The following is a 112,001-nucleotide window of genomic DNA, read 5'->3' on the forward strand; positions in this document are numbered from 1 at the left end:
TGGACTTCCGGTGCCTTTGCTTCACAATTCCGAGTGGGATGCTTTTCCCGCCGCCTTGGTGCAATACCTAAAAGGCGGACGGAAGGAATGACGATGAAAGAATACGACAGCGCCAACAAGCGGGTTGTGCTGGTCACTGGGCCATCTGGCGCAGGACGCTCGACTGCGATCAATGCGCTGGAGGATTTTGGCTATGAGGCAATCGACAACATCCCGCTCAGCCTGATCCCTCGGCTTGTGGAGGGAACGGGTGCGGATGCTATGCCTTTGGCGTTGGGCATTGATGTGCGCAATCGTGATTTCAGCGCCGGTAGCCTGCTGGAGCTACACCATACTCTGTCCGAACGCAGTGATCTGAAGGCGGACCTTCTTTATCTGGATTGCGCGTCCGAGATTTTGGAGCGCAGGTACTCTGAAACCCGCCGCCGACACCCACTGGCGCCAGATGAGTCGCCCGCCGACGGGATCACACGTGAGTTGGAATTGCTGGCTGACGTCAAGGCGCGTGCAGATATCCTGATCGACACGTCCGAACTGACGGTGCATGACCTGCGGTCCGAAATGGAAGGCTGGTTTGCAGGTAAGACCGGGACGCATATGGCCGTGACCGTGAATTCGTTTTCTTACAAACGTGGCTTGCCGCAGGGGCTGGATATGGCTTTTGACTGCCGGTTCCTGCGCAATCCGCATTGGGATCCTGATCTTCGCCCGCATACCGGCTTAGACGCTGCTGTGGCGCATTATGTGCAACGGGATGCACGCTATGCACCTTTCCTTGATCATCTGACGGGGCTAATCACGTTTGTCCTGCCGGCAGCGCTGGAAGAAGGCAAAGCGCATCTGAGTTTGGGATTTGGATGCACGGGAGGACGCCATCGATCAGTTGCCGTAACGGAAGCTGTGGCGGCGGCCCTTGCACAGACCGGCTGGCAGGTGTCAATTAGGCACCGCGAATTAGAGCGACAGGGCATACCCACGGCTGCGGCCAAACCGACGGCTTTGAAGAGCGAAAACACCTAGCGTAAAGGCAACCGAGTGATAGGCATCGTGATCGTGGCGCATGGCGGACTGGCCCGGGAATACCTGGCAGCGATTGAGCATGTCGTTGGTGTTCAGCCGGGTATCCATGCGATCACGATCGAGGCCGATTGTGACCGAGGGACAAAGCAGTCAGAGATTTGCAAAGCCGCCGACGCGGTGGATCAGGGCGATGGTGTGGTGGTGGTTACGGATATGTTCGGTGGCTCGCCATCCAATCTGAGCCTGCGTGCCTGTGCCCCGGAAAATCGCCGCATTGTGTATGGTGCCAATCTGCCCATGCTGATCAAACTGGCCAAAAGCCGACATATGCCAGTGTCAGATGCCGTTCGGCACGCATTGGATGCTGGACGCAAATACATCGATAGCCAAAACATTTCGGGTTGATTGTCGGATGAATTATTTCGGACAATCGCCCACAACACTTATGCCCCCGAATGGAAAGACCACTTTATGACGGACAGTATCCGCCTCAAGCTGACGATCATCAACGAAAAGGGCCTGCATGCGCGTGCGTCGGCCAAATTGGTGGAAGTTGTCGAAGGATTCGATGCGAGCGCAGAGGTTAGCCGGGATGGCATGTCTGCATCGGGCGACAGCATCATGGGGCTTTTGATGTTGGCAGCCAGTAAAGGAACCACTATTGAGGTACAAACCTCTGGACCGGACGCAGAGCCGCTGGCGCAAGCTGTTGAGGCGCTGGTTAACGATCGGTTCGGCGAGGACGAGTGATCGCGGCTTGACCCGCGTTGGCGGAATGGAAGGGTCGGGCGAATGATGGAACAGCCGAATCCAATCGAGACAGATCAGGATGATGCGACGCTGGTCAATCCGCCTGCGCCTTATGACAAACGCAAAGTCAGTTACGCCAACACCTTTACCAACCCGTTCAAGGCCAACACCATCCGCGTGATGGAATGGTTGACCGGTAAGCTGCCGCTTTTGCGTATGGTGCGCCGTTTCGAAAAGATGGGACCCGCCGAAGGGCAGGCGTTTTGGGCACAAGCGCTGAAGATCATGGGGATAACGCTGGCAACGCCCGCCGAACAGATTGCCAATATTCCCAAGGAAGGCCCCGTCATTGTCGTTGCAAACCATCCGCATGGCCTAGTGGACGGGATGGTGTTGGCGCATCTCATCGGACAGGTGCGCGAAGACTACAAGATCCTCACACGGTCATTGCTGACTGGGGTGACTGAGATCGAGGAATTCATGATTCCAGTGCCCTTTCCGCATGAGGAGGATGCCCGCCAGCAAAGTCTTGAGATGCGCGCAAGGGCGATGACGCATCTGAAAGAGGGTGGTGTGATCGTGTTGTTCCCCTCTGGCGTGGTTGCAAATTCTGAAACCTGGTTCGGGCCAGCTGTTGAGGCAGACTGGAATCCGTTCACGGCTAAAATGATCCAGCGATCGGGCGCGACGGTCGTTCCGATTTATTTCCCGGGGCAGAATTCCCGTGCCTATCAGATCGCAAACCAGATCTCGGCAACATTGCGTCAGGGTTTGCTGATTCACGAGGTGGTACACGCGTGCCGGCGCCCGCAAAAGCCGGTTGTTGGCAAAGCGATCTCTCCTGAAGAGCTGAAAGCCTTTGAAGGTGGCCAGCGTGAATTCGTTGCCTGGCTGCGCGATACAACGCTGGGTTTGAAAGAAAGCTGACAGAACTGCGGTCAGGCGCTCCTCGCCGCCGGTGCGGCGATATCGCCCCTCCCGCCGTCCCATTGCCCCGACATCAACGGGTTGGGACCGGAACCTCGCCGCGATAGTCGTAAAAACCGCGTTGTGTTTTGCGGCCCAGCCATCCGGCTTCTACATATTTGGTCAGCAGCGGGCAGGGACGGTATTTCGTGTCTGCCAGACCATCATGCAGCACGTTCATGATGGCGAGACATGTGTCCAGGCCAATGAAATCGGCCAGTTCGAGCGGTCCCATCGGGTGGTTGGCCCCCAGCTTCATCGATTGGTCGATGGATTCAACGTTCCCGACGCCTTCATAAAGCGTGTAAACCGCTTCGTTGATCATCGGCATCAGAATCCGGTTCACGATAAAGGCGGGAAAATCTTCGGCGGAGGCGGCGGTCTTGCCGAGCTTTTGCACAACGGCCAGGCAAGCATCATAGGTTTCAGCGTCTGTGGCAATGCCGCGAATAAGCTCGACAAGTTGCATGACCGGGACAGGGTTCATAAAATGAAAACCCATGAACTTTTCGGGCCTGTCGGTTCGAGACGCCAGTCTGGTTATTGAAATCGACGAGGTATTCGAAGTCAGGATGGTCTCGGGCTTCAGGTTGGGCAGCAGGGCCTCGAAAATCTGATGTTTGATATCTTCGCGCTCGGTCGCTGCCTCGATCACCAGATCGCTTTGGGCGACTTGGGCCAGATCCGGAGTTGCCTGAATGCGTGACAGTGCTGAATCCCGGTCAGCCGAAGAGATTTTTTCGCGGGTGACCTGTCTGTCAAGATTTCGGGTGATCAGAGCCAATGCGGCGTCTATGGCGTCACTGCTGATGTCGTTGAGACGCACATCGTAGCCAGACAGTGCCATGACATGAGCAATGCCATTCCCCATCTGGCCCGCGCCAACAATACCCACTGACTTGATTTCCATGCCATTCTTTCCCGCGAGACCTGTGCCAACATAGGCCTGCGGGACGGGGTGCCGCAAGGGTTGGTCGATAGAGTTTTAACCGCTTTTTCACTTTAGCCATTTGGCAAGAAAATTGATGAATTCTTGGACGTGGGTGAAAAAGCAGGTGGTGAGATGACAGTCCATTCCGGGGGCGGGATGTCCCTTGAGTACTATCCATGTCGATACAATGACTCGCGGGTTCTGTTTCGCGGGCCAAGGCGCAAACTGGATCGGGAATATATTGCCTTTATCGGGGGCGCGGAAACCTATGGCAGGTTTGTTGAGCAGCCATTTCCGGCGCTGCTTGAACGACGGCTTTCGATATCCTGTGTCAATTTTGGTGTTCTGAATGCAGGTATGGACCTGTATCTGAACGATCCGGCAATCCTGGATTTGGCAAGCAAGGCATCGGCTAAGGTGATGCAGATCACCGGGGCACAAAACATGTCGAACCGGTTCTATTCGGTGCATCCGCGCCGAAATGACCGTTTTCTACGCGCATCTGAACGACTGGAGGAGCTTTATCCAGAGGTCGATTTCACCGAGTTCCATTTTAACAGGCATATGTTGGGGCAGTTGGCCGAGATTTCTTTGGATCGCTATGCCTTGATCGTGGACGAACTGCAGACGGCGTGGGTTGCCCGGATGAAGCATGTTTTGACAATTTTGCACGGCAAGGTCGTGCTGTTGTGGTTTGCCAACCACGCGCCTGTACTGGGAAAAAGTCAGACAACCGGATCTGACCCGCTGTTCGTCACACGTGATATGATTGAGGTGCTACGGCCCAGGGTCATGAGGGTTGTCGAAGTGGTTCCGTCCGAGGCTGCGATGATGGAAGGCACCAAAGGTATGGTCTTTGGTGATTTCGATGCATGCGCCGCAGCAGAGCTGCCCAATCCACGTGCCCATGAGGAGGTCGCGAATACGCTTGAGGATTGTCTGAGGGTGTGCTGCCGAACCAGTTGAATTGCCTGAAATAAACAAGGCCCGCCGATTGGGCGGGCCTTGGTATTTCATTCAGTGAGGCGGGCCTCAGAGTTTGTCGGTCAGCTCGGGTACTGCGTCAAACAGATCGGCAACCAATCCAAAGTCAGCAACCTGGAAAATCGGCGCTTCTTCGTCTTTGTTGATCGCAACGATGATCTTGGAGTCCTTCATGCCAGCGAGGTGCTGGATTGCGCCCGAGATACCGACAGCAATGTAGAGATCCGGTGCAACGACCTTGCCGGTCTGACCGACCTGCCAATCGTTCGGCGCAAAGCCTGAATCGACGGCCGCACGGGATGCGCCTACGGCGGCACCCAATTTGTCGGCAAGCTTTTCGATGATGGCAAAATCCTCTTCGGAGCCAACACCGCGACCGCCGGACACAACCACGCCAGCCGAAGTCAGCTCGGGGCGGTCGGATTCAGCAACCTTGTCTTCCACCCATTCGGACAGTGCAGGATCTGCAGCGGCACCGATAGATTCAACCGAGGCGCTGCCGGTCATTTCAGCGGCGTCGAAGGTCGAGGTCCGTACGGACAGAACCTTGGTGCTGTCGGCCGATTTGACCGTCTGAATCGCGTTACCTGCATAAATTGGGCGTTCGAATGTGTCACCGTCTACTACAGCAGTCACATCGGTGATCACCATGACATCCAGCAGCGCCGAAACGCGGGGCAGGATATTCTTGGCGTCTGTTGTCGCCGGGGCGACGATGTGGCTGTAGTCACCCGCCAGCGACACGATCAGGTCTGCAACCGGTTCGGCGAGACGGTGACCATAGAGCGCATCCTCGGCGCAAAGCACCTTGGCGACACCGGCAATCTTGGCGGCTTCTGCAGCGGCGCCTGAGCATTCGGCACCCGCGCAAAGAACTGTGACATCGCCCAGCTGCGCAGCGGCATTGGCCGCCTTCGCTGTGGCATCAACGGCCAGTGCGCCGTCGGAAATTTCTGCAATCAGAAGTACGGCCATCTTACACAGCTCCTGCTTCTTTGAGTTTCTCGACCAGCTCTTCGACGGAACCAACCTTGATCCCTGCTGCGCGCTCTTCAGGCTCAGTGGTCTTCACGATTTCAAGGCGTGGGCTGACATCGACGCCATAGTCTGCGGCGGTCTTTTCATCGAGCGGCTTTTTCTTGGCCTTCATGATGTTCGGCAGAGACGCATAACGCGGCTCATTCAGGCGTAGGTCGGTCGAGATGACGGTTGGCATCTTGACTTTGACGGTCTGCAGACCGCCGTCAACTTCGCGGGTAACAACGGCACTGTCACCGTCAATATCCACGTTGTTGGCGTACATCGCCTGCGACCAGCCGAGCAATGCCGACAGCATCTGGCCGGTTGCGTTCATGTCATTGTCGATCGACTGCTTGCCGCAAAGAACGAGACCAGGCTCTTCTTCCTTGACGATACCCGCGAGGATCTTGGCCACGGCCAATGGTTCGATGTCCGTGTGAACGTCATCCGCTGCGACGACCAGAATGGCGCGGTCAGCACCCATGGCCAGCGCTGTGCGCAGAGTTTCCTGGCTTTGCTTGACGCCGATGGATACTGCAACAACCTCATCGGCCTTGCCAGCTTCCTTCAGGCGGATTGCCTCTTCGACGGCGATTTCGTCGAACGGGTTCATCGACATTTTGACGTTTGCAAGATCAACTCCGCTGCCGTCCGCTTTGACGCGAACCTTCACGTTGTAGTCGATCACGCGTTTGACAGGCACCAGTACCTTCATCAGCGGGTCTCTCCTATTAATCTGCACGGGGATGCCGTGCATTTCCTCGCACAGGGTTTAGCGCGCGTGTTCCATCAGAAACAGGGCAAAATCGTCACGTTAGCGCCAACCGACGTCGCGTTTTGCGCCAATCGGAAAGCCTTGGGGCAAAACGGAGGCTTTGTGGTCAGTTGCAGATGTTTCTCAGGGCTTGCCATTCGGAATCACTGAGGACCGGATTGGATGCGAGGCCTGCAGGTGTTGCATCGCGGGATGCCGCGATTCTATCGCCCAGCTGGGGATGTGACAGGAAATGCGCGACAAACCCTTCTGCGTCGCCGCCCAGTTCGCGAAACCGTTCGAACATGTCCGCCAGTGCGGAAGGCGGCAACCCTGCATCGAGTAGAACCCGATGTGCAAATTCGTCCGCGGCTGCCTCGGCGGCTTGGGAATATTGCGCGTCGATCAGGCGTTCCGTCAGAAACAGCACCATTGCTCCGCCTGCAAAGTCTCCGAACAACAGCCCCAATACCCCGATCGATCCAGCCGATCGCAGAGCGTGGCGCGTCGGGTCGCGGCTGACAACGTGCCCTATCTCGTGTGCAAAGACCGCGGCGACTTCCTCTGGGGTGCCAGCTGCGTCGATCAGGCCCCGGAAAAGGACGATGAAACCGCCGGGCAGGGCAAAGGCATTGACCATTTGATGATCCAGAACCAATACCGTCAGCTCCTGGTCCAGATCGAGTGTATCGGTCAGACGTTTTTGCATTTTCGACAGGGCCAATATGCCTGAGCTGTCATTGCAAGTGTCCACGACGCCCAGACCGCTTTCGTCCAAAGCGCTGCGGATTTGTTCAAGGGTTTCCTCACCTAGGGCTCTTTCGCCTTCGGGCGGGATGAATTCTGCCAGTTGGTCGGCCATGGTGGGGACCAAGACAAAGACGATCAAGGCCACGGACGCAATGGCGCCAATCGCCCATTTCAGCAACCGGCCCTTGTTTTCGACGGGTGGGCGCTTGGTGACATTGGGCAAATGCCTGCGCACGTCGCGTTCATTCAGAATAAGGCGCCCGAGATCATCATTGCTGCTTCGCAACACCAGCATATCCGTGCCAGCCTGATCGCGGACTTCGCGCACGTCGGGCAATGGCCACGTGGTTTCGTCGCCATCATTCAGCGCGAGCACGCCGTTTTCCTGATCCACCGTGATCAGAACCTGTTCAGGCTCGGCGTTGGCACCATTGAAAAAGGTGCCTTGATATTCGGTTTTCTCGGTACTCATAGCGACGCCCCAACATCCAGAGCTTCGGCGAACCCTTCAGCTTCTGTGTGTTCATCACGCGGCCGCTGGCGGATGGCACCCAGATTCGTCGCGCCGGTTATCAAAAGACCTTCGGCGTAGTGTCGGATGATCGGCATGGTGACAAACACGTTTGTCAAAGTGGTCCACATCAGGAAGATCGTGAAGTAGGTCACGATCGACAGAGTGACGATGATCCACCTGCTGGTTCCCATCATCAGATCTGGGGCGTCTTCTAATCCAAGCCGGATCAAGGTTTCCGGCCCCAGCGTTGAGGCAACCAACGCGCCAAGAAGCATCAGCAAAACGCCCACAACAATCGACGCGATAAAATACCCAAGAACGGAGATTCCAAGAACACGCATTGGCGAAGCGGTCAGGTACAGCCCGCTGCCTTCCAGTGTCTTGAGTGTCGTCATGCGACGCAAGCTGTCCACGCGGTAGTAGACCAGCCCGAACAACCCGAGCGCACTGGCAATTACAGCGAGTATGACACCGGGTGGTATTGCTTCGGCCAAGATCAAAACGGTAGCCAGAAGCCCCATGACAATCGCGATGCCGACCCATTTCAAAGAGCCATAGAGCATTGTCCAGCGCCCGCCTTGACGCATCCGCGTGTTGCCAAAAAACGTTCTGTCCGTTTTGTATTTTTCCAATCGAAAGGTCATGAGGGGCAAGAGCAAACCCGCTGATACAATTGTCAGAAGCCAGTATCCCAGTGCCCGAAAAGCGTATCCCCATGCGCCGGGTTCCAAGCCAAAGCGCAACCCGCGCCAACGCGTGCGTGCCAGGACGTACCGTCTGGCGCGGTACTGCGCGTAAAACCAGATTGGGATCACGCCTAAAAAGCTGAGCACGTATGCTGTGGTGTTGCCTTGGAACAGTGAAAAGCTGACGAACATCAACAACAGGTTCACGATGCCGATGTAAAAGGCGAGAATGACAACAGCGATCAAAAAACCCAGCAGCTTTTCGTAGGGATTCCCCACGTATTCCAGTGGCTGGCCGCCCGGACGAATGGCCGACCAATACCAGCGGCGCAGCCGTGTTTTCATCCAGAACCGATAGAATCCGAGCGTCAGGATTGTCAGGAAGCCCGTTTTCAAAGCCAGTTTGAACAAACGCCAGCGTCGTCCAGCGAATTCGGTGTTCAGGCGGTTCGGGTCCACTGGCGTTTGCTCCGGGGCCTGTCGCGGCTCAGGGACATCCTGCCTTGTGTCTTCTTCGGCACCACGGGCGCGGCCCCATGGGGAAACTGTGGGTTGATCTGGCAATGCGTGTCTCGAAAATGGCGATTTAGGTCAAAGACTGTCTGATCGCCAAGCGAAGGGCAAGAGGGTCAGTTTCGGCCCTCACGCAGCCATGCCCCGACAATCATCAAAGATGCCAGCAAAAGCACCAGCCAAGCAGGCAACAAGGGCGTTTGCCGAACATCCAGCGTTTCAAATGCCTCGCGCGGTGTGATGCCGACCCAACCGCGGCCTGCCGCAGGGCGGCCCTCGCGTACATTGCGGATGTCCGGAATGCCGTCCTCCAGCCGCATCACGCCAGAGCGCAGGGCTTCGATGGTTGGGGACAAAGCCGCCGCGCTTGCGATGGTCTGCTCAAACTCGCGTGGTGCGGCTGGCCCCAGACCAACGACGGTGTTCTGATCGCCTTCGGTCAAGCGATACAAACCAATTTCCGGGCCGTCATAGAGCGCCTCGAACCGGCCCGGGCTGACCTCTTCAAGCGTAATTTCTTCGGTTCCGCCATCCGGGCGTGTGATCGTAACTGCGCCAACGGTTTCGCCCAGCGACCGCCGGATTATCCGCATTGTCTGGCCCTGTGGTTCAGCCCAAAGCGCCTCTTCTTCCAGTTCCGGTTCTTTCATCATCCAGTGAGAAAGCCGGCGCAGCAATTCCATCTGAGGGCCACCGCCTTCAAATCCGCGGTTCCAGAGCCAGGCATGGTCAGATGCGAGCAGAGCAATCCGACCTTCGCCGACCCGGTTCAGTACCAGCAGTGGCCGCTCTTCGACACCTGACAGAACCACGTCGCCCTGTACGGAATCGACTTCGATCTGCCGCATCCAGCGGCCCCACGTCTCTGCGCCCAGCAGTCCGGCGGTCACCGGATGTTTTTCACCGATGTCTGTAACCGTTGGGCGGAAACCCTCTTCGACGACCCGTGCGGTTGGTTCGGCAGGCATGATATCCGCCAGAGGCGAGCGATAAATGCTGTCCGCCGAAGCAAAGTCCGGACCCGCCGCCACCAGAACAGCGCCGCCCTGTTCGACGTAGTTGCGCACGTTGTCCAGATAGATCGCGGGCAGAATGCCTCTGCGCTTGTAGCGGTCGAATATGATCAGGTCGAAGTCCTCGATTTTTTCGAGAAACAGCTCGCGCGTCGGGAAGGCGATCAGCGACAGCTCATTGACCGGAACGCCATCCTGTTTCTCAGGCGGGCGCAAAATGGTGAAATGGACCAGATCAACACTGCTGTCTGATTTCAGCAGGTTGCGCCATGTTCGGCCGCCAGCGTGCGGTTCGCCCGAGACCAGCAACACGCGAAGACGATCGCGAACACCATTGATCTGGACAAGCGCGGTGTTGTTCCGATCGGTCAATTCACCATCCGCCTCGGGCAGGGTAAACTGGATCACGTTCAAACCGCCATGGGGCAAAGTAATGGGCAGTGTCAGGTCTTCGCCAATCGGGACCGTGTAGCTTTGCGAGGCTGCGCCATCGACCGAGATCAGTAGCTCGGTCGAGCTTGCATCCGGTGAAGCACCTTCGTCTTCGACCCGCAACGTCAGTTCAACAGGTTCGCCGAGAATGGCAAAAGCCGGTGCGTTGCGAACAATCAAACGCCGGTCCCAATCTGTTTGCTGGCCGGTCATGAGCAGATGCATCGGTGCCGGGAGTTCGGGCGCGCGTTCCAGATCGTGCAGACGGCCATCAGACAGCAGGAACACCCCGGCAATCCGGCCGCGTGGTTCTTCGGCCATGGCCGCTGACAGCGCTGTCATTAATTGCGTGCCTGCATCGCCTTCGCCATCGGGCACGGTGATCCGTCTTACTTCGGTATTCGCACGGGCCAGCAGATCGGCTTCCAGAGTGTCGGCTGCGGTTTCTGTCACGCCCGCGCGTTCAGCGAGGCGTTGCGATGCGCTTTGGTCTTCGACAATCAGGACGATGTCTGAAAGCGGCGCGCGGTCTTCTATCTGGTAAGAGGGTTGTGCCAAGGCCCCGATCAGGACCAGACCGGCCAGAGCACGCAGCGCCCAGCCGGACAAACCGCGCCAAAGCGCAAGCATTGCACCCGCAAAAGCAATGGCGGCAAGCCCGGCAATCAAAGGCCAGGGAAGCAGCGGGTCAAAAACAATTTGGCCCATCAGTTCCCCAATCTATCGAGCAGTGCAGGCACGTGGACCTGATCAGATTTGTAGTTGCCGGTCAGCACATGCATTACGAGGTTTACGCCAAAGCGATAGGCGATCTCGCGCTGGCGTTCCCCGGAAAAGCTGGACCCAAGGGAGACCATCGGATTGCCGCGTTCATCGCGCGCCCAGGCAGACGCCCAGTCATTGCCGCCGATCACAACCGGCGTCACGTTGTCGTTGAGATTGCGAAATGGCATGCCTTCGATCAATTCGGCATCTGGTGGTGCGGCTTCGACCCAAACGTTGCGCCCTGTATAGCGACCCGGAAACTCCTGAAGCAGGTAGAAAGTTCGAGTCAGAACATGGTCCTGCGGCACCGATTCAAGCGGAGGAATGTCCAGCGGTGCGGCCAAGGCCTGCAGCTTGCGTCCGTTGGGCGTGTTTGCGCCAAAGCCTGCGATGTCCGCATCGCGCGTGTCGAACAGGATCATCCCGCCAGAGCGCAAATAGGTGTTCAGTTTCGCGTAGGCTGCGGCTGAAGGGGTCGGCTGATCCGTTGTGATCGGCCAGTACAGCAGCGGGAAAAACGCCAACTCGTCCGTTTCCAGATCGATGGCCATGGGCTTTGCCGGTTCCACAGACGTGCGGAAAAATAGCGAATCCGAAAGACCGCGCAGACCGGCGGCTGCCAGTTGATCCAATTTAGCGTCGCCGGTCAGAACATGGGCCAACACGACATCCGCAGTGGCCGCGATCGCCAAGGCGTCGTCGTCCTGCGTCTGCGCCACCGCATCGTGCGGCATGATGAGCATGGCTGCCGCAAGGATGGCTGCCGAGTTTGCTCTGGCAGCCCGCAAGCGACCCGAGAGCGCGAGCGATGCAATCACGTCGATCAACAACAATCCGATTGCCAAAGCCAGCAACCAGCCTGCCAGTGGTGTTTCCTCTGGCCGGTTCAGGCCCTCGACGGTGACATTCGCAGGCCATTGCATTGGGGTTAGCTCCGTCTCGGGGGTTACGACGTTTCGTGCAATGCTGCGGTCCTCGCCCTGGTACAGACCTGGCCGGAGGTCCGGCCCAAGAGCAGCCTGTATCAGGTCTTCTCCGGCAACGCCCGGCAAGGTGCCGCCATCACGCAGAACCCCGAAACCGTCCAGTACCATGGCTGGCTGCCAGATGGTTCCTTCCAGATCTTTTGCTTTGGGTGTGGATGCGGCCGAATACACGGCGAGCCGTTCAAGCATCTGCACAAAAAGCCCGGATAAGGGTAAAGTGGACCATTCGGCATTGGCCGTGACATGAAACAACACGATCTGTCCCTGTCCTACGCGTTTGCGGGTCACAAGCGGGGTTCCATCGGTCAGCTGGGCGATCACACGGTCGGCGAGTGTCGGATCTGGTTGTGCCATCACCTGACTGCTGACAGTGACATCCCCGGGAATAGGCAGACCAAGGAAAGGGCTGTCTTCGCCGAAGGGTGCCAGCGTTTTGGGCTCACCCCAGCTCATGGCGCCGCCGACAGTCCGGCCACCGGCGCGCAAACGAACGGGCATCATGGGGTCTTCGGTTTCGCGGCTGACATCAGAGGCCGCAAGCCGCTGGCCGGCAAAGCGCAAAAGCATACCGCCTTTTTCCAACCACTGCGTCAGCTCTTCCTGCTCGCTGCCGGTTAGTTTGGCCACATCCGCAAGGACAATGACATCGGGATTGGCGGGCAGGATGTCCATCAAGGCACCGTCCAGCAAATCCGCGTTTGGTTCCAACGCGCGATGCAGGTAGTGGAGGGGCGACAGCAGTTCGAGCCCTTCGCGGTCTTCGCGCCCGGCGATCAGTGCGATTTCCCGGCGGCGTAAACTGTCATCCGGCAGACTGACTGCACCCGCGCTGCGGATGCCCTCAATTTCGAACCGATTGATACGCGCCCTGAGTTCGGCCGGCAGAGCGAGTTCTATGCCTGCCGATAAAGCGTCGCTTTCGAAACCAACAGATGACCGCACCAGAACGGCCGGGTTGCCCGCTGGATCGGGCCCGTGACCCACCAGAAATACCTCGTTTGCCGGGCCTTCACGCAGACGGCGCAGCGTGAGGTTCAACTTGCCTTCCTCAAACCGCGCAGGTTCCAGGGCATATAGCGCACGGGGCGATTCAAAGACCGTCACACGCCCTTTGGCCTCCAAAGCAGCCAGTAGGGGCGCACGGATTTCGCGGTTTAGTCCATCGGACATCCAATAGCTGTCAAAGCGGACTTCTGGCAGCAGTTCAACAGCGCGGGATACGCTGTCTGCGCTTGGCTCCCATGCCTCCGGCACCAGCCCTGACAGGCGTGTTCGCAAAACTTCGGAAGACAGGAATTGAACCGGTTCGGGATTTGTCAGGCGCAAAATAGCCACGGGCCGACCATCGCGCCCGGCGCGGGCGAGCAACCCATCAAGCGCTGAGATGCGCGCGCGCCAATCACCGGCTGAGGCCCAGCTCGCATCCATGACCACGAGCAGCGGGCCATCTCCGGAGGCTTCGGTTTCGTTTTCGGGGTTCAGGACGGGGCCTGCCAGCCCGACAATAACGGCGGCAACGGCCAGTACCCTCAGCAGCAACAGCCACCAAGGCGTGCGATCTGTAATCTGGTCGTCGTCCTTGAGGCCAAGCAACAATACCACGCCGGGAAACATGCGCCGAATGGGGGCCGGGGGCACGGCCCGCAGGATCACCCAAAGGATAGGAAGCGCCAGCAGACCCAGAAGCAGCCAAGGGGTTGTAAAACCGAGCACGCCGAACAAAGTCATCCGTGACCTCCGTCCATCGCGCGGTAGAGCCATAGCAACGCGGACTGCGCGCTTTGGTCTGTTCGGTGCGCGCTATATTGCCAACCCGTCAGATTGCACAACGACTGCAAACGCGCCTTTCGTTCGGCTAGTCTGTCGAGATACCGTTGGCGCAGTTCCCCAGCCTTCAGCGTTTCATGGGCCATGGTTCCGCCGATGCTTTCGAAAATTGTGCGTCCCTGAAATGGAAAGCTCTCTTCGGATGGATCAAGCACCTGCAGGACAACACCGCGCACGCCTCGGTCTGCGGCCTTTGTCAGGGCGGCTTCGACCGGATCAAGATCACCCAGAAAATCCGAAACGAAGACGGCTTTGGCATGGGGCAGCATGCCCCGTGCTTCGGGTTCGGCATAATCTTCTTCGCCGTCCTCGGAAAACATTTCTGCCAGCCGGAGTATCTGCACATCTCCGCGCCGTGGGGGCAGTTTCCAACCGGTCAGCCCGACCCGTTCGCCGCCCCGTATCAGAAGCACGGCCGCCGCAAGCGCGATAACGCGGGCGCGGTCCGCTTTGGTTGGCAAATCTTTGTTCGAGGAAAACCGCATGGATGCGCCGGGATCGACCCAAAGTTGAACACTTTGTGCAATTTGCCATTCGCGTTCGCGCACGAATTGATCGTCACCGCGCGCCGAGCGGCGCCAATCGATCTTGCGATAGCTGTCCCCGGGACGCATCGGGCGGTATTGCCAGAAATCGTCACCCAATCCCGCGCGCCGGCGCCCGTGTTCGCCCAGCAGGACTGTTCCCGCAAGTTGCTCGGCCCGTGCCAGAAGGGCCGGAAAACGGCTGGCTTCTTCTTGCGCCCGCTGGCGCAGTTGGGTGACGGTTGATGTCACGCGGCGGCCTCGGTGCGAGCCATCCCTGCCGCGATCTCGTCGATCAAAGCCCCGAGGTCTTCGCCGCGTGCACGGGCCGAGAAACTGAGGGCCATTCTGTGCACGAGAACCGGCCGTGCCATATCCAGAACGTCTTCGGGGGAGGGTGCGAGACGCCCTTGCAGCAACGCGCGCGCCCGTACCGTCAACATCAAAGCCTGCGCCGCACGCGGGCCGGGACCCCAGGCGACAACCTCTTTTACTTTGTCCGAAGCGGCAGGATCATCCGGACGGAATGCGCGGACCAAATCAAGGATCATTTCGACGACCGCATCGCCGACAGGCATACGGCGCAGAAGGTGTTGTGCGGCGATCAGGGATTCACCGTCGAACACCTGAGTGGATTGCGCTTCCTCGGTGCCGGTTGTCGCCAGCAGGATGTCCTTTTCGGTGTCGCGGGTCGGGTAAGGCACGTCAATTTGCACCAAAAACCGGTCAAGCTGCGCTTCCGGCAGGGGGTAGGTGCCTTCCTGTTCGATCGGGTTCTGGGTGGCAAGCACGTGAAACGGTGCGTCGAGGCTGCGGGTTTCCCCGGCAACCGTCACGACTTTTTCCTGCATGGCTTGCAGCAACGCCGATTGGGTCCGCGGGCTCGCACGGTTGATTTCATCCGCCATCAGCAGTTGGCAAAAAATCGGACCTTCAATGAATTTGAATGCACGGCTTCCATCGCTTCCGGTTTCGAGCACTTCGGATCCCAGAATATCCGATGGCATCAGATCGGGCGTGAACTGAACGCGGTTCCCGTTGAGCCCCATCACAGTGGAGAGCGTTTCAACCAAACGGGTTTTCCCGAGCCCTGGCAGGCCGATCAAAAGCGCATGCCCTCCGCAAAGCAGAGCGGACAACGTCAGATCGACGACCCGTTCCTGCCCGATGAAACGGGATGTGATCGACGTTTTGGCCGCGGCCAGTTTTTCTTCCAGCGCCTCAATATCGGCGACCAGATCTTCGGCCTTGGTCATGGTATCGCTCCTGTTCGAACTATATGCGTTATGTAAGAGTGTATCTCTGGCTTTCAAAATGGCAAAACGAATGAGCGCACAAAATATCGTGACCCCCTCGGCAGAAGGCCTTGCTGCATCGGCGCGCGCCGCGGCAAAGGGTAAGGGGCTTCCGCCTGTACACAAGTGGAATCCGCCGTTTTGCGGCGATCTGGACATGCGTATCGCGCGCGATGGCACGTGGTTCTATCTTGGCACGCCCATTGGGCGTTTTGAGTTAGTGAAACTGTTTTCGACCATCCTGCGCCGTGACGGTGATGATTATTTTTTGGTCACACCGGTCGAAAAAGTCGGCATCACGGTCGATGATGCACCTTTTGTCGCCACGGACTTCGAAGCAGAAGGCACGGGACAAGAGCAGGTTTTGACCTTTCAGACTCACGTGGGCGATTTTTCGGTCGCCTCGGCAGATCATCCCATCCGAGTTGAGCGAGACCCCGACACGGGTGAGCCGTCGCCCTACGTGCTTGTGCGCGCAAATCTCGAGGCCCTGATAGATCGCAAGAGTTTTTACAGGATTGTAGAGTTGGGCACACATCACGAAGGCTGGTTCGGTTTGTGGTCATCGGGAACCTTTTTCCCGATTATCCCGTCCGATGAGCTGCCCCCAGACGAAAGCTAAGCTATGAAAATTGCAGCCAATCTGACCATGCTGTTCCCGGATGTCCCGATGGAGGACCGACCGCAACACGCCGCCAATCTGGGCTTTGATGGGGTTGAATGTCTCTTGCCATATGACCAAGGGGCAGAGGCGTTCAAGCAAAGGCTGGACCAGTCCGAAATGCCGCTTGCCTTGATCAACACACCAGAACCGGGGTGGGCAAACGGCGACCGGGGGCGCGGCGCAATTCCTTCAGAGATGAGCCGCTTTCGCCGTGAATTTGAAGAAGCTCTGGAATTTGCGCATGCCAGCAAAGCGCAGCGTCTGCACGTCATGGCAGGCCTGACGCAGGACGATGCTGCGTTTGACACATTCGTGGAAAACTTGCGCTGGGCCACGGCTTTGTCTGGTGAATTGCCATTGTGCATTGAGCCGCTCAATCCGATCGATATGCCGGGGTATTTTCTGAACGACTATGCTCTTGCCCGGCGGGTAATCGACGCCGTCGACGCCCCGAACCTTGGTCTGCAATACGACAGCTGGCACGCGGCGCGCATTCACGGCGATCCTCTCAAGGTTTGGCAGGATCACGCCGAAGCGGTGACACATGTCCAGATCGCCGGCTTTGAAGGACGTGGGGCGCCCAATTCGAACAACGCCCCCGAGGCAGAGCTTCTGAAGGCGATTGGTAAGAGTTCTTATAACGGTTGGGTCAGTGCCGAATTCGTTTGCCAGCCCGACGAAACCGCAGGCTGGCTGAATGATGTACGGGCCTGTTTAGAGGCTTGATCCAAAGCAATTGTCGACGTCAGTCGCCCAGCTTGGCATGTACCTCATCAAGATCGATCTCACCGATTGGCATTTTATTCGATGGGTCATCGAAGTCGTATTTGAACAGTGCAAAATCGCGGTGATAGATCTCTTTCATCAGATGCATCGAAAGATCGTCGAAATAGTCTTCGACCGGATGCGCGCGTTTGGGGCCATGGCCCTCGGATTCATTGAAGCGCGGGATGTTTGCCAGATCGATTGAATGCGGTGTTTCAATGCTGTCCAGCACCTGCTGCATGCCGTCGTTGAACTTTTCAGTCCAGAAAATCTTTTTGTAGCGACCGCCGTTCACGATGAATGTGCTGACATGACCCGACATGGCAGACCAGTGAATGTCTGGCTCCATCGGACGACGCCAGCGAATGGTGTCACGGGTGAAAAGCAAAAAGCGTCGGAAGCTTTTGATCTGGTCGAAATCTTCTTTGCCATCATCGCCGCCTACCTCGATCCCATATTTCTGGATCAGAAGAGGGACAAGATTCCCGCGGTAGCGTTTGCCGTTCCGCTGAATGCCGCAGATCTTGTCAAAGAAGCTCGAAAGGATGCGCGTGTAGGGATTGCGCACGCAGGTAAACGCCAAAGACGTCTGAGTCTTGACGTTGGCCTTGATCGCATCTTGGCTTTCTTCGCGGGCCCACTTGTGAAGGCCTTCGGTGGCATCGTGAATGTCACCGTCGAAAAACGTGCCGTGATCCGAGTAGTACATGATCTGACCAATGGTCGAACACGCGCATTTCGGGACGACCCGATATACGACACTTTGACTCTCGGTCATCCAGGTTCCGGGAAAACCCATGCCTGCTGCCTCCGGATTTTATTGTCTTATTGACGCTCTTACGCCTGATTTGCTTCAAAAAAGCAAAGAAAGCAGGTTTATTCAACGTGTGTTCATCTCTATCAACATAAACAATCGGGCAAAAATAGGGCAGATCGTTTCCTGAATGGCAAAAATTGCCTTCATACTCCTGTGTCACAAGGACCCTGACGCCATCATCAAGCAGGCGCAGAGTCTGACAGCTGTGGGCGACTATATGTCGATCCACTTCGATGCGCGTGCCAATCCGGAACATTATCAAAAGATTCGCGACGCGCTGAAAGACAACGACCATGTGACCTTTGCGGCCAAACGTATCAAGTGCGGGTGGGGCGAATGGTCGTTGGTGCAGGCGACTTTGAACGCAGTAGAAGCGGCTGTGGATGCCTTTCCGCGTGCGACGCATTTCTACATGCTGTCGGGCGACTGCATGGCGATCAAGTCCGCTGAATACGCCCATGAGCTGCTGGACCGCAGGGAATGTGACTACATCGAGAGCTTTGACTATTTCGATTCCGACTGGATCAAAACGGGATGGAAAGAGGAACGCTTGATTTATCGCCATTGGTTCAACGAACGCACGCAGAAACGCCGGTTTTACTGGATGTTCGAAGCGCAAAAACGTTTGGGCATCACCCGGGACATCCCCGAAGACATCGAGGTTATGATCGGCAGCCAGTGGTGGTGTCTGCGCAGGCGCACGATCGAATGGATTTTGGATTTCGTGAAACGGCGCAAGGACGTGATGCGCTTTTTCAGGACGACGTGGATTCCCGACGAGACCTTCTTTCAGACCATTGTTCGACATCTCGTCCCGGCCCACGAAATCGAAAGCCGGACACTGACATTCCTGATGTTCTCGGATTATGGGATGCCAGTCACGTTCTACAACGATCACTATGATCTGTTGCTGAGTCAGGATTTCCTCTTCGCTCGCAAGATCAGCCCGGATGCCACCGAACTGCGCAGGCGTTTGGGTGTTTTGTATTCGTCAGACGGACAGCGATTCCAGATTTCGAACGAGGGCCGCTCACTTTATAAGTTCCTGACTGAAAAGGGACGGATCGGGCGTCGCTTTGCGTCGCGGTTCTGGGAAAAGGAAAGCTCGCTCGGGCGTGAACGCGAGCTGTTGATCATCGTCTGCAAGAAATGGCACGTTGCCAAACGCTTGCTTGAGCGTATCCGACAGATGACCAACATTCCGTGCATTGAGTATCTGTTCAACGAAGACAGTTGCCCGCTTCCTGATCTGGGCGGCATTCAGTCGACCATGGGAAAACGACACCGGCACAGGCGTGCCTTGATGCGCATGTTGTTCGACTACTATGACACAGACAGGTTGATCGTTTGCATGGACCCTGCGAACCTTGACCTGCTCGAAGACTTTGGTCGTGACCGTTCATTGACGCGCATTCTCGAAATTGAGTGTCACTTCTCGGATGAGTATCTGATCGGGCACGCGATGCGGGTTGGTCTGGCCGGAGACCGCACACCACCTGAAACTATTCAGCGCCTTTTGCCGACCGTGCGCAACGACATGACCCACGAAAGCGACCGCATTCGGGACGCCAACTTCGAAAATTTCCTGCGTGTCAGGGAAGTGGATCCAACGGATGTTTCGGCCCGGGCGATCAGTGAGTTTTTGACCGTGCCTCAGGACAAGGCCCACGAAATCCTGTCACACGACCACCTATATGCCGATTGAGGACCTTGATGGCTTATCAATATGACGATCAAAATATCTTTGCCAAAATTCTGCGCGGGGAAATTCCAAACGACACGGTTCTGGAAACCGAACACAGTCTTGCGTTCCGGGATATTCAGCCTCAGGCGCCGGTGCACATTCTGGTTATTCCGCGCGGCCCTTACGTCTGTTTTGACCATTTTGCGCAAGAGGCCAGCGATGCCGAAATCACTGACTACGTGCGCGCGGTGGGCGAGGTTTGCAAAATGAATGGTCTGGAAACAGACGGCTTCAGGCTCATTGCAAACGCAGGTCATGACGGCGTTCAGGAAGTGCCGCATTTGCATGTGCATATTCTGGCCGGGCGCATGTTGGGCAGAATGCTCGCCAAGGCATGAGACGGTTCAGGGGCCTGACCTAGCCGTCTTTGGTCAGGTTCAGGAAAACATCCTGAAGATCGGCCTGTTCGGTCCTGACATCCTGAATAGTGATATCCGCGCTGCGCACGGCGGCCAGCACCGCGTCCGCACTGGTTTGTCTGGCGTTGTAGGCCAGTGCGATCGTCCCGTCTTCTCGGCGCTCTGCTGATATCCCATCAGCCTTGGGTAGAGTGTATTCGCCGCCAGCAGGGGTGATGATCATTGTCTTGGCATCCAATTGGCCCAGCAGATTTGACGTGCTGTCCTGTGCAACCAAAGTTCCGTGATTGATGATTGCGATCTCATCACACATTTCCTCGGCTTCTTCGAGATAGTGGGTCGTCAGAATGATTGTCATACCGCGTTCCCGGTTTAACCGGCGCACGTTTTCCCAAAGCATTTGACGCAGCTCGATATCGACCCCTGCCGTGGGTTCATCCAGCACCAGCACCTGTGGGCTGTGTACCAATGCCTTGGCCAGCAAGAGCCGGCGCCGCATGCCGCCTGACAGCGTTCTGGCATAAGCGTCCCGCTTGTCCGTAAGCCCGACCATAGCGAGAATCTCGTCTGATTTGCGCCGCGACGCAGGCACGCCATAAAGCCCGGCCTGAACCTCGAGCGCGCCATGAGGCGAAAAGAATGGATCGAGATTCAGCTCTTGTGGCATCACTCCGATGGCGGCGCGGCTTTGACGAGGGTTTGAGTCTTGGTCCCACCCCCAGATCTCGACTTTGCCGCTGGTTTTCAGAACCAGACCGGCAAGGATGTTGATCAAAGTCGATTTGCCTGCGCCATTCGGGCCCAGGAGCCCGAAAATCGATCCAGCAGGAACGGCGAGGTCAATGCCTTTGAGCGCTTCTTGGCCACTCTTGTAGGTCTTGCGCAGCCCGGATAGAGCGATTGCGTTATGCGTCATAGCGATGTCTTGCCCCTTCGGGCTGCTTTGGTCATAACGCTGATAAGACAGACCGAGCCGGAAGGAAACCTAGCCAATGAGCACCCAGGCGCCAGAGACCAAGATCGTCGACACGTACCGCGTGGCCTGTGATGGGGGAGATGGCCCGCTCGGGCACCCGCGTGTTTGGCTTCAAATCCCGAACGAACATGGCTGGGTCGAATGCCCCTATTGCGATGCCAAGTTCATCCACAAGGACTTTGAAGGCAAAGTCTGACAGGGTCTTCCCTTCACATCCTGTTTACCCTGTCCTTGCGTCACGCTTGTGATGCGGCTGTTTCTGCCTAGTCTGATTGCATGGCCCTTCTGAAGGACAACACAACGCCGCGGCCCGGCTCCGAGATGCGGGCCTACAGCCGGGCGGAACGTACCAGCGATCTTGTTTTGCACGTCGCTGCGCTGGGCATTGCCTTGGGCGCTGTGCCGGTGCTGATCGCGGTGACGCTGCTCTGGCGGCGGGACGCAGCAAGCGTCTTTGGCGTTTCAATCTATGGGCTGACGCTGATTGCAATGTTGACCGCTTCGCTGCTCTACAATCACGCTGGTCGCCCGCATATGAAGGCCTTGTTCCGGCGTATTGATATGTCGGCGATCCATCTCAAGATCGCGGGTACTTATACGCCGTTTGCGCTTTTGACAGGGGCTGGGTCTGGTCTTTTGGCGGCAGTCTGGAGCGCGGCATTGGGTGCTATGGCGATCACCTTGTTCCGGCGCAATGTTTCGTCCGGTCTGGCGGTCTTGATGTGCTTATGCACCGGTTGGGCCATTATTTTCGGCGGCTGGGATATCTTGGGCGCTTTGCCGCGCAGTGTGGTGGCGCTGATGTTGATCGGCGGTGTTCTCTATTCGGTCGGCACACCGTTTTTGTTGGCATGGCGTCTGAAGTTTCACAACACGATCTGGCACGGATTTGTGGTTGTTGCGTCCGTGGTTTTGTATGTGGCCGTGCTGCTGTGCGTCGCGGCACCGCAAGTGGCACCCTCGATCAACTGATTGGAATTGGGGTTGGCCCGCAGGGCAACTCTGCGCTGGGGCGTCCATCGGGCGTAAGGTATTTCAGCACGTTTTCGCCAGACCATGCGATAATCCCGCGCCCGAGGTTGTCTGAACCGCGTCCCAGTGCCGTGCCTGTTTCTGAATCCTGACTGTAGTAGATCGCGCCGACGGTCAGGCCGTCTTCACATTCCATCTTAGCGGTTCCCGAGCCAAACAGACCGCCACTGCGCCATTCGCCTGCGCAGGGCACGCCATCGCTCCGGCTGCCCAGAACAACACCCGTGTCCCACCCAAAGGCGCCTCCATCGAAGTAGAGGCCGTCAACGCCAATACAGGCCAGAATGCGGGCGCAGCTTTGCTGACTTCCCGGTTTCAGAATGCAGTCCGGAATTGCCGACCGCCTTTCATCGCCACCGATCGGCGGCAGGCTTTCGGCGTTTGCACTCCCAGCCATGAAATTGATGCACAGGAGAACTGGAACAATGGCGCGTTTCATGGGATCACTCGGGTTCGACAATTTGCGGAGCTAGCTACCATGGCGGGAAATTTCGGAAAAGGGTGCCACCTGCATTTGATCGATGGGTCGGCCTTTATCTTTCGCGCGTATCACGCGTTGCCGCCTTTGACCCGGAAATCAGATGGGCTGCCGATTGGCGCAGTCAGCGGATTTTGCAACATGTTGCAGCGCTATGTCGAAGGGAATGCCGGTGGGGACGTGACCCATGTGGCCGTCATCTTTGACAAAGGTAGCCATACATTCCGCAATGACCTGTACGATCTGTACAAGGCCAACCGCGAAGCCATGCCAGAGGACCTGCGCCCGCAAATTCCGCTGACGCGGCGCGCGACCGAAGCGTTTAACATTGCCTGCAAAGAGATCGAAGGTTTCGAAGCCGACGACATCATGGCAACGCTGGCTGTGCAGGCGCGTGAGGCAGGGGGCCGTGTCACGATCCTGTCGTCTGACAAGGACCTGATGCAGCTGGTCGGCGATGGTGTCGAGATGCTCGACCCGATGAAAAACAAACGCATTGACCGCGACGGTGTTTGGGAAAAATTCGGCGTTGGGCCAGAGCGTGTGGTCGATGTTCAGGCGCTGGCGGGCGATTCCGTGGACAACGTACCGGGGGCTCCCGGGATCGGGATCAAGACAGCTGCTTTGCTGATCAACGAATTTGGAACACTGGAAGAGCTGCTGGACCGGGCGAGCGAAATCAAACAACCCAAGCGCCGCGAGACCTTGATCGAGAAACGGGATCAGATTGAGCTTTCGAAAAAGCTTGTGCAGCTTGATTGCGACATGGACCTGCCTTTTTCCTTGGATGATCTGGAAGTTCGTGACCCTGTTGCCGATGATCTGATGGGCTTTTTGGCGGAAATGGAATTCCGCACACTGACGAAGCGCATTTCCGAGAGCCTTGGCGTCGAAGCGCCGGTCATCCCGGACACGACACCCGAGGGCGCAAACCCGTCCACAGGCGATGCGCCCGAAGCCCCACCCATCGATCCGTCGAAATACGAGTGCGTTCGCGATGTCGCCGCGTTGGAACGGTGGGTTGCCAAGGCCCATGAACGCGGCTGGGTGGCTGTGGATACCGAAACAACAGGTCTGAACGAAATGGCCTGTGATCTGGTTGGAATATCGCTGTGTGTCGAAGCGGGTGAGGCCTGCTATGTGCCTCTGACCCATCGTGCGGCCGGAACAGACGATCTGTTCGGAAGCGATGATCTCGCCGAAGGTCAAATCGGCCTGAATGAAGCGCTGGATGTTCTGCGACCGATGCTGGAAGACCCGGCCATCATGAAGATTGGCCAGAACATGAAGTACGACGCAAAGATATTTGCGCGTTACGGTGTGCAGGTCGCCCCAATCGATGACACCATGTTGATGTCCTACGCGATGAACGCGGGACTGCATGGACATGGCATGGACGCTCTGGCCGAACGCTACCTGTCACACACTCCTATTCCGATCAAAACGCTGTTGGGCACAGGCAAAAGCCAGATCACCTTTGATCGGGTTCCGATCGATGAGGCGGTCAAATACGCTGCTGAAGATGCAGACATCACATTGCGACTGTGGCAATTGTTCAAACCGCAATTGCACCAGGCGCGTGTCACACGGGTCTACGAAGGGCTTGAGCGCCCCTTGGTTCCGGTGCTTGCGCAGATGGAAATGCACGGCATCCACGTTGACCGTGATGTACTGAGCCGAATGTCGAATGCCTTTGCTCAAAAAATGGCTGGCTTGGAATCCGAGATTCACGAACTTGCCGGTCAAAGCTTTAACGTTGGCAGTCCGGCGCAGTTGGGCGAAATTCTGTTCGAGACGATGGGGCTCGAAGGCGGGAAGCGCGGGAAGAACGGCAAATACTCGACCGGTGCTGATATCCTCGAAGATCTGGCTACCGAACATGAACTGCCGCGTCGCGTGTTGGACTGGCGGCAGTTGTCCAAGCTGAAATCCACCTACACGGACGCGTTGCAGGAACATATCAACGCCGAAACGGGGCGTGTGCATACCTCCTACTCGATTGCGGGCGCGAACACGGGACGGCTCGCATCCACTGATCCGAACCTTCAGAACATTCCGATCCGCACCGAGGAAGGCCGCCGCATCCGCGAGGCCTTTGTCGCAGAACCGGGTAAGGTACTGGTCGCGCTGGACTATAGCCAGATCGAACTGCGCATCCTGGCGCATATGGCAAACATCGATGCCCTGAAACAGGCGTTCCGCGACGGACTGGACATCCATGCGATGACCGCTTCGGAAATGTTCAACGTACCTTTGGACGAAATGACGCCGGATGTCCGACGTCAGGCAAAGGCGATCAACTTTGGTGTGATCTACGGCATCTCGGGATTTGGACTTGCTCGGAACCTGCGCATTCCACGCAGCGAAGCGCAGGGGTTCATCGACCGCTATTTCGAACGGTTCCCCGGCATCAAAGCCTACATGGACGACACAGTTGCCTTTGCGAAGGAACACAAACGTGTCGAAACCCTGTTTGGCCGGGTTATTCATACGCCGGAAATCGCGGCCTCTGGCCCGCGTGCGGGCTTTGCCAAACGTGCGGCGATCAACGCGCCAATTCAGGGCACGGCCGCTGATATCATCCGCCGGGCCATGGTGCGCATGCCAGAGGCAATTGCCAATCTGCCTGCCAAGATGCTGCTGCAAGTGCACGATGAATTGCTTTTCGAAGTGGAGGAAAGCGCAACCGATGAATTGATCGGCGTCGCCAAGAACGTCATGGAAAAAGCGTCGGAACCGGTTGTCAAACTGGACGTGCCATTGGTTGTGGATGCGGGGCAGGGCGCAAATTGGGCTGAAGCACACTGACGTTCTGTACTATGGGGCGTGCGATTGGCCGTGGGGGGTCAGGCTCTTTGGCTTTCGTCTAAATCACCCCGAGGCAGTCGGAATCTGTTGGAACGCTTGGTCACGCAACAAAGCGTGCCGCAACCTTGCCGGACAAAAATGCCATTTCTCCACCGGCAATCGTCGCAACGATTTGGCGGGTTTCGCGATCCATGACAATAAGATCGGCGCGTTTGCCGGTTTCGAGCGTGCCGCGGTCAGCCAGGCCCAACAGGCGCGCAGGACCACTGGAAACCAAAGCCCAAGCCTCGGCTTCGTTCAGCAAGCCAAGTTCGATGCAGCGCCATGCGGCCCTTGCGGGGGATGGGTAGTGATAGTCCGAAGCAAGAGCGTCGCATAGGCCGGATGCGATGATGTCCTTGGCGGCAACTTTGCCAGCATGCGAGGCGCCCCGCACAACATTCGGCGCGCCCATGACCGTGCCCATCCCGAGAGCACGCGCCGCCTCGGCTGCCTGAGGGGTTTCAGGAAATTCGGAAACGCGCGCTCCGCGCGCACTCCATGTTTCGACACTCTGAGGCGTATCGTCGTCGTGACTTCCGATCAGGACACCCTGCGCTGACAGTCGCGCGCAGAGGCTGTCCATCATGGCCGGAACCTGATCACCGGCTTGGTGCAGGCGTTGCATAAGTGCAAGGTGATCGGCCGGGTTGCGGCCGGACTTCAAAGCCTGACCGGTCAATCGTTTGGGCGTGCGTCCGGCAGCGAGCCTGTCATGGGGCAGGTGATCGTTCATCACCACATAACCGACACCAAATTGCTTAATCGCATGTTCGGCTTGTTCAAAGGCCTCCAGATAGTGTGTTTCGATCCGGAGTTGAGGGCGCAGGTCCACCGGAACCCGCGGGTTTGTCACGGCGATAGAGTCCAGAACCTCGAGGGCAAACTCGGGTCCACGCAGACCACCTTCCCAGCTCCAGAATTGTGCAAGCATCGCGGTTGTGATGCCGTTCGAGGCAAGTTCATTGGCGACAGCCCACATGCCTGCATCACGTTCGCGCAACGCGCCACGGCGTGGGGCCATATGACGTTCAAAACCATCGCCATGCGCATCGACAATCCCCGGAAGCACATCATATCCGCGCAAGTCCACCTGTCTGCCGGTTGCGTCGTCCCACACCTGGCCAGCGCCAAGACCAAGCGGGCCGTCATCCCACCCGCTCGGGCGAAGAACCCGCGCGCCGGTCAGGGTGATCTCAATCGTCATCTTCGGTCTCATCGCACAGGCCCAGAAAACAGGCCAATTGTTGTGGTTCAAAGTAAGACGCCCAGTCGAGGTCCTTGTCGAACCTGCCTTCTTCAAGGAACAGCGCGGTCTGAGCCATGACAGCTGGTGACTGCATGATAAAAGTATGGGTGACGGGCATGGTTAAATGCCCGCTCATACCTGCAACCTTGGTGGACTCGACGGATACCTTGCCATCATCCACGCCGGGAACAATCGCTGAAAATGCTGGGTTCAGGGATTGCGACCCCGCGATCACGCCCAGTGGAAAATCGACCAGCGGCAACAGGCGGGGCAGATCATCCGGACCTGTGCCCAACTGCGTACCGGCCGGGCCGTTAATCCAGTTGAAAATCTCCCAGCCGCCGAGTTCGTCGACCAGTTCACTGCCTTGGTTGGGTGGGGCGAGCATGACAACGCTGCCCAAGTTTTCGGGGCGATTGTCCTTGAGCCAGAAGCGCAACAAAATCCCGCCCATCGAATGCGTGACAAAGTTCACTTGCGCGTTTCCGCATGCCGCCACAGCTTGCGGCAGCAGATCATCGGCCAATGTCTGCACGCGGGCCTGCGTGGACGGGTACCCGGGAACAACCACTTCGTAACCACGGTATTCAAAGAACTCGGCCATCAACGCAAAGGAATACGGGCTGCGTGCAAGGCCGTGCAGCATCACAATGCAGTCGCGATCCTGCGCCTGTCCGGCAACAGGCATTGTTATCAAAGCTGAGAGTATCAAAGCAGCAAGTCGGGTCATGGCGCTGGAATAGCGGGCGTGCCCCGCCTAATAAAGGGGGAAAGGAGCACACCCATGCAAACCCGCACTTCTCCGCCCCGTTTGGCCGCACGTGCCGTGCTCATTTACCAAGAAAAGCTCTTGTTGGTGAATGCTTGGCCGGGCGGCAAAAGTGCGCTGTGGTGTGCGCCGGGGGGCGGGGTCGAACGTGGCAGCAGTTTGCCGGACAACCTCATGCGCGAGGTTTATGAAGAGTGCGGCTTGCAGATCGCCGTTGGTGCGCCGTGTCTGGTCAATGAATTCCATGATCCGGACGGCAGTTTTCATCAGGTAGAAGTCTTTTTTCGTTGTGAATTACTGGACGGATCTCTGGACGATGCCTGGGTGGATCCCGAAGGCGTGGTGGACACGCGCCGTTTTTTCAGCCGGGCAGAAGTGGCACGGATCAGTCTCAAGCCATCCAGCCTTGAGCGCATCGCTTTTGACGGTGGGTTTCACTACGATCCGCTGGAGCCGATTCAGCGTTAGCTTTTGTTCCAGCGGACGACTGACAGTGTCACTCCGCCAAGGACCAAAGCCGCAGCTATGACGAAATCCAAGGTTAGGGCTTCGTTCAAGAAAAGCATGCCGCCCAACATGGCGATGATCGGCACTGTCAGTTGTGCAACGGCTGCTACCGTACCGGCCAGGCGCGGCAGCACAGTGTACCAAAGCGCGTAACCAAGCCCTGAGGTGATTGCCCCTGAGATCACGGCAAGACCAATGCCGGTATTTGTCCAGGCGACAGGATCCATTTGAACCGGTAGCGCTGCGGTCATTATCAGGCCCAGCGGCACGGCGATCACGAAATTGGCGGCTGTCGCCAGCAACGGATCGTTCGCCTTGCGCCCGGCCAGAGAATAGACACCCCAGCCGATCCCCGCCGCAATCATCGCCACAGCATGTATGAGGCTGAGATCCATTTGTCCTGTTGGCCAAAGCAGCCACGCCAAGCCACCAAATGCCAGACCCGCCCCAAGCCAGCGTTGGGCCGGAGGTCTTTCGCCGCCCAAGACGCTGCCCGAGAACATCGTGATCTGAACTGTGCCGAACAGGATCAGTGCGCCAAGGCCGGAATCCAAAGAAACATAGGCGAGAGAGAAACCGAAAAGATACAGCAAGAGCCCGACAACAGCGGCAATCCGCCCTGGGCCGCCAAAGACAAATTGGCGCCTGAGCGCCAGTGCCAGAATGGCCAGCATTGCTGCGCCGGCGATCAGTCGGATGTTTGCAAACTCAATGGCGCCAATCCCGCCGCTGGCCAAAGCCGCGCGATTCAAAACCGAGTTTGCCGCAAAAGCGATCATGGTAAGGGTGGTCAGCAGAAACAGGCGCATGTGCCTGAGTAGGCTGAATTCCATGTCATGGGCAATGGCAGGTCACGCACGAGGGCGTGAATGAAAAAATGGCGCAGCTTTGTGCTGCGCCATCAAGGCAGCGGAGGGGGAGCTCCGCATGGAACGGGCAGGGTGGGCCTGCCGGTTCGGGATGTGATCAGATTTTCAGGAACGGCTGCGCAAGACGCGGGATAAGCCCCTTGAACTGAAGCGGCGCGTCTGTGACGGCAAGGCAGATGCAATCTTCGGAGATATCTGCAACCGGCGTGTGATGGACATCCTCGTGCGCAACTTCGATGTCACCACGCGCAAAGTAGCCGTCGTCATCAGAGAAAGCACCTTTCAGCACCAGAGTAAGTTCCATGCCCTTGTGGCCATGGTCCGGGATCGCGGTGCCTGCTGGGATGAACAGCAGGCGGGCCGTGGCCTCTCCGTCTTCAGTTGGCAGGATAGCTTGCTTGACGCCCATGCCAACTGGACGCCAGTTTACATCGTCAAGGCTGCCGCCCACATAGTCACGCAGCGGTGCTGGCAGAACGGGATCGTCCTTGTAAACCGGCGTTTCGGGTGCCGACCACGCGCCGTTGCGGATCAAGTCCAATGCGCCTGACAGGCATGCCTCCGAAACCTCGACGGCCTCTGTGTTTTCGATGACCGCACCGCCAAGGGCGTCATGGCTTTCGACGGCAGCGCGGCATTCATCGCACAGCGAGATGTGCGTGGCCACGATCAGGTTCACGGCCTCGGGAAGTATCCCTGCCGAATATGCCATGATCAGGTCATCTGTCAGATGATGGTTGATGTCTTGCGTCATCTATTCAACTCGTTTCCATGGAGCGTCTCAACCGCTCCAGCGCTAATCTAATGCGGGATTTGATCGTGCCCAGTGGAAGCCCCGTCTGCGCGGCGATTTCTGAATGGCTCAGGTCGCCGTAGTAGGCTTTTTCGATCAGTTCCCGTTGTGTGTCGGGCAGCGCAGCGATTGCTACGCTGAGGTGTTCACTCTCCTGTTGCAGGCCAAGCACTTCGGCTTGATCCGGCTCTGCCTCTGGACCCCAAGGCAGGTCTTCTGGTTCTGGGCGTTTGTGTTTGCGCAGAACGTCGATCTTTTTGTTTCGGGCAATCGTGAATATCCACGTTGACACCGAAGCGCGCTCTGGATCGAACAGTCTGGCCTTGTGCCAGACGGTCGCCATGACCTCCTGAACGCACTCTTCCGCCAGCGCCGCATCCGCACCGGATTTCATCAGAAACGACTTCACCCGTGGTGCGAAGTGCTGAAACACCTCTATAAAGGCGCTTTCGTCCCGATGATCCCGAATACGGATCAAGCAATTGACCCAGTTCGCAGCAATTTCAGGGTTTTGCAGACCCACTTTTGACTTCCCAACGCTTCGTTTGGCATTGACGTCATGCGTCGAGGCTCCCGCAGTTGCGGAAGTCTGGTCGCTAGGGTCAAGAAGCGCAGAATTGCCAAACATGTAGAGTCTACGCAGGGATCAGCCTATCGGATCAAAAATATTTTCCAAGTTTTTTGCATCCAAGTGGACGGATAAGCCGTAAATCTAACTAGACAGTCTTAAACTTGGAGCAAGAGCATATGCCATTCGAAGCCCGCGCAGGCGCCTCCCGAAAAATTGCCGTGATCGGCGCCGGAATTTCGGGCATGGGCGCAGCGCATATGCTGGCCGGCGACAACCACGTAACATTGTACGAGGCCGAACCGCGTTTGGGCGGTCATGCGCGGACAAAAATGGCGGGAAAGCGTGGCGATCAACCCGTGGACACCGGCTTTATCGTGTTCAACTACGCCAACTATCCGCACATGGCCCGCTTGTTCGAAAGCCTCGACGTTCCGGTGACGAAATCCGACATGAGTTTTTCGGCATCACTGCGCGGCGGTGAGCTGGAATACGGTCTGCGCACTCTGGGAGCGCTGTTCGCGCAAAAGCGCAACGCTTTTAATCCCAAGTTTTTGGGCATGGTCCGCGACATTGTTAAATTCAATGCGCGCGCGCTGGATGAAGCACAGGATCGTTCACTCAGCCTCGGCGATTTTCTGGACAATCTCGGAACCGGGGATTGGTTCCGCGACTACTATCTGCTGCCGCTTTCCGGCGCGATCTGGTCGACACCAACGGAAAAAATACTCGACTTTCCGGCGCATGCGCTGATCCAGTTTTTCGAAAACCACGCGTTGTTGCACCATACCGGTCAACACCAGTGGTACACCGTTGATGGCGGGTCGATTGAATATGTGAACCGGTTGGGCGCGGCAATGAAATCCCAAGGGGTCACTTTGCGGTTGGGAACGCCGGTGGATACAGTGAGGCGCATTCCTGGCGGCGTGCAGATCAAAGCAAAAGGCGATTGGGAAGACTTCGACGATGTGATTTTCGCCACTCACTCGGATGACAGCCTGCGTTTGCTGGGTGATGCAACCCCGACCGAACGCGGAACGCTGGGCGCCGTAGGCTATCAGCCCAATCGCGTCGTCCTGCATGCGGATGAAAGCATCATGCCCAAGCGCAAGGTTACATGGTCCTCATGGAACTACACCGAGGCCGCCGGAAAGCAGATGAATACCATCGATCTGACGTATTGGATGAATTGCCTTCAGCCTATTCCCCAAGACGACCCGATGTTTGTGACGCTCAACACCACGCGCCCAATTCGGGATGAGCTGATCTATGACGAATGTGTACTGCGTCACCCCGTATACGATCTGGCAGCGCTTGAGGCTCAAAAGCTGGTGGCAGCGAACAATGGAACGGGCAACACGTGGTTCTGTGGCGCTTGGATGAAGAACGGCTTTCACGAAGACGGTTTGTCGTCAGCGGTCGATGTTGTCGAGGCCATTCGCGCCCGTTCGGCAGTGATGTTGGCCGCCGAATGAACCAGATCGATCACATTGCCGGGTACACGTTTCACGGCCGCAAAGGTGCGATTGGTAACGCATTTCGCTATTCCGTGGACTATGTCCTTCTGGATGCGGAAAAGCCGGTAAAGACTCCAGCGCTTTTCGGCCGCAACAAAGCCAATCTGACATCCCTGCATGACAAAGATCACGGCGGGGAGCCGGGACAGGGACAAGGCGCTGTCTGGGCGCGTGACGTGTTGGCGACGCATCAGATCCAAGCAGGCGGACGTCTGGAACTGCTCGCTCAGCCGCGTATGCTGGGCCATGTGTTCAATCCGGTTTCCTTTTGGTTGGCGCATGATACCGAGGACCGTCTGATCGCGGTTATCGCCGAGGTAACCAACACGTTTGGTGATCGGCATTCCTATCTGTGCGTAAAGCCGGATCGGTCTCCGATTTTGAAGACGGATACCATGACGGCGCAAAAGATTTTCCACGTCTCCCCGTTCCAGCCTATCGAAGGTGGGTACAAATTCCGGTTTGATGTCACGGCGGCCAAGGTTGGTGTGTGGATCAACTACACCTCCTCCAAAGGCGGATTGATCGCAACGTTCTGTGGGCCGCGGAAAAAACTGACCAATGTTTCCATTCTGCGCTCGGCCATCGCCCGGCCGTTTGGGGCGAGACGCGTGTTGGCATTGATCCATTGGCAAGCGCTGAAGCTGTGGTGGAAAGGGGCCCGGTATCGCAACCGCCCAGAGCCGCCTATGGAAGAAGTCAGCCAGTGACACAGCGCCTTGGTGGCTATGCGGTCTTTGCCGGTGCGTTGGCTGCAGCAGGGCTGCCGATCTATATCCATGCGCCCAAATTCTATGTGGATACCTATGGCGTTAGCCTTGGATCGTTGGGTGCGATGCTTTTTGCGCTTCGTCTGATCGATGTCGTGCAAGACCCGCTGTTTGGCAAGCTATCCGGCGCTTTGGGCGCTAAGCGTGGACAGGCGGTCGCGCTGGGCGTGTTCGGGATGTGCGCAGGCATGATTGGCCTGTTTGCAATCAGCCCGCCCATCGACCCGCTGTGGTGGTTCGCGCTGATGCTTACCCTTGTTTTTTCCAGTTTCAGTTTTCTGAACATCGCCTTCTATGCCACCGGGGTTGTCAAAGCTGCACAGTTGCCGGGTCAGGGCCATCTTCGACTGGCGCGCTGGCGTGAAACTGGCGCTTTGCTCGGTGTGTGTCTTGCTTCACTTTTGCCTAGCGTCATGCAGGCGTTTGGCGTCGCCCCCTTTGTGGGGTTTGCGCTCGCTTTTTCAGCTGTCTGCATCATCGCGGCGATCTTCATGAGACATGAGTGGCGGGTGGCTGCGGCGGTGCCCAGCACTGGCTTCCAATATGTATTGCGCGACCCTTTGGCCCGAAGGCTTTTGTTGATTGCCTTGCTCAATGCGGCGCCGGTTGCGGTGTCTTCGACGTTGTTTTTGTTCTTTGTCGAAAGCCGTCTTGAGGCGCCGGGATGGGAGGGCGCGCTGCTGTTGTTTTTCTTTCTAGCAGCCGCAGTTGCTGCGCCGGTCTGGGGCCTTCTGGCTGAGCGGTATGGCGCAAAGCGCGTTTTGATGGCTGCGATGGTGCTGGCGATTGTTGCCTTTGGTGGTGCTTTGGCGCTTGGCCCGGGCGACGTCGTTTTCTTTGGTCTGATCTGTTTTGCGTCGGGCGCTGCGTTGGGCGCAGACATGACGCTTTTGCCTGCGATGTTTGCCCGCAGATTGGCCAAAGTCGCCCCCGGCGCATCTGAAGGATTTGCCCTGTGGTCGTTTGTTTCGAAGTTTACGTTGGCTTTTGCCGCTGTCGCCCTACTTCCTCTTCTGGAAATGCAGGGGTTTGAAACGGGTACGCAGAATCCGGCGTCAGCGCTGACTTGGCTCAGCATGCTTTATGCCGGGGTGCCCTGCCTTTTGAAACTGGTGGCGATTGCCTTGCTGGCGGCCACCCCGATCAACGAGGAGCCGTGATGGAAGCGCTATATTACGTGGTGCTGGGTTCGGTCGTCATGCTGATACTCGGGGTCCTGAAGACCCGGTATTTCGGCTTTGTCGGTCAAAACCCGGAAGACTACAAAAATGCCACCGGCGAAGCACTTGACCTGCGTCGTCACCTGAATGGTCCGATCAGCTGCGAAGGTGTGATTTACGGCCCAACCGGGCGCGTCACTTCACGCTTTGTTGGCGACTTCGAGGCGCATTGGGAAGGCAACACCGGCGTCATGAAAGAGCTGTTCACCTATTCCGATGGCTCTGTCCAGAACCGCGAATGGAACCTGACGCTTGGCAACGATGGCCGCGTCAAGGCAACCGCTGCGGATGTCGTGGGAGAAGGCGAGGGCACCCAAAGCGGTCCAAGCCTGCAACTGCGGTACCGGATCAAACTGCCGGAAGATGCGGGCGGACATGTTCTGGATACAGTGGACTGGATGTATCTGGCTCCGAACGGAACGATCATAAACCGCAGCCAGTTTCGGAAATTCGGCATCAAGGTCGCTGAACTGGTTGCAACAATGCGCCCCAAATCAACGGTGTAGGAATGGGCTATGCGAGAGTGGCAAGGTAAACGGTACTGGCTCGTTGGAGCCTCGGAAGGACTGGGAGAAGCGCTGGCGCATCAGCTTTCTCGTGCTGGTGTTGAACTGGTTTTGTCCGCACGCTCAGAAGACAAACTTCAAGCGTTGGCCGCAGCTCTGCCGGGGCGGTCAGTCGTCAAACCTGTTGATATAACTGACGGTGATGCGCTGTCGCAGGTGGCAGATGAAATCGGTGATATTGACGGTGTGATCCAAATGGCCGGTGTCTACTGGCCGTTCGGGGCCAAGGCCTGGGATGCCGAACAGGCCAATATGATGGCAGACATCAATTTTACCGGCGTCATGCGCCTGATGGGCGTGATTGTCCCGCGGTTCGCCGAACGCGGATATGGCCATATTGTTTTGACCGGTTCATTGTCAGGATTTCGCGGGCTGCCCGATGCGGCCCCTTACGTGGCATCCAAAGCGGGCGTTATGGCGCTGGCAGAGTCGCTGTATGCCGATCTAAGGCGCAGCGGTGTTTCTGTCCAACTGGTCAATCCGGGATTTGTGAAAACCCGACTGACCGAGAAAAACAGCTTCAAAATGCCGTTCATCATGGAGCCGGAAGATGCGGCGCGCGCGTATTTTGAACATCTGAACACCACGCGCTTCAAAAAGAGCTTCCCCACGGCATTTTCCCTGCTGTTCCGGGGCAGCCAGTTTCTTCCGGATTGGCTCTACTATCGGCTCTTTGCGTGAGATCAAAGCGCAGGCACTAAACGATCATGCATGATGCTCTTGTGATCAGGACAGGAGAACCGTCATGGACAAGATTAGTGTCAGGCAAGTCGCAACCGTCATTGTTATGGCTCGGGAACTCGGTCGCGCCGAGGCAGAGTTGCGTGGATTGATAGACCGGATGGACGAAGAAGCGCAGGCTGCGCTGACGGCAATCATGTGGATTGGTAGAGGCGCTTTCGAAGCGCAGGAATGGAGTGAGGCCTACAAGACGGCCTTTGCCGAGGCCAGCACACCAACCGCAGATTATTTGATAGGCACTCCTCATTTGTCCGATCATCTCGAAACCGGGCTGGATCTGCTCGACTTTGACGTTACGAACGAAGAAGAAGCTGTTCTGTGAACCGAGTGAGTCCGGCCTAGGGCTGCAACGCTCCGGCCAGACCGTCTGGAGTTGCGCGGACGCTTGGTCGGCCAATACGCGCGGCAATCTCACGAAGAGGGACGCCTAACATAGAGCCGGTGCAAAGCGGGGCGCCGGTGTCATTGATCACCACCAAATGACCTTGGCGAAAACCAACGTCATACCCTTTCTTGCGCAGTCGGTTGCTCAGTTCAGACCAGTCTTTTGAGGTTTCCAGAACCGGGGCGATAAAACCGCGCAATAGAGCGCGTGTTTCACTGTCCAATGGTGCGGGCATGCTGTGGCTAACCGGAGCCAAGGCCCCTTGTTCAAAAATTGATGGAGTGTGTTTCATACCGTTCTCCGGAAGTCGTGGGTCAACAAGGCAGAACGCGCGGTACTCGTTTGGACTGTTCTGATCACGTTCCAATGGTTCGGCCCGCTGGGCTGACCCGAAATACTTTTGACCTTGGAATTGAAACCGCCCGCCGTGTGACTTCGGCGGGCGGTTCATATGAGGTGTCTTCCGGTCAAGCGGCCAGCGGCATTTTCATTGCCGGGCGTTTAAAGAAACGGGCGCGTGTCGGGCGCGCGCGTCTTGGGCCTGAAAGGGCGGCAAGTGCGCGAATACGTCGGGCACGGGCCATGTTTGCTAGATCGTAGGTCACTGCTCTTTCCTCCGATAAGGTTATCCGGTCCTGCAACCGGCTGTAAGGAAAGATTGACAAAGCATCGGGGCACCATGTTGGCAGAGCGTGGTCAAACCAAAGGCATTTTGTTGATTGTTGACAAAATCGAGTGCTTTGCTGCCACATTTCGACGTGTGACAAAAGCAAAGGGCCGACCCATAGGCCGGCCCTGAACCATTTGCTTTTTTGGTCTCAGCCCTTTTTCAGGGCTTTTTGTCCAAGAACTTCGGCAATCTGCACGGCGTTCAACGCAGCGCCTTTGCGCAGGTTATCCGACACGCACCAGAAATTCAGACCATTGTCGATGGTGCTGTCCTGCCGGATACGGCTGATGAAGGTTGCGAAATCACCGACGCATTCGACGGGTGTCGCGTAGCCGCCGTCTTCGCGCTTGTCGACAACCATGATCCCGGGGCTTTCACGCAGGATGTCACGGGCCTCGTCTTCATCGAGAAAGTCTTCGGTTTCGATGTTGATCGATTCCGCATGTCCGACAAAGACAGGAACACGCACGCAAGTTGCGGTTACCTTGATGGATGGATCGACGATCTTTTTGGTTTCGGCGACCATCTTCCATTCTTCTTTGGTGGAACCGTCGTCCAGGAACACGTCGATGTGCGGGATCACGTTGAATGCGATCTGCTTGGTGTAGACCTTTGGTGGAACTTCCTTGACGGGATTGTAGACCGCCTTGGTCTGTTCCCACAGTTCGTCCATAGCGTCTTTTCCCGAACCGGAAACCGACTGGTAGGTCGAAACGACAACGCGCTTGATCTTGGCCCGATCGTGAAGCGGCTTAAGCGCCACAACCATCTGAGCGGTCGAGCAGTTCGGATTGGCGATGATGTTCTTCTTGGTGTAGCCCAGAACAGCATCCGCGTTGACCTCTGGCACGATCAGCGGCACGTCCGGATCGTAGCGATACAAGGACGAGTTATCGATCACCACACAGCCTGCCTTGGCCGCGATCGGTGCGTACTTCTTGGTCGCATCAGAACCGATCGCAAAAAGAGCGATGTCCCAGCCCGTGAAATCAAACGTGTCGAGGTCCTGGGTCTTCAGGGTTTTTTCGCCAAAGCTGACCTCCGTGCCCAGCGACCGGCGTGATGCCAGTGCAGCGAGTTCGTCGACCGGGAATTCCCGTTCGGCGAGGATGTTCAGCATTTCGCGGCCCACATTGCCTGTGGCGCCCGCGACGACGACCTTGTAGCCCATTTGGCCCTCCTATCGATTCTTGTCCTGTGCATTCGCGCACCAGAACTGGCGCGGTCCTTATATCAGGCAGGCACCACGGAAAAGGGCTCAATGCCTGAGGGGCCGCTTGGTGTTGCCGAATCGTTGGATTTGGCCGTTTTCAACCGTGTTCCCGCTGTACGGTAGGGCAGCCCAATCCTCTACGCATCGGCGAGAAAACGTCGCAATTTGCATCACAGTCAGAAAAAAATCGCCGAACTACGCACTTGCAGCATTTCCTGACTTGTCTGGTTAACTGGCATTGACGTAGGAGTATCAAGGCTTTCGGATAGCCAAAACGCCTCATTTTTGGGCGTTCCGTGTAGGCTGTAATGCATATTTTGCTTTTATTGTTTTCGCCAAGTGATTTGTCAAAGAACCAAAAAAGGACCTGTTTCATCAGGGCTAAGGGAACTGGGAATGTTTTATGAGTTGCTGACGAGAATGACGCGCGGGCACAAGCAAGCGCTCTTCACGTCCATCGACACGCTCACAAGTCTGGCAGCACTGCCAGTCGCGGTCTTGCTCGCGGCTTGGGTGCCGTGGACTGAGAGCACTCTCATGAACATGCTCCCCTTGATGGCGGCGCTGGCGGTAGCAGGCGTAGGTCTGTCGTGGTGGCTGGGTCTGCCACGCATCAAGCTGAACGCCTATGAGACGCGCGGCATCATTCGCACCGCGGCCTTTTCTTTCGCATTGGGACTATCGGGCGTTCTGATTGACCGCGCGCTGGGCGTTGGACTGCCGACCGGCGTGTTCTTCATCTTCAGCCTGCTTGTGCTGGTCGGATGCGCCGCATGGCGGATCATTCTGCGGCAATTGACGATCCAGATTTACCGCCGTGGCAAAAACCGTATGCGGGTTTTGATCTACGGCGCAGGCCAGACCGGACAACAGCTGGTTGCGGCCTTGCGTCACGATGATGCGATCCATCCTGTGGCCTTTGTTGATGACAACCCCACTTTGCAAAGCCTCGTTGTCTCAGGTCTGCGTGTACACGCGCCTTCGAGCATTGAGGATCTGGTTGCCGACAAAGACATCCAGCGTGTTGTGCTGGCAATGCCTTCGATCAGCCCGCCTGCGCTGGCAAGGATTGCGCACAAACTGCGGACAGTCGGATGCGAGGTGCATGCTTTGCCGTCGTTTGCCGAACTGGTTGGAGATGGTGATCTGCGCAAAAGGGTTTCTCCGGTTTCGCTGGATGACCTGCTGGGTCGTGGTGGACTGGAAAAAGAACTGCCTGCGGTCAGCCACGCTTACTCTGGCCGTCGCATCATGATCACGGGCGCCGGTGGTTCCATCGGGTCTGAGCTGTGCCGCCAGTTGATTGCCTGCAAACCGGAATGCGTTGTTCTGCTCGATCACTCGGAACTGGCGCTTTACAATATCGACAAGGAACTGCGCTCGATCAGCAAATCACTGCGCATTGTTCCGGTGCTTGGATCGGTCAACAACGAACGACTGGTGCGCGAAACGCTGGTGCAGAACAATGTTGAGGTTGTCTTGCATGCGGCGGCTTACAAGCATTTGCCCTTGGTTGAGCGCAACCCGATTGCAGGGCTTCAGAACAACGTTATCGGTACAAAGATTCTGGCGGACGCCGCGCGCGACGCGGGTGTTGATCGTTTCATCCTTGTGTCATCGGACAAGGCTGTGCGCCCCACGAACGTTATGGGGGCGTCCAAGCGTCTGGCTGAACTGATCGTACAGGATCTGGCAACACGCAGCGTTGGCACGCGGTTTTCGATGGTACGCTTTGGGAATGTGCTGGGCTCGAGCGGTTCGGTCATTCCACTGTTCGAAGAACAAATCGCACGCGGTGGTCCTGTCACGCTTACACATGGTGAAGTGACACGCTACTTCATGACCATTTCCGAAGCGGCACGCTTGGTTCTGCTGGCAGGCTCTTTTGCGCACGGTGGCGAAGTCTTTGTGCTCGATATGGGCAAGCCGGTTCCGATCAAACGGCTGGCGCAGCAGATGATCGAAGGTGCTGGCTATACGGTCAAGGATGGGCGCAACCCTGACGGGGATATCGAGATCAAGGTCACGGGGCTGCGGGACGGTGAGAAACTGCACGAAGAGTTGTTGATCGAGCCCGACATGCTGACGACGCCGCACAACAAGATCCTGCGCGCACAGGAAGGCTATCTGTCCGAATTCGAAATGGCGACGGCTCTCAAGGATCTGCGCACCGCGATCGACGAAAATGACGTTGAAGCAGCCCGTACAGTCATTGGCCGCTGGGTTGAGCAGGGCTCTTTGTTGGAAGCCGCGAAACGTCACTGACGCCCGCGACTTCCTAGCAGTCTCAAAGACCGTTTTTCAGGTCACCGTCCGGGAATGCCATCGCGGGCGGGCGCCGGGCTCCAGTTTTCGATGATCTCAGCGGCTTCTTCGGCAGTTTCCACAAATCGGAACAGGTCGAGATCTTCGGCACTGATGGTGCCTGCCTCCGACAGCGCGTCCCAATTGATGATACTTTCCCAGAAGGCGCGGCCAAAGAGCAGGAACGGCACACGTTTCATGCGGCCTGTCTGGATCAGTGTCAGCGCTTCGAACAACTCATCGAGTGTGCCGAATCCGCCCGGAAAAACGCAGATGGCCCGCGCCCGCATCAAGAAATGCATTTTGCGGATCGCGAAATAGTGAAAATTGAACGACAGGTCTGGTGTCACGTATTCGTTTGGTGCCTGTTCATGCGGGAGCACGATGTTCAATCCGATAGAGACCCCGTTTTCGTCAATGGCCCCGCGGTTGCCGGCTTCCATTACACCGGGGCCACCACCCGTGCAGACCACGTAGTCACGGCTTCCGGTCTCCAGCGATTTACGCGTCATGAGCGCCGCAAAGGACCGGGCTTCATCGTAGAACCGTGACAGGTCCGCCAGTGTTTTGGTGCGCGCTTTGTCCTTTTGATCGGGCGCGGGAATGCGCGCGCCACCAAACAGCACAATCGTGCTGTCGATGCCGTGCTCATCCAAAAGCATTTCGAACTTCAGAAGTTCCAGCTGCAAACGAACCGGACGCAATTCGTCCCGGCACATGAAATCTTCGTCGGCAAAGGCCAGACGGTACGCCGGGTTTGTAGTTTGTGGTGTGCGCGGCACACCTTCGGCAGCATGTCTGTCGGTTCCCGCGTCACGAAACGGGCTGCGGCGGTCGTCTTTCATAATGTGCTTCCTTGTTCGCTGTGCCCCAGAGTTATAGCGTCCTGATTCCAAGCGCCAGTAGCTCAGGGGGCAATGCCAATGGATTGGACACAGCAGATCGAACTCGCAGCCGGGCGCATCAAGGGACATGTGCAGGTCACGCCTGTCATGACATCAGACGCCGTTTGGGATTCTCCGGTCGATTTGAAGTTAGAGCAAACGCAGCATATGGGCAGCTTCAAGACACGGGGTGCGTTCAATACGCTGATCGGATCAGATGTGCCCAGTGCTGGCATCGTGGCTGCATCTGGTGGCAATCACGGTGCAGCGGTTGCTTACGCCGCGCGGTCTTTGGGCTATGCGGCCCGGATTTTTGTTCCTGAAATCGCCGGGCCCGCGAAAATTGCCCTGATTGAAAGTGCGGGCGCAGATTTGACGGTGGTGCCCGGGCAATATGCAGATGCGGCTGCGATGGCCGCCGAATATGAACAGAAAACCGGAGCGATGCAGGTTCATCCCTATGATGCGCAACTGACTGTTGCGGGGCAGGGCACGGTCTTGCGCGAATGGGAAGATCAGGGGCTGACGGCCGATACTGTTTTGATCGCTGTTGGTGGCGGCGGGTTGATTGCGGGGGCGCTGGCCTGGGCGCAAGGGCACAGCGCACGCAAAATCATCGCTGTCGAGCCGGAGACCTGCAATGCTCTGGATGCGGCGTTAAAGGCCGGGGAGCCCGTGGACGTGCCGATATCGGGCGTTGCTGCGAATGCTCTGGGCGCCCGCAGGATTGGATCCATTTGTTATGATTTGGCCAAGGCGTCGGGCACCTCGGTAGCATTGGTTCCCGATAAGGCCATCGAGGATGCGCAATCGGTGCTGTGGCGCGCGCACAGGCAGTTGGTTGAGCCTGCGGGGGCCTGTGCTTTGGCCGCACTGCGGTGTGGTGCCTATTTGCCCTCCGCCGGCGAAAGGGTGGCTGTTCTGGTTTGCGGTGGGAACATCGCGCCGGATCCGCTGGCAAACTAAAATTAGCGCGGCTTATCCAATCAAATTTTCCGGTCGAAATCCGTCAACTTTGCTTCTTTGAGGCGGTACAACTGCGCAGGGCGCGCAGTGTCTTTGCTCTTGGCGCCTTCGACTTCGGCCAACATATCCAATTCCCGGACTTTGCGGCGAAATGCGCTGTCGTTCAGGCTTTGCCCGCTGAGCCGTTCATATGTCTGGCGTAGTTCAGCCAGGGTGAAATGTTTTGGCAGGAACCACGCGGGCAAGGTTGAATAAATGGCCTTTGATTGAATGCGCCGATGCACGTGTTGGCAGATTTCGGCATGATCAAAAGCCAGCTTTCCGGGGTTGGTGAGCGGGACCCATTTCAGATTGGTTGCCTGGTCGACGGATTCGAAATCCTGCAACGAAATGACGGCAAAGTACGTCACAGAAGCTGACCAGCCGCGCGGATCTCTGTCTGCGCTCGAAAAAGTCGCGACTTGCTCACACAGGATATCGCGCAATCCCAGTTTCTCCAGCAGCACACGCCGAGCGGTTGCTTCGGTGTCTTGGTCTTCGTCGGTATGGACATATCCCCCGGGCAGCGCTTGTTGGCCAGCGAACGGCGCGCTGCCCCGCGTCATTGTCCCGACAAGCAGCCCCTCAGGAGCAAGAGCCAAGAGAGCAATATCTACGGTCAGAATAGGCATAGGACTTCTGGTTTATTGACGAACAAGGAACGATTGCGCCTTGTAACTTTGTTGAAGACCACTTTGGCCTGAACATCCGTGATTTGCGCAGTGTGCAAGACCTCGAAGCTCTGTCTGATACGCTTTGTTCGCGGCAAGCCAGATTTCCGGCTGCGTCTTGTACCAATTGCATGAGCACGCAGCAGGTCGCTAAGTTCGCGGTCTAAGAACCGTGGCGATTGCGCAGCATGGCGGTTTCGTGTCTAAGGCGCCCAGAGTTTTAACCGGATGCCGACGGAGACCGCCATGTCCAATGCACAGCTTGAAGCCGCTATCGAAGCCGCCTGGGAGGCACGTGATACAATCACACCTGCCACAACAGGCGAACAGCGCGAAGCAATCGAAGACACGCTCAATGCGCTCGACAGTGGATCGTTGCGTGTTGCAGAACGCCAGGGTGACGGCAGCTGGCATGTAAATCAATGGGCCAAGAAGGCTGTATTGCTTGGGTTCCGGATCAAAGACATGGAACAGCAAGACGGTGGCCCACAGGGTTCCGGTTGGTGGGACAAGGTCGACAGCAAATTCAAAGGCTGGGGCGATAACGAATGGAAGGCCGCTGGCTTTCGCGCGGTTCCGAACTGCGTGGTTCGCAAGTCTGCCTTTATCGCGCCGGGTGTTGTCCTGATGCCGTCCTTTGTGAACCTTGGTGCCTTTGTCGACGAAGGCACCATGGTCGACACATGGGCCACGGTCGGCTCTTGCGCGCAGATCGGCAAGAACGTGCACCTGTCGGGTGGCGTTGGCATTGGCGGTGTTCTCGAGCCAATGCAGGCGGGTCCGACCATCATTGAAGACAACTGCTTTATCGGCGCGCGTTCAGAAGTGGTCGAAGGCTGCATCGTCCGTGAAGGTTCGGTGCTTGGCATGGGCGTTTTCATCGGGCAATCGACCAAGATCGTTGATCGCGAAACCGGCGAAGTCATGTATGGCGAAGTTCCGCCCTATTCGGTGGTGGTTGCAGGGTCGATGCCGTCCAAGAATGGCATCAACCTCTATTGCGCGGTGATCGTAAAGCGCGTCGATGAACGGACCCGCTCGAAGACTGGTATCAACGAACTGTTGCGCGACTAATGGTTCGTCTGGCTTTAATTCTGACTGCCTTGGCTGCGCCGTTGTCGGCGCAGTCTTTGGACGGCCGGTATTACTGGCCGGATATGAACCCGGCACAGGCCTGTGATCCGCAGGCCTATAGCGATGGTGCGATTACGATTGCCGGTGATCAGATCGAATTTGTCGAAAGCCGCTGTTCCTTGACCAACCCTGTGTCTGTTCGCGGGATGGATGGCACCTATCTCTACGACGCCAAATGCAATGGCGAAGGCGAGGCCTGGACTGAGCGCATGATGGTTTATCCGACATTCGAAGGCGTTGCCGTCCTGTCGCGGGGCTGGGCGCGAACCTACATTCGCTGCAAATGATCCTGTCCCGGATGCTGGCCAAGTCCCGATTGGCAAAAGGGATCCGCCCGAGTTGGCCCGGCGCATGGCTGCCTGTCGTGTTCGACGGGTTGTGTCTGGCTGCGGTTTTCAGTTTGCTTTGGGGCCCGTTTCAATCCTTGGCAACCTCAATGAACTTTCCACTGTGGGCCACGATTGCGGCCATGTTTGCGGTTGGGTTTATCCCCATTCAGGCCGTGCTGATTTTCTCATCCTTTTGGGCCGCGAAATCCCGCTGGAAAGAGTCGGAGACAGAATGACCAAAAAGAAAGAAACCAAACGCCAGCAGGTCTATACGCTCTTGGTTGAAGTAGGACGCAAATCTGGGGACGGTCTGCCCAAGAAGGCAACCGGCGCTGCCCTTATGTGTTATGCGAGCGGCGTCGACGAAGCCGAGGCCGTCCGCGAAACCGTCGCGATACTCAAACAGGCCGACATGGCACCATTGGACGTGACGGGCTACGGGACAGCTGAGGAACGCGTGGCGCAGGGTCATGAAATCGGCGAGGACGAGCAGGATCTGATGGATCGCGCACTACAAGAAAACGCGGTCATCGTGGCACAGGTCACACCGTTCTATGACGAAGGCGACGGTGCCGCGAAATCCAAGGCCTGATCGACGCTTATCGGGCGTTGTGTGGTGTCACGCCGCTCTGGCTTCGGCCAGAATGATCGCTTCAAAGGATTTCAGGGTTTGCAGGCCGGCGCGCGCATGTTCCGGCAGCAATGACTTGGGACAGTTTGCCAGTATGGATTGTTCCAGCATTTCCTTGCGGCGTCGCAGCCGGCCGATATACAGGCTTTCCACTTCGGCTCCGCATGCGATGACAGGTTCATGCCCCGGCAGCAGCAGATTGTGATACCGAACCGTCATATGATTGTCTTCATGAACTGCCGCAAATCCGTTGACCAGACTATGGGCCGGGATCAATACGGCCTGCCTGCCGAAAATGTATTCGACCTCGGACCCGCCGATCACCAGCCTTTGCTGTGGTGAGACAACCATGTCTCGCTCCAAGCCGAAATAGGGCGCCCGGAGGCGGACAGGTCGGAAGGATCCGAATGCTGGTAGTCTGCGGGACACCCGTTGCAGAACCGGAACCTGCCCCGAAGTCCGCGTCTGAACCAGATCGCCGCATTGCAGATCGCCAATCCGGCGATAGCCTTGCGACGTCAGAACGGGAACCTGCGCAGACAGTGTAGGCATCGGGCCGACCGGTTCCACGGAATCGGACACTGCGAAAAAAACTACATCGGGATCTTTTTCGATCAGTTGCGGACGACGCGCCAGCGTATGAATGTCTTCGGTCAACATCGGCGGTGGGGGCGGTGTATCCTGCAGCATCACGACGTCACTGTCGGGTTTTTCCAATGCAACCCGGCCAAAGCGGCGCTCGCTGTCCCAAACAAACGTGATGCGCAGCACGTCGGCTCGGGCGTCATAGTCGTGTTGCAGGACCGTGTGAAACACTTCACTCCCCTGCGTCATCACCAGAACAATGCCGCCGCCTGGTACTGCCCGGAAAGAGATGGACCCAACCCAAGGGTGCTGCCGCTGATAGGACAACAGAGTCTGAGGTCTGCCGTCAGGTGAAAGTCGCGTCTCGATCATGATCGAACCGCGCGGCATCAGATGGCTGTTGGGCTGACTGAACGTCTTGGGGCAGACCCATGATCGTTCTTGTCCGGCTATAGCAATCCAGCTCATGCTGCGAACCCGTTCGCGAGCACACGCGCTTCGAAGCCCTGCAAGATGCGCCGCGCAGGCGGACCGTAGCCCTCGCCGGTTCCGGGATCGAGTTCAGGGAAAATGGAGACGATCTCAGCCAAGGTTTCGGCTTCGAACAAACCAGATGTCTGCGGGCCTGGTAAAAAGCTCTCGCTGAGAAGACCATTGGCCCAGATCAATTCATGCTGATCAAACAGCAAGTGCACATAGTGAACGGTTCCGCCTTCGACGACGCGGATCGAACTGTCGTTCACAAGATGCTTTGCTGCGGCCAGAACTTCGGGTTCTTCGAAAAGAAGATGAGCCATAACATCCTGCACAAGGATCCTGTGCTGAGGCGAAACCAGAACGGTATCGTGATCACCCATTGCGCCTGCCGCAATGCGAACGGGCGCAAGATCTCCAGCTGCTTCAACAATGCGTTCGCCGCGCCAGCGGATTTCCTGGCGGCCATTGTCGCGGGTCAAAACGACATCACCTGAACGCAAATCCTCAACGGCACGTAGGCCGTCGGGTGTCGCAATCAGTGTTCCGGCTACGAAACACGGCACGGATTCAACCGTTACAAAGCCAACGTCGGATTGCCCGGTCGAGCTTTCGACAGTGTAGGTGTAGTTCACCGTTTCAACGTCACCATCGCCGGTGATGGTCATTGTGCCATCGGCGTTCAACGTAACCTGCTGCCCAGTGTTCAGCGTCACCGTGTCTCCGGCTGAGACCGCAACACCGTTGATGTGGGTGATCGTCAAAGTGCCCCCGGTGGCATTGCCGTCGTTGGCGAGGGCATCGATGGTCTTGGTGCCGTTGGGATAGATTTCGACGCTGTCGTCCTGCGCGACAAGCACTGTTTGCACGCTGTCCGCCGCAATCAGGAGGTTCGAGTCATAGCTCGAATCCACCACGTCTGCGACGCCAATCCGAATAGAGTTTACGACACCAGGCGTGACGTTCATCGTCAACGTCATGGTGACAGTGAACCCGTCCATTTCGGTGTTGTAGTCGTCGGTTGTGTTGTCGAAGAACAGGTTTTCGTTGCTGTTGGCGTTCAGGTTGTTTGGGTCGATGTCGCCATCGCCGATGGTCATGTCGACCTGCGCACCGTTGACCCACACGCCAACAAAGTCCTGATACACGGAGTTCTGGAACTCCGGGTATTCTTCTGACGAAAAGACGAACTGGATCGTCATCGTTGATCCAGTGGGAATGAAATCAATGTCGATATACGAGGCGTCGTAAGTACGCGCGCCAGCGGCTGCATTGAACTGCGCGTTGTTGTTTTGCCCAGACGTATTTGTGCTGGTGCTGTTGCTTTGGTTTGATTGCCCTGAAGAGTTCGTGAAATCCTGTGCGCGCCCTGTCGACAGGATAACCCCCGTATCCGAAGGCGTCACGCCGGGCGATGTCGCCAGTCCATCAGAATAGATACCCGAAGACCGACCGTCTCCTGTGTAACTGGCCGAGACAACAGTAACACCGTCACCCATGATGGTTTGCGCCATCTGGATTGCACTGGCATTGATGTTGATCGGCAGCTCGGACGCTGCAACCATGCCTGACTCACTCTCCGACCGAAGGCATGGGTTCCCTTGCAAACGGGCCTTTTTGGCCTCTTGATTTGCGGGTGTATCTGCTCGCCTGCCTACGGCATTTTTGTTGTTTTATAATTTTTCTTAGCACGCAATGCTTGTGTTTGTGAATCAAAACTCATGGTTGCGGCCCCTAAATGGCCGAATTCGCGATGTATTTCTGTCACATTTGCCATTGGCGGCTCTGCGCGTTAGCCCTGTGGCAAAATCGCCGGAGCTTGCTAGATGACATCACCCATTTGCCCAGTTGAATTGACCGCTTCTCTGGTTCGCTGCCCTTCGGTGACGCCAGAGGAAGGCGGTGCATTGGTCTTACTGCAAGCGCTGCTGGAAGACGCAGGCTTCTTTTGCGCCCGTGTTGATCGAGGCGGTGTCAGCAATTTGTTTGCTCGTTGGGGCGATAAGGGAGCAGACCGGAGTTTTGGTTTCAATGGTCACACGGATGTCGTGCCTTTGGGTCGCATCGAAGATTGGACCCAGGATCCTTTTGGCGCGGAAATCATCGATGGTTTCATGTACGGGCGCGGAACGACTGACATGAAATCAGGCGTCGCGGCCTTTGCTGCTGCTGCGGTCGACTTTGTGCGCGAAACGCCACCCGAAGGGGCCGTGATCCTGACGATCACCGGAGACGAAGAGGGCGATGCCGTTGATGGAACTGTGGCCCTGCTGGATTGGATGCATGAACAGGGCGAGCAAATGTCCGTATGCCTCGTAGGAGAGCCGACCAGCCCTGACTACATGGGGCAGATGATGAAGATTGGCCGCCGCGGTTCCTTGACAGCATGGTTCACGGTACGGGGCAAACAGGGGCATTCGGCCTATCCGCACCGCGCATTGAATCCGATGCCAGCGGTGGCCCGTCTATCAGACCGGCTTTGCTCTCGTGTCTTGGATGAAGGCACAGACCACTTTGATGCCTCGACCCTTGCCCTGGTCAGCATCGAGACCGGCAATAGCGCAACCAACGTTATTCCAGCCGAGACAACTGCCTGTGTGAATATCCGGTTCAACGACACGCATAGCGGCGCGGATCTTTCCCAGTGGTTGCACCAAGAGGCTGCGGCCGTGGACAAAGAGTTTGGCACGCAAACCGAGGTCAAAATCAAGATTTCCGGTGAAAGCTTCCTGACGCCACCCGGACCGTTGTCCAATCTGATCGGTCAGGCTGTGCAGGTCGAAACAAATCAGGTCCCCGAGCTTTCCACGACTGGTGGGACGTCGGATGCGCGGTTCGTAAAGAACCATTGCCCTGTGGTGGAATTCGGGCTTGTTGGGAAAACCATGCACGCCGTTGATGAACGGGTGGAAGTGGCGCAAATTCACCAGCTGAAGTCGATCTACGGACGCATTTTGCGCGACTATTTTGCATGAGTTTTCAGATTGAGACCACGCAGGACATTGACGCCTGCCATGCTCTGCGTCGCGCGGTCTTCATTGAAGAGCAAGGCATCGCCGAGGCTGACGAATGGGATGATCTGGACCAAGAGGCAACGCATCTTTTGGTTCGCGACGGAGATCAGCCGGTCGCCACGGCCCGGTTGCTGTATGATGGTGCGACCGGAAAGATCGGGCGGATCTGTGTTCTCAAATCCTATCGCGGTCGAGGGTTGGGCGAAGCTTTGATCGATGCCAGTCTTACGCTATTTGCCCGGAGACCAAAGCTGACGCAGGCATATTTGAGCGCGCAGGACCATGCGATTCCGTTCTATGAGAAGTTGGGTTTCGAAGCCCGTGGTGACCAATACGACGATGCAGGGATTCCACATCGCGACATGGTGCGCCCGCTGTGAACCGAACGCTGATCATCATGGTCAAGGAACCGCGTGCAGGCCGGGTCAAAACCCGCCTGGGTCGCGATATTGGTCTGACGGCGTCTGCGTGGTGGTTTCGCCATGCGGTGCGCCGATTGCTGCGCAAACTGAGCGATCCCCGCTGGGATGTAGTTTTGGCCGTGGCGCCGGACGGCGCCGTGAACAGCCGGTGTTTTCCCGCGCAATACGAGCGTTTGCCACAAGGTCCCGGAAATCTGGGTGATCGCATGGCCCGGATGATGCGCGCTGCGCCGCCCGGCCCGGTTTGTGTGATTGGCGCGGACATACCTAGCATCACACCTGCGGCCATCTGGCGGGCCTTTCGGGCGCTGGGGGGTCATGATGCTGTTTTCGGTCCGTCAGATGATGGTGGCTATTGGTTGGTCGGCGTTCACAATGCCGCGCATGCACCCGCCGGTTTGTTCGCTGGTGTGCGATGGTCTTCGGCCAATGCGCTGGCCGATTCAATGGCGTCTTTGCGTGGCGCTCGAATTGCTCTGGTGGATGAATTGGTTGATGTGGATACGGCGGAAGATCTCGGCCGGATCTAGTGGTTTCAGTGGATGACGCCACCTTGCGCGCATGTTAGGGCAGAAGCATGACAAAGCTGCCAAGCAAGGCGGATATTCTCGACTGGATATCCGAAAACCCGACCCTCACCGCGAAACGAGACATTGCCAAGGCTTTTGGCATCAAGGGCGCTGCGCGCATCGATCTCAAACGCATGCTTAAGGAGTTGGCAGAAGAAGGGCATCTGGAAAAGCGTAAGCAAACCTATCGCGACCCGGATCGGTTGCCTCCGGTCAGTGTGCTGCAGATGCTTGAACCGAACAGCAGCGGCGATCTCTTTGCCAAGCCCATGGAATGGCACGGCGAGGGTGTGGAACCGGTTGTGCTCTATGTGCCCCGCGAATCTGATCCGGCGCTGGGTGAAGGTGACCGCATACTCGCGCGTCTGCAGGTGGTGCATGAGGAAGATCACAACTACGAAGCCCGCCTGATCCGCCGCATTGGGACCAGCCCGCGCAAGGTGGTAGGCATTTTCCGCAAGGGTGCCGAAGGTGGGCGCATTCTGCCGATCGACAAAGGATCAGACCGTGAGTGGATGGTGGCCCCCGATGCAACCGGCGGCGCCAAAGATGGCGAATTGGTCGAAGGGGAGCAGGCCGGGCCCAAGGGACGTATGGGACTGCCCAAAGCCCGCGTCACTCTGCGCCTCGGCGATCCGACCGCGCCGCGCGCCGTATCGTTGATTGCAATTCACCAGCACGGAATTCCGGATGATTTCCCGCCCGAGGTGCTGGCCGAAGCGGATGGTATGAAACCGGCTGGCATGAAGAACCGCACAGATTTGCGCGACATGCCCTTGGTCACGATTGACCCAAACGATGCGCGGGACCACGATGACGCGGTCTACGCCTGCGCGGATGATGACCCCAAGAACAAGGGCGGTCATATCCTGTGGGTCGCCATTGCCGACGTGGCGCACTACGTGCAACCGGGCACGGCGCTTGATCGCGAGGCGCGCAAGCGCGGTAATTCCAGTTATTTCCCCGATCGCGTTGTGCCGATGCTGCCCGATCGGTTGTCTGGGGATTTGTGCAGCCTGCATGAGGGTGTACCGCGTGCCTGTATCGCGGTCGAAATGAAGCTGGACAGCGATGGCAACAAGCTGTCACACCGGTTTCACCGCGGATTGATGCGGTCGCCTGCCTCGCTCAATTATCAAGAGGTGCAGGCCGCGATGGAGGGCGCGCCAAACGAGCGTACAGCTGATTTGGTCAGCCCGGTTATCCGGCCATTGTACGCGGCCTATGCTGCCTTGCGTTCTGCACGGGATCGACGTCAGCCGCTTGATCTGGACCTACCAGAGCGTAAGGTCGTTCTGGACGACGACGGCAAAGTGCAGTCCGTGGACTTTTCTGAACGTCTGGATGCGCACCGTTTGATCGAAGAATGCATGGTCTTGGCCAATGTCGCTGCGGCTGAAACCCTGATCGCCAAGAAGACCCCTTTGCTGTTCCGCGTTCACGAAGAACCGCCGGACGACAAGCTGGAAAGCCTGCGCGACACGGCGGCGTCTGCCGGGTTCACGCTGGCCAAGGGTCAGGTGCTCAAGACGGCCCATCTGAACAAGCTTTTGCACGATGCGGCGGGCAGTGATGATGCTGAGCTTATCAATATCTCGACGCTGCGCAGCATGACACAGGCCTACTACAGCCCCAAGAATTTTGGGCATTTTGGTTTGGCGCTTCAGAACTATGCGCATTTCACATCGCCCATTCGGCGCTATTCGGATCTGATCGTGCATCGTGCTTTGATCACGGCCCATGGTTGGGGAGATGACGGGCTTACGCCGCACGAAATCGAGGGATTGGAGCAAACCGCCCAGCATATTTCAGACACCGAGCGCCGATCCATGATGGCGGAGCGCGATACAACGGATCGCTATCTCGCTGCGTTCCTGTCGGATCGTGTGGGCGCGGAATTCACTGGAAGGATTAGCGGAATTGCCAAATTCGGCGTTTTCGTGAAGCTAGATGAATCCGGTGCAGATGGACTGGTTCCGATCAGTACGCTGGGACGGGAGTATTTCCATTTTGACCGGGATGCGGGCACCCTGATGGGGTCGGACACAGGGCGCATTATTGCGCTTGGCATGCGGGCAAGGGTCAAGCTGGTCGAGGCGGCACCGGTCACCGGTGGCATCGCCTTCGAGATGCTGGAAATCGAAGACGAAGCCTACGAAAGCGTTGTTCCTTCTGGACGGGGTAGAGGTCGTGGCAGACCAGGTGGCAAGAGCCGGGGAAAATCTGGCTCTGGCCCCAAACGCAAGCAGGCAAAGGCGAAAAAGAAAGACGCCAAGACCAAGCGCAAGGTTACGCGGCAGCGTCGCAAGTGATCGTACGGGGTTAAAGTGCAGCGCGCCTACGCGCCACATAGGCCATAAGCCGTGCATTAGAACGCACGGCGCGCCGCAATTGCGTGTCTGATGGCAACCGATCTAGCACACTGAGGAATGGCATGACGCAGGCAGCGACAGCGCAGGGAACAAGCCCAAACAGAAACGCCTGATCGCCCGGCTGCCCTGCAATCGCATCAAGATCAGACCCGAACCATTTCAGTCGTTCGTCAGCAGGCAATCGGCCAAAGCCATGCGACACCAGCCCCTGCCGGACCTGCCTGCGCACCACACCTGGAACAGTTCTCAGAAATGGCCAAGCGGACCATCGTGCCGTTTTGATCGCAGTGTACGCGTTTAGCGGAGCGGTTCGGAGTCACAGGCCTTGCCCTGAAAGCAGGACAGAACCTTTTTGCGCAGGTCATCAGAGCCGCCGGGATAGGTCATGCCGCCGCAAGGATCGGCCATCATCACGTAGCTGCCTTTTTCCTTCTTCAGGAAGGTCAGATAGTTCGCACCGCTGCTCGCTCCGCCGCACCATGGTCCGAAACACTGAATACGCAGTGTGATCGGGGTTTCGAACCTTCGGTCAAAACCAGTGTCCGAGAGCGACTTTCCTTTGAAACGCGCGGGTATATCGGTGTGAGGTGGCGTCTTGTCCTGCCGTTTCATATTGACCTTGGGCAGCTTCTTTTCGTCGAAACGAACAGTGCCTTCGACCACGACCCAGATGTCTTCCGAGTCATTGGCGTACTTGAAATCGGATGCGATATCGGGCGGCAAACAGCTCAGGCCGAAGGCCGGACTGGCCAGAACAACAGCAAGACTGAACAAGAGGTTCCGCATCACAAATGCCCCTGAAATTCCTGAATGACCTGTTCGTACACATGCCGTTTGAAGGGGACGATCTGCGCCAGAACGTCCTGCGGATGCAGCCATTGCCAATGCGAGAACTCCGGGTGTTGGGTCTGAATGTTCACCTGTTCGTCCTTGCCGTGAAATCGTAGCAGGAACCATTTCTGCTCTTGCCCTTTGAACCGACCCTTCCAGATTTTCGGAACGAGGTCATGGGGAAGATCGTAAGGAATCCATCCTTTTGTCTCGGCCTCGACGGTCACAAGTGATGGCAGCACACCGGTTTCTTCCTCCAGCTCGCGCAGGGCGGCGTCGCGTGGGCTTTCGCCCTTGTCGATCCCGCCCTGTGGCATCTGCCAAGCGGGGCTTGAGATATCGCTGTCCAGCCGCTGGCCGACAAAAGCATTGCCAACCGTGTTGATCAGCATCACGCCAACGTTCTGGCGGTAAGGCAGTTGTGCGATCTGTTCTGGCGTCATGAGTGTCCTCTGAAATAAAAAAGGCCGAAATCCATCACAGATTTCGGCCCTCGTTTTGCCAAGGCGGTGTTGGCGCTTACTCTTTCGGGCCCAAAGCGGACAGACCCTTGAGGATGTCGATGGCGTAGGCCAGCTGATAGTCCTCTTCGCGCAGGGCTGCTGCGGCTTCGGCCTTTTCGCGATCGGCTTCGATCTGGCGAATTTCTTCTTCGGTCAGGCTGTCATTGTCGAGGCTGCCGCGCAAATCCGCTTCGGAGCGGGAGAATACGTTGTTGTCTTCCTCCTCCTCGGCCTCGGGCTGGCGACGGGGCTGTTCAACCACGATGTCAGGGGACACACCCAATGCCTGAATGGAACGGCCCGATGGCGTATAGTAGCGGGCTGTGGTCAGGCGCATTGCGCCGTCGCCGCGCAGGGGCATGACCGTCTGCACGGATCCCTTACCAAAGCTCTTGGTGCCGACCACGATGGCGCGGCGATGATCCTGCAAGGCGCCCGCAACGATTTCCGAAGCTGACGCAGAGCCACCGTTGATGAGCACCACAAGCGGTTTGCCTTGTGCCAGATCGCCGGGTGTCGCGTTAAAACGATCACCATCCGCCGGGTTGCGACCACGGGTCGAGACGATTTCGCCTTTTTCGAGGAAGGCATCCGATACCCGGATTGCCTGTGTCAGCAGACCGCCGGGGTTGTTGCGCAGATCCAGAACAAACCCGTTGACTGCATCGATACCACCCACTTCTTCGACCCGCTCTGCCAGCTTGGCCGACAGGTTGGGGAAGGTCTGATCGTTAAATGTCGTCACGCGCAGAACAACCGTTTCGCCCTGAACGCGGGACCGAACGGCGGTCAATTTGATCGTGTCGCGAATGATTGAGACATCGAAGGGCTCGTCTTCGCCTTCGCGAACGACAGTGATTACGATTTCTGATCCGACAGGACCGCGCATCATGTCGACCGCTTCGTCCAGTGTAAGGCCAAGAACGCTTTCGCCATCGACGTGGGTGATGAAATCGCCGGCTTCGATGCCAGCGGCATCGGCCGGGGTGTCGTCAATCGGAGAGACAACTTTCACAAAGCCGTCTTCCTGAGTGACTTCGATTCCAAGTCCACCAAATTCGCCGCGCGTTTGCACACGCATGTCGGCCGCGTCGTCCGGTGGAAGATAGCTCGAATGCGGATCAAGCGAGGTCAACATGCCATTGATCGCAGCTTCGATCAGGTCGGCTTCGTCCACTTCTTCGACGTACTGTGCGCGGATGCGTTCAAAGATGTCGCCAAACAGGTCCAACTGTTCATAGACATTGGTTGGGCGGTTATCTTCCTGGGCCAGCAAGGGGCCAACGAACTGTGTGGTCGCAATGACCGAAGCCAAGGTGCCGCCAGCAGCGGCCATGACGAATTTTCTCATTCCCAAATCATCCTTTGTCGGTTGCGAACCACGTCAGTGGATCGACAGGCGCATCGCCTTCTCTTACCTCTATATAGAGCGTTTCCGAACGCAGGACGCCACCCCTTTCGCCGTTTTGTTCAACAGTTGGTGAAAGGAGCGTGTTGCTGTCCGGAACATTGCCGCCCATCAGCCCCACCGGACTTCCTTCGGGAATGACCTCTCCGGCGCGTCCGTAGACTTCGGACAAGCCGGCCAAAACGATCAAGAGATCGCTTTGCGGCTCCAGAATGGTGACCAGTCCATAATCGAGCAGAGGGCCGTTATAGCGGATCGTGGCGGCGGTTGGCGTGATGACAATTGCGCGTGGTTCGGTTGCCAAAACGATACCCGGACGTTTCACTCCAGCGGCGTCCGCCTGTCCCGCCCCGCGCAGAACCGTCCCACGGGCAGGCAACGCCAAGGTTCCCTTGCGGTTGGCCACACGCGGCAGGTTTTGCGGCACTTCGTCTTCGGTGATCTGGCTAAGCCCGCTGGCAAAACCATCGAGCGTTTCTGTTGCTGCAATCAAAATGGCCGTACGCACCGCGTCTTCGGTAAACCGGCGCGGAAGATCAGTGCGATCCGCAATGGCCTTGGACAAGGCTGTGCGCGCGGATTGCACGCCAGAAAGGCCCTGCTCCAAAGTGTTCGCGGCGCTTTGCTGGATTTGCCTTAGGGCCGTTACTTCTTCGAGATCATTGCGCAGGGCAGTTGCCTGCTGGGCCAATGCGGGCGTCACCGTAGCCAGCAACATACCGGACCGGGCGGTTCCCAAGGGGCCTTCGGGATGCAGCAGGGTTTGCGGCTGTGCCCGTCCGCCCAAAGCGGTCAGAACACCCAGCAATTGGGCAACTTCCTGTTCTTGGGCAGCCAGCTTGCGGTTCAGTTCGGTTTCGCGGATCGCTGCTTTGCGAAGTCCGTCCCGCATCGCGCTCAGCCCGTCTTCGTAGGCACGCACAACCTCGGTCAGCGCGGCAACGCGATCACGGGCGCTGTCGGCCTTGTCCAGTTGCACTGAGGCTGTTTCCAAAGACCGCGCCGCCTGCGAGGCTGCATCGGCCGCAGATTGGGCGTATGCGCCGCTGCACCAAAGGCACAAGATCAGCGCGACATGCTTCATGCGATCAGGCTCTTACCGGTCATCTCGGGGGGCTGGTCCAGCCCCATAAGCGCCAGCAAAGTGGGCGCCACGTCTGCCAGCCGCCCGGCCTTGAGATCCGAGCCATCCGGTCCGCCAAACAGGATCGCAGGCACAAGGTTCGTGGTATGCGCCGTATGTGGCCCGCCGGTTTCAGGATCGACCATGACTTCGCAATTGCCGTGATCCGCGATCACCAGCATTGCACCGCCCACCTGTTCCAGCTTTGACACCACCTGACCCAACCCTTCATCCACTGCTTCGCAAGCCTTCATGGCAGCCTGCAGATCGCCTGTGTGGCCAACCATATCCGGGTTGGCGTAGTTCACAACGATCAGGTCATAGCCATGGTCAATGGCGGCAAGAAAACGCTCGGTCACTTCGGGCGCGCTCATCTCGGGCTGCATGTCATAGGTGGCAACCTGTGGCGATTTGGGCATGAAGCGGTCTTCGCCCGGCTCCGGCTGTTCCTGCCCGCCGTTCAGAAAGAATGTCACATGCGGGTATTTTTCTGTCTCGGCGAGGCGGTACTGGGATTTGCCCTGCTTGGCTACCCATTCACCCAGCGTGTTGATGATGTCCTGTTTGGGATAGGCCGTGGTCATGAAAGCGTCATGCGCCTTGGAGTAATCCACCATGCCCAGCAGAGCAGACAAATCAGAGCGCTCGCGTTCAAAACCGTCAAAATCCGGATCGCCAATGGCTGAAAGGATTTCGCGCGCGCGGTCGGCACGGAAATTCAGACAGAAATATCCATCGCCTTCGTCCAACCCTGCATAATCACCGATCACTGTCGCCGGGATGAACTCATCCGTTTTGCCTGCGGCATAGCTTTGTTCCACCGCCTCAATGGCCGACGTCGCCGTTTCGCCTTTGCCCAGGATCATGGCCCGATAGGCCTGCTCGACCCGGTCCCAGCGGGTGTCGCGGTCCATGGCGTAGTAACGGCCGATCACGGTGCCGATCCGTGCGCCCTGAGGAAGGGCGGCGCTGAGATCAGTCAGGAAGGCATCGGCGGATTGAGGCGCCACATCGCGCCCGTCGGTGATCGCATGCAGGATCACCTCAAGACCCTGATCAGTGAGCGCCTTAAGCGCGGCTTTGACATGTTCAATGTGACCATGCACGCCGCCATCGCTGACCACGCCCATCACATGCGCACGGCCCTTGGCGGCTTTGACCGTGACGGCAAAATCCAGCAGCGCCGCGTTCTCAAAGAATGATCCGTCTTCGATCGCCAGATCGATAGCACCAAGATCCATCGCAACCACCCGGCCCGCACCGATGTTCGTATGACCCACCTCGGAATTACCCATCTGGCCCTTGGGCAAACCCACGTCGGGGCCATGGGTGATCAGCGTAGCGTTCGGGCAGGTCGCCATGAGCCGGTCCATCGTAGGCGTCTTGGCCAAATGCGGCGCGTTGGCTTTGGTGTCTTCGGACAGGCCCCAGCCGTCAAGAATGGTAAGGATGACGGGTTTGCTCATGGGGACCTCCGGACTGCGTTCGGTGGCGGTTTAGCAGGGGGGGCAGGGGATGCACAACCGAAGGACTGGACATGCGTTGAGGAGGTGGGTGCCGGTGTGCGAAAAGCTTCAAATAGGCTTGCCCGGCGGAACGCCGGGCCGCGCCCGATCCTCCACGCGGGAGGGCGCATCGAGATTTGTTGTGAACCGAGGGGTTGATAGTCGCGCAAAATCGTGTCGCTTGGACGAACAGTTGTTCACTGTTTTGGCAGTTCAATCCTCTGCCTAACCAAAACTGATTGTAGTTAGGCCGAAAGAAAAATCGTAACGATCGCTATAACAATTGCGACTATTGAAGTTACAATTACCGGATGGGCCTCGATCAATGCTACCATTCCTTTTTTTTGCATGGCTGGTTCATGCAGGGCATCTTTACGAACCTCGCTTCCGACCGCTTTTTCATGGATTTCAACTAGTTGGTTAGCCAAGTAGTTTTCCATGAGACGTTCCATTTCCGAAACATCGACGGAACCGCTTTTAAATGCGTGATCTGCTTTCTCCAAAGCCCTGTAGTAAGGGTCTTTGTTTTCTGATATTTGTTCGGGTATCGTTCGCGTGCCTGGCAAGACTTGCTCAAGACGCGCGCAAAGCACCATGTACGATAACATACGCGAAGTACGCCCGTTGCCATCAGAAAATGGATGAATCCAGTTTAGCCTCCACATTGCGTATGACGACAAGTGAACGGCTGTCGACTTTTGCCAATTCACAGAAATGTAATCCAGCATTTCTTCGACGTATCTAGCTACATCTTCACCAGACACTGGTTCATGTTTGCTGCCCTTTATTGCAACGCCTGCAGGCCGGAAATTGCCTGCATATGGATCAATCCCGTCCATAGCTTTTCTGTGGAGTGTAAGAAGCATCGACACGCGGAATTTCGAGTTGTCGTCCTTGAGCCAACGCGCCACTTCTTCCATAGCCCAATCATATTGAAGTACCGCATTTTCTGCCTCACGTTGGGCTAGATCATGCGGGTCTTCAATGAGGATTGGAACTTCTGCTTCGCTCTTTCGATCAGCCATTCCCGTTCGCTTCGGAGAACTTCCTCACGGCATCCTGCACCATTTCACGTGTTACATCATCATTTTCGATTTTAGCAGTCCCGAAGGCAAAACTGATCCGCTGCTCCAATTTTTGCGGCTCAGTCATTCTTACTTTTCTGGCCTTTTCAATGAGTTGATCGATCTTCATGATGTCCACACCCTTTTGTCTGCTCTTCGGTTGTTATTATTGTTTGGAACAAGGATAACGTTCTCGATGCCTTTCGCAAGTATCAAATCACCCCTGCAGTGACTTCACCACCAACTCCCCTTCTTCACGGGCCTGCATGGCCAGCGCTGCGGCATGGGCGCCTGCTGCGGTCGTGTAGTAGGGGATTTTGTCGTAGAGGGCGATGGAGCGGATAGAGCGTGAGTCCTCGACCGCTGCGGCGCCTTCGGTGGTGTTCATGACCAGCTGGATACCGCCATCTTTCATGATGTCGGTGACGTTCGGGCGGCCTTCGTAGACCTTTTTGACCACTTCCGCCTCGATACCGTTATCGGCAAGGAAGCTGGCCGTGCCCGAGGTCGCAACGATCGAGAAGCCGAGGTCCACCAGCAATTGGGCGGTTTCCACAAGTTGGGCGGTTTTGTCGTCGTTCTTGATCGAGAAGAACACAGCGCCTTCGGTTGGCAGGTCGGTGCCCGCACCCATCTGCGCCTTGAGGAATGCGCGGGGGAAGCTGCGGTCCCAACCCATGACTTCACCGGTTGAACGCATCTCTGGCCCCAGAATGGTGTCCACGCCCGGGAAGCGGGCAAAGGGCAGCACCGCTTCTTTGACAGAGAACCAAGGCATGTTCGGATCGGCCAGCGTCATCGGATCGGCCATTGGCACATCGGTGTCATAGTCGGTCGACATGGCGTGGCCTTCCCGCATCGGGAATGTGGTCAGTGGTTCACCCGCCATGACGCGGGCTGCGATGGAGGCGATGGCGCTGTCGGTGGCCTTGGCCACGAATGGCACGGTGCGCGATGCGCGGGGGTTCACCTCGATCAGGTAGATCTCATTGTCTTTGATTGCGAACTGCACGTTCATCAGGCCCACCACGTTGAGCGCCTTGGCCAATGCGACTGTCTGCTCCTTGATGCGCGCCAGCACGTCATCAGAGAGCGAGTAGGGCGGCAAGGAGCAAGCCGAGTCGCCCGAGTGCACGCCGGCCTCTTCGATGTGCTGCATGATACCGGCCACGTGTACGTCGGTGCCATCGCAGAGTGCGTCTACATCCAGTTCCACTGCGCCGGACAGATAGCTGTCGAGCAGAACGGGGCTGTCGCCAGACACGACAACGGCTTCGTTGATGTAGCGCTCAAGGTTGGCCATATCGCGTACGATTTCCATAGCGCGGCCGCCCAGCACGTAAGAGGGGCGGATCACCAGCGGAAAGCCGATGTCTTCGGCGATGGCCAAGGCCTGTGCGTCCGTTGAGGCGATGCCGTTCTTGGGCTGTTTGAGGCCCAGTTGGTTAACGAGCGCCTGGAACCGTTCACGGTCTTCGGCCAGATCGATGGCGTCGGGCGTGGTGCCGAGGATCGGAATGCCCTCTGCTTCCAGCGCATTGGCGAGCTTGAGCGGGGTCTGGCCACCGAACTGCACGATCACGCCATGCAGAGTGCCGTTTTCCTTTTCCTTCGCCAGAATTTCCATGACGTGTTCAAAGGTCAGCGGCTCAAAGTACAGACGATCCGAGGTGTCGTAGTCGGTCGACACAGTCTCGGGGTTGCAGTTGATCATGATCGTTTCATAACCCGCTTCGGTCAGGGCGAAACAAGCGTGACAACAGCAGTAGTCAAACTCGATCCCCTGTCCGATGCGGTTTGGACCACCGCCCAGAATGACCACTTTCTTGCGGTCCGAGGGGCGCGCTTCGCATTCCACTTCGCCCATCATCGGGGTTTCGTAGGTCGAATACATGTAAGGTGTCTGCGCTTCGAATTCGGCGGCACAGGTGTCGATGCGCTTGAAGACGGCCGTTACGCCCAGCCCCTGACGGGATTTGCGTACATCGCTTTCGGAAAAGCCGGTCAGCTTGGCCAGTCGGGCATCAGTGAAGCCCAGCATCTTGAGCGCACGCATGCCGGTTTCGTCCTGAGGCAGGCCTTTTGCTTTCACGTCTTCTTCGGCTTCGATGATTTCGCGGATCCGGGCGAGGAACCATGGGTCGAACATGGTGGCGCCGTGGATTTCGTCATCGGTCAGGCCGTGGCGCATGGCCTGCGCAATCGTGCGCATGCGATCAGGTGTTTGTTCCGAAATTGCCTTGATGACGGCTGCCTTATCCGGTGCACCGGCAATCTCGACCTCGTCAAAGCCCGTGAGGCCGGATTCCATCGAGGCGAGCGCTTTCTGCAACGACTCGTGGATGGTTCGACCGATGGCCATGGCCTCACCCACGGATTTCATCGCTGTGGTCAGATAGGCTTCGGAGCCGGGGAATTTTTCGAACGCGAATTTCGGGATCTTTGTCACGACATAGTCGATGGTTGGCTCGAAGCTGGCCGGGGTCACCTTGGTGATGTCATTGTCCAGCTCGTCCAGCGTGTAACCCACGGCCAGTTTCGCGGCGATCTTGGCGATCGGGAAGCCTGTGGCCTTGGAGGCCAGTGCAGAGGACCGCGAGACACGTGGGTTCATCTCAATGACGACCATACGGCCATTTTCGGGGTTCACCGCCCATTGTACATTGGAGCCGCCAGTTTCCACACCGATCTCGCGCAACACGGCAATCGAGCCGTTGCGCATGATTTGGTATTCCTTGTCGGTCAGCGTCAGAGCCGGGGCAACGGTGATGCTGTCGCCGGTGTGCACGCCCATAGGATCGACGTTTTCGATAGAGCAGACGATGATGGCGTTGTCGGCCGTGTCACGGACCACTTCCATCTCGTACTCTTTCCAACCCAGCAGGCTTTCATCCACGAGGATTTGACCCACGGGCGAAGCATCCATGCCCGATCGGCAGAAGTGGATGTAGTCTTCGCGATTGTACGCAACGCCGCCGCCTGTACCGCCGAGGGTAAATGCCGGACGGATCACAGCAGGCAGGCCGATGTCTTCCAACGCCTCAAGCGCCAGTTTTTCGCCTTCGTCCAACAGGCGAGAACGCTTGATGCCCTGAATGCGAGGCCACGGTGTGTTGCCTTCTGCCTGTTCGAACGGTGCGGTGATGATTGTTGCCTTGGGGTTTTCGATGCCCAACCGATCCATCGCCTCGCGGAACAGCTTGCGGTCTTCGGCCATTTCGATGGCCTCGCGCTTGGCGCCGATCATTTCCACGTTGAATTCGTCAAGCACGCCCATCTCTTCCAGCGCGAGCGAAGTGTTCAAGCCGGTCTGACCACCCATTGTGGGCAGCAGAGCGTCGGGACGCTCCTTCTCGATGATCTTGGCGACCACCTCTGGTGTGATCGGTTCGATGTAGGTGGCGTCTGCCAGACCGGGGTCTGTCATGATTGTTGCCGGGTTGGAGTTTACCAGAATTACCCGGTACCCTTCTTCTCGCAGGGCTTTGCAGGCTTGCGCGCCGGAGTAGTCGAATTCGCAGGCCTGCCCGATCACGATGGGCCCGGCTCCGATGATCATGATGGATTTGATATCGGTACGTTTGGGCATGGCAGACCTCGTCATTGGGCGTGGGGCAGCCGGGCAGAGAGTCGCCCCCTGCCCGCAAATTGTTGCGGGTTATAGACATGCGCAGGTGACGTTCAAGCCCTGATAATCACGACTCTGCCTTGGCGGACACAAATGAAAGCGGGACGGCCCTGTTTTTTTCTGATAGTGTAAACTTTGAGTGACATATTTGAATGTTGAATATGTATTGAGCTTGCCGACCCACGCTTCTATCCGGGATAGGCCTTTTTTGACCAGTGCGGCTCGTTTCTGCGAAGGCCATTTTGCCGAGTGACCCCGAATTGGCATGGCTAGAGCAAGTCCGGGACACGTCGCTGGTTGGGTTTTGTGGCAAGAGCCGCCAGTAACAAGCGACGTGCAGACGCGCGCCAAAGGACGGGTCAATGGTAGAGCCGACGCCAGGTCTATTGCGGCCACCCCGTGGTAAGGGGTTCATGAGCGCAAATATGGTGCTTCCTTTGCATGAGGTGTTGGGTGAAACCGTTGGTGGTGTCGCGCGCGATGCTTTGTTCCAAGGCGCAGGAATGCGTTACTTGCCCGGTCCGCAGGATCACGTAAGAGAACGACAAGTTTTCGAAATACATCAATCTGTTAGGGATCTTCATTCGGATCAGAGTGAAGCAATTCTGCGCGAGGCCGGACGCCGTGCTGCGGCGATCGTTGCGGAATACCGTATCCCTGCGAGCGCCAAGACCATGCTGCGGCGCCTGCCTTGGCCGCTGGCGACATGGATGCTTGTCCGATCCGCGTCACAGAATGCCTGGACGTTTGGTGGCTCCGCAACTTTCGAAGCGCCGAAAACCTCTCAACTTTCTTTGGTGGGCAATCCCTCAATCAAGGACGCCAGATCGAAAAAGCCGCTTTGCGTGTTCCACGAAACTCTGTTTCAAACGCTTTTTCGCGCTTTGGTCCATCCGGCCATGCTCTGCACGGAAACCGGATGCGAGGCCTGTGGCGAAGAGGCGTGCACCTTTACACTCGAGATGCAGAATTTGGACTAGAATGATGAGTGTCAATCAAAATTGACACTTCGTTTATTCTCTGCGGCTCCACGTTGTCGCATTTTTCACGGCTTGTTTTGCCTTGCTTCCGACTTTGTTTGGGAATCGCCAAATCTGGGTCTGCTGGCGCTGCATTGCGCCACCTTTGGCCAAAGCCGCGGACTCATCCAATGTACCACGGTCGCGAATTGTAACGCTTGATTGGTGCAGCCTCCCTTGACTTCGCGGGCCAGCCGGTATGTATCGGCGCGAACGTGAAATCGCCCGTGAAAGGGAGCACCATGCACGCCTACCGCAGCCATTCCTGTGCCGATCTGAACAAATCCCATGTTGGCGACACTGTTCGCCTGTCTGGCTGGGTCCACCGTATCCGAGATCATGGGGGCGTTCTCTTTATCGATCTGCGCGATCATTTCGGTATTACACAGGTGCTTTGCGATCCGGACAGCCCCGTGTTTTCCGAAGTGGAAAAGGTGCGCAGCGAGTGGTGCATTCGGATCGACGGCAACGTTAAAGCGCGCGACGAAAGCCTGATCAACGCGAAATTGCCAACCGGTGAAATCGAAGTCTTTGTGCGGGACATCGAAGTGTTGGGCGCAGCGGACGAGTTGCCCCTTATGGTCTTTGGCGATCAGGAATACCCTGAAGAAACACGTCTGCGCTATCGCTACCTGGATCTGCGCCGTGAGGCGATGCAGAAGAACATGACGTTGCGCAGCGATGTTGTATCCAGCGTTCGCAAACGGATGTGGGACAAGGCGTTCCGTGAGTATCAGACGCCAATCATCACCGCATCCAGCCCAGAAGGCGCCCGCGACTTTCTGGTGCCGTCGCGCCTGCACCCCGGCAAATTTTATGCGCTTCCGCAGGCTCCTCAGCAGTTCAAGCAGCTGATCATGGTCAGCGGCTTTGACAAATACTTCCAGATTGCGCCCTGTTTCCGCGACGAAGACCCACGTGCCGACAGGTCGCCGACGGATTTCTATCAGCTCGACCTTGAGATGAGCTTTGTCGAACAGCAGGACGTGTTTGATACCGTGGCGCCCGTTATTGCGGGTGTCTTCGAGGAGTTCGGCGGCGGCAAGAAAGTAGACGCGCCAGAAGACTGGCCACAGATCCCCTATGCCGAAGCCATGCTGAAATACGGCAGCGACAAACCGGACCTGCGCAACCCAATCGAAATGCAGGACGTGTCTGAGCATTTCCGGGGTTCGGGTTTCGCGATTTTTGCCAAGTTGCTTGAGCAGGAAGGCACTGAAATTCGCGCGATCCCGGCGCCGACCGGCGGCAGCCGCAAGTTCTGTGACCGCATGAACAGCTTTGCTCAGAAAGAAGGTCTGCCCGGCATGGGCTACATCTTCTGGCGTGAAGCAGACGGCGGCATGGAAGCAGCCGGTCCTTTGGCCAAGAACATCGGGCCCGAACGGACAGAAGCAATCCGTGAACAGCTTGGACTGGGCGTTGGCGATGCCGCGTTCTTCCTTGGCGGGAAACCGTCCAACTTTGAGCGTGTCGCAGCCAAGGCGCGGGACGTGATCGGTGAGGAAAAAGGACTGACGGATCAGAACCGATTTGCTTTTGCGTGGATCGTCGACTTCCCCATGTACGAAGCGGACGAAGAAAGCGGCAAGATCGACTTCAGCCACAACCCGTTTTCCATGCCACAGGGTGGTCTGGAAGCGCTGGACGGAGATCCGCTGGCGGTCAAAGGCTACCAGTATGATCTTGCTTGCAATGGGTATGAGCTGGTGTCGGGTGCGATCCGGAACCATCGCCCCGAAATCATGTTCAAAGCTTTTGAACTGGCAGGCTACGGCGAAGACGAGGTGCGTAAGCGGTTCGGTGGCATGGTCAACGCGTTTAAATTTGGTGCGCCGCCCCACGGCGGCTGTGCTGCAGGGATCGACCGGATCGTGATGCTGTTGGCCGGAACCAGCAACATTCGCGAAGTCATCATGTTCCCGATGAACCAGCGCGCTGAAGATTTGATGATGAATGCGCCTTCGGATCCGATGCCGGATCAGCTGATGGAATTGTCGCTGCGCGTGATTCCGCAAGACTGACGGCAATTCACCGCTCAGGATCAGACAAGGCCGGTGCAAGAGCGCCGGCCTTTTCCTATATTGGGATGAACGGTTCTAAACAGGTGTGAGCCCGATGCGCTTTGATCCCTTGCTTGCCGACATCAGATTTGGATGTGGCCGATCCCCGATGGTGCCGGCCCCGCAGGATGTGGGCGAGATAATGGCTGGCCTCAGAGGCCCGGACGTGATCGCTCAGACATATCCAATCGAGCCATTCGAGGTGTTTCTTGTCCGAATGCAAGAAATGAAAACGGTTTCGCGGGTTCGGCGTCAGATGCGTGGCAAGCCGGAGGGCGACGTCGCGCGCAAACAAGCGCGTGTCATGAACAAAGAGGCCCGCGAAGCGCAAGGTACTTGGTTGGCGGCGCATTTGGCTCGGCGCAGTTTCACTGGTGTGCCGCTGCGCGAAAGGCTTGAGACTTTTTGGGGCGATCACTTTACCGCCGTTGGCAAACAGGGACTGATCCGGCGGGCGACCTCGCCGTATCTGCAAAGCGCGATCCGGCCAAACCTGATGGGCCCGTTCGAAGACTTGCTTATCGCAGCAGTGACCCATCCTGTGATGGTTCACTATCTCGATCAGGATTCTTCGGTTGGCCCCAATTCCCAACAGGCGAAAAAGAAGCCCGGAAAATTCGGATTAAATGAAAATCTGGCACGGGAAATTCTCGAACTGCACACGCTTGGTGTTGGCGGTCCTTACACACAGGTTGATGTCCGCGAATTGGCCGAACTGCTGACGGGTCTTTCGCTGAATTTCAACACCGGAACACAGTTTCGCAAACCGGCTGCCGAACCGGGCGCTGAAACCGTGCTGGGAAAAAGCTATGGCGGTGACAATCCGACATTGCGCGATATTCATGCAGTCCTGCGCGATCTGGCCCGGCATCCTGTCACGGCGCGGCATGTGTCAGGAAAGCTGGCGGTTCACTTCATAGCCGATACGCCGGATCCGGCGCTCGTTGATGCAATGGCAGCAGCCTGGCAGGACAGCGATGGGGATTTACCGACTATCTATGACGCTATGCTGAACCATCCCGCGGCTTGGAACCCTGATGTGTCGAACATCAAACAGCCTTTTGATTTTATCAGCTCAGCCTTTCGAGCGTTGGCGATCCCTTTTGAGAACTATGGTCGCCTGAAAGAGCACCAGTTCCGGCAGCGCGTGCAACAACCGCTCGCCCTGATGGGGCACATCTGGCAAAAACCGTCTGGCCCGGATGGTCTGGACGAGGACGACAGCACATGGATTTCGCCTCAGGGCGTTGCAGCGCGATTGCAATGGTCACTTGCTGTTCCACGGCTCCTGATGCCGGATTTGCCGGACCCAAGAGTTTTCGTCGAAACAGCATTGGGCCCTCGCGCTACGGAACGGGTTCGTTTTGCGGCAAAAGCGGCCGAGAGCAAGGCAGACGGCATCGGGCTCGTGTTGGCATCGCCCGCATTTCAAAGGATGTAGATTGATGGATCGTAGAGGATTTCTCACACGGACTTTGGGATTGGGCTGTTCTTTGGCGGCCAGCCCATTGGTCACTCCGGTCAGTTTTGCAGCAGCGCCCGGCGAAGGGCGGTTGATTGTCATCATCCTGCGCGGCGCGATGGATGGGCTGGCGGCAGTTTCACCCTACGGTGATCCGGCTTTTGCCGGCCTGAGAGGGGCATTGCCACTTGGCGACAAAGGTTATGTGGATTTGGATGGCTTTTACGCGATGCATCCGGCCTTGCGGCCATTGATGCCGCTTTGGAGCCAAGGTCAGCTTGGTTTTGTGCATGCTGTTTCGACCCCGTATCGGGACAAGCGGAGCCATTTTGACGGGCAGGATCTACTCGAAGCGGGATTGCCTTCGCTAGACGGACGCGGTGGGCGCGATGGCTGGTTGAACAGGGCATTGACGCATATCCCCGGTGCAACGGCACAGACTGCCTACGCCGTTGGAAGCGATGCATTGCCAATTCTCAGCGGCGATGCACCGATCTCACGTTGGTCCCCTGACGTTGATCTGGCGATGACGCCACAGGCGATGTTGCTGGCTCAGCGCATGATGCAGGACGATCCCGCAATGCTGGACGCATTGAACAAGGCTTTTACGCTTGCTGATAGCGATGGTGATGCCGTTGCCATTCAGGACGGTGGGCAAAACATGATGCAGATGATGGCAGATGACATGCGCGCTGCACGCGGTGCCGAGCCATTGGAGCGGTTGGCAGAATTCGTTGGGCAGCAACTGCGTGAAGATGCGCGCATTGCCAGTTTTTCGATCAACGGCTGGGATACGCATGACCAGCAAGAGCGCCCGCTGGCACGGGCATTGGGCCGATTGTCTGCAACCATTCTGGCGCTGCGGGAATCCCTCAAGGGACCGGCATGGAAACATACCGCTGTTGTCGCGATGACAGAATTTGGACGCACGGCCCGATTGAACGGGTCGCGCGGGACAGATCACGGTACTGGCGGCGCTATGGTTTTGGCTGGCGGTGCAATTCGCGGGGGGCGTGTCATTTCCGATTGGCCCGGCCTGACAGAAGCGGATTTGTACAACCGCCGTGACCTGATGCCGACGCGCGATTTGCGCGCGCACGCGGGATGGTTGATTCGCGGGTTGTTTGGTCTGAACAACGGCGACATTGAAAGTTCGATCTTCCCCGATCTTGATATGGGCGCCGACCCCGGTTTGCTGTTGTAAGGCAGAGGGCTTTCCTTTCGGCGATGATCAAAGCGCGATTCGGTCAGACAATCTGTCCTGAACCAGTGCAGCAACCTTGGCGAGGTCGGAGCTGAGGGGCCGGCCATCTGCTTTGGCGTGCGCCAGTGCGTTCGCGGCTTCTTCCAGAGTGTTGTCGCCGGCGCTGCGCGCCACACCCGACAGGAACTGCATAACGTAGTCCAGTGTGGCTGCATCGGAGCGGTCGTCCAGAACGTCGGCTGCATGGGCCATGTCATCACGATAAGCGATCGGGTCAGGTATCACGGGATCATTGCTGACAAGACGCGGACCGGGCGGTTGCCGACCCGGAGGAAGGGCTTGCAAGATGGCGTTTTGAAATACCGGAACAGACTGAATTGGCTTGGCCAGAAAACCGTCCGCACCTGCGGCCATGCTGACATCCTCGCAAAAGGGATCGCCAGACGTGCCCAGGATCGCCTCTACCCGCGGGCAGGCCGCGGCGAGTTCCGAGATCAGATCCGCACCGGAGCCATCGGGCAGGCCCAGATCGATGATCACAACTGTTGGCCGGTAGACCTGCAGATGCCGCCGCGCGGATTTCAGACAGTCGGCCCGACGGATCCGAGCGCCTGATCGCAGGCACAGCAGGCGCATTGCATCGCAGGCAAAACGGCTGTCCTCAACCACCAGAACAGTCAATCCAAGCAACGGGCGCGTTGCCGTGGGTTGCCTTATCGTTCCGAATTCATCCAAGTCGTGCATAAGCCCCTCCGATCGCATGTTGTGCCGACTCAGATTGCCCCGGACGTGCCTAACAAGCGGTTAAAAGCCGCACCGGCTTGTCCCATGCGGAGCACTGCGGCATATCCAGTGCAACGATTGACCAAAGGAGAAACGCCATGATCGGCCGTTTGAACCACGTTGCCATTGCAGTCCCTGACCTCGAAGCTGCCGCGGCGCAGTATCGCGACGCACTGGGCGCAAAAGTAGGCGACCCGCAGGACGAACCGGATCACGGCGTCACAGTGATTTTTATCGAACTGCCAAACACCAAGATTGAGCTGCTCTACCCGCTTGGTGAAAACTCACCTATTCAAGGGTTCCTTGATAAAAACCCGTCTGGTGGCATCCATCATGTTTGCTATGAGGTGGACGACATCATCGCAGCGCGTGACCACCTCAAGGCCAGTGGTTTGCGGGTGCTGGGCACCGGCGAGCCGAAGATCGGCGCGCATGGCAAACCGGTCTTGTTTCTGCATCCAAAGGACATGAACGGCACATTGACCGAGCTGGAGCAGGTCTGATGGGTATCACCTCGGCGCTGGTGCTTTTTGCCGTCATCTGGTTCATGACGTTCCTGGTTGTGATCCCAATCCGGCTAAAGACCCAGGGCGACGTAGGCAAAGTTGTCCCGGGTACCCATGCGGGCAGTCCCGAGGTTCACAATCTCAAGCGCAAGGCCTGGATTACCACAGGTATTTCGGTTGCGCTCTGGATCATCATTGCCACCATCATTCTGACGGGCACGATCACGGTTCGCGACATTGATCGCTGGATGTTCAATCGCATGGATCCAATCGCGACCGAATAGAAGCGCACCTCAGGTGCTGCGGCTGACCCTGTGGAAGATATGGGTGAACGTTGCAGCGCCGAGGATTGGGACCAAAAGGTTCACCAATGGGATTGTCAGCGGAACGGCCATCAGGATGCCGGCAGCCCAAATTGTCAGCATATGCCGGCGGCGTAGCTGTTTTGCCCCGGCGCGCCCGACCCGGCGCATGGCTGCCAGTGTGAAATATTCCCGGCCCAGCAAAAATCCGTTCAAAGCCCAGAACACAAAGGGCGCGAAAATCGTCGAGGTCGCATAGATGACCAAGGCCACGATGTTTGCGGCGATCAAGACACCCAAGAAGCTGGCGGTGTCCCGCAATGCTTCGGCCATTGGAATTGCCGGGGCTTGCCCCAGCGCCGGATAGTGCCGGTCTTCGACCGCTTGTGCGACCTCTTCGAGAAAGAGAGAGGTGATGGCCGAAGCGACGGGAACCATCAAGAAGACGGAAAGCAGCAACATCAGCGGCACGGCTGCCCAGGACAGAACATTGTCGATCCAGGTCACTTCGCCGATCCACGGTAGGGTCACGCTGTCACCGACGATCCAGCCAATTCCCCAAACAAAGCTCGAGAAAAATCCGAATAATAGTAGGATTGTCAGGCCGATCCCGCGAAATAGAACAGATCGAAATCGACGGTCACCGATTTGGGCGAGCGCCTTGAAAAAGGCGGTGATGATCATTCCGAAACCCAGCTGGTGATGGCATCGAGGTCCGGGCGCGGTCGTTCGGGGGGAGCGCTTGTCTCAGTGCCAATGTGCAGGAACCCTGCGATTTTTTCATTTGAGCCAAGTCCAAGCGCCTCTTGCACAAAGGTCCGATCATGGCTGGCCCATCCCGACAGCCAGTTTGCGCCCCATCCACTGGCAAGTGCGGCGTTCAAAAGGGCGAGACAGACTGCACCGGCAGAATAGGTCTGTTCGATTGCCGGGATTTTTTCGCTGGGCTTTTGCACTTCCACGACGGCGACACACAACGGGCTATTGGAAAAGGCGCCTTCCGCCTTTGCGATAGTGTCCGCGTCTTTTCCCAGACGCTCGCCCGTGCTGCGCACCGTTGCGGCAAGCCGCTGCAATGCGTCGCCTTTCAGTACAATAAATCGCCAAGGTTCAAGCTTTCCATGGTCCGGGGTCCGGGCGGCGGCTGTCAGAAGGGTCCGCAATGCCTCATCATCCGGGGCAGGGCTCTTGAGGGTTTTCGCCGGACGGGACCGGCGCGACAGCAGAAATTCCATGGCTTGTGGGTTGGGCGTGGGCATGGCCTGTCCTTTAGTGGTTTAGGCCTATGTCAGTGTTGGCGGCGTGGAAATCAAGCGCCCGCGTGAACCCTAGTCATCATCTGTTCGGGTATAGACGCCTTCTGGCAAGGATACGGCGGCGACCAGATCCTTCATTTGCGTCAGGGACAAAGTGATGCTGTGTGTTGTGTCTGTTCGCGGATCGTATTGCTGAACCGTGATGCATTCTTCGAAGCTGGAAACGATCACGTCCTCTTGGAGAGGGGTTTCACCCTCATCCACCAAGGTCACAATAGTGGCGTCAAATTCGTGCTCGATACTGAACATGCAAATAGTCTAGCGGGGCTGTTGTCGGGGTCCAAGCCCCAAAGATCAGGCAATCTTTTTCGCGTTGCCACGTGCTTCACGACGCTTGTGCAGTGTGAACAAAAGCGGAGCGAGAATATAGTCGTACACCAAGGCAGCCACCGTCCTGATCAAGGGCAGGCTGACAATCCAAGCCAACCATTTTAATCCGGGCATCTGTCGCCAAAGGGCGGCAAAAGCAGGAATTCCCGAAATCAGTTCGCCGTCCTGCATGACATGAAACCGTTTTGCAGCCTGATCTCGCGTCAGACCAAAAGCGGCAAGATCGCAATCGGACAGACCTGCATAGGCAATATCCATGTCGTGGCGCGTTGTCGCGCGGCGATAGCCGTTTACCTCCCGCGCACAAATTGGGCAGGTGTCGTTGTAGATCACTGTGGTTTTCTTGTTCATAACCCAAAGATAGGGAGCAGCAGTACACCGCCAAGTGAAGAATCTGCTCTGGCCGCGCGACGGATCGGCGCATATCGTTCTTGAACACTCACGATGGACCGACTCAATGCGCCTGATCCTGCCGCTTCTGATTCTATTTATTGCTGCCTGCGAACCTGTGACGGTTGTCCAAACGCCGGACCAATCCGCCGCTTCCGAAGCGGCACCGGATTCGAGCGGAGAGATTGATCCAAGGGCGCAACGGGCAGCCCGGCAATTTGTCGAAGTGGTGAGTATTGTCGAGCCGGTGGCTGAGGCCGAGTGCCGCCGGGTTATGGCAGGCCGCAATTGCGATTTCCAGATTGTGGTTGATGATCGCCCGGGCCAGCCACCGAACGCGTTTCAAACGGTCGACAAGAACGGCCGACCCATTCTGGCGTTCAATCTGGCTTTGATCGCTTCGGTCAAGAACCGGGACGAATTGGCCTTTGTCATGGGACACGAGGCCGCGCATCATATCCTGTCGCATCTGGACCGGATGCGTGAAAACGCCGTCGTAGGCGCGGTTGTGTTCTCGGGCATCGCGGCAATGACCGGTGCCAGCGCCAAGGAAGTGCGTGAGGCCGAACAGCTCGGTGCCGAAGTGGGCGCACGGACCTATTCCAAGGATTTCGAACTTGAAGCTGACAAGCTGGGAACCATCATCGCCGCCCGGGCAGGATTTGATCCGGTAAGAGGAGCAAAGTTCTTTACGCGTATTCCAGATCCCGGCGATCGGTTTTTGGGAACTCACCCACCCAATGCCGCCCGGACCGAGATTGTCCGCCGGACGGCTGCAGGGCTGTAACGCGGCTGATCTGAATCAAAGCGGTTTTTGCCAGTCCATGTAGGTTTGTCCCGTGAACCAATCACGAGGACGATCCTATGCACAGCACACAAACACTGAAACGACATGCCGGTTTGGTCGACGCGATGGCCGAGGCACAGGGGCTTGATCTGGAAGAGCAAATGCTGCGCGGCAAGCTGAGCTTTTCAGAACTGGAAGATGCTGTTCTGGCCTGCACCGGATGCGCGGAGCCGTGTCAGTGTGAAAAGTGGTTAAACGAACTGGATGGAAAAGCGGCAGAAACACCAATTTATTGTCGCAACGCATCACTGTTTTCCGATCTGAAAGCCCGGTCATGAACTACGGCAACACCAGCGAGCAGGTCAGAACACTTGGCCCGATCCGCAAACATTTTTGGCGGGTTCAGAGAATGGCGCGCGCCGTTGACGTGAATCTTGTGAGTGCGGCAAAGGGTGATCTTATCGATGACGAGGCATGGGCCAACATGATTACACGCTGCCGCGGCTGCCAGTGGGCAGATGGTTGCGGTCGTTGGCTGAAGCAAGCAGCCCTGACGGGGCATGAGCGTACAGCACCAAACCAATGCCGCAATCGTAATGTCTTTGATGCGTTGCGCACAAAATCCGGTTCGGGATCGTGACCCGCAGTGGTTTGAGCGGTGGGCGCAGCTTTTTCCTGACGCGCGCGGTGGCGCGCCTGTCTGGAATCGATCTGGCGCAAGCCATGCAGTCAAACGGTCGGGGCGCGATTGAATATGCCGATATGGTGTCACGCTGTCGGGCTTGCCCCAATCCGGAGGCCTGCCTCGCGTGGCTGTCCGAAGCCCGCACTCCTGACAATGCGATTCCGCCGGGATGCCCGAATACCAAAGCGTTTGATGCGCTCAGAAAGAAGGTCTGAGCACGTCAATTAACGATGAGGTCTGGCTAGGCGATTTCGATCAGGCCCGCAGGTTCTTGGCCGATTCCTTGATCGCGTCGTACTGCCCCGAAGGACGGAACCGCCAAAGGTAGTCTGGCAAAACCGCTTCGACGTCTGTGGGTGTAATTCCCAGGTCGGCAAAGGTTTTGGCATCACCAGACACCACATTGTCGGATCGCAGGCTTTTGACCTGATCCGAAGTGATCTGCGCGGGAACCAGTCCAAGCGTGATTGTGTTCACGAGGTCTGAAACAGAGCCAATGATCGATGCCGCCCAGAATGGAATATTGAGAACCAGACGGCGGCGACGGATCACCCCAAGCATCAGTTGCATCAATTCGCGGAAGCTGGCTGTCCGTGGCCCGCCCAATTCATAGATACCGCCATCTGCCTCGCCCAGAACGCCCTGAACGGCGGCTTTGGCCACATCGTCCACATACACTGTCTGAAACTGGGTTTTGGCACCAACAACAGGAAGGATCGGCGAAAGCCGTGTCATACCGGCAAAGCGATTAAAGAATTGGTCTTCGGTCCCAAAGATAACCGAAGGACGCAGGATCATGGCATTCGGCATATGCTGCAAAACGCCTTCTTCGCCCAAACCTTTGGACTGGGCGTAAAGGCCTTGGCCATCTTTGTCGGCGCCGATTGCAGAGATGTGGACCATGCGATCAACACCGCTCTCTGCAGCAATGCGCGCGATACGCTCTGCGCCTTCGTGCTGAACCGCGTCGAAATTGTTCTTGCCGCCCTTGTCGAAGGTGCCAACACAATTCACGACGGCATCGGCGCCTTGCATTACATCACGAACGGATGCGTCATCCCGTATGTTGCATAGCACCGGCTCAACCTGACCCACGACGCCGTAGGGGCGCACGAAGATCGCTTCGTTTGGCCGCCGGACAGCGACACGTACACGCCAGCCTGCCTTGGCCATGCGGCGTGCGATGTAACGCCCGACAAAGCCGGACCCTCCATAGATTGTAACCAGCTTGGACATTGGCGACTCCTGTGGTGTTCTGGGTGCAGGAATACCCACGCTTTTGACTGCTCGCAAGGTGTGGGATAGTCGCAACGGGAACTTTGTGAAAAAGGCCGTTGACTCCCCCAATAGGTGGCCTTAAACGGCGCTTCACCACCTGTGCCCAGGTGGCGGAATTGGTAGACGCGCTGGCTTCAGGTGCCAGTGACCGTACGGTCGTGGAGGTTCGAGTCCTCTCCTGGGCACCATTTATTTCCATAAAAGTAATGAAAAACAGCAGCTTAGTGGAATTGAGCCACTCTGTGCCCACCTATTTGTCCACCCTTTTGTATTTGCTTCAAGCGGCTTCTCTTCACGTCGCAAAGAGAGAAAACCATGATGTTCACAAGCAGATCATCAATCTGCTGACCTAATGACTCGGTGTAGCCAAAGCGTCCAGAGCAGCAACCAATGCCGCGCAGCCGCCTGTAGGAAGAGCAGAAGTGCAGACACTGGCCCCTCCGTCAAAAAAATTCAGCCCCCCGCCCCCTTTTCTCAGCAGAACCTAAAGAGCCCCCACCCCCAAAAAATGGCGCGCTCTCAACGGTTGGGATACGATGACAGGCGCGTCTACCAAAAAAACGAGTTTCGAATATATTTTTGGATCACATCTTCCGGATGTAGGGTTTGAGGTGTTTGTTCGTCCAGCGCTTTGATCTCAGCGCAGTAATCAGATATTTTTTCAGATCTTTTTTTCTTGAGGGCTCGGTCGCGCAAATAGAAAAAAACCCCAGCAGCAATGGCCATGATGGGCACACCGATCTCCGGGGCATCATGCGCTTCAACCACAAATTCAGCGAACATCAAAAGCAGCCCTGTGGTCATAAACGCTTTGACCCACCACTCTGAACTGCTCTCTTTCAAAAGCTGTTGTCCGCGGTCAAGCTCCCATAGGTTAGCTGCAATTCTATTGATCTCGTATTTATCTAGAGGTCGCTTAGAGGCGGGTAGTTCGACCATGCTGCGCTTAAGGTCTGCTTCGTTCTTCAGAGGCTCAGCTGCTTCCACGTTGCTGTCTAAAACGGTTTCGCTGTTTTGCCTCACCATCCGGGCATCAGTCGCTTCCCTCTTTGGAACAAGGGAGATTGGTGGGAATATGCGTTCAAGTCTCATGCGCGACATTCCCATTTGGAAAACGATCTCGTCTGCGCTGAAATTGATGTAGGTTACGTCTTCTGGGCCGTCATAGCGCTGAAGCCAGTTTGAAACGGGCGACAAGCTGGCGCTGGAAAAAAGTACCTCTTCGCTCAATGCGCCGTGAACAATATCCACCAAGTGTTCACCATTTGGAGCGGTCAAAACGAGGCCACGAGGATTTTGTTTGAAACTTGCGGTTTCAATTCTGCTAAACCGCGAGGGTCGGGCCTTTTTCGTTCCCCATGATGATCGCTCAAAAGCGTGCCTGAGGTCGGCCAATGACACCATGATTGTGATTTCTGATGGCATGTCCATGTTTTGCGCCGTCCGTTGAGCTGGCTTTTCTCTCCGCACCGCGTCCTACGCTGCGTAGCGATCCGTGCCTGTCTTCTCCGCCTGACCCAACGCGGCCAAACTCTCCAAGAGCGGCTGCACACTCGTAGTCCGAGCGCGCATGAAGCGGCGGGCGATTTGGTCGGGGGTGGCTTCGCCCATTTCGGTGAGGGCCTCGCGGACGGCGGCGATCTGATCGGGGAGGGTTTTGGGCCAGGGGGCTTTTTCGACCTTGGCAGTAACGCCCAGGTCCATGTCTTTGGTCTTGCCCTTCGCGGCCACGCGGCCCTCGGGGTTCTGGTAGACGGGGCGGAGCCAGCGGATGTGGCCGCGAGCCTCTTCCTCGGCACGTTCCTTATTGAGGGCGACGAGGCGGAAGAGGATGTCTTCGTCACTCAGGTCGGCGGGCCAGCCATAGGCCTTGGCCACGGCGACGTCGATCTGGTCGTGCAGGTCCTTGAGGATGCCGATCAGGCCCTGATCATAAATCTCGCGGTCCTTGCCTTCGATGGTGTCCCCGGCGCGGAGCTTTTCCAGCACGTTGTACATCTGCGTCAGGGTCAGCTTAGGGTGCGCGGCCTGCTGGCGTTTGCGGTGGGCGTCGAGCTCTTCCCCAAGGGCGCGGAGGCGGGTGCGCTGATCGTCGGTGAGGTCGGGGAAGGGGAAAGGTTCAAAAATAAGGGAGTTATTGTAGCGTGGATCATTGCCGACACCCAGTCGAGCACCGGCGGCAAGCGCCCAGACCACGTGTGCTCTAGAACTCATAACCGCCATTAAATTGGCATCGGAAAACGCAAATGAGATGCACCCTTGATCTGCTATCAAAGGTTTTTCTAGGCGGGTGAAATACCTATGCTTGGCTGTCATGGGCGTAACAAAAAAGCTGTCAAGCGCAGCCATTGCCGGACGCATATTCCGAGCTGGATCACCGAGCACCCACCAGTTTTCTCTTCTCCACTGGTTGTTGTTCTCTGCGCGCTCCAATCTGGTTGTGTCGTAAAGGTGCTGAAATAGTTTGGGAAATCGCTTTCTGACCTCGCCCTCTTCGTAGCCAAGCAAGTCGATCACAAAATTCTTTTGGGTACCCGAAACTACATCACGGCCATTAACTACAGGCTTGATCTGCTCGCCGACAACAATTTCATCACCTAGGCCAAGCGACTTAGCTTTCTCCTCGGAAACTGAAAACCCGGCTCCGAACATGTAAATTCCTCGGAATGCAAGGGCCTTATTCGAACTTAGGGGTTTTGCACTCAGTACATCCGGTCCAATTCGTAAGTTCGCAAAAACCTTTCCGACTTGATGATCGAATGTAACTAGACGCCCATCCGCCTCGCTCTTCTCCTTGCTCTCCGTCGCCAGTGTCAGCAGACGCCCGGCCCGGTTACCTGCCCCGGCAACCGTCATGGCGATCCGAACGGCTGCGTCGCCAGTTTGAGCCTCGACCCAAGGGTGATCCGGGATGGCGAAGAGCAGCGAGAGCGGCTTTTTCGGATCGTTCAGATGCGGCTCCAGCACGCGTCGATTGAAGGTCTGGCGCAGGGAATTGGTGGTGATCAGGCCGAAGCGGCGGGTGCCTTTGCCGCTCTTGGCATTGTAGGCCCGCGCGGCCAGAGCGGCCTTTTCCCACCAGAACATGACCAGATCGGCGCTTTGCGGCATCTTGGGATAGGCATTCCATAGCGCCTCGACATACCCATCGCCCAGATTGTCGCGCAGGCGCGAGGCCCCGATGAACGGCGGGTTGCCGACGATAAAGTCGGCTTGGGGCCAGACCGTCGCCTTGGGTTTGGCATAGTCATAGACCTGCACACGCGCGTCAGGGTCCGGCACCTCCTCCCCCGTCACGGGATGGCGCATGGTGGTCACGCCGTCCCAGCGGGTGACGGGCGTGCCGTCTTCGTCTATGCGCTCCGTCCGGTCCGCCCATTCCAGCACGGCATCGCCTTGGCGGATGTTCTTGAAGTCGCGCAGCACAGGCTCGGACGGGGCGGCGTTGCCATAGGTGCGGAAGTGCCATTGCAGGTAACCGATCCAGAGCACCAGCTCGGCCACGTTGGCGGCCCACGGGTTCAGCTCGATCCCGAGGAATTGGTGCGGGTCCACGGTGATCAGGGGCCGCGTGTCGCCCAGATCGTGCATGAGCGATGTGACCTCGCCCTCGAGCCGCTTCATCATCTCGAGCGCGACATAGAGGAAGTTGCCCGAGCCGCAGGCGGGGTCGAGCACGGTGGTCTCGCAAAGTTTAGCGTGAAAGTCGCGGACGAGTTTGAGCGCGTCGTCGGTTTTGCCGTCCTCGGTCAGGCGCTGCACGGCGGTCTGCACGTCGCGCCAATCCTCACGCAATGGTTCGATGATGGTAGGTGTAACGAGCCGCTGCACATAGGCGCGGGGCGTGTAATGCGCGCCGAGCTTGTGGCGCTGGCGCTTGTCGAGCGCGCGTTCGAGGAGCGTGCCGAAGATCGCCGGTTCGACCTGTTTCCAATCGGCTTCGGCGGCTTCGATGAGTAAGTCGAGTTGAAGCTCATTGAGGGGAAGCGCGTCGGCTTCCTTGAAGAGGCCACCGTTGAAGCGTTTGAGGTCCTGCATTAGGACTTGGGAGAAACCGCCGGTGTTCATGGTTTCCCAAAGACCTTTGAGCGCGGGTTCGGCGTGTTCCGGGTGCCCGCGCAGTTTCCGCAGGAGTTCCGTGAAGCTTCCACGCGGGATCAGGTCCACGTCTTCGGCGAACATGGAGAATAGGCAGCGCATGAGGAAGCTGGCTACCGTCTGGCTGTCGTGGCCTTGACCCTCGAAGCTCTTGCCCAGTTCAGCAAGGTGGGCGGCGATGTCGCGTGTGACTTCGGCAGCTTTGAGCGACGGATCGAGGCTGTAGGGGTCGATCCAGATCGTGCGCAGAAGATCGCGGATATCTTCGTCGTGAAGCTCATCCAGCGCGATGCGGTAGCGGTTGCCGTCCGGGAACTGGTTGTAGCCTTGGCCTTGCTTGGAGAAGTCGGCGTAAAGCTCGATCACATGGCCCACGTCCACGACCATCAGGAATGGGGGCCAACCGTCCTCCTTTGCGACCGCGCGGGCGTAGTTGTCCGCCTGGTTGCGCGCCTTCAGCATCGTGTCGTCCCAAGCAGCGGTGCCGCGTACACCATGCCCGGTGCGCCTCTGTTTGCGTTCGGCGGTGCCCTTGGTCAGGTCGCCTTGCCGATTTTTTTTATGGTTAACGCCCTGCTTTGTTTCGAGAATGAAGTGGCCCGCGCGGTAGACGTCAACAAAGCCTGTGCTGCGTTTGTGGGTGTGGGCGAAAGTGACGGGGCGCTCGAACCGGTAGTGATCGTTGCTGTCATCATCCGTTGCCGGGCAGGGGCGTTCGAGGCCGAGTAGCTCTGTCAGCTCGATCACGAAGAGCTGGTAATTGGCATGTTCGCTGCCACCGGTGTCTTTCCAGCGGTTGATAAACTCTTCGATCACTCTCAACATCCCTGAACTTTGTTTCACGGTATGGTCAACTCTTGCGGGTATCAAGCTGGAACCGTGTGGTGCTTGGTGGACATTGATCGGCCGGCACAAGCTAACTTTATGAAACTAAGTTGCCCCCTCGATCCCGACAAATTCCCCGCAGCTTTTGCGTTGTTTGAGGCTGCTCGGGAACACAAACCGCGCGGTTCCCGCATCTCTGCCGCCTCAATTGCCGCTATGTGTTTGCTGGCAGGAGGAGAGGTACGCTTTGCGCGCGAAGCGGCGAAGATCGCAGGGATCACCGAAGCCAACTTTTCACGCTCTCGCCGTTCAAGTCATGGGCGTTCGTTGGAAAAAACCCTGGCCAAACTCTTTCGAGAGAACGCGGGGCAGTGTGCAATCGCAAACATTGTGAAACTGGCAAACCAGAGAGAAAACTTGTCGGTAGCCATGCGTGCAAACGAGTGGCTTGCCGGAATTAATGGGATTTCACCCGCAACGAAAAGCGAGGTCACGCACAAATCGGAAGGTCAAAACTTTGGTATGGTCGTGATGCACCCAGATTTGGCAACACCCGATATACTCGATCAAATCTTCCCAAAGCGAAGAGACAAGCCCACCAAGTACTGAAGGTGCGCTGGCGGTGGGTCCCCACCCACTAAGTGTCAGGCTGGCTCTCAGTGGCGCCATGTGGGCTGCCTGTGGCGTACCCTGTGGGACGGGCCCGATTGCATATGCCCAGGTGCATCCGGCGGGCAAACGCCGCGGCCCGCAGATCAGGAAGCCTCGACACCTCGACAGCACCTGTGAAACCGATACATTTTTCGCCGCCGTTCGGGTGGGTCAAGGTTACTCCTTGCTGCGCGGTGTTCGCGTGCCGGCGTTGAGCGCGCCATCCCTGAGATGCAAGGCGTTCCCACAATCCGGGCTCATGGTCGATAATTCGCATAGACGGTGACATAACGAGATTTATCACACCGGGAATTTTTACGTTCCAAGCACCTTTTTTAGTGAGACAGTCCGGAAAAGCCCCTTTTCTTAGCATTTCTCAGAGCAACGGTTTCGGGGGGAGAGACCGGGTTCCTCTTGCAGTGCCGGAGGCACGACCTCTGAACGGCCTCCTTCGATTACGCGCAAATCCTCAGTGACTTCGACAAACCGCTCATCCCGCAGCCATTTTGCCAAATTACATGGCGACCTGCCTGATGCGATAACTGCAGCGATGTATTGCCGTGCTCTCCTCTCGATATCGGGCAAACCCGCGAGTCGTGAAGCCCCCCGCAAATGTTGCCGCACCGTATTCAAAACGGGGTCCGATCCGGCGGCGGTCCAGAGCTTCATCAGTGTGTCGGCGGTCCGGTTGATTTCGGCCTTTGGTGCAACGGTGCCTATCTTACCTATTAACGACCCCAATTTTTGGGGTCCGGTGCCGTTCCCCAATTTTTGGGGTCCGGTGGCCGCGCGATATCCTGGTGAATACTTGCCATTTGACCCGCGCTTCTGCTTTTCAAGTAAACCGAAGGGTCGCAACTCTTTAATTGCTCCATCGAGCGTGTTTTCCGAGATGCCCACCCGCTTAAGGATGTTGGCGCGGTGCACCGTGTATCCTCTTCGGTGCGATAGGATTTCCAGCAGGACAAGCCTAGCGTTGGCGCTAATATCCAGAGCGATAATGTCTTGCAATTCTCTGTTATTGACAGCCATTCTCGTTTTGGTTCAGTTCGAATGACCAACTTCGGCAGTCGATTGCGCTGGGTTGGCATCCCAGCTCGACTCTTGCTCTTTGAGCCATTGTTCGATGGTCGACTGCCTCCATCGGCTAGCGCGACCCAATTTGATCGGAGCGGGAAACTTTCCATTGCTAATCCAGCGCCAAACCGTTGGTTCGGCAATAGCCAGTTGTTCGGTGATTTCGGATACTTTGAGAAGTCGGTCAGTCATGGCATTCCTCGATATAGAACAGGGTACGCAGGCAAACTGCGGGATAACCCCAGCTATCTCGACGGAATTATTTTGCTTTCTTTTCCGGCAGTACTTTATCCAATAATTTCTTAGACATACCAAAGTCTTCAAGTATACCGAAACGATTTTTCCAAATGTCTTGGAGGGTATCTCCCCCTATCGTGCAATTCGCTTTGGCTAGGATGGCTTTGGCCTCGCTGTCGCCAACGTTAGGCCGAATAGGGTACCCAAGTCTTTCATGGATAATGAGTGCAAAAAGCAAAACCGTGTTTCTGGCTTGTATTTTGCGTTCTCTCTTGCCAACGCTTTCTTCTGCCAATTGCAACGCTAAAGCCATTCGGAAGCGAGCTTCCGCGTCCACGTGGAACTCCGGATCCAGCAGTGCGTGCCTAACGCCGCCAGCGGCCCACTTCGGCACATATTTGAGTACGATTCGCCATATGGCGCACTCGATGGGCGCGCTTTCGTCATCCGGTGATAGTCGAAAAAGCTCTGGCGGCGCATAATCGTCACGGCTGAGTACAGCCCCAAAACGCAGCCAAGCCTCCGCAGCAGCAGCAGTTTCGATATCCTCGAATTTTGGGTCGTACTCAGCCATGAAGCCGCACAACTGAGCTTAATGCCCCAGTGACGTGATCTGCCCAGCGCTCCATGAGCACTCGGCGTTGTTCGAGGTGATCGCTGCGTTGATAGGCTCGACTGACGGTAGTGCCAGTGGCATGCCCCAGCACCGTTTCAGCGACCTCATGAGGCGCATCTGTGCAATCCGCCAACCAAGTGCGCAGGGACGTCCGGAAGCCGTGTGGGCGCGCCTCAACCTTTCTTCGCGCCATAAGCTGAGAAAGCGTCATGTCGCTGATCGGTCCTTTGCCCCGCGTGCCGGGCAAAAGCCAGCCGCCGCGCTCATGGGCCAAAGCTTGCTTGATCACAGTTTGAGCTTCTTTGGACAAAGAAACCCGAAAATCTTCCGTCTTTCCTTTTCTACCCTTCATAAACTCAGCGGGTATCGTCCAAATGTCGCCTTCGATTTGCTCAACGCGGCAATTCCTCAGCGCAGCAGTACGCACACCAGTCAAAATCAGTAGACGTAAAGCGAGGTGCGTCACGGTTCCGTCCGAAAGGGTCTGGTAAAATCCTGGAACATCGGACCAAGGCATTGCGGGGATGTTTTTCGCGACGTGTCGCTGCGCACCTAAAAGTGCTTTGGCCTTATCAACCGCTTGCAGGTCAACGTCGAGTCCTAGCGCCGCGCCGTGTTTGATAGCGATTGAAAGCCGGTTCATCGCTTTGCGGGCTGTGTCCGCTTTGCTATGCCAGATCGGTCGCAGTGCGTCTCGAATGTCAATTTGATCAATGTCGGCCACCGGGACGCCGCCCAGCTTCGGTAGCACGTGCAATTCCAATGGCGAGAACCACCGGCCAGCTTTTCCATCACCTTTAAGCTCAGCCTTCCGGCTTTCAAATGCGTCTGCCGCCACATCGCGCAGAAGGTGCAGATTGCGCTCGGCCTGCCGCCGTTCTTTTTCGCGTTGCTTAACAGGGTCAACCCCAGCCTTTGCTTGCGACCTCCAATGCTTGGCCAGCTTGCGAGCATCGGCCAAGGTCACATCTGGCCAGCCACCCAATCCCATTTCTCGACGCCGTCCGTGAACCGTGATGCGCAATATCCATTGCTTTGAATTCTCGCCCCGGTTCCAAAACCAGAGCCCTGCACCATCTGAATGCTTCCCCGGTGGCAGTGCGCTAATTCCGCGTGCTGTCAGTTTGCTGATTGCCGCCATTGCCTGCCCTCTCGCGTCCACCCATTTGTCCACCTTTTTATTTGCGCACTAGAGATGCTTTCTGCAACCCTGATATATCTATGTATAAGCTAAATACATGAAAAAATTAGATGATAATGGCTGGAAAGAGCTTGGGTAAGTGGGCTTATTTGCCTCTCCTGGGCACCATCTTACCTCTCAAAGTTTTCCGCACTTGTTCCTGACCCGTCCGGAAACGGCTTAAATCTTTTCCAAATTGTATCCGTTTATGTAGCCCTCGGGTTGTGGACGGCTTGTCACCTTTCGATTTATGATTCATGTTCCGCGGCAGGCATTGTTGTCGCAGTTTTACGCCCAGGTGATAGCTCAAAAATGGATGTCAAAGCGCAGTTATCCAGCGCCTTAGCCCTTGAAGCTGAAGCAAAATACTCTGCTTCATTTGAGGCTTTTTCGGCGTTGCTTGAAAAGCGGCCAGAGAACTTTGGTGCATTGATGGGCGCAGGGCGGTGTGCCGTCAGAAACGGCGATTTTCCTGCAGCAATTGAATTTTTTTCACGTGCAGTGGCTGTGCGACCGGACAAGGCCGCACCGGTCATCAGGCTTGGTCAGACACAAGAGAAAAAAGACCTCGCTGCAGCGCTTCGTACATATGAACGCGGCCGCGCCAAGTTCCCGACAGATGAGCAGTTGAAAGGATTGATATCCGCAGCCCGTCTGAAAATGGGATTTGATGGCGCTGAGATTGATCTCGATGCAGAACTAACCAATCCGACGCAGATCGAACAAGTGCTTCGGGCGGCTCTGAACCAACGCATTGCCGCTTTATCGGAAACAGAGATTGTCGAATACAATCGTCGCATCGCCGAAGTCTTTCCGCTGGATCGAACAAGAGTTGCCTATGCTCAGGCGCTGGTTTCAGCTCGGAAATTCGAGACCGCTGCGAGGGTTTTCGACGAGGTATCCAACCAAGGCAGCGCAAGGGTTTTGTTGGGACAAGCGGTTTGTGCCGGCGCCATGGAAGACTATGCCAAAGCCGAAGCTTTTTTGCGACAACATATGGAAACTGGCGAAGGTGAGCATGCCTTCCTGAGAGCTGCGGCAGCGTTTCTGGATTCCTCACCCGATCTGAAACCAGCAATCCATGTCTTGGAAGGTTTGGATTTCTCCGGTGACAATTCGGCGATTGGCAATCTGATTGAATTTGCGAGCCGGATAATGCCGCCCCGACGCGCACTGTTGAAAGGCGGAATACTCGACAGCGAAGTTCGGCTCAGCGAAGCAGGACAAAGCGGTGCCGCCGTGTTGGCTTTTGCTGGTTTCGCTCGAAGAACGGGGGCAATGCCCTTTTCCATGATAGATCGTTTTTTTGCAGGATACGGCGTTTCTACCGGTTCGTTCTACGACAGCCGTGCCAAGTTGTTTTGGGACGGTCTTGATACATTGGGCGGCACGCTGGATGCCTCGATCTCAGGCCTTAGACAACGTCTGGATGCCAATAATTTGGACCGTGTATACACGATTGGCACTTCCGGAGGAGGCGTTGGCGCCATTGTTTGGGGGTGTGAGCTTGAGGCCCGACGCGTGCTGTCATTCTCAGGGCCCACTGACATTCGGATCGAGTTTCTAAAGCAAAATGATGACGCGCGCGGACAAGCGGCAATCCATGCTTTGAACAAGCGTCTTGATGACAGTCAGTTGAACTTGCGGGCGTGGTTGGAAGCGCGCCACAAGCGAAGCCCGATCCGCATGATTTTTTGTGAAAACGAGCCGCTCGACGCAGTGCAAGCCAACAACATTGCGCATCTTCCCGAGGTTAGCCTTTGCCCAGTGGCAAGGTACGCCGAGCACGAATCCGTCTCCAGTGCGCTCGGTACAGGCGATTTGCTGCGCGAATTCGATTCAATTCTAGAGGATGTCCATCATGGCTAGCGCCTTCTTGGTGAATATGGAGCGTGTCCGCGCAATTCGAGAGATTTGCCGCAGCGATGCTGCGCTTGAACAATCGTTTCAGAAGGTGCGCAAGGATGCCCGAAAACTGTCGAACCCGGTTTCTGTCGATCTGACCTCGCGCTGCAATTTGTTTTGTGAGGGTTGCTACTACTACGAGGGTGACGCGCAGGAGATGACAGACGAGGAAGACATCTCAAGATGGAGAGCGTTTTTCGAGGCTGAGGCTAAAGAGAATGTGCAATTCGTCTATGTTGGCGGCGCAGAAGCTGCGCTGTTTCCTGATCGGATCAGAGCGGCGGCTGACAAAATTCCAAATGGCATCATTGCGGCAAATGGTACGGTAAAGATTGCGAAAGACATTCCGTTTCGTATTGCGGTTTCGGTATGGGGCAATCCCGAAGACACAGCCAAGTTGCGGGGTGGGGGGACATTTTGGAAGGCTCTGCGCAACTACGCCAATGATCCGCGTGCGCATTTTGTTTACACGATAAACAGCCAAAACATGGGTCAGATACGTGAAGTCGCCCGGATCATGAAGGGCGAAGGCGCCCAGATGACATTCAACATGTATAGCCCGACCGAAAGCTATCTGAGCAAACTTCAAAAGGGTATGGCGAACGACAAGGAGTTCTTTCGGTTTAGCAACGAGACTGACAATCTGGCATTCAAACCAGATGATCTACTTGAATGCAGAAGAATCGTCGACGACGTGATCGATGAGTTTCCCGGCACAATCGTTTACCCCAAGGCGTTTAACCGTGAGGTGACGTGTGATGGGCCCTTGTTCGAGCTGGATCCGCAAACAGGATATGCGATTGATTGTGCCGGGCGCCACAATGGCACGCACAAAACAATTCTAAGCACGCTGAAGCAAAGCAAAAACAAGTGTTGTATGCCCAACATTGACTGCGCTGAGTGTCGATTGTCGGCGACAGTCTTACCGTCCCGATTGATGCCAAAAGATCGGGACGCGCAATCTGCGCAAACGGTACGGGATTGGCTGAATATCTGTCAGTATTGGTCGTGGTTCTACTTGAATGAGCCCTACCAGCAGATTGCATGAGGCGGCTTTTGCCCCGCCAGCTTCCTAGAGCCCTAGGAAATATTGAGACGCGCGTTACCCCCGCGTGTCGAGCGTTTTTTCGGTCACTTTGGCAAGTGCCATTGCGGCAGCGCCTGAAGCCCAGACAAAATCACCCCAGGCGTGGATTTCGACGGGGGGTATTGTGACGCCGGAATTCAGGGTGTGGCGCTGTATCTCTCCGAGCGTGTCGTCGGAAAACAGAAAGTCGTACTGCATCCGTTCGCCGGACAAGATAATCAGTTGCGGGTCAAACAGATTGACGACGTTCCCGATGCCCATGGCAAGGTACTTGCCCGCGCGTTCGAAAATGGACCGCGCAGCTCGGTTGTTTGCCTTTGCTTCGTCGAACAGGGTTTCCAACACTTCATGAACAGGTGCATTCGGCTTGCACCTTGGGGAGGCGATCGAAGCTTCCCGGATCAGGGCGTAGTCGGCAACGTAAGCCTCGAGGCAGCCACGCTGGCCGCAGCGGCAGAGCGCACCGTCCAGCGCAACTTTTGTATGTCCGAGCTCCATGCCCATTCCACGCGCGCCTGAATAGAGCTTGTGGTTGATTACCAGCCCCATGCCGACGCCATGTTCGATGGTGACAACCGCAAAGTCCGAGATATGCCGCCCTACGCCAAACCAAAGCTCAGCCAGTGCGATCAGGTTGGCATCGTTGTCGATGACGACCGTGTTTCCCAGTCGTACAGCCAGCAAATCGGCAAGGGCAACTTCGGTTTCGTCGATCAAGGGGGACCAATGCGCCGTGCCAGTCGATGCATTGACGAATCCGGGAACACCCACTCCGATCGCAGACAGGTCCTGCGTCGAAATCCCTGCTGTCTGGCACACCTTGATGACCAACTCTTGGGTGCTTTGCAGCAAGAGTTCCAGACTGGGATCGCCGGAGACGGCCAGCGCTGCTGACGCCAATTGATTGCCTGCAAAATCATAAATGACAGCCGAGTGTTCCTTGTCCGACAGCTTGAGCCCGGCAACCAGATGCGCGCGGGGTTCCACGATCAGGGCAATGGGCGGTCGTCCGCGCGCGACTTCAGTCTCAACGTCTTTTTCCCGCACAAGACCCATTTCAATCAACGATGCGGTCTGCGTGGTGACTGTTGCCGGGCTGATGGAAAGCGCCTTGGAAATTTGCGCCCGCGACACGGACCCTTCGGCGCGGATCCGTTCGAAGATCGCCAACTTCAAAGACTCGGCTGCGCTCTCTACCGGAGCAAAGGGGCCGCAGCCGGGTATTGTAGCTTCCTGCGCGCTCATTACTTTTCCTCAAGAATTAAAGATTACTCAGAACCGGCTAATTTTGTCGAAAAACGGTGTGACTGCATCGGTATTTGCCGGAGTGAACCCCTTTTTCGTAAAAATTACTTTGACAACCAAATTTAATAGGGTCAAGTCTGAAGGTGTAATCCAATCCAGATTCTCAATCGCTCGGTGGAAAACATGTATCTTGGACTCGATCTCGGCACATCTGGACTCAAGGCTTTGCTGATTGATGAGGATCAGAACCCGATTGCAGAGGCAACGGCGCCTTTGACAGTCAGCCGCCGGCATGTGGGCTGGTCAGAGCAAGATCCAGCAGACTGGATTTCCGCTGCCGAACACGTGTTGGACAAATTGGCCGGTACTGTTGATCTGTCAGGTGTCAAAGGAATCGGGCTTTCTGGGCACATGCACGGCGCGACTATGCTGGATGCCAATGACGACGTGCTTTGGCCCTGCATTTTGTGGAACGACACGCGCTCATCCGAACAAGCCTCGGCCATGGATGGGGATCCAATCTGGCGCGCTATTTCGGGGAACATAGTCTTTCCCGGGTTCACCGCACCAAAGGTGCAATGGATGCGAGAGACCCATCCCGAAGTATTCAACCGAATAAGCTCGGTCTTGCTGCCCAAGGACTATCTTCGCTTCTGGCTGACAGGTGAAAAGATGTCTGAAATGTCGGACGCTGCGGGCACCAGTTGGCTGGACACCTGCTCAAGGGACTGGAGCGACACTTTGTTGGAGCGATCCGGGTTGAGTCGAGAGGAGATGCCGGGATTGGTCGAAGGATCGCAGGTGTCTGGCACGCTTCGGCCTTCCTTGGCGGCGCGTTGGGGATTTTCAGGCGATGTGCCCGTGGCGGGCGGTGCGGGGGACAATGCGGCCTCTGCGCTGGGCATGGGCGTTGTCAAAAGCGGACAAGCTTTTGTGTCGCTCGGCACGTCCGGCGTATTGTTTGCGGCCTGCGATGGGTTTCAACCTGATCCAGAGACCGCGGTTCACACCTTTTGTCACGCCTTGCCTGATATGTGGCACCAGATGGGTGTTATTCTCGCGGCGACGGATGCCTTGAATTGGTGGGCCAACTTGGTTGGCAGTGATCCGGTGTCGTTGACGCGCGAACTGGGTGCGCTGCAGGCACCGGGTGCAACGGCTTTCCTGCCCTACCTCGGCGGCGAACGCACACCGCTGAACAGCGCTTCGGTTCGCGGCGGATTCGTCGGTTTGGATCACGCCACTGACCGTGCGGCCGGAACCCGCGCGGTGCTGGAAGGTGTTGCCTTTGCGCTTGCTGACAACCGGGACGCGCTTGCGGCGGCAGGCACAACGGTGGAATCCTGTGTTGCCGTTGGCGGCGGCAGTCAGTCCGAATACTGGCTGCAGGTGGTCGCAACAGCACTGAACATCCCGCTGGACGTCCCGGTGGGCGGTGATTTCGGCGCCGCGTTCGGCGCCGCCCGGCTGGGTATGATTGCCGCAACCGGCGATGCCAGCATCGCGGTGCCACCCCCAATCAAAACAACGGTGGAGCCTGTCTCTGCCCTTTCCCAAGCCTTTCAGGACGCGCACGCACGGTTTCGCGAAGCGGCCTTGCATATGATGGAGCTGTCATGACCGACTTTTTCAAAGATATCCCCGCGATCACCTATCAAGGCGCGGATTCGACCAATGAATTTGCTTATCGCCACTATGACCCCAACGAGATGCTGGACGGCAAAAGCATGGCGGACCACCTGCGGTTTGCAGTCGCCTATTGGCACAGTTTTGCCTGGCCGGGCGGTGACCCTTTTGGTGGCCCGACCTTTGAGCGACCATGGTTTGGCGACACAATGGAATTGGCCAAGATGAAGGCGGATGTCGCCTTTGAAATGTTCCGCATTCTGGGGCAGCCATACTATTGTTGGCACGATGCCGACGTTCGCCCAGAAGGTGCAACGATGGCTGAATCCCGGTCGCGGATGGAAGAAATGACCGACTACCTCGGTCTCAAGATGGAGAGCACAGGCACCAAGCTGCTTTGGGGCACTGCCAACCTGTTCTCTCACCGGCGCTTTATGGCGGGCGCAGCCACGAACCCCGATCCAGAGGTTTTTGCCTACTCGGCCGCCACGGTGAAATACTGCATGGACGCCACGCTGAAACTTGGGGGCGAAAATTACGTGCTCTGGGGTGGGCGGGAAGGGTACGAGACCCTGTTGAATACGGACCTCAAGCGCGAGCGTGAGCAAGCGGGTAGCTTTCTGTGCCTCACGGTAGACTACGCCAAGAAGATCGGCTTCAAAGGCAATATTCTGATCGAGCCCAAGCCGCAGGAACCTACAAAGCACCAGTACGATTACGATGTCGCGACGGTATACGGTTTCCTTAAGGACTTCGGTCTTGAGAAAGAGGTTAAGGTCAACATCGAACAGGGCCATGCGATCCTTGCCGGGCACAGTTTTGAACATGAACTGGCCACTGCTGCCGCATTGGGCATTCTTGGGTCGATCGACATGAACCGGAACGATTATCAATCCGGATGGGATACCGACCAGTTCCCGAACTCCGTCCCGGAAGTGGCTTTGGCCTACTATGAAATCCTGAAGAACGGCGGATTCACCACGGGCGGTACAAACTTTGACGCCAAGCTGCGGCGCCAATCACTTGATCCGCAGGATCTGATTTTGGCGCATGCTGGGGCGTTTGACATCTGTGCCCGGGGTTACAAGGCAGCGGCGGCCATGTTGAAAGACGGATCTTTGGAAAAGGCCCGCGAAGCGCGCTATGCGGGTTGGGATACCCCCGAAGCCAAAGCAATGCTTTGCCTGAGTCTCGAGGAAATCGCCGAGCGGGTAGAGCGGGACAACGTGCAGCCTGAGCCCGTATCGGGGCGTCAGGAGCGACTGGAAAACATCGTTTCGCGGTTCGTCTGACCCGGCATTATCTGGCCGGGGCACTGGATGCCCGAACGATCAGTTCGGGCGGCACCATCGTTCCGTTGCCCGTCGTTACATTGGATGTAATCATGCCGGAAATTGCTTCTGCAGCGGTTTCCCCAATGGTTTTGGCAGGAATACGCACTGTGGTCAGGCCTGGCTCGAAATCCTTGGACCCTTTGAAATCTCCGATACCCGTGACGGACACATCGTCCGGAACACTCAGCCTCGCTTTGGCCAGCCCGTAAAGAACGCCCCATGCCAGAACATCGTTGCCGCAAATTATGGCGTCAGGCCGATCTTCACTGTTGATCAGCCGTTCCGTTTCCGCCTTTGCCGAAGACACACTGTAGGGTGTTTCCACCCGCCACTTTTGTGGAATTTCGCAGCCGCGTTCGGTCAGGGCTTTCAGGACCCCATCAAAACGCATGGACGCGCGCTCATTGCCGTCCAGTGGCGGAAAGACTGCGGCAATCCTGCGATGGCCCAGATCAGCCACATGAGCGCCAATCAGATAGCCCGCGGTTTCATTGTCTGACCCGACAGAAGGGAGCCGTGCCGTATCTGAATGGTTCCAGAGCAGGATTGCGGGCATGGCCTGCTGTTCAAGCAATTCGTAGGTGTCATGCGCGTGTTCGAGGCCGATTAGCGCGACGCCATCAACCCGATGTTCAAGCATTTTGCGCGTCAGTTCGTATTCTCGTGACAGGTTGTAACCGTGGGATGCCAGAAGGATCGTAAAGCCGCGCTTTTCGACCGCTTCGGAAAAACTCTGAATCAGTTCGGCAAAGATCGTTTGATCAACCGTTGGTACGATCAGCCCGATGGTTCCGCTGCGAATTCCATGAATCGTCTGGGCCGCTCGGTTGCGGATATAGCCCAGTTTTCGAATCGCAGAGTCGATCTTTTTTCGTGTGGTCGCCTTGACCAAATCAGGGTGGTTGAAGCTGCGTGACACCGTCGAAGGTGAGACACGCGCAAGCTTTGCAACGGCGATAATATCGGCTTTTTTAGATTTTAAACCAGACATTTACACTCCTTTTTCCCGAGAAAAATGAAAACATTTGCAAAACTATTTTCATTTCTTACTGTTATTGATCAATCGCGACAAGCCAGCAGGGGAGAGAGGGCTTGGAGTTCCTACTTTATTTCGGCGACGTCTTTACGCCGTTCAACTTCATGCTGCTTCTGATCGGAACGATCGGGGGTCTGATATTGGGGGCCACGCCGGGTCTGTCGCCGACGATGGCGGTGGCTTTGCTGATCCCGTTCACCTTCAAGCTGGAACCTGCTCAGGGCCTGATCCTGTTGGGCGCGGCCTACACGTCTACGGTTGCAGGTGGCGCGGTCAGCGCGATCCTCCTCAAAATCCCGGGTGCACCGGCTAATATCGCCACGACGCTGGATGGCCATACGATGGCACAGAAAGGCGAAGGCGCGCGTGCGCTTCAGCTTTCGTTCCTTGCCTCTGCAGTTGGCGGGGTTTTCGGTGTCCTTCTGTTGATTTTCCTGACGCCTGTGCTGGCACAATGGGCGCTGGCCTTCGGACCCTCGCACCTGTTCTGGCTTGCTATTCTGGGGGTCACTGTCATCGGGTCGCTGGATGGCAGCTCGGTAGTCAAGGGTCTGCTGTCCGGATGCATCGGTCTATGGCTGGCCACAATCGGTTTTGATGACATCATGGGTGCGCAGCGGTTCATTTTCCATCCCAGCGTCTCTGGTGGCATTAACGTCATCCCGGCACTGATTGGTTTGTTCGCCATCCCGCAGGTCATCACCATGTTTGCCAAGGGTCGTGCACGACTGGACGCCGAGGTTCTGTCGGTAGAACGCCACCCGATCTCCAAGGCATTCGGCGAGGTCTTTTCCCGCACACGCGCCCTGTCAATCGGCACGATTACAGGATCGGTCATTGGTCTGATCCCCGGAGTGGGCGGGCAGATCGCCGGTCTGGTGGCTTACGATCAATCCAAGAAAATGAGCCCAGAGCGCGCGAAATTCGGAACAGGTCACCCCGAGGGCGTCATCGCCGCGGAAAGCGCGAACAATGCGATGGTTGGGCCCTCCTTGGTGCCACTGCTGACCCTGTCCATTCCCGGATCGCCCACTGCGGCCGTATTGCTGGGTGGATTGCTGATCCACGGCATTTTCCCGGGCAGTGATCTGTTCGACAATCACCCGCAAGTGGCATGGACCTTCATCAACTCGATGTTGGTGGGCCAGATCCTGATGTGCATCTTTGGCCTCTATGTGGCCGGTCTGGCCGCGCGCGTGGCGCAGGTGCCAAATGCAGTCATGGCTGCGGTCGTTCTGTCGTTGGCTGTATTCGGCAGCTATTCGGTGCAGAACTCGATGGGCGACGTGTACATCATGGCCGCGCTGGGCACTGGAATGTATTTCCTTGAGCGTTTCGGTTTTTCTGCAGCGCCCTTGGTGCTTGGTCTGATCCTTGGTCCGATTGCCGAAGCCAACTTTATTCAGGGTTCGATGATCGCGAATGCGACGTCTAGCGTCGGGCAGTACTTCTTTACCGGCCTGTTGAACCTGACCCTGATCGCCATCGTCGTAGCATCGATTGTTTATTCGGTCTGGATGGAACTGCGTCACCGCCGCTACGTCACCAAGGAAGACGCAGTTGCCAAAGAGGAGGCGCTGTCATGACTGATCTTCCACGCAGCCAGCATATCATTGCCAGTGGGCTTGTTGCCGTTGTTGGTATTTGGGTGGCTTATGTCAGCTACACGCAGGAACCGGCTGCGGCCTTCCTGTTCCCGCGCATCATTTCGACTGTCTTTGTGGTTCTGGCGCTATGGACCTTTGGCAAGGCCCTGATGGGCAAATCAAAGGTCGGTGCAGGCCTCAGCCGGGGCGCCATGATCAATATACTGCCCGGTCTCGTTGTTGCCCTGATTTACATCTTTTGGGCAGCCAAGGCGCTGGGCTTCTATACGGCGACCACCGCCACGTTTTTCATTCTTTTGTCGCTCTATGATCCGGCACCGCACTCTGAAATGCGCAGCTGGATCAAACGCGCACTCATCACGGCCGGCTTTCTGGCGGTCATGTACGGTCTCTTCGCTCAACTTCTGAACGTGTTCACACCGCGAGAGATTTTCTTCTGAACCGCAACAGCGGCAGATCAATTCCCAAGGGAGGACTAACCATGAAAAAACTAATCGCAGCCGCAGCGGTCGCACTGACCGCAATGACGGGTACGGCATTTGCTGATGGGCATGATGCCTATCCGGAACGTCCGGTCATGATGATGGTCAGCTATGGCGCCGGTGGTGCAACTGACTTCCAGGCCCGGATTGTCACAATGACAGCCGGCAACGAAGATGCATTGGGTATGCCAATCGCAATCATCAACAAGCCGGGTGCCGGTGGCCGTGTCGGTTGGAACTGGTTTGCATCGCAAGCGGATGCCGATGGCTACACATTGGGTGCCTACAACGTGCCGCACTTTATCGCGCAGTCGATCGAAGGTGGTGTATCCTACTCGACCGAGAGCTTTGAGCCCATTGCGAACTGGGGTGCTGACCCGGCGGTGTTCGTTGTTGGTGCTGACAGCGAGTTCAACTCGATGGAAGACGTCGTGAACTATGCCAAGGCAAATCCCGGCAAGCTGACTTTCTCGGGCGCAGGTCTGTTCGTAGGCCATCACATTGCAGCGCTGCAGCTCGAAAAAGCTGCCGGTGTGAAGCTGGCGTATATCCCCAACAACAAGGGTGGCGCCGGAGCCATGAAGGCCGTGATCGCCGGTGAAGTTCTGGGCGGCGTCAACAACCTCAGCGATGCGTTCCGCGCCCGCGAAGCTGGCAACGTCAAAATTCTGGGTGTCTTTGATCTGGAGCGGAACGATTTCATGCCAGATGTTCCGACCCTCAAAGAGCAGGGTTTCGAAATCGACAACGCATCCGTGAACTTCCGTGGTGTCATGGTGCCCAAAGGCACGCCGCAGCCGATCATCGACAAACTGGCCGCGACCGTGCCTGAAATGTTCAAGAACGGCCGCGTTGCAGGCAAGATGAAAGCAGGTGGTTCGCCCATGCACATCATGACCCGTGATGAAGTCATCGCGATGTGGAAGGCCCGTGAAGAGACCCTGAAGGAACTGCTTGCCGGTCTCTGATCGCACCAAAAACTAGGCAGGGCGCGCGTCACGTGCCCTGCGCATCAATCGAAAGGCAGAAAGATGAACGCCGTGGATCCCGTCACTGAACTGGATACTATTATTGTGCGCGCGCGCACCGCTCAGGCGCAATACGAAGCGAATGGCAGCCAAGCCCGTTATGATCGTGCCGCTGCCGCTGCTGCATGGGCCATCATGGAGCCGGGACGGAATCGTGAATTGGCGGAGCTTGCGGTCGCAACCACAGGTCTGGGCAACGTTGCCGACAAGATCACCAAGAACCACCGCAAGACGCTTGGCCTCATGCGGGATATTCAGGGCGTGACCACATTTGGTGTGATCCGCGACGATGCGGAAAACGGCATCACAGAAATTGCGCGCCCAATGGGCGTGGTTGGAGCCATCGTGCCTTCGACCAATCCGGCTGCGACGCCAGCCAACAACATCATCAACGCACTGAAGTGCGGCAACGCAATCGTGGTGGCTCCGTCGCCAAAGGGCGTTGCATCTTGTGAACGGCTGCTCGCGTTCATTCACGCCGAGTTTTCCAAGATCGGCGAAGATCCCGATTTGGTGCAGATGGTGCCCGCGCCGGGATCCAAGGAAAAGACACAGCGTCTGATGGAGGCCTGCGACAAGATCATTTGCACCGGCAGTCAGAACAATGTGCACCGCGCGCAAACCGCTGGAACGCCGGCGGTCGCCGTGGGGGCTGGGAACGTCACGGTCATCGTCGATGAAACTGCAGATCTGGATGCCGCAGCCGAAAAAATTCGCGCGTCCAAGACATTTGACAATGCCACATCGTGTTCGTCTGAAAATTCTGCCGTTGTCGTCGACGCCGTCTATGATGACTTCGTTGCTGCAATGGCCCGGGCAGGCGGGGCGGTGGTCGACAATGAACAAGGTGTGGTTGCCGCACTTTGGCCTGATGGTCACTTGAACCGGGCGGCGATTGCACAAGATGCGGACAAGATGATTTCCGCGCTGGGCCTTGAAGAGCACGTGCCGGACGGCACTGAGTATATTGCGGTTCCGACTGAAGGCATTGGACCGGAACATCCGCTTTCGGGTGAAAAGCTGAGCAGGGTCTTGGCGCTCTATCGCGCATCAGATTTTGAAGCGGCTGTTGTAACCACTCTTCGAATTCAACGGCATCAGGGCGCAGGCCATTCTGTTGGTCTGCACAGCCAAAACGCGGATCGCCCGATGCAACTGGCCCGGGCGATCCCGACCAGCCGTGTGATCGTCAATCAGGCGCATACCTTTGCGACAGGTGGGTCCTTTACCAATGGAATGCCATTTTCCTTGTCGATGGGCTGTGGCAGCTGGGGCGGCAATTCGATCGATGACAATCTGCATTGGAAGCACTTCCTTCAGTCGACCAAGATTGTTCGGGAAATCCCGGCTCGTGAGCCTACGCTCGACCAGATTTTCAGTGAGTATTGGGGTGAAGCAGGGCAATGAAACTGACGTCGGATACGCCGCCGGAAGGAACTGTACGGGATTGGCTTGCCGCGCGCGCACAGGCGGGCGGTACGGCAATCGTTTTTCCTGAAACCGGCGAAAACCTAAGCTGGACCACCTTGCAAGATGAGGCTTTGTCTTTTGCGCGCCACGTCACAGGCCAAGGTGCCAAGCCGGGGGATAGTCTGGCTATTGTGTCGCCAAACGGGCGAGAGGCGGTCATTGCATTTTATGGCGCTGTTGCGGGGGGCTTCCGCGCGACGATGATCAACCTTGCCGCCGGGCGGGATGCGATTGCCTATGCGCTGGATCATTCGCAGGCTCGGTTTGCCTATGTGCATCCGGATTGTGCAACCCTTTTTGCCGAAGCCAATGACAGCGGCGTTGTCCCTCTGCCTCTTGATGGGCCTTCGGATGCAGCGCTTCATACCGTGCAACCGGATGACCATGCATTGCTGATGTATACCTCGGGCACAACGGGCCGTCCCAAAGGTGTTGTTCACAGTCATGCCAGTTTGTTGGCGGGCGGATGGACGACAGCTGTTGCGCATGGGCTTGGGCCGACCGACCGTGGCTTTTGCATTCTGCCGATCTATCACATCAACGGTCTGTGCGTGACGGTCATGGGGGCCCTGGTGTCTGGTGGATCGTTGGCCATGACCAGCCGGTTTTCCGCATCGCGGTTCTGGCAGCAGGCGGATGAAACCGAGGTCACGTGGTTTTCGGCGGTCCCGACGATCATTTCACACTTGTTGCATGGCGCGGCCGAGCCGGCGGAGGCTTGCAAGGCCCGGCTGCGGTTTGGTCGCTCGGCGTCTTCGGCACTGGCTGTCGAAACCCAAAGCGCATTCGAGAGCCGCTTTGACGTGCCGATCATTGAAACGATGGGGTTGACGGAAACGGCCGCACAAATCCTGTCGAACCCACTGCCGCCCGGCGTTCGGAAAATAGGCTCGCCCGGCATCGCCTATGGCTGCGAAGTGCAAATTCAGGATGGCCAGGGCAATCGCGCTCCGGATGGCGCAGAGGGAGAAATCGTCGTGCGCGGTCCTAATGTGATGCTGGAGTACCTGCGCAACCCCGAAGCAACCCAAAGCAGTTTTCGGGATGGGTGGTTGCGGACAGGTGATCTGGCACGGATGGATGAGGGCGGCTATGTTTTTGTTACTGGCCGTCTCAAGGAGCTTATCATCAAGGGGGGTGAGAATATCGCTCCTCGTGAGGTGGATGAAGCGTTGTATTCGCATCCAGATGTCGTCGAGGCAGCAGCCTTTGCCCGTAAGTGCAATCGCTACGGAGAAACGGTCGAAGCAGCGGTTCGTTTGAAGAGCAGCTCTTCCATCAGCCGCGATGACCTGATTGCGCTCTGCAACGAAAAGCTTGGTGCGTTCAAGTCGCCGGACACCATTCACTTCATGGATGAATTGCCCAAGGGGCCGTCTGGAAAAATCCAGCGTCTCAAACTGGCGGATACATTGGAACGAAGCTGATTGTGCGGGTCGCTCAGGCGACCTTTACGTTCAGCACGCCTAACCCTTCGATAGACATGTCGATGACATCCCCGACTTGCACCGGCCCGACTCCGGCGGGTGTACCCGACAGGATGACATCCCCGGCAGCAAGTTCGAAATACTGGCTGAGATAGGCAATCATTTCGGGAACCTTCCAGATCATCTGGTTCAGATCGCCGTCTTGACGCAGATCGCCATTCACCTTCAAAGAAATGCGCCCTTGGGTCGGGTGGCCGACCTGCTGAGCCGGAAAAACCGGCCCGCATGGGGCGGACTGTTCGAATGCTTTTCCGATTTCCCACGGACGCCCGGCCTTTTTCATCTCGCCTTGCAAGTCCCTGCGCGTCATATCCAGCGCCAGCCCATAACCGTACACATGGGACAGGGCCTCCGCGATGGGAATATCCCGCCCACCGCTTTGCAGGGCGACGAGCATTTCGGCTTCGTGATGCACATCGTGACTATGTGCCGGGTACGGAAACTCACCCGACGGGTCCAGATTGTTCGGGTTCTTCTGAAAGAAGAATGGCGCTTCGCGATCCGGGTCATGGCCCATTTCAATGGCATGGGCGGCATAGTTGCGGCCAATGCAATAAACGCGCCGGACGGGGAATGTGGCATCAGACCCAACGACTGGCAGCGCGCTTTGCTCGGGCGTTTCAATCACATGTTTGGTCATCCACTGTCCCCCTCAAATTCGTCTTGGTGGACCGTAGATGATGTTGGCAGCGACCTGCAACCAACAGAGGCGCGCTGACACGCAAATCCTATTCCGCCGGAACCTGTTCAGACACTGGGCGCAGAGCGCCCATTTCCTCAATGTGCCGACAAATCGCCTCGACGCCTTTACGTGCCTTGAGGTTGCTGAAAACGAAAGGTCGTTCGCCACGCATCCGCCCGGCATCCCTTTCCATCACACTCAAGTCTGCGCCCACGTGCGGTGCCAGATCGGTCTTGTTGATGATCAACAGATCCGATCGTGTAATGGCGGGCCCACCTTTGCGCGGGATTTCTTCGCCCGCAGCGACATCAATGACATAGAGCGTAAGGTCGGCCAGCTCGGGGCTGAACGTTGCAGACAGGTTGTCGCCACCCGATTCAATGAAGACAACTTCGACTTCAGGATGGCGTGTAACCATTTCGGCCACGGCGGCAAGATTGATCGAGGCGTCCTCGCGAATTGCCGTGTGTGGGCACCCACCGGTCTCAACGCCGATCACCCGATCCGAGGGAAGCACCTGCATTCGCATCAGGGCGTCCGCATCCTCACGCGTGTAGATGTCATTGGTGATCACGCCAACCGAATGCGTGTCGCGAAAGGCTTCGGCCAAAGCCGCGGTGAGGGTCGTCTTGCCAGCCCCGACAGGGCCACCGATACCAACCCGCAATGGGCCATTCAGCTTGGTCATGTCTGGAAGATCCTTGAATACTGGGTTTCGTGTTTCATCGACGCGATGTCAGCCAGAAAGGCAGTGCCCGAAAGCTGATCGAGATCACCGTGGATCGTGTCTGCTGCGATCTGATTGCACAGCGGGGTCAGCTGGCGAACAATAGTTTGCGCTTCTGTTTGACCGATTGGGCAAAGGCGTTGGGCGGCGGCCACAAGGTTTGCGACAAAGCTCTGCAAATACATTGCGGCCGCCAGTTTTTGCGGCAGCCCGCACAATCGAGCCGCGCGGCCAACAGCGACTGGATAACTTAGGTCCGGCAGTTCCGTCCCCCAGACGTCCTGAGTGATTTTGCAGAACGCATTGCCCTGCTTATGCGTTTCGGCAAGCCGTTCGGACGACGGCGCAAAAGCGCGGGCGGTCTGGTCGATCAAAGTGACAGCGTCCTCGCTCTGCGCATGATAGGCCGCAGCCAGGAACAACGCGTCGGAACGCCCGGCGCCATCGTCTAGAACGTCCTTCAGCCAGTCAGTCAGATCTGCACCGTTGTTGACGGTTCCGGCCTGCGCGGCCCATTCAAGTCCATGGGAAAAGCTGAAAGACCCGATCGGATAGGACGGCGAAAACCAATGGGCCAGTGTCAGAACCGCGTCATCAGTGGGCATGGCTGTGGGTGCGGCCGTGGCCATAGGCTCCTCCTTCCGGGGTGAAAGGTTCGTCCACCTCGCGCAGTGTAGCGCCAAGCTGTACCAACATGTCACGGATCACATGATCGCGCTGAATCAACAAACGGGTGTCCTCGATCTGGCAAGGCATGTGACGATTGCCGATATGCCAAGCCAATCGCAGCAAATGCGTTCCGGTCACTTCAAGCAAAGGCTCCGGCGCCGCTTCGATGCGGATTTCCGCGCCATCGAGGGTGACCAAGACACCCCCATGATCCAGCGATGTCGTCTTTGGCAGATCGACCAACAGTTTGGTTCCCGATTGGGTCGTCAGCACTTTACGACGCAAAAACCGATCCTCGTAGGTCAGGGTGACGCTATCGGATGCAAGGGCGTGGCTATGGTCGTGATAGGTTTGAGATGTTTGCATGGATAACCTGGAATTTTTGAGGCAGGCGAAATCTGCCTTTTGGTCGGTATTTTGCGCTCAGTACGTTTCAGAACAGGAAATAGCGTTGTGCCATCGGCAATTCCGAAGCGGGCTCGCAGGTCAGCAATTCGCCATCAGCGCGAACCTCGTAGGTTTCCGGGTTTACTTCGACCGACGGCAAGGCGTCGTTCAGTTTCAGGTCGCGTTTGCCGATGCCGCGTGTGTGTTTGACCGGTAGCGTTGTCTTCGCCAGTCCAAGCGCATCCCCCACACCATTGGCCTGCGCGGCCTCAGAGACAAAGGTTACGGCGCTTCGTTCAACAGAGCGACCATAGGCCCCCCACATCGGTCTGGAGTAGACCGGTTGCGGCGTTGGGATCGACGCGTTCGGATCCCCCATCTGTGCACAGGCGATCGTTCCACCCAGCAATACCATCTCCGGCTTCACTCCGAAAAAGGCGGGGTTCCAGAGGCACAGATCAGCGCGCTTGCCTTCTTCGATGCTCCCGATATGGGTGGAAATGCCATGCGCGATGGCTGGGTTGATGGTGTACTTCGCGATATAGCGGCGCACACGCAGGTTGTCGTTGTCACCGGTCTCATCTGCCAAACGCCCCCGCTGTTTCTTCATTTTGTCCGCCGTTTGCCATGTGCGGATGATGACCTCGCCAACCCGGCCCATGGCCTGACTGTCAGAGGCAATGATGGAAAACGCGCCCATGTCGTGCAGAATATCTTCGGCGGCGATGGTTTCGCGCCGGATGCGGCTTTCGGCAAAAGCGACATCTTCCGGGATCGACTTGTCGAGATGGTGGCACACCATGAGCATGTCCAGATGCTCTTCGAGTGTGTTTACCGTAAACGGGCGCGTCGGGTTGGTTGATGAGGGCAGTACGTTGGCGTCGCCACAAATCTTGATGATATCCGGCGCGTGTCCGCCGCCTGCGCCCTCGGTGTGAAAGGCGTGAATTGTCCGGCCCTTCATGGCCGCGACGGTGTTCTCCACGAAACCAGACTCGTTCAACGTATCTGTATGGATCATGACCTGCACATCCATGGCATCTGCCACGGTCAGGCAGCAGTCGATTGCCCCGGGGGTCGTTCCCCAGTCCTCATGCAGCTTGAGCGCGCAGGCACCGGCGTTGACCTGCTCCTCCAGGGCTGCAGGCAATGACGCGTTTCCCTTGCCAGCAAAGGCGAGGTTCATGGCAAATCCGTCAGCGGCCTGCAGCATGCGCCCGATGTGCCATGGACCCGGCGTACAGGTCGTGGCCAGCGTTCCATGCGCGGGGCCGGTGCCGCCGCCCAGCATGGTGGTCAAGCCGGAATGCAGAGCGTCCTCGATCTGTTGAGGGCAGATAAAGTGAATATGGGAGTCGAATCCGCCAGCCGTCAAAATGCGTCCTTCACCGGCAATCGCTTCGGTTCCCGGTCCGACGATGATGTCGACGCCGGGCTGAGTGTCAGGGTTTCCGGCTTTTCCGATCTTGTGAATTTGGCCGTCCTTCAGACCGACATCGGCCTTGTAGATGCCGGTCCAATCCACGATCAGTGCATTGGTGATCACCGTGTCTACGGCGCCTTCGGCCCGCGTAGTCTGAGCCTGCCCCATCCCGTCGCGGATGACTTTGCCACCGCCGAATTTGACCTCTTCGCCGTAGGCCATGGCGTTGGCTCCGGCACCACTGGTCTCGGCGGCGCCGGCCGCCTCGGCAGTCAAGTCGCGTTCGACTTCGATAATCAGATCCGTGTCGGCGAGGCGCAGGCGATCGCCAACAGTCGGGCCGAACATTGCTGCATAATCAGAGCGGGAAATCCTAGCAGGCATTTCGTTGCCTCCTCAAAGCAAGGCAGCCCGCAAATTGGGCACCAAGGAAAACAGGAAAGGGTTCAGGCGTCATGGCGCCGGGTTCAATGATCAAAGCGGGCCCATCACATCTTGGTTGAAGCCGTAGATCGTGCGCGCGCCCGAGATCGGGATCAGCGACACTTCGCGGCGCTGGCCGGGTTCAAAACGCACGGCTGTTCCAGCGGCGATATCCAGCCGCATGCCGCGCGCGGCTGCCCGGTCAAACTCCAGAGCACTATTGGCTTCGGCAAAGTGATAGTGGCTGCCAACCTGAACCGGTCTGTCGCCGGTGTTGGCGACCATCAGGGTGGTTACAGGCCGCCCCGGGTTCAACTCGAGACTGCCCTCGGCCGGGATCAACTCCCCGGGAATCATTTGCGGGCCCTTAGCGCGACAACACCAGCACCCAGCATGGCCAGAATGCCAAGACCGACCACCCATCCTTCAACCGAATGGGGGTGCATGTGTGCGCCGGGATGCGCAACGGCAGGAGAGGCTGCAAAACTGGCCAGCAGGGCAAGAGCTTTGATCTTCATGATCTGTCCTTCTTCTTTTTCCAAAATACGCATTCTCAACGGATCGGATGGTGCACGGTCACCAGTTTGGTTCCGTCCGGAAAGGTGGCTTCAACCTGTACCTCGTGGATCATCTCGGGCACGCCATCCATGCATTGCTCGCGGGTTATGACCTGGGCGCCAGCCTCCATCATATCCGCGACCGATCGCCCATCACGGGCACCTTCGACCACTGCATCGGTGATCAGGGCAATGGCTTCGGGGTGGTTCAGCTTGACGCCGCGCGCCAGCCGTTTGCGGGCGACCTCGGCGGCCATCGCGACCAGCAGTTTGTCTTTTTCTCGGGGGGTCAGGTTCATTTCAGAGCATCCATGGTCTGGGCAGAGTGGCGCCGCTAAGGCGGTTCAGGATCGGGATAAGCGATTGGCGCAGAATGTGGCTGTCCAAGGCCAGCAACCGGATTGTCAGCGTGTCCGGGCCAAGCAGGCTGACACCGCCGCTGTCTGGACACAGCTTTCTGAGCGCTTTGATATGCGCCTCGGCGTTTGGGGCGATAAAAAGCACTGTTGCCAGAGCGCCTGCACCGGCGGCGACACCTGCACGGGCCAGTTTGGCCTGCAGGTCTCCGTTCATCACCAGCCGGTCGATATAGAGTGGTGAGCCGTTTCGCGTGACCCTGATTTCGTCGGCAAGCGCCGCATCGGTCAGGGTTTCGTTCATTGCGGTCCGTCCGAAAACCAAGGGCTCGCAAATCAAGAGCTTTGCCTCGCTCTGAAGGTCAACGCAAAGGCGACGCTTCAAGGCACTGCCTTGAAAGAGGATCGTTTCCTGAGGCAGCCAGTTGATCTGGGCTCCGGTTTCGACCGTCAGGACATTGTCGATTGTTCCGGTCTGACCGGGCATAGCGCGATAGGCTCTTTCGGCGGCCTGCGTGGTAATGGTCAGCATTGTTCCAGTCGCGGCGGTTGCTTCGGTCTTGAAGCGATCACCGCCTGTGACGCCGCCTGCCGTATTGACCAGAACTGCGTCCAGCGCTTCACTTTGTCTGCGCGGGAAAAGAACCTTGAGCGATCCCGCCTGTCTCATCCGGTCCAGCGCGCTGCCGCGCGGGCCGGGCTTGGCCGAAATGCTGACAGCCCCGCGCGCGCGGGGCGGCATGGCAGCCGATTGCATGTCCGGGGGATGGGCGGGCGCGTTGATGGCTCTGGTCCTGAATTGTTCGCGAGGCGGATGCTGCATTTTTCAGCATGTTGGCCGACACGGTTGAACGATTCCCCGTAGCTCTGCGTCCGAAGTATCAACAATGATTAAAATTTAGGCGCTATGATGTATGGCGCGACTAATTTTAAGGCGATTTGTGTTGCAGTGGTCTGCGTGTTCGCGCGGCGCGTCGCCGATCCAGAATCGAGCGCGAGGATCACATAGACGGCGCGCACCAATCCGCTAGGCTGTTTTCAAACAATGGCTTTTCCGGATTACCCAATGCTTCTGCGATTGATTGTCTTTTGCCTTGCCCTGACTTTGGTGCCCCAAACTGGATCCGCGCAAAACAAAGGTGCGATCGAAAAACAGTTTCAAAGTTGGTTGGAGCAAGTCATTTGGCCAAGGGCCAAGCGCGAGGGTGTATCGAGGCGCACTTTTGATGCGGCCTTTGCCGGGGTTTCGCTGAATTGGAAGCTTCCGGATCTCGTGCCGCCGGGAACGCGGGCGCAAACCCCCAAACGCCAGCGGCAGGCCGAGTTTGGATCGCCGGGCAAATACTTTAACCGCGGGTCCATCGATGGTGCGACCCGTGTCGGTCGGCAGATGGCAAAGCGACATGCGCAGGCTCTCGCGGCGACCGAACGCAAGACGGGTGTTCCGGGTCGGGTCATTCTGGGGATCTGGGGGCGCGAGTCGGGGTATGGTCAGGTGCCAATCCGAAACAACGCCTTTGAAGTGCTGGGAACCAAGGGGTTCATGAGCACCCGCGCCGACTACTTTTCAGACGAGCTGATCGCAGCACTAAAGATTGCGCAGGCAGGGCACGCGCCGGGTAAAGCCATGAACAGCAGCTGGGCCGGTGCCTTGGGTCAGCCGCAGTTCATGCCCAGCAATTTTCTGAAATATGCGGCCGACGGAAATGGTGATCGCAAAGCTGATATCTGGCGGTCCGAAGCAGATACAATCGCATCTATCGGCAACTATTTGGCCAAGCACGGTTGGAAAAAGGGGCGTGACTGGGGGTTTGAAGTGATGGTGCCCGCTTCGGTTTCCTGTTCTCTGGAAGGGCCGGATCAGGGTCGCCGCATTCGGGATTGGGAAAAGCTGGGGGTCAAGCGCGTTTCGGGCAAGGCATTCCCCGAACACGAGCGCCGCGCCGAGGGATATCTGCTGATGCCTGCAGGGCGTGATGGCCCTGCCTTTATTGTAACGCCCAATTTCTATGTGCTCAAAGACTACAACAACTCAGACCTCTACGCCTTGTTTGTCGGGCATGTGGGGGATCGCATCCAATATGGAATGGGTGACTTCGCCGCTGGCTGGGGCAATGTGGGCGGGCTTTATCGATCGGATGTCGCGGTTATGCAGCGAGCGCTGGAGCGGATGGGTCATGATGTTGGCGGCGCCGATGGACTTGCCGGGTTCAAGACGCGCCGGTCAATCGGGCGCTGGCAGGAATCGCGCGGACAGATGGCGACCTGTTTTCCAAAGGCAGCGATGAAATCGGCTTTGCGATAGACCCGGCAAGGCCAGTCCGTGCTTTGTCCTTGCGCAATGCGCGCTGCTCGCCTATATCACGCTCAACAGCGGCGCGCTGGGGTCCAAACCCGGCGCCCACCGGAAAGTGTAACGGGCCGCGGGCCCGTTTTTTTGTGCCCGTGGCTCAGATGGCCGATGCCCGCGAAAGGCAAGTAGATGAGCGACCTTATCGCTAAAACCTCGATGGATCAGCGACTGGCTGAGATCACGACCCCTGTGATTGAGGACATGGGATTCGAACTGGTTCGGATTCGTCTGATGGGGGGCAACACACCAACGTTGCAGATCATGGCGGAACGTCCGACCGGCGGGATCGAAGTCGATGAATGCGCGCAGATTTCGACAGCTGTCAGCGCCTTGCTGGATGTCGAGGATCCGATCCTGGACGCCTATGTGCTCGAAGTCTCGAGCCCGGGCATAGACCGCCCACTGACCCGATTGAAGGACTTTGAGACGTTTGAAGGCTATGAGGCCAAGCTGGAAACCGCAGACCTGATCGATGGTCGCAAACGGTTTCGCGGCGTATTGGCCGGGGTCGAAGACGGTGAGGTCCTGATTAACCTTGAAGAAGGCACAATCGGCCTTCAATTCGACTGGCTGGCAGAAGCCAAGCTGGTCATGACTGATGAACTTGTTCGCGAAATGCTGAAGGCGCGCAAAGCCTCGGCTGTGGACGAGACGAAATTCGATGAGATCGAGGCCGAAGGGCCGCAGGAGGAGTAAGACAGATGGCAATTACCTCAGCCAACCAGCTGGAACTTTTGCAGACCGCCGAAGCGGTGGCACGCGAAAAGATGATCGACCCATCGCTCGTTGTGGAAGCAATGGAAGAATCGCTCGCCCGTGCGGCCAAATCCCGCTACGGCGCGGAAATGGACATCCGCGTGTCGATCGACCGCAAGACCGGTAAGGCAACCTTTACCCGTGTCCGCACCGTGGTCGAAGAGGAAGAGCTGGAGAACTACCAGGCCGAGTTCACTGTCGAACAGGCCCGCCAGTACATGGAAAATCCAGCGGTTGGTGACACCTTTGTAGAAGAAGTTCCGCCGGTTGAACTGGGCCGGATCGCGGCGCAGTCGGCCAAGCAGGTTATTCTTCAAAAGGTGCGCGAAGCTGAGCGTGACCGTCAGTTTGAGGAATTCCAAGACCGCGCTGGCACGATCATCAACGGCACTGTCAAACGCGAAGAATACGGAAACGTCATCGTCGACGTGGGCCGTGGTGAAGCGATCCTGCGCCGTAACGAAAAGATCGGCCGCGAAAGCTATCGTCCCGGCGACCGCATCCGTTGCTATATCAAAGATGTTCGCCGCGAAGCGCGTGGCCCGCAGATTTTCCTGTCGCGCACAGCGCCAGAGTTCATGGCTGAACTGTTCAAGATGGAAGTGCCGGAAATTTATGACGGCATCATCGAGATCAAAGCCGTTGCACGCGATCCCGGCTCACGCGCCAAAATTGGCGTTGTGTCCTATGATGGATCCATCGACCCCGTAGGTGCTTGCGTTGGTATGCGCGGCAGCCGTGTTCAGGCCGTCGTGAATGAATTGCAGGGCGAAAAGATCGATATCATTCCTTGGAATGAAGACATGCCGACCTTCCTTGTGAACGCATTGCAGCCTGCCGAAGTTTCCAAGGTGGTTCTGGACGAAGACGCCGAGCGCATCGAGGTGGTTGTTCCTGACGAACAGCTGTCTCTGGCCATTGGTCGCCGCGGTCAGAACGTGCGTTTGGCCTCGCAGCTGACTGGTCTTGATATCGACATCATGACCGAAGAAGAAGAATCGGCACGTCGTCAGAAAGAATTCGAAGAACGCACACGTCTGTTCATGGCGGCTCTGGATCTGGATGAATTCTTTGCGCAGTTGCTTGTCTCAGAAGGCTTCAGCAACCTCGAAGAGGTGGCTTACGTTGAGCTTGACGAACTTCTGGTCATCGATGGTGTTGACGAAGATACCGCCGGAGAATTGCAGGCCCGTGCCCGTGACGTGCTGGAAGAGCAGGCCCGCAAGGCTCTGGAACGCGCCCGCGAACTGGGTGCAGAGGACAGCCTGATCGGCTTCGAAGGCCTGACGCCCCAGATGGCCGAAGTGCTCGCCGAAGACGGTGTGAAGACTCTCGAAGATTTCGCGACTTGTGCCGACTGGGAACTGGCCGGTGGCTGGACGACCGTTGATGGCCAACGTGTGAAGGACGATGGTTTGCTCGAAAAGTTCGACGTTTCTCTCGAGGAAGCGCAGAATATGGTCATGACTGCGCGCATCCTGTTGGGTTGGGTCGATCCCGAAGAGCTGGCCGCTGCAGAAGCAGCCGAAGCTGAAGGTGACGACGTCGCCGAAGAAGGTCAGGAGTAAGCCTATTGGGTCGTGGTGGTGCCAGCAAATCCCGTGAAGACGGGCCCGAGCGGAAATGCATCGCCACGGGCGAGGCGCAGCCAAAGTCAGGCCTGATCCGATTTGCGATCGGGCCGGACGGACAGGTTGTTCCCGACGTCACTGGAAAATTGCCCGGTCGGGGTCTATATGTGGCAGCCGATCGTGCGGCGCTTGATAAAGCGTCGGACAAGGGGCTGTTTTCCAAGGCGGCGCGGGCGAAGGTTCAGGTGCCTGATGGGCTGGCGGACATGGTCGAGCAAATGCTGTCGCGCCGGGTGGTTGATCTGATCAGCCTTGCGCGAAAGTCAGGAGCGGCTGTTTCGGGCTACGAAAAGGTCAAGGACTGGCTTCAGAAAGAAGAAGCAACGGTTCTGATCCAAGCCGAGGATGGGTCGAGCCGCGGAAAATCGAAGCTCAGCACACCATACGGTGGAAAATACATTGGTTGGTTGACGGCTGATGAGCTGGGAATGGCCTTTGGGCGACAAACTGTGATACATGCAGCGCTTGGCGCTGGCGGACTCACTCAGCGTGTTGTAGAGGAAGCCCAAAGATTGAAGGGTGTACGTTCAGCAGAGAGCGGGACGGATAAAGGCGGCAGGGGTCGCCTGAAAGGATAAGAGAGCTTTATGAGCGATAACGACGGCAAAAAGACACTGGGTTTGCGCGGTGGTCCCCGCTCGGGGAATGTGAAGCAGAGCTTCAGCCATGGGCGTACCAAAAACGTCGTGGTGGAAACCAAGCGCAAGCGCGTTGTGGTGCCCAAACCGGGCGCGGCTCCGGGCGCCAAGCCCAATGCATCCGTTGGCGCGGGCGGTGGCTCCTCTGCCAAGCGTCCGGCTGGTATTTCCGATGCGGAAATGGAACGCCGGATGAAGGCTTTGCAGGCTGCGAAAGCCCGCGAAGCGGACGATGCGGCGCGCCGCGAAGCCGAAGAAAAGGCCCGCGCAGAAGAGCGTGCCCGCCAGCGTGCGGAGAAAGAAGCCAAGGAACGCGAACAGCGCGAAGCTGAAGAGCGCCTGAAGGCCAAAGCCGAAGAAGAAGAGCGCAAGGCGCGCGAAGCAGCCGAGGCCGCCAAACGTGCGGCTGAGCCAGCTGCAGCACCGCCGGCCGCAAAAGAAGCGCCGCGTGGTCGTGCAGCCCCTGCATCCCCGGCACCTCGCAAGCAAGAGCGCGACGATCGCGGTGGCCGCAAGAGCCGCGACGATGGTGGACGCCGTTCCGGCAAGCTGACCCTGAACCAGGCTCTTGGTGGCGAAGGTGGCCGTCAGAAGTCCATGGCCGCCATGAAGCGGAAGCAGGAACGCGCACGTCAGAAGGCGATGGGTGGCACGCAGCAACGTGAAAAGGTTGTGCGTGACGTGCAGTTGCCCGAAGCGATCACAGTTGCGGAACTGGCCAACCGGATGACCGAAAAGGTTGCAGACGTCGTCAAGGCGCTGATGACCAACGGTATCATGGCGACCCAGAACCAGACCATTGATCAGGACACTGCGGAACTCATCATCGAAGAATTCGGTCACAAGGTGACGCGGGTATCGGATGCTGACGTTGAGGACGTGATCAAGGAAGCCGAAGACGATGCGGCTGACCTGAAACCACGCCCACCGGTCATCACGATCATGGGTCACGTTGACCACGGCAAAACATCGCTTTTGGATGCGATCCGCGATGCCAAGGTCACAGCGGGCGAAGCCGGCGGTATCACCCAGCATATCGGTGCTTATCAGGTGACAACCGATAGCGGCACCGTTCTGTCGTTCCTCGATACACCCGGCCACGCGGCATTTACGTCGATGCGGTCGCGCGGCGCGCAGGTGACGGACATTGTCGTTCTGGTTGTTGCTGCGGACGATGCGGTTATGCCGCAAACCGTCGAAGCGATTAACCACGCCAAAGCCGCCGAAGTGCCGATGATTGTTGCGATCAACAAGATCGACAAGCCGGAAGCCAACCCAACCAAGGTTCGGACCGATCTTCTGCAGCACGAAGTGATCGTGGAAGAGATGTCCGGTGATGTTCAGGACGTAGAAGTCTCGGCCATCTCGGGGCAGGGTCTTGATGAACTGCTTGATGCGATCGCATTGCAGGCGGAAATCCTCGAACTCAAGGCGAACCCGGATCGTGCGGCACAGGGTGCTGTGATCGAAGCCCAGCTGGATGTGGGCCGTGGTCCTGTGGCGACTGTTCTGGTTCAGAACGGTACGTTGCGCCAGGGTGACATCTTCGTTGTGGGTGAGCAGTACGGTAAGGTCCGCGCGCTGATCAACGACAAGGGTGATCGCGTCAAGGAAGCCGGTCCATCGGTTCCTGTCGAAGTGCTCGGCCTGAATGGCACGCCAGAGGCGGGTGATGTTCTGAACGTCACAGACACCGAGGCACAGGCCCGCGAAATCGCAGAATACCGCGCCAACGTGGCCAAAGAAAAACGTGCGGCCGCAGGTGCTGCGACAACGCTCGAACAGCTGATGCAAAAGGCTAAAGACGACGAGAACGTTTCGGAGTTGCCAGTGCTGGTAAAAGCCGACGTGCAGGGTTCGTCCGAAGCGATTGTTCAGGCGCTTGAGAAAGTCGGCAACGACGAAGTCCGTGTTCGGGTCCTTCACTCGGGCGTTGGTGCGATCACTGAATCCGATGTGGGTCTTGCCGAAGCATCCGGATGTCCGGTCATCGGCTTTAACGTGCGTGCCAATGCCTCGGCTCGGAACTCAGCCAACCAAAAGGGCGTGGAACTGCGTTACTACAGCGTGATCTACGATCTTGTTGATGACGTCAAAGCGGCGGCCTCTGGCCTGTTGTCCAACGAAGTGCGTGAAAACTTCATCGGCTATGCGTCGATCAAGGAAGTCTTCAAGGTTACAGGTGTCGGCAAGGTTGCGGGCTGTCTGGTCACCGAAGGCGTTGCGCGCCGCAGTGCCGGCGTGCGTCTGCTGCGTGATGATGTTGTGATCCACGAGGGCACACTCAAAACGCTCAAGCGCTTCAAGGATGAAGTGGCCGAAGTGCAGTCCGGTCAGGAATGTGGCATGGCCTTTGAAAACTATGACGATATCCGTCCCGGCGATGTAATCGAAATCTTCGAACGCGAAGAAATCGAACGTACTCTCAGCTGATCGGTTCGGTTCAAGACAAAAGAAAAGCGCCCTGCCATATGGCAGGGCGCTTTTTTGTTAAGAGGTCGTCTTTGGTTTTCGTCGACGCAGCCAGATCAGGCGGCGGCGTGAACCGGTTGACCGGTATAGATACGGTCACCCACACGGACACTGACCCGGCCATCTGGCAAGGTTTTTTCCAGCAGTCCCTGCACGGAAACACAACTTCCAAGAATTATAGTACGCAGCATGTCATCAACCCCCCACTGATCATGACACTTGATATGTAGTCTTTCTCCCTCAAGAAATCGATAAAATAAAGAGCAAAGATGCGAAATAATCATCGAAAAGCTGTACTTTGATTGGAATTTTCTTGCTGCGGCGCGGCTATACTGCAAGCCGAACGCCTAAAGCCAATCTCGTAGAATTGGAATCAATGGGATGTCAGCTGGTGGCATGGGGTAGTCCCGCAGTTGGTTGGCCCGTACCCATTTGAGCGCCTGACCTTCACGGGATTGTGGAATGCCTTCCCATTTTCGGCAGGCAAACAATGGCATCAGCAGATGAAAATCATCGTAGCTGTGCGATGCAAAAGTCAAAGGTGCGAGACAGGATTCCCACGTATCGATACCAAGTTCTTCCTGAAGTTCACGGATCAAGGCGACTTCGGGCGTTTCGCCGGGCTCAACCTTGCCACCGGGGAATTCCCACAGTCCAGCCATGGATTTGCCTTCGGGACGCTGCGCCAAGAGCACACGCCCATCGGTGTCGATCAGAGCGACGGCAGAGACGAGGATGATCTTCATTGCATGCTTCCTTGCGGGACAGTCGCGAAGCAAAGCCTGTGCGCGGACAAAGGCCTGTGCATCGCAGGGTCGTGTTAGGAACGATAGTCGGCGTTGATTGAGATGTAACCGTGGGTCAGATCGCAGGTCCACACGGTTGCGGAGCCGGTGCCAAGCCCGATCTCGACGTTGATGTCGATCTCGGGGTTCTTCATGTAGGCTGCCCCGTCTTCTTCGCGGTAATTCTCAGCAACCCAGCCTTCGCGTGCCACTTCGATATCACCAAATCGGATGGTCAGAAGATCACGGTCGGCCGCAGCACCAGATTTACCAACGGCCATGACAACGCGACCCCAATTGGGATCTTCCCCCGCAATCGCAGTTTTGATCAACGGTGAGTTGGCAATGGACAGTGCATGTGTACGGGCGTCGGCATCTGACGCCGCGCCGGTCACGGAAACAGTAACAAACTTGGTTGCGCCTTCGCCATCACGGACAACCTGGTGGGCCAAGTCGAGCATGACACGGTGCAGGGCCTGTTCGAATGCTGGATCGGCGTCGGCGCATATACCGGACGCACCGGTTGCACCGATGAGCAGCGTGTCAGACGTCGAGGTGTCGCTATCAACCGTGATGCAGTTGAATGTGCGCTCGTTCAGACGGCTGACCATGGATTGCAGGGCGGATTGCTCGATCTGGGCATCGGTAAAGATGTAGACGAGCATGGTGGCCATATCCGGCGCGATCATGCCTGATCCCTTGGCAATCCCGGCGATGCGAACGGTGCCGTCAGGCAACGCCACTTCTTCGCAGGCCCCTTTGGGAAAGGTATCGGTAGTCATGATGGCCTCGGCGGCGCCGTCGATACCGCTGACATCCAGTGCATCAACCAAATCGCCCAATTTGGAGGTGATCCGATCATGCGGCAGACGTTCACCAATCACACCGGTAGAGGATGTGAAAACACGGTTCTGCGGCAAACCTGTCGCAGCGCTGACCGCTTCGCAAATGGCGGCAACAGATCCATCACCGGCTTTTCCGGTGAAGGCATTGGAATTGCCTGAGTTTACGATGATGGCTGCACCTTCATCGCTGTGCCCGCTGATTTTAGCCTGACAATCCAGAACGTTGGAAGACCGAGTGGCCGACCGCGTGAAAACGCCGGCGACTGTGCTGCCTGGTTGCAGAACGGCCAACATCACGTCTTTGCGACCCTGATACCGTACCCCGGCTTCGACGGCGGCAAAGCGCACACCGTCGATGACCGGCAGATCAGGAAATGCGTCAGGGGCTAGCGGGGATTGCGCAAGACCTTCAGCCAATCAGTCCTCCACCAGCTCGAGGTTGTTCAGGATGGACGTGTCGACATCGTCTTTCGACA

At 57.2% G+C, this 112,001-nt stretch carries 115 protein-coding genes, 1 tRNA gene and 2 pseudogenes (2 of these 118 cut by a window edge); 57 read left to right on the forward strand and 61 right to left on the reverse strand.

The window, feature by feature from the left end:
* The 5 genes from PFY00_RS03280 to PFY00_RS03300 form a co-directional block, all read left to right on the forward strand.
* Positions 1-91: the final stretch of an HPr kinase/phosphorylase gene (locus PFY00_RS03280; RefSeq protein ID WP_271431074.1), read on the forward strand. 356 nt of this gene lie to the left of the window's left edge; only the last 91 of its 447 coding nucleotides appear in the window; its start codon lies beyond the left edge, outside the window; it ends in the stop codon at positions 89-91.
* Positions 92-93: 2 nt separating this feature from the next.
* Positions 94-1,020 (forward strand): RNase adapter RapZ, encoded by a 927-nt coding sequence (gene rapZ, locus PFY00_RS03285; RefSeq protein WP_271431452.1) that lies wholly within the window; start codon positions 94-96, stop codon positions 1,018-1,020.
* Positions 1,021-1,035: 15 nt separating this feature from the next.
* Positions 1,036-1,425 (forward strand): PTS sugar transporter subunit IIA, encoded by a 390-nt coding sequence (locus tag PFY00_RS03290; protein WP_271431075.1) that lies wholly within the window; start codon positions 1,036-1,038, stop codon positions 1,423-1,425.
* A 66-nt stretch (positions 1,426-1,491) separates the two neighbouring features.
* On the forward strand, positions 1,492-1,770 hold the full coding sequence (locus PFY00_RS03295; RefSeq protein ID WP_271431076.1) for an HPr family phosphocarrier protein: 279 nt from the start codon (positions 1,492-1,494) through the stop codon (positions 1,768-1,770).
* A 45-nt stretch (positions 1,771-1,815) separates the two neighbouring features.
* Complete coding sequence (locus PFY00_RS03300) at positions 1,816-2,697, forward strand: lysophospholipid acyltransferase family protein (RefSeq protein WP_271431453.1); 882 nt, start codon at positions 1,816-1,818, stop codon at positions 2,695-2,697.
* 73 nt (positions 2,698-2,770) lie between these two features.
* Here PFY00_RS03300 and PFY00_RS03305 read toward each other — a convergent pair whose 3' ends face one another.
* On the reverse strand, positions 2,771-3,646 hold the full coding sequence (locus PFY00_RS03305) for a 3-hydroxybutyryl-CoA dehydrogenase (RefSeq protein ID WP_271431077.1): 876 nt from the start codon (positions 3,644-3,646) through the stop codon (positions 2,771-2,773).
* A gap of 129 nt (positions 3,647-3,775) precedes the next feature.
* Between PFY00_RS03305 and PFY00_RS03310 the strand changes: the two genes are divergently transcribed.
* Positions 3,776-4,633 (forward strand): DUF6473 family protein, encoded by an 858-nt coding sequence (locus PFY00_RS03310; protein WP_271431078.1) that lies wholly within the window; start codon positions 3,776-3,778, stop codon positions 4,631-4,633.
* A 66-nt stretch (positions 4,634-4,699) separates the two neighbouring features.
* Here PFY00_RS03310 and PFY00_RS03315 read toward each other — a convergent pair whose 3' ends face one another.
* The 8 genes from PFY00_RS03315 to PFY00_RS03350 form a co-directional block, all read right to left on the reverse strand.
* On the reverse strand, positions 4,700-5,626 hold the full coding sequence (locus PFY00_RS03315) for an electron transfer flavoprotein subunit alpha/FixB family protein (RefSeq protein ID WP_271431079.1): 927 nt from the start codon (positions 5,624-5,626) through the stop codon (positions 4,700-4,702).
* A gap of 1 nt (position 5,627) precedes the next feature.
* Positions 5,628-6,386 (reverse strand): electron transfer flavoprotein subunit beta/FixA family protein, encoded by a 759-nt coding sequence (locus PFY00_RS03320; protein WP_271431080.1) that lies wholly within the window; start codon positions 6,384-6,386, stop codon positions 5,628-5,630.
* 166 nt (positions 6,387-6,552) lie between these two features.
* Complete coding sequence (locus PFY00_RS03325; protein ID WP_271431081.1) at positions 6,553-7,647, reverse strand: M48 family metallopeptidase; 1,095 nt, start codon at positions 7,645-7,647, stop codon at positions 6,553-6,555.
* Entirely contained in the window at positions 7,644-8,939 is a 1,296-nt protein-coding gene (locus tag PFY00_RS03330) for a YjgN family protein (RefSeq protein ID WP_271431082.1), read from the reverse strand. The genes PFY00_RS03325 and PFY00_RS03330 overlap by 4 nt, the downstream gene beginning before the upstream one ends.
* Before the next feature lie 65 nt (positions 8,940-9,004).
* Positions 9,005-11,044 carry a hypothetical protein gene (locus tag PFY00_RS03335; protein WP_271431454.1) on the reverse strand — a complete coding sequence of 680 codons (2,040 nt, stop codon included), beginning with the start codon at positions 11,042-11,044 and terminating at the stop codon, positions 9,005-9,007.
* A complete protein-coding gene (locus PFY00_RS03340) occupies positions 11,041-13,812 on the reverse strand; it encodes a DUF4159 domain-containing protein (RefSeq protein ID WP_271431083.1) in 2,772 nt (923 codons plus the stop codon). Before PFY00_RS03340 ends, PFY00_RS03335 begins: the two co-directional genes overlap by 4 nt.
* Positions 13,809-14,687: a DUF58 domain-containing protein gene (locus PFY00_RS03345; protein WP_271431084.1), complete on the reverse strand. Its 879-nt coding sequence runs from the start codon at positions 14,685-14,687 to the stop codon at positions 13,809-13,811. Before PFY00_RS03345 ends, PFY00_RS03340 begins: the two co-directional genes overlap by 4 nt.
* On the reverse strand, positions 14,684-15,691 hold the full coding sequence (locus tag PFY00_RS03350) for an AAA family ATPase (protein ID WP_271431085.1): 1,008 nt from the start codon (positions 15,689-15,691) through the stop codon (positions 14,684-14,686). The genes PFY00_RS03345 and PFY00_RS03350 overlap by 4 nt, the downstream gene beginning before the upstream one ends.
* 70 nt (positions 15,692-15,761) lie before the next feature.
* Between PFY00_RS03350 and PFY00_RS03355 the strand changes: the two genes are divergently transcribed.
* A complete protein-coding gene (locus PFY00_RS03355) occupies positions 15,762-16,352 on the forward strand; it encodes a DUF1285 domain-containing protein (RefSeq protein ID WP_271431086.1) in 591 nt (196 codons plus the stop codon).
* 3 nt (positions 16,353-16,355) lie between these two features.
* On the forward strand, positions 16,356-17,120 hold the full coding sequence (locus tag PFY00_RS03360; protein WP_271431087.1) for a hydroxypyruvate isomerase family protein: 765 nt from the start codon (positions 16,356-16,358) through the stop codon (positions 17,118-17,120).
* Positions 17,121-17,139: 19 nt separating this feature from the next.
* On the opposite strand, the gene PFY00_RS03365 is transcribed toward PFY00_RS03360, so the two are convergent.
* Positions 17,140-17,958 carry a sulfotransferase family protein gene (locus PFY00_RS03365; protein WP_271431088.1) on the reverse strand — a complete coding sequence of 273 codons (819 nt, stop codon included), beginning with the start codon at positions 17,956-17,958 and terminating at the stop codon, positions 17,140-17,142.
* A gap of 145 nt (positions 17,959-18,103) precedes the next feature.
* Between PFY00_RS03365 and PFY00_RS03370 the strand changes: the two genes are divergently transcribed.
* Positions 18,104-19,681 carry a DUF5928 domain-containing protein gene (locus tag PFY00_RS03370; protein ID WP_271431089.1) on the forward strand — a complete coding sequence of 526 codons (1,578 nt, stop codon included), beginning with the start codon at positions 18,104-18,106 and terminating at the stop codon, positions 19,679-19,681.
* A gap of 8 nt (positions 19,682-19,689) precedes the next feature.
* Complete coding sequence (locus PFY00_RS03375; protein WP_271431090.1) at positions 19,690-20,058, forward strand: histidine triad nucleotide-binding protein; 369 nt, start codon at positions 19,690-19,692, stop codon at positions 20,056-20,058.
* A gap of 19 nt (positions 20,059-20,077) precedes the next feature.
* Here PFY00_RS03375 and PFY00_RS03380 read toward each other — a convergent pair whose 3' ends face one another.
* Positions 20,078-20,995, reverse strand: coding sequence for an ABC transporter ATP-binding protein (locus PFY00_RS03380; protein ID WP_271431091.1), 918 nt, complete (start codon positions 20,993-20,995; stop codon positions 20,078-20,080).
* A 76-nt stretch (positions 20,996-21,071) separates the two neighbouring features.
* Here PFY00_RS03380 and PFY00_RS03385 point away from each other — a divergent pair, with 76 nt between their 5' ends.
* Positions 21,072-21,251, forward strand: coding sequence for a zinc-finger domain-containing protein (locus PFY00_RS03385; protein ID WP_271431092.1), 180 nt, complete (start codon positions 21,072-21,074; stop codon positions 21,249-21,251).
* An 80-nt stretch (positions 21,252-21,331) separates the two neighbouring features.
* A complete protein-coding gene (trhA, locus tag PFY00_RS03390) occupies positions 21,332-22,027 on the forward strand; it encodes a PAQR family membrane homeostasis protein TrhA (protein WP_271431093.1) in 696 nt (231 codons plus the stop codon).
* Here the strand turns inward: trhA and PFY00_RS03395 are convergent.
* Complete coding sequence (locus PFY00_RS03395; protein WP_271431094.1) at positions 22,020-22,484, reverse strand: hypothetical protein; 465 nt, start codon at positions 22,482-22,484, stop codon at positions 22,020-22,022. The two genes, trhA and PFY00_RS03395, sit on opposite strands and share 8 nt — an antisense overlap.
* 81 nt (positions 22,485-22,565) lie before the next feature.
* On the opposite strand from PFY00_RS03395, the gene polA reads away from it, so the two are divergent.
* Entirely contained in the window at positions 22,566-25,373 is a 2,808-nt protein-coding gene (gene polA, locus PFY00_RS03400; RefSeq protein WP_271431095.1) for a DNA polymerase I, read from the forward strand.
* 100 nt (positions 25,374-25,473) lie between these two features.
* On the opposite strand, the gene PFY00_RS03405 is transcribed toward polA, so the two are convergent.
* The gene (locus PFY00_RS03405) at positions 25,474-26,619 is read right to left on the reverse strand and encodes an alpha-D-ribose 1-methylphosphonate 5-triphosphate diphosphatase (RefSeq protein ID WP_271431096.1); all 1,146 of its coding nucleotides are present in this window, start codon (positions 26,617-26,619) and stop codon (positions 25,474-25,476) included.
* Complete coding sequence (locus PFY00_RS03410; protein ID WP_408648434.1) at positions 26,609-27,391, reverse strand: esterase/lipase family protein; 783 nt, start codon at positions 27,389-27,391, stop codon at positions 26,609-26,611. Before PFY00_RS03410 ends, PFY00_RS03405 begins: the two co-directional genes overlap by 11 nt.
* Before the next feature lie 54 nt (positions 27,392-27,445).
* Here PFY00_RS03410 and PFY00_RS03415 point away from each other — a divergent pair, with 54 nt between their 5' ends.
* A complete protein-coding gene (locus PFY00_RS03415; protein ID WP_271431097.1) occupies positions 27,446-27,898 on the forward strand; it encodes an NUDIX domain-containing protein in 453 nt (150 codons plus the stop codon).
* Here PFY00_RS03415 and PFY00_RS03420 read toward each other — a convergent pair.
* The 3 genes from PFY00_RS03420 to PFY00_RS03430 all read right to left on the reverse strand — a co-directional run bounded on the left by PFY00_RS03420 (position 27,895) and on the right by PFY00_RS03430 (position 30,122).
* The gene (locus PFY00_RS03420; RefSeq protein WP_271431098.1) at positions 27,895-28,746 is read right to left on the reverse strand and encodes a DMT family transporter; all 852 of its coding nucleotides are present in this window, start codon (positions 28,744-28,746) and stop codon (positions 27,895-27,897) included. The genes PFY00_RS03415 and PFY00_RS03420 overlap by 4 nt on opposite strands.
* Before the next feature lie 157 nt (positions 28,747-28,903).
* Positions 28,904-29,560 carry a ChrR family anti-sigma-E factor gene (locus tag PFY00_RS03425; RefSeq protein WP_271431099.1) on the reverse strand — a complete coding sequence of 219 codons (657 nt, stop codon included), beginning with the start codon at positions 29,558-29,560 and terminating at the stop codon, positions 28,904-28,906.
* Positions 29,561-29,564: 4 nt separating this feature from the next.
* Complete coding sequence (locus tag PFY00_RS03430) at positions 29,565-30,122, reverse strand: sigma-70 family RNA polymerase sigma factor (protein WP_333908189.1); 558 nt, start codon at positions 30,120-30,122, stop codon at positions 29,565-29,567.
* A 224-nt stretch (positions 30,123-30,346) separates the two neighbouring features.
* Here PFY00_RS03430 and PFY00_RS03435 point away from each other — a divergent pair, with 224 nt between their 5' ends.
* The 6 genes from PFY00_RS03435 to PFY00_RS03460 all read left to right on the forward strand — a co-directional run bounded on the left by PFY00_RS03435 (position 30,347) and on the right by PFY00_RS03460 (position 35,303).
* Positions 30,347-31,642 (forward strand): NAD(P)/FAD-dependent oxidoreductase, encoded by a 1,296-nt coding sequence (locus PFY00_RS03435; RefSeq protein WP_271431101.1) that lies wholly within the window; start codon positions 30,347-30,349, stop codon positions 31,640-31,642.
* Complete coding sequence (locus PFY00_RS03440) at positions 31,639-32,394, forward strand: DUF1365 domain-containing protein (RefSeq protein ID WP_271431102.1); 756 nt, start codon at positions 31,639-31,641, stop codon at positions 32,392-32,394. The genes PFY00_RS03435 and PFY00_RS03440 overlap by 4 nt, the downstream gene beginning before the upstream one ends.
* The gene (locus PFY00_RS03445) at positions 32,391-33,614 is read left to right on the forward strand and encodes an MFS transporter (RefSeq protein WP_271431103.1); all 1,224 of its coding nucleotides are present in this window, start codon (positions 32,391-32,393) and stop codon (positions 33,612-33,614) included. Before PFY00_RS03440 ends, PFY00_RS03445 begins: the two co-directional genes overlap by 4 nt.
* Complete coding sequence (locus tag PFY00_RS03450; protein WP_271431104.1) at positions 33,614-34,180, forward strand: DUF3833 domain-containing protein; 567 nt, start codon at positions 33,614-33,616, stop codon at positions 34,178-34,180. Before PFY00_RS03445 ends, PFY00_RS03450 begins: the two co-directional genes overlap by 1 nt.
* 9 nt (positions 34,181-34,189) lie before the next feature.
* Positions 34,190-34,921, forward strand: a complete 732-nt coding sequence (locus PFY00_RS03455; RefSeq protein WP_271431105.1) for an SDR family NAD(P)-dependent oxidoreductase — start codon at positions 34,190-34,192, stop codon at positions 34,919-34,921.
* A gap of 64 nt (positions 34,922-34,985) precedes the next feature.
* On the forward strand, positions 34,986-35,303 hold the full coding sequence (locus tag PFY00_RS03460) for a DUF3775 domain-containing protein (protein WP_271431106.1): 318 nt from the start codon (positions 34,986-34,988) through the stop codon (positions 35,301-35,303).
* Between the two features lie 16 nt (positions 35,304-35,319).
* Here PFY00_RS03460 and PFY00_RS03465 read toward each other — a convergent pair whose 3' ends face one another.
* From PFY00_RS03465 to PFY00_RS03475, 3 genes are all read right to left on the reverse strand, one after another.
* A complete protein-coding gene (locus PFY00_RS03465) occupies positions 35,320-35,601 on the reverse strand; it encodes a hypothetical protein (protein ID WP_271431107.1) in 282 nt (93 codons plus the stop codon).
* Positions 35,602-35,833: 232 nt separating this feature from the next.
* Entirely contained in the window at positions 35,834-35,971 is a 138-nt protein-coding gene (locus tag PFY00_RS03470; protein WP_271431108.1) for a hypothetical protein, read from the reverse strand.
* Between the two features lie 213 nt (positions 35,972-36,184).
* Positions 36,185-37,207 carry an aspartate-semialdehyde dehydrogenase gene (locus PFY00_RS03475; RefSeq protein ID WP_271431109.1) on the reverse strand — a complete coding sequence of 341 codons (1,023 nt, stop codon included), beginning with the start codon at positions 37,205-37,207 and terminating at the stop codon, positions 36,185-36,187.
* 438 nt (positions 37,208-37,645) lie between these two features.
* Between PFY00_RS03475 and PFY00_RS03480 the strand changes: the two genes are divergently transcribed.
* On the forward strand, positions 37,646-39,514 hold the full coding sequence (locus PFY00_RS03480; protein ID WP_271431110.1) for a nucleoside-diphosphate sugar epimerase/dehydratase: 1,869 nt from the start codon (positions 37,646-37,648) through the stop codon (positions 39,512-39,514).
* A 41-nt stretch (positions 39,515-39,555) separates the two neighbouring features.
* On the opposite strand, the gene PFY00_RS03485 is transcribed toward PFY00_RS03480, so the two are convergent.
* Positions 39,556-40,398, reverse strand: coding sequence for an LOG family protein (locus PFY00_RS03485; RefSeq protein WP_271431111.1), 843 nt, complete (start codon positions 40,396-40,398; stop codon positions 39,556-39,558).
* Between the two features lie 78 nt (positions 40,399-40,476).
* On the opposite strand from PFY00_RS03485, the gene PFY00_RS03490 reads away from it, so the two are divergent.
* Positions 40,477-41,403 (forward strand): threonine/serine dehydratase, encoded by a 927-nt coding sequence (locus PFY00_RS03490; RefSeq protein ID WP_271431112.1) that lies wholly within the window; start codon positions 40,477-40,479, stop codon positions 41,401-41,403.
* Between the two features lie 20 nt (positions 41,404-41,423).
* Here PFY00_RS03490 and PFY00_RS03495 read toward each other — a convergent pair whose 3' ends face one another.
* Entirely contained in the window at positions 41,424-42,008 is a 585-nt protein-coding gene (locus PFY00_RS03495) for an NUDIX hydrolase (RefSeq protein WP_271431113.1), read from the reverse strand.
* A gap of 351 nt (positions 42,009-42,359) precedes the next feature.
* Here PFY00_RS03495 and dapD point away from each other — a divergent pair, with 351 nt between their 5' ends.
* From dapD to PFY00_RS03515, 4 genes are read left to right on the forward strand one after another with little or no spacing between them, the layout of a single operon-like run.
* Complete coding sequence (gene dapD / locus PFY00_RS03500) at positions 42,360-43,187, forward strand: 2,3,4,5-tetrahydropyridine-2,6-dicarboxylate N-succinyltransferase (RefSeq protein WP_271431114.1); 828 nt, start codon at positions 42,360-42,362, stop codon at positions 43,185-43,187.
* Complete coding sequence (locus PFY00_RS03505; RefSeq protein WP_271431115.1) at positions 43,187-43,534, forward strand: hypothetical protein; 348 nt, start codon at positions 43,187-43,189, stop codon at positions 43,532-43,534. Before dapD ends, PFY00_RS03505 begins: the two co-directional genes overlap by 1 nt.
* Positions 43,531-43,812, forward strand: coding sequence for a hypothetical protein (locus PFY00_RS03510; protein ID WP_271431116.1), 282 nt, complete (start codon positions 43,531-43,533; stop codon positions 43,810-43,812). The genes PFY00_RS03505 and PFY00_RS03510 overlap by 4 nt, the downstream gene beginning before the upstream one ends.
* The gene (locus tag PFY00_RS03515; RefSeq protein ID WP_271431117.1) at positions 43,809-44,168 is read left to right on the forward strand and encodes a hypothetical protein; all 360 of its coding nucleotides are present in this window, start codon (positions 43,809-43,811) and stop codon (positions 44,166-44,168) included. Before PFY00_RS03510 ends, PFY00_RS03515 begins: the two co-directional genes overlap by 4 nt.
* Before the next feature lie 27 nt (positions 44,169-44,195).
* Here PFY00_RS03515 and PFY00_RS03520 read toward each other — a convergent pair whose 3' ends face one another.
* The 3 genes from PFY00_RS03520 to PFY00_RS03530 form a co-directional block, all read right to left on the reverse strand.
* Positions 44,196-45,260: a Hint domain-containing protein gene (locus PFY00_RS03520; protein ID WP_271431118.1), complete on the reverse strand. Its 1,065-nt coding sequence runs from the start codon at positions 45,258-45,260 to the stop codon at positions 44,196-44,198.
* The gene (locus PFY00_RS03525; protein WP_271431119.1) at positions 45,257-46,831 is read right to left on the reverse strand and encodes a Hint domain-containing protein; all 1,575 of its coding nucleotides are present in this window, start codon (positions 46,829-46,831) and stop codon (positions 45,257-45,259) included. The genes PFY00_RS03520 and PFY00_RS03525 overlap by 4 nt, the downstream gene beginning before the upstream one ends.
* Positions 46,832-46,920: 89 nt before the next feature.
* A complete protein-coding gene (locus PFY00_RS03530) occupies positions 46,921-47,043 on the reverse strand; it encodes a hypothetical protein (protein ID WP_271431120.1) in 123 nt (40 codons plus the stop codon).
* A gap of 49 nt (positions 47,044-47,092) precedes the next feature.
* Between PFY00_RS03530 and dapE the strand changes: the two genes are divergently transcribed.
* Genes dapE through rnr form a run of 4 tightly spaced genes read left to right on the forward strand, consistent with a single transcriptional unit; the run spans position 47,093 to position 51,583 of the window.
* On the forward strand, positions 47,093-48,241 hold the full coding sequence (gene dapE / locus PFY00_RS03535; protein WP_271431121.1) for a succinyl-diaminopimelate desuccinylase: 1,149 nt from the start codon (positions 47,093-47,095) through the stop codon (positions 48,239-48,241).
* Positions 48,238-48,660: a GNAT family N-acetyltransferase gene (locus PFY00_RS03540; protein ID WP_271431122.1), complete on the forward strand. Its 423-nt coding sequence runs from the start codon at positions 48,238-48,240 to the stop codon at positions 48,658-48,660. The genes dapE and PFY00_RS03540 overlap by 4 nt, the downstream gene beginning before the upstream one ends.
* Positions 48,657-49,232, forward strand: coding sequence for a TIGR04282 family arsenosugar biosynthesis glycosyltransferase (locus PFY00_RS03545; protein WP_271431123.1), 576 nt, complete (start codon positions 48,657-48,659; stop codon positions 49,230-49,232). Before PFY00_RS03540 ends, PFY00_RS03545 begins: the two co-directional genes overlap by 4 nt.
* Positions 49,233-49,279: 47 nt before the next feature.
* The gene (gene rnr, locus PFY00_RS03550) at positions 49,280-51,583 is read left to right on the forward strand and encodes a ribonuclease R (protein WP_271431124.1); all 2,304 of its coding nucleotides are present in this window, start codon (positions 49,280-49,282) and stop codon (positions 51,581-51,583) included.
* A 10-nt stretch (positions 51,584-51,593) separates the two neighbouring features.
* Here the strand turns inward: rnr and PFY00_RS03555 are convergent, their stop codons facing one another.
* The 9 genes from PFY00_RS03555 to carB all read right to left on the reverse strand — a co-directional run bounded on the left by PFY00_RS03555 (position 51,594) and on the right by carB (position 61,666).
* Positions 51,594-51,872: a glutathione S-transferase family protein gene (locus PFY00_RS03555; protein WP_271431125.1), complete on the reverse strand. Its 279-nt coding sequence runs from the start codon at positions 51,870-51,872 to the stop codon at positions 51,594-51,596.
* Between the two features lie 68 nt (positions 51,873-51,940).
* The gene (locus PFY00_RS03560) at positions 51,941-52,429 is read right to left on the reverse strand and encodes a hypothetical protein (protein WP_271431126.1); all 489 of its coding nucleotides are present in this window, start codon (positions 52,427-52,429) and stop codon (positions 51,941-51,943) included.
* The gene (locus PFY00_RS03565; protein ID WP_271431127.1) at positions 52,429-52,917 is read right to left on the reverse strand and encodes an RNA pyrophosphohydrolase; all 489 of its coding nucleotides are present in this window, start codon (positions 52,915-52,917) and stop codon (positions 52,429-52,431) included. The genes PFY00_RS03560 and PFY00_RS03565 overlap by 1 nt, the downstream gene beginning before the upstream one ends.
* A 76-nt stretch (positions 52,918-52,993) precedes the next feature.
* On the reverse strand, positions 52,994-54,328 hold the full coding sequence (locus tag PFY00_RS03570) for a S41 family peptidase (RefSeq protein ID WP_271431128.1): 1,335 nt from the start codon (positions 54,326-54,328) through the stop codon (positions 52,994-52,996).
* 7 nt (positions 54,329-54,335) lie between these two features.
* Positions 54,336-55,469 carry a murein hydrolase activator EnvC family protein gene (locus PFY00_RS03575; RefSeq protein WP_271431129.1) on the reverse strand — a complete coding sequence of 378 codons (1,134 nt, stop codon included), beginning with the start codon at positions 55,467-55,469 and terminating at the stop codon, positions 54,336-54,338.
* Positions 55,466-56,974 carry a 2,3-bisphosphoglycerate-independent phosphoglycerate mutase gene (gene gpmI, locus PFY00_RS03580; protein WP_271431130.1) on the reverse strand — a complete coding sequence of 503 codons (1,509 nt, stop codon included), beginning with the start codon at positions 56,972-56,974 and terminating at the stop codon, positions 55,466-55,468. Before gpmI ends, PFY00_RS03575 begins: the two co-directional genes overlap by 4 nt.
* Positions 56,975-57,258: 284 nt before the next feature.
* On the reverse strand, positions 57,259-58,038 hold the full coding sequence (locus PFY00_RS03585; RefSeq protein ID WP_271431131.1) for a Fic family protein: 780 nt from the start codon (positions 58,036-58,038) through the stop codon (positions 57,259-57,261).
* Positions 58,031-58,207, reverse strand: a complete 177-nt coding sequence (locus tag PFY00_RS03590) for a hypothetical protein (RefSeq protein WP_271431132.1) — start codon at positions 58,205-58,207, stop codon at positions 58,031-58,033. The genes PFY00_RS03585 and PFY00_RS03590 overlap by 8 nt, the downstream gene beginning before the upstream one ends.
* 87 nt (positions 58,208-58,294) lie before the next feature.
* The gene (carB, locus tag PFY00_RS03595) at positions 58,295-61,666 is read right to left on the reverse strand and encodes a carbamoyl-phosphate synthase large subunit (protein WP_271431133.1); all 3,372 of its coding nucleotides are present in this window, start codon (positions 61,664-61,666) and stop codon (positions 58,295-58,297) included.
* 452 nt (positions 61,667-62,118) lie between these two features.
* Here carB and bchJ point away from each other — a divergent pair, with 452 nt between their 5' ends.
* The 4 genes from bchJ (at position 62,119) to PFY00_RS03615 (ending at position 67,453) form a co-directional block, all read left to right on the forward strand.
* Positions 62,119-62,685 (forward strand): bacteriochlorophyll 4-vinyl reductase, encoded by a 567-nt coding sequence (bchJ, locus tag PFY00_RS03600; protein WP_271431134.1) that lies wholly within the window; start codon positions 62,119-62,121, stop codon positions 62,683-62,685.
* 281 nt (positions 62,686-62,966) lie between these two features.
* Entirely contained in the window at positions 62,967-64,748 is a 1,782-nt protein-coding gene (gene aspS, locus PFY00_RS03605) for an aspartate--tRNA ligase (protein ID WP_271431135.1), read from the forward strand.
* A 181-nt stretch (positions 64,749-64,929) separates the two neighbouring features.
* A complete protein-coding gene (locus tag PFY00_RS03610) occupies positions 64,930-66,228 on the forward strand; it encodes a DUF1800 domain-containing protein (protein WP_271431136.1) in 1,299 nt (432 codons plus the stop codon).
* A gap of 4 nt (positions 66,229-66,232) precedes the next feature.
* Complete coding sequence (locus tag PFY00_RS03615; protein ID WP_271431137.1) at positions 66,233-67,453, forward strand: DUF1501 domain-containing protein; 1,221 nt, start codon at positions 66,233-66,235, stop codon at positions 67,451-67,453.
* A 27-nt stretch (positions 67,454-67,480) separates the two neighbouring features.
* Here the strand turns inward: PFY00_RS03615 and PFY00_RS03620 are convergent, their stop codons facing one another.
* The gene (locus PFY00_RS03620; RefSeq protein WP_271431138.1) at positions 67,481-68,197 is read right to left on the reverse strand and encodes a response regulator; all 717 of its coding nucleotides are present in this window, start codon (positions 68,195-68,197) and stop codon (positions 67,481-67,483) included.
* 137 nt (positions 68,198-68,334) lie between these two features.
* Between PFY00_RS03620 and mce the strand changes: the two genes are divergently transcribed.
* Positions 68,335-68,739, forward strand: a complete 405-nt coding sequence (mce, locus tag PFY00_RS03625) for a methylmalonyl-CoA epimerase (protein ID WP_271431139.1) — start codon at positions 68,335-68,337, stop codon at positions 68,737-68,739.
* A complete protein-coding gene (locus tag PFY00_RS03630) occupies positions 68,739-69,026 on the forward strand; it encodes a DUF1467 family protein (protein WP_271431140.1) in 288 nt (95 codons plus the stop codon). The genes mce and PFY00_RS03630 overlap by 1 nt, the downstream gene beginning before the upstream one ends.
* A gap of 9 nt (positions 69,027-69,035) precedes the next feature.
* On the opposite strand, the gene PFY00_RS03635 is transcribed toward PFY00_RS03630, so the two are convergent.
* The 4 genes from PFY00_RS03635 to PFY00_RS03650 form a co-directional block, all read right to left on the reverse strand.
* Positions 69,036-69,728 carry an EI24 domain-containing protein gene (locus tag PFY00_RS03635; RefSeq protein ID WP_271431141.1) on the reverse strand — a complete coding sequence of 231 codons (693 nt, stop codon included), beginning with the start codon at positions 69,726-69,728 and terminating at the stop codon, positions 69,036-69,038.
* A complete protein-coding gene (locus PFY00_RS03640; protein ID WP_271431142.1) occupies positions 69,725-70,303 on the reverse strand; it encodes a nitroreductase family protein in 579 nt (192 codons plus the stop codon). Before PFY00_RS03640 ends, PFY00_RS03635 begins: the two co-directional genes overlap by 4 nt.
* 69 nt (positions 70,304-70,372) lie before the next feature.
* Positions 70,373-70,609 (reverse strand): hypothetical protein, encoded by a 237-nt coding sequence (locus PFY00_RS03645; protein WP_271431143.1) that lies wholly within the window; start codon positions 70,607-70,609, stop codon positions 70,373-70,375.
* A gap of 45 nt (positions 70,610-70,654) precedes the next feature.
* Entirely contained in the window at positions 70,655-71,041 is a 387-nt protein-coding gene (locus PFY00_RS03650; protein ID WP_271431144.1) for a thiol-disulfide oxidoreductase DCC family protein, read from the reverse strand.
* A 106-nt stretch (positions 71,042-71,147) separates the two neighbouring features.
* On the opposite strand from PFY00_RS03650, the gene PFY00_RS03655 reads away from it, so the two are divergent.
* From PFY00_RS03655 to PFY00_RS03670, 4 genes are all read left to right on the forward strand, one after another.
* Complete coding sequence (locus PFY00_RS03655) at positions 71,148-71,867, forward strand: M48 family metalloprotease (protein WP_271431145.1); 720 nt, start codon at positions 71,148-71,150, stop codon at positions 71,865-71,867.
* Between the two features lie 77 nt (positions 71,868-71,944).
* Positions 71,945-72,205: a DUF6455 family protein gene (locus PFY00_RS03660; protein WP_271431146.1), complete on the forward strand. Its 261-nt coding sequence runs from the start codon at positions 71,945-71,947 to the stop codon at positions 72,203-72,205.
* Positions 72,202-72,507 carry a DUF6455 family protein gene (locus PFY00_RS03665; RefSeq protein WP_271431147.1) on the forward strand — a complete coding sequence of 102 codons (306 nt, stop codon included), beginning with the start codon at positions 72,202-72,204 and terminating at the stop codon, positions 72,505-72,507. Before PFY00_RS03660 ends, PFY00_RS03665 begins: the two co-directional genes overlap by 4 nt.
* A complete protein-coding gene (locus PFY00_RS03670; RefSeq protein WP_271431148.1) occupies positions 72,504-72,767 on the forward strand; it encodes a DUF6455 family protein in 264 nt (87 codons plus the stop codon). Before PFY00_RS03665 ends, PFY00_RS03670 begins: the two co-directional genes overlap by 4 nt.
* A 40-nt stretch (positions 72,768-72,807) precedes the next feature.
* Here PFY00_RS03670 and PFY00_RS03675 read toward each other — a convergent pair whose 3' ends face one another.
* On the reverse strand, positions 72,808-73,788 hold the full coding sequence (locus tag PFY00_RS03675) for a complex I NDUFA9 subunit family protein (RefSeq protein ID WP_271431149.1): 981 nt from the start codon (positions 73,786-73,788) through the stop codon (positions 72,808-72,810).
* Between the two features lie 143 nt (positions 73,789-73,931).
* Between PFY00_RS03675 and PFY00_RS03680 the strand changes: the two genes are divergently transcribed.
* A tRNA-Leu gene (locus PFY00_RS03680) sits at positions 73,932-74,018 on the forward strand.
* Positions 74,019-74,379: 361 nt separating this feature from the next.
* On the opposite strand, the gene PFY00_RS03685 is transcribed toward PFY00_RS03680, so the two are convergent.
* Complete coding sequence (locus PFY00_RS03685) at positions 74,380-75,261, reverse strand: hypothetical protein (protein WP_271431150.1); 882 nt, start codon at positions 75,259-75,261, stop codon at positions 74,380-74,382.
* A 45-nt stretch (positions 75,262-75,306) separates the two neighbouring features.
* Positions 75,307-78,753 (reverse strand): class I SAM-dependent DNA methyltransferase, encoded by a 3,447-nt coding sequence (locus PFY00_RS03690; RefSeq protein WP_408648435.1) that lies wholly within the window; start codon positions 78,751-78,753, stop codon positions 75,307-75,309.
* Positions 78,754-78,819: 66 nt separating this feature from the next.
* On the opposite strand from PFY00_RS03690, the gene PFY00_RS03695 reads away from it, so the two are divergent.
* Positions 78,820-79,362 (forward strand): hypothetical protein, encoded by a 543-nt coding sequence (locus tag PFY00_RS03695; RefSeq protein WP_271431152.1) that lies wholly within the window; start codon positions 78,820-78,822, stop codon positions 79,360-79,362.
* A 408-nt stretch (positions 79,363-79,770) separates the two neighbouring features.
* On the opposite strand, the gene PFY00_RS03700 is transcribed toward PFY00_RS03695, so the two are convergent.
* The 4 genes from PFY00_RS03700 to PFY00_RS03715 all read right to left on the reverse strand — a co-directional run bounded on the left by PFY00_RS03700 (position 79,771) and on the right by PFY00_RS03715 (position 82,475).
* Complete coding sequence (locus PFY00_RS03700) at positions 79,771-80,436, reverse strand: hypothetical protein (RefSeq protein WP_271431153.1); 666 nt, start codon at positions 80,434-80,436, stop codon at positions 79,771-79,773.
* A 12-nt stretch (positions 80,437-80,448) separates the two neighbouring features.
* Positions 80,449-80,673 (reverse strand): helix-turn-helix transcriptional regulator, encoded by a 225-nt coding sequence (locus PFY00_RS03705; RefSeq protein ID WP_271431154.1) that lies wholly within the window; start codon positions 80,671-80,673, stop codon positions 80,449-80,451.
* A gap of 67 nt (positions 80,674-80,740) precedes the next feature.
* On the reverse strand, positions 80,741-81,292 hold the full coding sequence (locus PFY00_RS03710; RefSeq protein WP_271431155.1) for a hypothetical protein: 552 nt from the start codon (positions 81,290-81,292) through the stop codon (positions 80,741-80,743).
* Positions 81,285-82,475, reverse strand: coding sequence for a tyrosine-type recombinase/integrase (locus PFY00_RS03715; protein ID WP_271431156.1), 1,191 nt, complete (start codon positions 82,473-82,475; stop codon positions 81,285-81,287). The genes PFY00_RS03710 and PFY00_RS03715 overlap by 8 nt, the downstream gene beginning before the upstream one ends.
* A 351-nt stretch (positions 82,476-82,826) precedes the next feature.
* On the opposite strand from PFY00_RS03715, the pseudogene PFY00_RS18980 reads away from it, so the two are divergent.
* From PFY00_RS18980 to PFY00_RS03730, 3 genes and pseudogenes are all read left to right on the forward strand, one after another.
* A pseudogene (locus PFY00_RS18980) lies at positions 82,827-82,970 on the forward strand (hypothetical protein); the annotation flags it as partial.
* A gap of 51 nt (positions 82,971-83,021) precedes the next feature.
* The gene (locus PFY00_RS03725; protein ID WP_271431158.1) at positions 83,022-84,383 is read left to right on the forward strand and encodes a hypothetical protein; all 1,362 of its coding nucleotides are present in this window, start codon (positions 83,022-83,024) and stop codon (positions 84,381-84,383) included.
* Entirely contained in the window at positions 84,376-85,467 is a 1,092-nt protein-coding gene (locus tag PFY00_RS03730) for a radical SAM protein (RefSeq protein WP_271431159.1), read from the forward strand. The genes PFY00_RS03725 and PFY00_RS03730 overlap by 8 nt, the downstream gene beginning before the upstream one ends.
* Positions 85,468-85,521: 54 nt before the next feature.
* Here PFY00_RS03730 and PFY00_RS03735 read toward each other — a convergent pair whose 3' ends face one another.
* A complete protein-coding gene (locus PFY00_RS03735) occupies positions 85,522-86,751 on the reverse strand; it encodes an ROK family transcriptional regulator (protein WP_271431160.1) in 1,230 nt (409 codons plus the stop codon).
* Between the two features lie 183 nt (positions 86,752-86,934).
* On the opposite strand from PFY00_RS03735, the gene xylB reads away from it, so the two are divergent.
* Together xylB and xylA are read left to right on the forward strand one after the other, a co-directional pair.
* A complete protein-coding gene (gene xylB / locus PFY00_RS03740) occupies positions 86,935-88,371 on the forward strand; it encodes a xylulokinase (protein ID WP_271431161.1) in 1,437 nt (478 codons plus the stop codon).
* A complete protein-coding gene (gene xylA, locus PFY00_RS03745) occupies positions 88,368-89,669 on the forward strand; it encodes a xylose isomerase (protein WP_271431162.1) in 1,302 nt (433 codons plus the stop codon). The genes xylB and xylA overlap by 4 nt, the downstream gene beginning before the upstream one ends.
* 7 nt (positions 89,670-89,676) lie before the next feature.
* Here the strand turns inward: xylA and PFY00_RS03750 are convergent, their stop codons facing one another.
* Complete coding sequence (locus PFY00_RS03750) at positions 89,677-90,702, reverse strand: LacI family DNA-binding transcriptional regulator (RefSeq protein ID WP_271431163.1); 1,026 nt, start codon at positions 90,700-90,702, stop codon at positions 89,677-89,679.
* A 101-nt stretch (positions 90,703-90,803) separates the two neighbouring features.
* On the opposite strand from PFY00_RS03750, the gene PFY00_RS03755 reads away from it, so the two are divergent.
* The 5 genes and pseudogenes from PFY00_RS03755 to PFY00_RS03775 all read left to right on the forward strand — a co-directional run bounded on the left by PFY00_RS03755 (position 90,804) and on the right by PFY00_RS03775 (position 96,761).
* Positions 90,804-92,333, forward strand: a complete 1,530-nt coding sequence (locus PFY00_RS03755; protein ID WP_271431164.1) for a tripartite tricarboxylate transporter permease — start codon at positions 90,804-90,806, stop codon at positions 92,331-92,333.
* On the forward strand, positions 92,330-92,794 hold the full coding sequence (locus PFY00_RS03760; protein WP_271431165.1) for a tripartite tricarboxylate transporter TctB family protein: 465 nt from the start codon (positions 92,330-92,332) through the stop codon (positions 92,792-92,794). The genes PFY00_RS03755 and PFY00_RS03760 overlap by 4 nt, the downstream gene beginning before the upstream one ends.
* Before the next feature lie 41 nt (positions 92,795-92,835).
* Positions 92,836-93,804, forward strand: coding sequence for a tripartite tricarboxylate transporter substrate binding protein (locus tag PFY00_RS03765; protein ID WP_271431166.1), 969 nt, complete (start codon positions 92,836-92,838; stop codon positions 93,802-93,804).
* Positions 93,805-93,831: 27 nt separating this feature from the next.
* Positions 93,832-95,271 (forward strand): annotated as a pseudogene (gene sauS / locus PFY00_RS03770) (acylating sulfoacetaldehyde dehydrogenase); the annotation flags it as partial.
* Positions 95,268-96,761, forward strand: a complete 1,494-nt coding sequence (locus PFY00_RS03775; RefSeq protein ID WP_271431167.1) for an AMP-binding protein — start codon at positions 95,268-95,270, stop codon at positions 96,759-96,761. The pseudogene sauS and the gene PFY00_RS03775, both read left to right, overlap by 4 nt.
* Before the next feature lie 13 nt (positions 96,762-96,774).
* On the opposite strand, the gene PFY00_RS03780 is transcribed toward PFY00_RS03775, so the two are convergent.
* The 9 genes from PFY00_RS03780 to PFY00_RS03820 form a co-directional block, all read right to left on the reverse strand.
* Positions 96,775-97,461: a fumarylacetoacetate hydrolase family protein gene (locus PFY00_RS03780; protein ID WP_271431168.1), complete on the reverse strand. Its 687-nt coding sequence runs from the start codon at positions 97,459-97,461 to the stop codon at positions 96,775-96,777.
* Between the two features lie 88 nt (positions 97,462-97,549).
* Positions 97,550-98,191, reverse strand: a complete 642-nt coding sequence (ureG, locus tag PFY00_RS03785) for an urease accessory protein UreG (RefSeq protein ID WP_271431169.1) — start codon at positions 98,189-98,191, stop codon at positions 97,550-97,552.
* Complete coding sequence (locus PFY00_RS03790; protein ID WP_271431170.1) at positions 98,188-98,859, reverse strand: urease accessory protein UreF; 672 nt, start codon at positions 98,857-98,859, stop codon at positions 98,188-98,190. The genes ureG and PFY00_RS03790 overlap by 4 nt, the downstream gene beginning before the upstream one ends.
* Complete coding sequence (locus PFY00_RS03795; RefSeq protein ID WP_271431171.1) at positions 98,825-99,265, reverse strand: urease accessory protein UreE; 441 nt, start codon at positions 99,263-99,265, stop codon at positions 98,825-98,827. Before PFY00_RS03795 ends, PFY00_RS03790 begins: the two co-directional genes overlap by 35 nt.
* A 67-nt stretch (positions 99,266-99,332) precedes the next feature.
* Complete coding sequence (gene ureC / locus PFY00_RS03800; RefSeq protein ID WP_271431172.1) at positions 99,333-101,093, reverse strand: urease subunit alpha; 1,761 nt, start codon at positions 101,091-101,093, stop codon at positions 99,333-99,335.
* A gap of 90 nt (positions 101,094-101,183) precedes the next feature.
* A complete protein-coding gene (locus PFY00_RS03805) occupies positions 101,184-101,489 on the reverse strand; it encodes an urease subunit beta (RefSeq protein WP_271431173.1) in 306 nt (101 codons plus the stop codon).
* On the reverse strand, positions 101,486-101,650 hold the full coding sequence (locus PFY00_RS03810) for a hypothetical protein (protein WP_271431174.1): 165 nt from the start codon (positions 101,648-101,650) through the stop codon (positions 101,486-101,488). Before PFY00_RS03810 ends, PFY00_RS03805 begins: the two co-directional genes overlap by 4 nt.
* Positions 101,651-101,685: 35 nt before the next feature.
* Entirely contained in the window at positions 101,686-101,988 is a 303-nt protein-coding gene (locus PFY00_RS03815; protein WP_271431175.1) for an urease subunit gamma, read from the reverse strand.
* Between the two features lies 1 nt (position 101,989).
* On the reverse strand, positions 101,990-102,868 hold the full coding sequence (locus PFY00_RS03820; protein WP_271431176.1) for an urease accessory protein UreD: 879 nt from the start codon (positions 102,866-102,868) through the stop codon (positions 101,990-101,992).
* 243 nt (positions 102,869-103,111) lie between these two features.
* Between PFY00_RS03820 and PFY00_RS03825 the strand changes: the two genes are divergently transcribed.
* From PFY00_RS03825 to infB, 5 genes are all read left to right on the forward strand, one after another.
* Entirely contained in the window at positions 103,112-104,350 is a 1,239-nt protein-coding gene (locus tag PFY00_RS03825) for a lytic murein transglycosylase (RefSeq protein WP_271431177.1), read from the forward strand.
* A 177-nt stretch (positions 104,351-104,527) separates the two neighbouring features.
* Positions 104,528-105,094 (forward strand): ribosome maturation factor RimP, encoded by a 567-nt coding sequence (gene rimP / locus PFY00_RS03830; RefSeq protein ID WP_271431178.1) that lies wholly within the window; start codon positions 104,528-104,530, stop codon positions 105,092-105,094.
* Positions 105,095-105,099: 5 nt separating this feature from the next.
* On the forward strand, positions 105,100-106,722 hold the full coding sequence (nusA, locus tag PFY00_RS03835; RefSeq protein ID WP_271431179.1) for a transcription termination factor NusA: 1,623 nt from the start codon (positions 105,100-105,102) through the stop codon (positions 106,720-106,722).
* A gap of 5 nt (positions 106,723-106,727) precedes the next feature.
* The gene (locus PFY00_RS03840; RefSeq protein ID WP_271431180.1) at positions 106,728-107,363 is read left to right on the forward strand and encodes an RNA-binding protein; all 636 of its coding nucleotides are present in this window, start codon (positions 106,728-106,730) and stop codon (positions 107,361-107,363) included.
* 9 nt (positions 107,364-107,372) lie between these two features.
* Positions 107,373-109,856: a translation initiation factor IF-2 gene (infB, locus tag PFY00_RS03845; RefSeq protein WP_271431181.1), complete on the forward strand. Its 2,484-nt coding sequence runs from the start codon at positions 107,373-107,375 to the stop codon at positions 109,854-109,856.
* Positions 109,857-109,951: 95 nt separating this feature from the next.
* On the opposite strand, the gene PFY00_RS03850 is transcribed toward infB, so the two are convergent.
* From PFY00_RS03850 to PFY00_RS03865, 4 genes are all read right to left on the reverse strand, one after another.
* Positions 109,952-110,086 carry a hypothetical protein gene (locus PFY00_RS03850; protein ID WP_271431182.1) on the reverse strand — a complete coding sequence of 45 codons (135 nt, stop codon included), beginning with the start codon at positions 110,084-110,086 and terminating at the stop codon, positions 109,952-109,954.
* A gap of 156 nt (positions 110,087-110,242) precedes the next feature.
* Positions 110,243-110,641: an 8-oxo-dGTP diphosphatase MutT gene (gene mutT, locus PFY00_RS03855; RefSeq protein ID WP_271431183.1), complete on the reverse strand. Its 399-nt coding sequence runs from the start codon at positions 110,639-110,641 to the stop codon at positions 110,243-110,245.
* A 74-nt stretch (positions 110,642-110,715) separates the two neighbouring features.
* Positions 110,716-111,942 carry a bifunctional glutamate N-acetyltransferase/amino-acid acetyltransferase ArgJ gene (gene argJ, locus PFY00_RS03860; protein WP_271431184.1) on the reverse strand — a complete coding sequence of 409 codons (1,227 nt, stop codon included), beginning with the start codon at positions 111,940-111,942 and terminating at the stop codon, positions 110,716-110,718.
* Positions 111,943-112,001: the 3' end of a peptidylprolyl isomerase gene (locus tag PFY00_RS03865; RefSeq protein ID WP_271431185.1), read on the reverse strand. The gene runs 793 nt beyond the window's last position; 59 of the gene's 852 nt are visible here — the last part of the coding sequence; its start codon lies off the right edge, out of view; the stop codon is at positions 111,943-111,945.

Origin of the sequence: Thalassococcus lentus, assembly GCF_028023555.1 — a bacterium.
GTDB lineage: Bacteria > Pseudomonadota > Alphaproteobacteria > Rhodobacterales > Rhodobacteraceae > Thalassococcus_A > Thalassococcus_A lentus.

Coding starts and splice junctions, on each gene's coding strand:
- rapZ (WP_271431452.1), top strand. CDS start 94: ATGAAAGAATACGACAGCGCCAACAAGCGGGTTGTGCTGGTCACTGGG.
- PFY00_RS03295 (WP_271431076.1), top strand. CDS start 1,492: ATGACGGACAGTATCCGCCTCAAGCTGACGATCATCAACGAAAAGGGC.
- PFY00_RS03300 (WP_271431453.1), top strand. CDS start 1,816: ATGGAACAGCCGAATCCAATCGAGACAGATCAGGATGATGCGACGCTG.
- PFY00_RS03305 (WP_271431077.1), bottom strand. CDS start 3,646: ATGGAAATCAAGTCAGTGGGTATTGTTGGCGCGGGCCAGATGGGGAAT.
- PFY00_RS03315 (WP_271431079.1), bottom strand. CDS start 5,626: ATGGCCGTACTTCTGATTGCAGAAATTTCCGACGGCGCACTGGCCGTT.
- PFY00_RS03320 (WP_271431080.1), bottom strand. CDS start 6,386: ATGAAGGTACTGGTGCCTGTCAAACGCGTGATCGACTACAACGTGAAG.
- PFY00_RS03325 (WP_271431081.1), bottom strand. CDS start 7,647: ATGAGTACCGAGAAAACCGAATATCAAGGCACCTTTTTCAATGGTGCC.
- PFY00_RS03340 (WP_271431083.1), bottom strand. CDS start 13,812: ATGACTTTGTTCGGCGTGCTCGGTTTTACAACCCCTTGGCTGCTTCTG.
- PFY00_RS03350 (WP_271431085.1), bottom strand. CDS start 15,691: ATGACCAAGGCCGAAGATCTGGTCGCCGATATTGAGGCGCTGGAAGAA.
- PFY00_RS03355 (WP_271431086.1), top strand. CDS start 15,762: ATGAGCGCACAAAATATCGTGACCCCCTCGGCAGAAGGCCTTGCTGCA.
- PFY00_RS03360 (WP_271431087.1), top strand. CDS start 16,356: ATGAAAATTGCAGCCAATCTGACCATGCTGTTCCCGGATGTCCCGATG.
- PFY00_RS03365 (WP_271431088.1), bottom strand. CDS start 17,958: ATGGGTTTTCCCGGAACCTGGATGACCGAGAGTCAAAGTGTCGTATAT.
- PFY00_RS03370 (WP_271431089.1), top strand. CDS start 18,104: ATGGCAAAAATTGCCTTCATACTCCTGTGTCACAAGGACCCTGACGCC.
- PFY00_RS03375 (WP_271431090.1), top strand. CDS start 19,690: ATGGCTTATCAATATGACGATCAAAATATCTTTGCCAAAATTCTGCGC.
- PFY00_RS03380 (WP_271431091.1), bottom strand. CDS start 20,995: ATGACGCATAACGCAATCGCTCTATCCGGGCTGCGCAAGACCTACAAG.
- PFY00_RS03385 (WP_271431092.1), top strand. CDS start 21,072: ATGAGCACCCAGGCGCCAGAGACCAAGATCGTCGACACGTACCGCGTG.
- trhA (WP_271431093.1), top strand. CDS start 21,332: ATGGCCCTTCTGAAGGACAACACAACGCCGCGGCCCGGCTCCGAGATG.
- PFY00_RS03395 (WP_271431094.1), bottom strand. CDS start 22,484: ATGGCTGGGAGTGCAAACGCCGAAAGCCTGCCGCCGATCGGTGGCGAT.
- polA (WP_271431095.1), top strand. CDS start 22,566: ATGGCGGGAAATTTCGGAAAAGGGTGCCACCTGCATTTGATCGATGGG.
- PFY00_RS03405 (WP_271431096.1), bottom strand. CDS start 26,619: ATGACGATTGAGATCACCCTGACCGGCGCGCGGGTTCTTCGCCCGAGC.
- PFY00_RS03410 (WP_408648434.1), bottom strand. CDS start 27,391: ATGACCCGACTTGCTGCTTTGATACTCTCAGCTTTGATAACAATGCCT.
- PFY00_RS03415 (WP_271431097.1), top strand. CDS start 27,446: ATGCAAACCCGCACTTCTCCGCCCCGTTTGGCCGCACGTGCCGTGCTC.
- PFY00_RS03420 (WP_271431098.1), bottom strand. CDS start 28,746: ATGCGCCTGTTTCTGCTGACCACCCTTACCATGATCGCTTTTGCGGCA.
- PFY00_RS03425 (WP_271431099.1), bottom strand. CDS start 29,560: ATGACGCAAGACATCAACCATCATCTGACAGATGACCTGATCATGGCA.
- PFY00_RS03435 (WP_271431101.1), top strand. CDS start 30,347: ATGCCATTCGAAGCCCGCGCAGGCGCCTCCCGAAAAATTGCCGTGATC.
- PFY00_RS03440 (WP_271431102.1), top strand. CDS start 31,639: ATGAACCAGATCGATCACATTGCCGGGTACACGTTTCACGGCCGCAAA.
- PFY00_RS03450 (WP_271431104.1), top strand. CDS start 33,614: ATGGAAGCGCTATATTACGTGGTGCTGGGTTCGGTCGTCATGCTGATA.
- PFY00_RS03455 (WP_271431105.1), top strand. CDS start 34,190: ATGCGAGAGTGGCAAGGTAAACGGTACTGGCTCGTTGGAGCCTCGGAA.
- PFY00_RS03460 (WP_271431106.1), top strand. CDS start 34,986: ATGGACAAGATTAGTGTCAGGCAAGTCGCAACCGTCATTGTTATGGCT.
- PFY00_RS03465 (WP_271431107.1), bottom strand. CDS start 35,601: ATGCCCGCACCATTGGACAGTGAAACACGCGCTCTATTGCGCGGTTTT.
- PFY00_RS03475 (WP_271431109.1), bottom strand. CDS start 37,207: ATGGGCTACAAGGTCGTCGTCGCGGGCGCCACAGGCAATGTGGGCCGC.
- PFY00_RS03480 (WP_271431110.1), top strand. CDS start 37,646: ATGTTTTATGAGTTGCTGACGAGAATGACGCGCGGGCACAAGCAAGCG.
- PFY00_RS03485 (WP_271431111.1), bottom strand. CDS start 40,398: ATGAAAGACGACCGCCGCAGCCCGTTTCGTGACGCGGGAACCGACAGA.
- PFY00_RS03490 (WP_271431112.1), top strand. CDS start 40,477: ATGGATTGGACACAGCAGATCGAACTCGCAGCCGGGCGCATCAAGGGA.
- PFY00_RS03495 (WP_271431113.1), bottom strand. CDS start 42,008: ATGACGCGGGGCAGCGCGCCGTTCGCTGGCCAACAAGCGCTGCCCGGG.
- dapD (WP_271431114.1), top strand. CDS start 42,360: ATGTCCAATGCACAGCTTGAAGCCGCTATCGAAGCCGCCTGGGAGGCA.
- PFY00_RS03505 (WP_271431115.1), top strand. CDS start 43,187: ATGGTTCGTCTGGCTTTAATTCTGACTGCCTTGGCTGCGCCGTTGTCG.
- PFY00_RS03510 (WP_271431116.1), top strand. CDS start 43,531: ATGATCCTGTCCCGGATGCTGGCCAAGTCCCGATTGGCAAAAGGGATC.
- PFY00_RS03515 (WP_271431117.1), top strand. CDS start 43,809: ATGACCAAAAAGAAAGAAACCAAACGCCAGCAGGTCTATACGCTCTTG.
- PFY00_RS03520 (WP_271431118.1), bottom strand. CDS start 45,260: ATGAGCTGGATTGCTATAGCCGGACAAGAACGATCATGGGTCTGCCCC.
- PFY00_RS03525 (WP_271431119.1), bottom strand. CDS start 46,831: ATGGTTGCAGCGTCCGAGCTGCCGATCAACATCAATGCCAGTGCAATC.
- PFY00_RS03530 (WP_271431120.1), bottom strand. CDS start 47,043: ATGGCAAATGTGACAGAAATACATCGCGAATTCGGCCATTTAGGGGCC.
- dapE (WP_271431121.1), top strand. CDS start 47,093: ATGACATCACCCATTTGCCCAGTTGAATTGACCGCTTCTCTGGTTCGC.
- PFY00_RS03540 (WP_271431122.1), top strand. CDS start 48,238: ATGAGTTTTCAGATTGAGACCACGCAGGACATTGACGCCTGCCATGCT.
- rnr (WP_271431124.1), top strand. CDS start 49,280: ATGACAAAGCTGCCAAGCAAGGCGGATATTCTCGACTGGATATCCGAA.
- PFY00_RS03560 (WP_271431126.1), bottom strand. CDS start 52,429: ATGCGGAACCTCTTGTTCAGTCTTGCTGTTGTTCTGGCCAGTCCGGCC.
- PFY00_RS03565 (WP_271431127.1), bottom strand. CDS start 52,917: ATGACGCCAGAACAGATCGCACAACTGCCTTACCGCCAGAACGTTGGC.
- PFY00_RS03570 (WP_271431128.1), bottom strand. CDS start 54,328: ATGAGAAAATTCGTCATGGCCGCTGCTGGCGGCACCTTGGCTTCGGTC.
- PFY00_RS03575 (WP_271431129.1), bottom strand. CDS start 55,469: ATGAAGCATGTCGCGCTGATCTTGTGCCTTTGGTGCAGCGGCGCATAC.
- gpmI (WP_271431130.1), bottom strand. CDS start 56,974: ATGAGCAAACCCGTCATCCTTACCATTCTTGACGGCTGGGGCCTGTCC.
- PFY00_RS03585 (WP_271431131.1), bottom strand. CDS start 58,038: ATGGCTGATCGAAAGAGCGAAGCAGAAGTTCCAATCCTCATTGAAGAC.
- PFY00_RS03590 (WP_271431132.1), bottom strand. CDS start 58,207: ATGAAGATCGATCAACTCATTGAAAAGGCCAGAAAAGTAAGAATGACT.
- carB (WP_271431133.1), bottom strand. CDS start 61,666: ATGCCCAAACGTACCGATATCAAATCCATCATGATCATCGGAGCCGGG.
- bchJ (WP_271431134.1), top strand. CDS start 62,119: ATGAGCGCAAATATGGTGCTTCCTTTGCATGAGGTGTTGGGTGAAACC.
- aspS (WP_271431135.1), top strand. CDS start 62,967: ATGCACGCCTACCGCAGCCATTCCTGTGCCGATCTGAACAAATCCCAT.
- PFY00_RS03610 (WP_271431136.1), top strand. CDS start 64,930: ATGGCTGGCCTCAGAGGCCCGGACGTGATCGCTCAGACATATCCAATC.
- PFY00_RS03615 (WP_271431137.1), top strand. CDS start 66,233: ATGGATCGTAGAGGATTTCTCACACGGACTTTGGGATTGGGCTGTTCT.
- PFY00_RS03620 (WP_271431138.1), bottom strand. CDS start 68,197: ATGCACGACTTGGATGAATTCGGAACGATAAGGCAACCCACGGCAACG.
- mce (WP_271431139.1), top strand. CDS start 68,335: ATGATCGGCCGTTTGAACCACGTTGCCATTGCAGTCCCTGACCTCGAA.
- PFY00_RS03630 (WP_271431140.1), top strand. CDS start 68,739: ATGGGTATCACCTCGGCGCTGGTGCTTTTTGCCGTCATCTGGTTCATG.
- PFY00_RS03635 (WP_271431141.1), bottom strand. CDS start 69,728: ATGATCATCACCGCCTTTTTCAAGGCGCTCGCCCAAATCGGTGACCGT.
- PFY00_RS03640 (WP_271431142.1), bottom strand. CDS start 70,303: ATGCCCACGCCCAACCCACAAGCCATGGAATTTCTGCTGTCGCGCCGG.
- PFY00_RS03645 (WP_271431143.1), bottom strand. CDS start 70,609: ATGTTCAGTATCGAGCACGAATTTGACGCCACTATTGTGACCTTGGTG.
- PFY00_RS03650 (WP_271431144.1), bottom strand. CDS start 71,041: ATGAACAAGAAAACCACAGTGATCTACAACGACACCTGCCCAATTTGT.
- PFY00_RS03655 (WP_271431145.1), top strand. CDS start 71,148: ATGCGCCTGATCCTGCCGCTTCTGATTCTATTTATTGCTGCCTGCGAA.
- PFY00_RS03660 (WP_271431146.1), top strand. CDS start 71,945: ATGCACAGCACACAAACACTGAAACGACATGCCGGTTTGGTCGACGCG.
- PFY00_RS03665 (WP_271431147.1), top strand. CDS start 72,202: ATGAACTACGGCAACACCAGCGAGCAGGTCAGAACACTTGGCCCGATC.
- PFY00_RS03675 (WP_271431149.1), bottom strand. CDS start 73,788: ATGTCCAAGCTGGTTACAATCTATGGAGGGTCCGGCTTTGTCGGGCGT.
- PFY00_RS03685 (WP_271431150.1), bottom strand. CDS start 75,261: ATGGACATGCCATCAGAAATCACAATCATGGTGTCATTGGCCGACCTC.
- PFY00_RS03690 (WP_408648435.1), bottom strand. CDS start 78,753: ATGTTGAGAGTGATCGAAGAGTTTATCAACCGCTGGAAAGACACCGGT.
- PFY00_RS03700 (WP_271431153.1), bottom strand. CDS start 80,436: ATGGCTGTCAATAACAGAGAATTGCAAGACATTATCGCTCTGGATATT.
- PFY00_RS03705 (WP_271431154.1), bottom strand. CDS start 80,673: ATGACTGACCGACTTCTCAAAGTATCCGAAATCACCGAACAACTGGCT.
- PFY00_RS03710 (WP_271431155.1), bottom strand. CDS start 81,292: ATGGCTGAGTACGACCCAAAATTCGAGGATATCGAAACTGCTGCTGCT.
- PFY00_RS03715 (WP_271431156.1), bottom strand. CDS start 82,475: ATGGCGGCAATCAGCAAACTGACAGCACGCGGAATTAGCGCACTGCCA.
- PFY00_RS03730 (WP_271431159.1), top strand. CDS start 84,376: ATGGCTAGCGCCTTCTTGGTGAATATGGAGCGTGTCCGCGCAATTCGA.
- PFY00_RS03735 (WP_271431160.1), bottom strand. CDS start 86,751: ATGAGCGCGCAGGAAGCTACAATACCCGGCTGCGGCCCCTTTGCTCCG.
- xylB (WP_271431161.1), top strand. CDS start 86,935: ATGTATCTTGGACTCGATCTCGGCACATCTGGACTCAAGGCTTTGCTG.
- xylA (WP_271431162.1), top strand. CDS start 88,368: ATGACCGACTTTTTCAAAGATATCCCCGCGATCACCTATCAAGGCGCG.
- PFY00_RS03750 (WP_271431163.1), bottom strand. CDS start 90,702: ATGTCTGGTTTAAAATCTAAAAAAGCCGATATTATCGCCGTTGCAAAG.
- PFY00_RS03760 (WP_271431165.1), top strand. CDS start 92,330: ATGACTGATCTTCCACGCAGCCAGCATATCATTGCCAGTGGGCTTGTT.
- PFY00_RS03765 (WP_271431166.1), top strand. CDS start 92,836: ATGAAAAAACTAATCGCAGCCGCAGCGGTCGCACTGACCGCAATGACG.
- PFY00_RS03775 (WP_271431167.1), top strand. CDS start 95,268: ATGAAACTGACGTCGGATACGCCGCCGGAAGGAACTGTACGGGATTGG.
- PFY00_RS03780 (WP_271431168.1), bottom strand. CDS start 97,461: ATGACCAAACATGTGATTGAAACGCCCGAGCAAAGCGCGCTGCCAGTC.
- ureG (WP_271431169.1), bottom strand. CDS start 98,191: ATGACCAAGCTGAATGGCCCATTGCGGGTTGGTATCGGTGGCCCTGTC.
- PFY00_RS03790 (WP_271431170.1), bottom strand. CDS start 98,859: ATGGCCACGGCCGCACCCACAGCCATGCCCACTGATGACGCGGTTCTG.
- PFY00_RS03795 (WP_271431171.1), bottom strand. CDS start 99,265: ATGCAAACATCTCAAACCTATCACGACCATAGCCACGCCCTTGCATCC.
- ureC (WP_271431172.1), bottom strand. CDS start 101,093: ATGCCTGCTAGGATTTCCCGCTCTGATTATGCAGCAATGTTCGGCCCG.
- PFY00_RS03805 (WP_271431173.1), bottom strand. CDS start 101,489: ATGATTCCCGGGGAGTTGATCCCGGCCGAGGGCAGTCTCGAGTTGAAC.
- PFY00_RS03810 (WP_271431174.1), bottom strand. CDS start 101,650: ATGAAGATCAAAGCTCTTGCCCTGCTGGCCAGTTTTGCAGCCTCTCCT.
- PFY00_RS03815 (WP_271431175.1), bottom strand. CDS start 101,988: ATGAACCTGACCCCCCGAGAAAAAGACAAACTGCTGGTCGCGATGGCC.
- PFY00_RS03820 (WP_271431176.1), bottom strand. CDS start 102,868: ATGCAGCATCCGCCTCGCGAACAATTCAGGACCAGAGCCATCAACGCG.
- PFY00_RS03825 (WP_271431177.1), top strand. CDS start 103,112: ATGCTTCTGCGATTGATTGTCTTTTGCCTTGCCCTGACTTTGGTGCCC.
- rimP (WP_271431178.1), top strand. CDS start 104,528: ATGAGCGACCTTATCGCTAAAACCTCGATGGATCAGCGACTGGCTGAG.
- nusA (WP_271431179.1), top strand. CDS start 105,100: ATGGCAATTACCTCAGCCAACCAGCTGGAACTTTTGCAGACCGCCGAA.
- infB (WP_271431181.1), top strand. CDS start 107,373: ATGAGCGATAACGACGGCAAAAAGACACTGGGTTTGCGCGGTGGTCCC.
- PFY00_RS03850 (WP_271431182.1), bottom strand. CDS start 110,086: ATGCTGCGTACTATAATTCTTGGAAGTTGTGTTTCCGTGCAGGGACTG.
- mutT (WP_271431183.1), bottom strand. CDS start 110,641: ATGAAGATCATCCTCGTCTCTGCCGTCGCTCTGATCGACACCGATGGG.